Origin of the sequence: Enterococcus sp. E5-162, assembly GCF_035725965.1 — a bacterium.
GTDB lineage: Bacteria > Bacillota > Bacilli > Lactobacillales > Enterococcaceae > Enterococcus_B > Enterococcus_B lactis.
In genome coordinates this window covers 1-115,343 of record NZ_JAPRFV010000009.1, presented here as the reverse complement: position 1 = coordinate 115,343, position 115,343 = coordinate 1, and the positions used below count along the sequence as shown (strand labels likewise).

Below are 115,343 nucleotides of genomic sequence, written 5' to 3'. Positions count from 1 at the left end.
CATTCATTAGTTTTTGCACTGTTACTTTTCGATGATGGTTACAACCGCTTTGCCGCAAGTCAGTTCTTTTTCCAGCTCGCTCTTTATTTTTATGGCACATGGTTTGGAAAAAGGAGCTGCTTCTTTCCATGAACCAAGTAAAGGATATTCGTTACTGATACCTTTCACATATTGTTTGTTTTTGACACCTTTTGTTTTTACTTCTACATAATACATTTGATCATCTTCTTTCTTGCTGTTTTTAGTTCATATTCAAATATATGTAAGCGAAAATGATTATGTATCTATATCTTTATGATAAATAAAAAGAATCAATTTAAAAGTTTTTTTCACTCGATATAACTAATTTGAATAATACATATAATAAAAAGCTATTGTTCTTAAAATATAAATAGTATATAAAAAGAGAGGCTGGGACAGAAGCGTTTAACTCCAAGAAATAAGAAGGAATTCATGAAAATTGCTTTTCAAATTTTTGTGAATTTCAGCTTATTTCCGAAGGATTTGCTTCTGCTTCCGCCGTTTATACGTGTTTAGAGCGTGAAACAAAAGTGTTCTTTTACTTTTGTCCCACGCTCTTTCAATGATGTTTATAACTAACGTAATAAAAACCTGAAACAAAAATAGCTCCGCCAATGATATTTCCAATATAAACAGGGATAAAATTCGAGAGAAATTCTAACCAAGTCGCTTGACCTTCAAATATGGCAGCAGGTATCACAAAACAGTTGGCCACACTATGTTGGAAACCGATTGCCACAAAAATCATGACTGGAAACCAAATCGTTAATACTTTGCCGGCCGCATCTTTTGCCCCATATGATAACCATAATGCTAAACCAACAAACCAATTACAACCTATTCCAGACCCTAATGCTTGCCACCAAGAAACAGCGATTTTATGATCAGCAATATGGATCACTTGGTCGAGATAGACACCTGAATGAGTTAAACCAACAAAATGTCCAAAGAAGTAGGCTACGAAAATTGCCCCAATAATATTTGCAAAAGTAATCACTGACCAATTCTTAACTAGCTGTGAGAATGTGACTTTTTTATCCATAAAGGCAATCGCCACAGCCATCATATTTCCGGTGATCAATTCACCACCGCCAAGAAGGATGACCAGCAGACCGATAGGGAAAACCGAGGCACCAACTAAACTAGTCAAGCTAGCCATAGATTCTGGGATAGAAGCAGAGACCCGTACGTATGCCAAATAACCTAGAGAAATCATGGCTCCTCCGATAAACCCTAAAATCAGTTTTGCTAAGATAGGTTTCTGTATTTTTTTTGCTCCAAGATGAATACTGATTTCCATAATTTCTTCTGGTGTGTGCATGATACTTCGACGCCTACTTTCTTAATGAATTTTCATGTGATAAAATATAGTGAAAAAATTCACATTTTTCTTGTTGATTATATCATCTTATTATTTATATGTGCATATTATTGTAAAAATTTTTATTTAATCACATTGGATTCTAAAAAAGAAACAAAAATAAAAGTTATGTATATGGTGGTCAAAAAGTAAATAATATCAGTTATCAAATTTCCTGTAAATTTTCTTGAAATTATAGTATATTATTACTTTAAAACAATCTATATTTTTTATAAAAAAGGAAATAAATAAATTATGATAGGAGAGAAAAAATGTCAAAATCTAAAAAAAATATCACCATAATTGGTTTAGGGTTATCTGCATATTTATTTACAGAATTTGTTTATAGACATGTGAATTTATTTGCAGAATCTTTATTCGCATTATATGAATCAAACTCCTCAATCGTCAGAGAACTTGCTAATTTAATGATAGCCTTGCTGTTTACTCCCGCGTTGAGGGTCATAACTATTTTGGTCTGTTTAGTGCTCTTATTTTTCGTTAATAAAAAGAAATAACGTAGTATTTCAAAAGACAAAGAAGCGGGATGATGATTGCTATAGTATGTTATACGTGGTGCTAGGTAAGTGAGAATAAACAAAAAAACTGTAGAACAAAGAAATTTTTTTCTTTGTCTACAGTCTGAGGTGGTGACATATCTTTGTCACCACCTTTTTTTGTCGCACAAATAATTAATCGGATATTTTATGTTCATGTTTTTTGTGTTCAACGAGTATTGATAGGGAAAAGATACATTTTAGATACTTTTAACTGTTAATTTACAAAACAAGGTGAAATGAATAGAAAAATGAAAAAATAGATACGGAAGAATATGTTTGATTAAAAAATGCCATGAAGAGAAGGAAGTTGATGATACATGAAAAAAATATATTCAAAGGAAATCGATTGTTTTAGAGGCATAGCTGTTTTAGCAGTGATATTTTGTCATTTGCCAAATAGTAAGCTACCAGGCGGATTGCAAGGAGTAACGATCTTTTTTGTGGTTTCTGGTTTTTTAATGGCTAAAAATACGATAAGAGATGAAAAAAACAGACAATTCAGTTTTCTACATTTTTACTATAAGCGTATCAAACGTATTTATCCATTTTTACTGTTTTCTTTGGTCGTATCCATTTTCATACTGGGGATCAGCAACATTCGATTGATAGGAAATATTCGTAGTGAGCTACCTAGTTTGATTTTTGGCTATAACAATTGGTGGCAGCTGAATCAAGGCGTATCTTATTTCGACTCTTACTTTAACGCTTCTTTATTTAAACATTATTGGTCGCTTTCCGTTGAGCTACAATTTTATTTGATTTGGCCATTTTTGTTTATTGTCATTAAACGTATGAGGAGAAAACAAGTGTTTTACTTAATCTATACATTGATTTTTGTTTCTATTCTTTTTAGTTTGTTTTTACCTTCAGCTAAGGCATATTATCATACGGTGGCTAAACTTTTTCCATTTTTATTAGGAGTTTGGGGGTATTTTAATCGAATAACTATTGGCCGTTTCTTTGAACAAAACACTTTTAGTAAAATCTGGCTTTTACTACTAGCTAGTCTTTGTCTGATCCTGTTCCCGATTTTTCCTTATACACTAAATGAACTACTGATTAGTATTTGTTTTGCTCTATTGTTAGCCAGTGTTGATGATATGAACATTGCAAAAAAGACCAAAATCGCTAGTACAAAACTTTCTTTTGTAGGAAAAATCAGTTATGAACTTTATTTGGTGCATTTTCCAGTATTGATTGCTCTGACAAATCTATTCAAACATTATCATTTGAAATATTTAGATATCGCAAGTTTATTCACTGTGTTTTTGTGTACGTTACTCATGATTACTTTCTTTAGAAAAGGAGTGCAGAAGATGAGATCACCCAAAATTTGGACAACTATGGCACTAATGATAATCGGAGTTTCTGTACTGGTATTACGCGCTCCAGCCAATCGGTTGACCGCTGACCAAAATCAGTTGCAAAGTTTATTAAAAGAAAATTCTAGTAAAGCAAGTGCAGGAGAAAATCAGTTGTCACAAGAGAAAAAAATATTATTTATCGGAGATTCTGTTATGCTGGGGGCGTATCAGGAACTGAAAGAGACTTTTCCAAAAGAAGCATTGGTAGACGCAAAAGAGTCAAGACAAATCACTGCGTTACCAGAAATCTTAAAGGAGCATAAAGATTTAGTTTCTTACCGACAAATAGTGATCGGGTTAGGAACCAATGGTGTGTTAACAGATGATGCTATAGAACAAACCATGTCTTTGCTCAAAGATAAAAAAGTGTACTGGGTAAATATAAAAGCTCCGACTGGCTGGCAAGATACGATAAATGCCACATTAGCTAAATTGCCAAATCAGTATTCTAATATAACGATGATCGATTGGTATAGTGAAAGTAAAAACCATCCTGAGTTTTTTTATGATGATGAAACCCATTTGAATGAAAGTGGACGTACAGCTTATGCAAAGTATATTGCTTCAGTTATTCAATAAGGTAGTGATTACATGTGTTAACCTTACTTTTTCCTATGAATCAATTTAAATAAAAAATACTTCATATGATAAACGGTGTTTAAGAGGAGGAAATTTTTAATATTCGTGGTAAAAAAGAGATGATCGAGGTCGTTAACTGAGAGCTTCTTGGAAAGAAATCGCTTTGGATTTATCCTCTTTGTTATACAGAACATGAGCGAGACGACAATACTAGGATGTATGTTCTGATCGAAGTTTTATGGTTACAAGCAATCAGCTTAGATAAAATTAAGGATCGTAGGAACCAAGTAAAGAAGGCTGTTAGTAAAGAAACAAACGATCAAGTATGTTTTATTCTTAAGAAGATGCAGTGAATAAATAATAGTAATATAATGTTAGAAGGGACTGTGACAAAAGACGTGTCACAGCCTTTTTCCTACGATTAGTCAAGTAAAAGGTGCAAGAAAAATAGCTCGTAAACGAAAGCGACAAAATCAAGGCACACTAAATAAAGCCCCGTTCGTAAAAAATTTTCGATCTGGGCAAAGAAGTGGTATACTGTAAGTGGTTTAGTTAATGGTCCACTGAGACCGCGTACGCATAGTCGTACTCTGTATGTGCCCTAACCATAGCGTGCATACATTTCAGAAGCTTGTTCATACAAGCAACTGTGGCAACCTTATCTTTCTTAGGGATAGGTTGCTTTTTTAATTTGTAGTAATAATCGACAATATGATTAGGAGCTGCGCGTTGCTGGCGAATCATATTTCGAATGGTGAAGAAAATAATTTTCCGTGCTTTGGGATTACCACGCTTATTGATGCGGTCTTGGCCAGTATACTTACCTGAATGATACCGTCGGATGTCGATTCCGACAAAGGCATTCAATTGTTTATGGGTTTTAAATCGTGTGATATCTCCTAATTCACCGAGCAATAAAGCGGCTGTGAGTGCGCCAATCCCAGGGAACGTTTGGTACAACAAAAAGCAAGGAGAGCCTTCGGCTTTTTTGATCATTTGTGTCGCCAGTGCTTCTTTTTGTTCGAGTAAATCTTGGAGAAGTTCGGCGTAATAGATTGTTTTTTGACAGTGGATACTGTCTTTTTCAACAGCTGGATAGGCACACTGTGCATAGTGGATGATTTGATCTGCCTTTTGCTCGGCACGATTCGTGGAGATTTTTTTCCGTGTTTCGTTGATCAGTTTATTTTTTATTTTTGTCCGAGTAGATGCCAATACAAAATCTGGATGGGGAAAAAGACGGATCAATGTCAATGCGTAAGGGGTCAGCCTGTTTGAAAAGAACTGTTCAAGCTCTGGAAAAGTCAACTGAAGGCAGTTGTGTAAATCCATGCGTAGACGAGTGATTTTCTTCTCAATTTCTTGATAAAAACGGGCTAAATCGCGCATCTCTAAGTAAAAATTGCTTTGTACTTCTTTTGGCTGACGTTGATTTTTAAGATGAGTCTGTGCGAGCCGATGGGCATCCGATTTATCTGTTTTCCAACTGCGTAAGGTGTTTTCTTCCATCTGTTTTTTCGCTTCTAACGGGTTTAACAAACAGTAAGAAAAGTGATGATCTTGAAAGAACTTTTCGACTGGTCTGGAATAAATCCCCGTTGCTTCAAAAACAATCAATGGACGTTCAGGCAAGTGCTGGATCTCTTCGAGTAATGCATGAAATCCTCTTTGAGTGTGTTCGATCTCGTCTTCAAATAAGCAGGTGTCGTCTTTGTATAGGACACTGTAGCTGTGTCCCATTGAAACATCTAATGCAAGAATGTAAGGCATTTGTTTTCCTCCTTTTTAAGTGTTGAAAGAACTTTACTGCTTCATTTCGATTCCAATTTCCTATACACGGGCTCATGGCCCCAACATACGTAAACCTGATTCTAAAATGACAGTAAAGAAGTTCGGTTTTTGATAGGGACTCGTAGTCCTCAAGGCTTTGTTCGAACTTTCTTTCACTCTTCACTATAATCTAAAAATAGAAAATAGAGGAGAACATCATTCGTCAATGATGTTCCCCTCTAATCTTAGTATGTTTTTATAAGTAATCTTTTGCTCTCTTTATCCTCAAATAAAGACCGTGACCATACTTCCTACTACGATCAGCAACAAGCCGATAATCGTTAATTTTTTTTCTTTTGGTGTCTTATTTTCATGCAGGATGTACATACCGCCTAATGTAGAGATAACTACGTTTAGTTGTGTAATGATATATGCAGTAGCAACCCCATTTTCATTCGCTGAAAAAATATAAGCCAACGCTGACACACTGAAGATGGCTCCAACTATTGTTGCTTTCCAACTTTTGTCTTCAGAAAATGCAGTTGGTTTTCGGAAAATCACATAAATAACTGCCCCTAAAAAGACACCGATCATTTGCGGAAAGAAAATGGAAAGTCCACTTGCATCAACTAGTTTGGGCAATGCACTGTAAACCCAATAACCAATACTTGTTGATGCTAATAGACTAATTCCTTTTGTGATACCGCCTTTTTTTCCAGGATCATCACTGATTGCCGTTAAAGCAGAGCCAAATACAAGAAGAATGATCGCTGCTGCACCAATGATTTTCCCCATACTTCCAGACCATTCTCCAAAAGCAAAGACACCAATCAACGAGGTTCCGACTAACTGTAATGCAGTCGAGATAGGCATCGTTTTAGAAACACCAATCAAGTTGAAAGATGTATACTGTCCTGTTTGTCCAATAACCCAAAATGCACCAGAAAGTAAACTAATCAAAAATGTAGTCACTGAAATGCCAGCTGGAGAAGCGAATAATTGAACGAGTAAGCCAACAAGCACCGCTCCAATACCAGTTCCTAATATCTCATTTGTTGGTCTGCCGCCAATCTTTTTCAAAATCAGTGGCTGGATCCCCCACCCAACTGCCGGGATCAATGCAATCAATAAACCCATTTTTATTCACCCTTATCCTTTTCCACCTTGGAACGAAGGATATAAAGTCATCCCACCATCTGCAAATAGTGTAATACCTGTAACATAACTGGATTCGTCTGAAGCCAACCATGCAGCTGCCGCTGCTATTTCTTTTGGTTCACCTACGCGTCCTAGCGGGATCATACTTTCCAAGAGTTCTTTTTGTTCAGGATCATCAAATTTTGCCGCATTAATAGGTGTACGGATAGCGCCAGGTCCTATACTATTGATTCTGATTCCCTTAGGTGCGTACTCCATTGCTACCGTTTCGGTAAATAATTTTACCCCGCCTTTTGAAGCAGCATAATGAGCAAATGTTGGCCATGGGATTTGTTCATGAACAGAAGACATATTGATGATATTTCCTTTTTTATCATTCTCTGTAAAATAATTCAAAGCTGCTTTCGTTCCGATAAAAACGCCAGTCAAATTTACTTTTAATACTCTTTCCCAATCTTCAAGGCTAAGTTCATGGGTCGGATGCTGATTTTCCATCCCAGCATTATTAACCCAAATGTCTAGTGTCCCAAAATTTTCTAAAGCCGTATCAAGTAAACGCTGTATTCCTTCTTCAGAACTGACATCTGCTTGTACAGAGACTGCTTTTCCGCCTGCCTCTTCGATTGCTTTGACTGCTTTTTCTGCCCCTTCTTTATCCGAATTATAGTTGACGACTACATTCATTTTTTCTTTCCCGAATCGTTGAGCAATCGCTGTTCCAATCCCTTTTGAGCCGCCAGTTACTACTGCGACTTTGTTTTCTAATTCCTTATACATAGTACTCACTCCTTTTTATACCTAAACCTGTTATTACGGATAACTTTTATTTCCGCCTTAAAGTGAGTGTACACCAATATATATAGTCTAAAGCAAATGATACGCTCCAGTAATCGTTTTCATTGGTTGGTAGCATCCTTCTATTTCTATAAAGAAAGAGTTTGTGACAGAAGTGTTCAGCTTCAAGAAATAAGAAGGAATGGACGAAAATTGCTTCTCAAAATTTTTGTGAAATTTCGGCTTATTTCCGAAGAAGCTACTTCTGGAACACCATTTATTCGGAAAAAGGGCTGTGACAAGACTTTTGTCACAGCCTTTCATACGCTTATTTATCAACCATTTCGTTGTAATTGCTAGTTATGCATAAAGATTAGCTCTCACGGACATTATTTTATTGCTGAGAAAAATATTCAGCTGTTGCTTGTTCATCATCCTTGAGTTGTTCAATCAATTCCTCTACACTTGAAAATTTCACTTGATCTCTTAAAAATTGATTCCAACGTACTTTGACATGCTCGCCATAGATATCTTGATTAAAGTCCAAAATATACAATTCTACAGTCAGCTCCCGTCCTTCACCAAATGTATCATTATGTCCAATGGAACCCATGGCTGGATACCAAGTTTCCCCAATTTTTATTTCCGATACATAAACACCTTCTTTAGGTAAATGGACTGTGCTCTTTACTTTGACATTTGCTGTAGGGAATCCTAATAATCTGCCTCGTGCATCGCCATGAACAACTACCCCCTCTACCTCGTATATGCAACCTAATAGTTTTGCCGCTTCTTTTACTTGACCGCTGTCTAGCAATCCTCGAATACGTGTAGAGCTGATTTTTTCGCCTTGTTCTTCTTCTTTAGAGACTGTGACGATTTTGAATCTTCCCTTAGCATATTCAGGAAAATGAGCGACATCCGCAATGTCTTTCGGTCCATAGGTGTAATCAAAACCGGAAACAGCATATTTCGCATGTAATCCTACGATATATTGATCAACAAACTCTTGTGGCGCTAAATGAGCAAAAGAAGAAGTAAAATCGACTTCATATAAATAATCGATACCCAAATCTGCCATTTTTTCTTCTTTTTGCTTCAGGCTAGTCAAATACTTCACACTGCTAGGATCGATCTTCTTAAAAACAATCGATGGATGTTGATTGAAAGTCATCAATGCTAATTTCAATCCTTCTTTTTGCGCAATTTCCATACCTGTCTTTATGACTTTCTGGTGTCCAATATGCACGCCGTCAAAAAATCCCAGTACTAAAACGACATCGTCTTCTGGAATTTGTTCTGGTTGGTAAGGATGTCTGATCTTGATGATATTCATTCGTCATTCCTCATTTCTCAATACTTTACTAGGTTTTAGTTTATTTTTTTCTTTCGGGTTTGGCTGATAGATACTTACGACTTTGTCTTTATAAAACAAGGCAATTTCCTCTGAAGGCATTTCTGGGAGCGCAAATACAGTATAATCAAGTCTCATACCGTTTTTTACTTTCTGCCATACCTCATCAGTAATATCTACTCGTTTGAACCGTTCCACTCCTTTTTCAATTGGCAGCAAATACTCATCGATCGTACCGTTTTCTACAGCTTGAGCTACTTCTTCTAATGTTAACGCTTCTTTTTGGGCCATACCGGCACTTGCTGTTCGAGTGAGATCAGACATGTGTGCAGGGTAACCAAGTTTCTTGCCTGTATCCACAGCTAATGTACGGACATAGGTTCCTTTCCCGCATTCTACTTCGAAACGCCAAGAAATGGTTCCTGCCACTTCGTCTCTTGTCAGTTCACTTGTTCGGATAAAACGGTAAATTTGAGCCTTTCTAACAGGCCGATCCACTGGTTCATTATTCCGTGCATATTCATATAACCGTTTACCGTTTACTTTTACCGCTGAGTACATGGGCGGTATCTGGGTGATTTCACCAATAAATGAAGCCATCACTTCATCTATTTTTTCTTCAGATAAAGACATATCCACTGGTTTTGTTTCTACTCGTTCTCCGGATCGATCTTCCGTCGTTGTACTGAAACCTAGAGTCATCTCGCCCACATAAATTTTCCCAGAATCTGTCAAATATTCGATAACTTTTGTGGCTTTTCCGATACAAATAGGCAATACACCGTCTACATCCGGGTCAAGCGTACCCCCATGTCCGATTTTTTTCGTATGTAAGATTTTTCTTAATTTGAATACGCAATCATGACTTGTCATTCCGCGTTCTTTCCATAAAGGTAATAACCCGTCCATGTCTTTTCTCCATTTCATTTTTGATTTAACTGAATTATTATAACACATTGCATCTATTACTGACGAATTTGACATCATAATGAACGGTTTTTATTTTTCGGCAATAAAAACGTAACAAAATTCATGCTCATGTAAATAGAAATCATGTTATGCTTTTTTTAAAGGAGGGAATAGAATGGAAGATTTTTTCTTTGCACCATTTGATTGGATTTATGGGTGGCTTACAGGTAAATAGATTGGTTCTCACTTCCCAAAAACGAAAAAACAGACTGGTCATTCTTCCAGTCTTTTTTCCGTTTTTTTTATTTATTTTTTCAGTTTCTTGATCAATGTAAAAAAATCTATTTTTCAGGGTCGATTTTATCATTTTATTGGTCAAGATTTTTCCATTTCCAATCCAATACTTCTGGCAGATCAATACCATTTTCACGAATATAGTTTTGATGTTCTTGTAATTTCTGATCCATTTTTTTTGCAAAATCTTCTGCTTGACTTCCTTTGATTTTTAAAGCTGCATCTTTTGCCAAATGATAACGGTCAAGTTCATTTACCACACGCATGTCAAACGGTGTCGTGATATCTCCGTTTTCTTTGTAGCCATGAATCATTAAATGATGGTTATGACGATCAAAGAAAATCGTGCGGATCAAAGTTTCATAACCGTGGAAAGCAAATAAGATCGGTTTGTCTTTTGTAAAATATTTGTCAAATTCTTCATCGCTCAATCCACGCGGATCTTGACTCGGATGACGTAATTTCAATAAATCTACGACATTGATGAACCGGATTTTTAGTTTTGGGAATTCTTCCAGCAGCAAAGTCACAGCTGCTAATGCTTCTAAGTTAGATTCCGTTCCTGCAGCAGCAATGACCAATTCAGGTTCCTCCTCTTTTGCTGTCGAAGCCCAATCAATGATTTTCAAGCCTTCATTCACTAAGACGGCTGCTTCTTCTGCTGAGTAAAATTGAGCACGCGGATGTTTGGAAGAGATGATCAAATTAATTTTTTCTGACGAGCGGAATGCTTTGTCCATGACTGCGAGCAACGTATTTGCATCCGCAGGCAGATATTCACGGATGAACTCCGCCTTTTTTTCTGCCAAATGTGTCAATATTCCTGGATCTTGGTGGCTATATCCATTGTGATCTTGCTGGAAGACTGTTGAGCTTGCAATGAGATTCAGCGAAGGATAATTATTTCGCCAAGAAAGGTCACGTGATTTCCGCATCCATTTGAAGTGCTGAGTCAGCATAGAGTCAACCACTCGCAAAAATGATTCGTAACTTGCAAAAAAACCATGCCGTCCAGTGAGAACGTACCCTTCTAAGAACCCTTCATCTTGATGTTCCGATAATTGACTGTCGATGACGCGGCCAGATGGCGAAAGCCATTCATCATTTTCTGGTTCGATTTTTTCCATCCATTGGCGATTTGTCGTTTTGAAAACTTGATTCAATCGATTTGATTTTGTTTCATCTGGTCCGAATATACGGAAATTTTCTGGATTTTTCTCAATGATCTCGCGAACGAATTTACCAAGTTCAGTCATATCTTCTGCTTTAACGGAGCCCGGTTGTTCAAATTGCAAAGTATATTTTTTCCAATCTGGCATAACAAGCGGTTTCGGATCGATTCCACCATTGATGATAGGATTTTTTGCCATTCTTTGGTCACCAGTGGGCGCGATTTCTCTGATTTCTTCTAAAATACGTCCTTGTGCATCAAATAATTTTTCTGGTTCATAGGATTTCAACCAACGGAGTAAAGCATCTGCATGATCCATATGTTCTTGATCTACAGGAATCGGTACTTGGTGTGCTCGGAAGGTTCCTTCAATTGGCTCCCCGTCCCATTCTTCTGGACCGGTCCATCCTTTTGGTGTGCGTACGATCAATACTGGCCATTTTTGCATCACCACATCTGTTGCTGTCTTCAGGCGAGCTTCTTTTTGGATGGATTTGATTTTCTCGATTGCTTGATCCATTTTTTCAGCCATAACAGGATTTAATTTTTCTGGATCATTTCCTTCAATAAAGAAAGGTTCCCAGCCAAGTCCGTTAAAGTAATTTGCTAATTCTTCATCTGTTTTACGTGCCAAGATCGTTGGGTTGGCTATTTTAGCACCATTTAAATGAAGGATTGGTAAAACAGCTCCATCTGTCACCGGATTGATAAAGACATTTGAGAACCAGCTTCCAGCTAAAGGACCGGTTTCTGCTTCACCATCACCAATCACGACAGCAGAAATTACTTCAGGATTGTCTAATACAGCTCCGACTCCATGTGAAAGAGAGTATCCAAGCTCTCCGCCTTCATGGATAGAACCTGGTGTTTCTGGTGCTGCATGAGAAGCAATGCCTCCAGGAAATGAAAATCGCTTGAATAATTTTTGCATTCCCGTCTCATCTTCCGTTACTTCTGGATAGATTTCTGTGTAACTTCCATCTAAATAAGCATTCGATACCATGACTTGTCCGCCGTGTCCTGGTCCTTCGATATAAAACATGTTCAAATCATATTTATTGATGACTCGGTTCAAATGGACATAAATAAAATTTTGGCCAGGAATCGTTCCCCAATGACCGATTGGATGTTTTTTGACATCTTCTGGTTTCAACGTACGTCTCAGTAAGGGGTTATCTTTAAGATAAATTTGCCCGACAGAAAGATAATTGGCAGCACGCCACCAAGCCGTCATTTTATCAAAGTATTCTTTACTAGAATAATCCATACGTAACACTCCTTTTCATTATTACTCTTATTCTAGCGAAGATACTCCCAATTGAAACCTAATAAGCACTTCTGTTCATTTGCTTGGATTTTATATCTTGTCAATAACTTCAACGTGATTTTTCTTTTAACTGACGGCAGACCGACAAATTCAAACTTTTATAGTGCAGATTCCACTGATCTTCTAGTTACTTGGCTATATAACCTGACTGTCACTACAATGGATTACAATCTAGCTTCCCTCATCGGTATCTTGATCTTTATCTATATGCAAAAATTTATATACTATAGAAAAAAGAAAGTCGAATTTTTTCTTTTTCTCTTTTTTGGTTAACTGACACGCCGCAAGACTAAAGTCATGGAACTCTTAGGCAATACGTCTTAATGAAAACAAAAAAATCCCGCAACCCCTGATTTCACAGGATTTGCGGGATTTTTTAATTAGTCTTTGTTCAAGTCGCGAAGCAATTCATCGATATGGTTGCCATAGACAACTGATTCATCTAATTCAAAGGACAATTCAGGTGTTTTGTAAATACTTAGATTGTGCCCCAGCTCACGACGAATCAATCCTGATGCTTTATCCAATCCTTCTTGTGCTTTTTTCTTTTCAGAAGCTAAATCAGAAAGGATGCTGTAATAGATTGTTGCTTGTTGAAGATCGCCTGTTACGTGTACATCAGTGATCGTTACATCTTGCACACGAGGATCTCTTACTTTTTTACGTAGGATCGCATTGACTTCTTTTAAGATTTCTTGACCGACTCGGCGATCACGATAGTTAGCCATAATGATTGGCCTCCTTTATCAGTTTTTAGTCATTTTTGACTTCTTCCATGATAAACCCTTCAATTACGTCATCTACTTTGATGTCATTGAATTTTTCAATCATAGCACCGCATTCATAGCCCATTTTGACTTCTTTTACGTCATCTTTGAAACGTTTCAAACTTGCCAATTGGCCTTCGTAGATAACGATACCGTCACGGATCACACGGACGCCGCTGTCTCTGCGGATATAGCCTTCTGTTACATATGCACCAGCGATTGTGCCTACTTTGGATACTTTGAATGTTTCACGTACAATCATTTGACCAGTGATTTTTTCTTCAAATTCAGGATCTAGCATTCCTTTCATCGCTGTTTCGATTTCATCAATAGCTTTATAAATGATACGGTGTAAGCGAATGTCTACTTCTTCAGCTTCTGCTTGCGCTTTTGCTTGAGGTGTAGGACGGACGTTAAATCCAATGATAATCGCATTACTTGCTGCTGCAAGTGTTACGTCACTTTCATTGATTGCACCTACCGCTGAATGGACGATTTTCACACGTACACCTTCAACTTCGATTTTTTTCAGTGAGGCAGCTAATGCTTCTGCTGAACCTTGAACGTCGGCTTTAATAATGACGTTAACTTCTTTTAGCTCGCCTTCTTTCAAGCTTTCAAACAAGTTGTCCAAGGTTACACGGCTGCTTGCAGCACGGTTTTCCAATAATGCACGTTTTGCGCGTTCTTCACCCGCTGCACGTGCTGTCTTTTCGTCTTCGAAGACTACGAAACGGTCACCTGCTTGAGGTACATCATTCAAGCCAGTGATTTCTACTGGCGTTGCAGGTCCTGCTTCTTTATCGCGACGGCCAAGATCGTTTGTCATTACACGGACACGTCCGTAAGTATTACCGACAACGATTGGGTCACCAACATGAAGTGTTCCTTCTTGGACAAGTAAGGTTGACACAGGACCTTTACCTTTATCAAGACGTGCTTCGATCACTGTTCCGATTGCGCGTTGTGTTGGATCTGCTTTTAAATCTTCTACTTCTGCGACTAACAGAATCATTTCCAGCAATTCTTCGATGTTTTGGCCGAATTTCGCTGAGATCTCAACAAAGATCGTTTCTCCACCCCATGCTTCAGGAATTAACTCATACTCACTTAATTCTTGCATAACATGTTGAGGGTTTGCACCTGGTTTATCAATTTTGTTTACAGCGACGATAATTGGAACGCCTGCTGCTTTGGCATGGTTGATTGCTTCAACGGTTTGCGGCATGACACCGTCATCTGCAGCGACAACTAAAATCGTGATATCTGTGATACTTGCTCCACGTGCACGCATACTTGTAAAGGCCGCATGTCCTGGTGTATCCAAGAAAGTGATTGGTTTGCCATCAATATCAATCTGGTAGGCACCGATATGCTGCGTGATTCCGCCGGCTTCGCCGCTTGTTACACGTGAATGGCGCAATGTATCCAATAAGGTTGTTTTCCCGTGGTCTACGTGTCCCATAATCGTTACTACTGGCGGACGTGAGACTAATTTGTCTGGATCAACTTCTTCTGACTCGAAGAATTTATCGATATCTGCAATATCCACTTGGACTTTTTCTTGTGGTTCCATACCATAGTCCGTGGCTAACAGTTCAATCGTGTCTTTATCCAGTGCTTGGTTTTGATTGACCATGACGCCAAGCATAAATAATTTTTTAATGATTTCTGCTGGCTCACGATGAATTTTTTTCGCGATATCTGCTACGTTCATGCCTTCAGTATACTCTAATACATCTGGCAATTCACGGAATTTGCGTGGTGGTACAGCTGGCTTAGTTGATTGTTGCTGTTTGCCTTTTTTACCCTTTTTATTATAACGATTACGGTTGTTATTATTAAATTTGCCGCGATTGTTATTGTTTGGTTTGTTGTTGGTACGGTTTTGATTGCCGCCTTGGCTCGTTCCTGGACGATTTTGACTGCTAGTATTCCCCGTATTATTTTGGTTTGTTGTTGGTTTTTTTCCTTGATTCACTTGACCGCTCCCTTGACCGCGATCTTGATAACTGCGGTTATTTTTATTTTTTTGTTGATTATTTGTTGCTTCTTTTTTACGTTGATCGTTCGGCTGTTGATTGGCTGGTTTTCTGCTTGCTTGTTGTGCAGCTTGTTGTTTCGTGCTTGGGTTTTTGAACGCTTGTTGCAATTTCTTCTCATCACTGCTAGTAATCGCACCCATATGGTTTTTCACATCGATGCCAAGTTGTTGTGCTTTTTCCACGACGTCTTTACTAGATTTTTTGAGTTCTTTTGCTAATTCATAGATTCTTTTATTGCCCATGCAATCACCTTCCTAACCTTCAATTAGCTCCTTGGTCTTCTTCGCAAATCCGGCATCCATTATTCCGAATACCTTGCGAGGTTTTCCGATCATCTGCGTGATTTCTGCTTCAGAAAATAGCTCAAAGCAAGGAACTTCATAGTATGAACTCTTATCTTTTATCTTTTTTCTTGTATTCTCACTTGCATCTGTTGCCACAAACACCAATTTTGCTTTTTGTTTGCGGATTTCAGCTATGGTCAGTTCTTCGCCCGTAATCAGTTTTCCCGCGCGCATCGCCAGACCCATGAGATTCATGACTTTTTGCCGATTGACTGTATTCATTTTCCAAATAACTCTTTACGTGCTTTTTGGTGAGTGACATAGTCAAGAAGTTCTTGATAAAACTCATCTGTTAAAGTTGTTTCGAGTACTCGATCGAGAATTTTTTTATCCCAAGCTTGTTGTACTTCTTCCGGCTCAAGTGAGACATACGCTCCTCGTCCAGGCATTTTTCCAGTTGGATCGATCGATACTTCCCCTTCTTTTGAACGGGTGATTCGGACCATCTCTTTTTTAGGTTTCATTTCACCTGAAACCACAGATTTGCGTAAAGGAATTTTCCTTTGTTTCATCTCTTTGCCTCCTTACTAAAGTTAAGCTTCTGGTTTTTCTTCGACCGTTTCATTATTGAACGCAATTGCTTCATACTCATCGTCTGTCAAATCTGACTGAACGATTGCTTCGTCATGCAATTCTTCTGTTTCGTTTTGTTGTTCTTGTTTTTCATAAAATTCCGCCATATCAGATTCTGATTTGATATCGATTTTATGGTTAGTCAATTTAGCAGCTAAACGTGCGTTTTGTCCACGTTTACCGATTGCTAACGATAATTGATAGTCTGGAACGACAACTGTGCAAGCTTTAGGATTGGTTTCATCAAAAATCACATCCATGACTTGTGCAGGATTCAATGCATTTGCAATGAATACAGCTGGGTCTTCATTCCATTCAACAATATCCATGTTTTCGCCTTTTAATTCATTGACGATTGCTTGGACACGTTGTCCTTTTGGTCCAACACATGTACCTACTGCGTCGATGTTCTGATCGTTTGAACGGACAGCTACTTTTGATCGATCGCCGGCTTCACGGGCAATGCTGACGATTTCAACGATTCCATCATAAACTTCTGGGACTTCTTGCTCAAATAAGCGACGCAATAAATCTGGATGGCTGCGGCTAACAAATACTTGCGGACCTTTAGACGTATTTTCTACTCGAGAAACATAGACTTTGATACGATCGTGAGGTTGGTAAAATTCGTTTGGCATTTGATCTTGTTTAGAAAGAACTGCTTCTATTTTGCCAAGGTTGACATAAATATAACGTTTATCCTGACGTTCGACGATTCCTTGCATGATGTCTTTTTCATAAGCACTGAATTCGTTATAAATGATCGTTCTTTCTGCTTCACGTACACGCTGCAAGATAACTTGTTTAGCTGTTTGCGCAGCGATCCGCCCAAAATCTTTTGGTGTGACTTCAAAACGGATCGTATCACCGATCTCATATGCTGGATTAATCAAAAGTGCATCTTTCAATGAGACTTCCAACTGTGAATCCATCACTTCTTCCGTTACTTCTTTTACTGCATAGACATGGATCTTTCCTTTTTTCTGATCAAATTCCACTTCGACATTTTGTGCTTGGCCATAGTGGCGTTTGTATGCAGAAACCAATGCTGCTTCTAAAGCATCGATCACGATTTCTTTTGAGATCCCTTTTTCAGCTTCTAAAGCGTCTAACGCATTTAACATTTCTTTACTCATTTTTTCTGATTCCTCTCCGTGATTAAAATTGGATAGCTAAGCGAGCTTTTGCAATATTTTTTCGGTCAAAAGTCAATTCTTTTTCTCGTGTTTTTATGCGTATTTTCAATGTAAGCTGTTCAGCATCAAATGATTGAAGAAATCCTTCGTATTGTTTTTCGCCATCTACTGGTTGGTATAAGGAGACATGGACATAATCGCCAAGTGCCTTTTCATAGTCGCTTTCTTTTTTCAATGGCCGCTCTGCTCCAGGGGAGGATACCTCCAGGAAATAAGCTTGAGGAATCGGATCTGGATCTGCTGCATCAAGTTTTTCGCTCAGTTTCTCACTGACAAAGGCACATTCTTCGATATCGATTCCGCCTTCTTTGTCAATAAATACTCGTAAGAACCAACTTTTTCCTTCTTTTACAAATTCGACTTCGACAAGTTCAAAATGTTGTTCATCTAAAATCGGTGTCACCATTTCTGTGACTGTTTCAACGACGCTACTCAAAAGTTTCGCCTCCTTAAAAATTAAATACGTAATTCCATTAAAAAGAGTGAGCGAAAAATCCGCTCACTCACAGTTAGTATCATTACCTATAAAAACTATACCATACTCTGCTTAAAATTACAAGCAGACAAGATAACAGATGCTTATAACATATCGAATAACGATAATTGGTTTTCGTCTGGTAAATCTTTCAATACACCATTATCGTTCATATATTCAATCAATGTTTTTGAAACTTTCCCTCGAGTAGCAAGATCTTCTTTAGATAAAAATGGACCATCTTTTCTTGCCTCAACGATTTGTTTTGCTACATTGGTTCCCAAACTAGGGACAGCTCTAAATGGCGCAATTAACGTATCTCCTTCGATAACAAAATTAACTGCATCCGATTTGTACAGATCAATCATCCCAAATTTGAATCCTCGTTCTAACATTTCATTGGCTAATTCTAGCACGGTCAGCTGATTTTTTTCTTTTACGGAAGCATCTAGCCCTTTGTCCGTGATTTCTTTCATTGCTTGTTTCACAGCATCTTTTCCTTTGCACATGGAGACTAGATCAAAATCATCCGCACGTACAGAAAAGTATGCACAGTAATACAAAATAGGGAAATAAACTTTAAAATAAGCAACACGAAGAGCCATCAATACATAAGCTGCAGCATGGGCTTTTGGAAACATATACTTGATCTTTGAACAAGAATCGATATACCAATCAGGCACATTATTTTCTTTCATCGCGGATAGATAGGTTTCTCTCAATTCATCAGGAATCTTGTTCCATTGCCCTTTACGAACAGTTTCCATGATCTTAAATGCCATCCCGCTGTCTAATCCAGCATGAATCAAATAAACCATGATATCATCACGACAGCCGATTACTTCCGCCAATGTCGCATCCCCACGTCGAATCAATTCTTCGGCATTTCCTAACCATACATCTGTACCATGAGACAGTCCGGATATTTGAAGTAGTTCTGCAAAAGTTGTAGGATGTGTTTCTTCTAACATTCCTCGAACAAAACGAGTGCCGAATTCTGGAATACCTAATGTTCCTGTTTTAGAATAAATCTGTTCCTGAGTTACCCCTAGTACTTCAGGGCCAGCAAATATCCGCATCACTTCCGGGTCATCTGTAGGAATCGTTTGTGGATCAATCCCTGATAAATCTTGAAGCATCCGTATAACAGTTGGGTCATCGTGTCCTAGAATATCCAATTTCAATACATTGTCGTGGATTGAGTGAAAATCAAAATGGGTCGTTTTCCATTCCGAATTTTGATCGTCTGCTGGATATTGGATCGGCGTAAAATCGTAGACATCCATATAATCTGGAATAACGATAATCCCCCCAGGATGCTGACCAGTTGTCCGTTTGACTCCTGTTGCACCCTTTGCCAATCTGTCGACTTCTGCACTTCGAAACTGCAGATTATTGTCCCTTTCATAACCTTTTACATAGCCATATGCTGTTTTATCGGCGACTGTACCAATCGTTCCGGCACGGTAAACATAGTCTTCACCAAACAATACTTTCGTATAGTTATGTGCTTCTGCTTGATAATCACCTGAGAAGTTCAAATCAATATCGGGCACTTTGTCTCCATGGAATCCTAAAAATGTCTCAAATGGGATATCATGACCATCTTTATTTAAGCGTGCACCACATTTTGGACATTGTTTTTCTGGCATATCAAATCCAGAACCGTACGTGCCATCTTCAAAGAACTCGGAATATTGGCACTCTGGACAGTAATAATGGGGAGCTAAAGGATTCACTTCAGTGATCCCAGTCATCGTTGCAACAAAGCTAGAGCCAACAGAGCCACGTGAACCTACTAGATAGCCATCTTCATTACTTTTATGCACAAGTTTTTGGGCGATCAGATAAATAACCGAGAAGCCATTACCATTAATAGAGTTCAACTCTTTTTCTAATCGTTTTTGGATAATTTCAGGTAACGGATCTCCGTACATTTGTTTTGCTTTTGTGTAACTCAATTCTGATATCTCATCTTCTGAACCTGGAATCTTCGGTGTATAAAGTTCATCTTTGACTGGAATCACTTCTTCGCAGATATCTGCGATTTTATTCGTGTTATCCACTACAATCTCTTTTGCTGTTTCTTCCCCTAAAAAGTGAAAAGCGGTGAGCATCTCATCAGTTGTTCGGAAATGGACATCTGGCAAACTATGACGATTCAACGGATTCGCTCCGCCCATAGAATTGATCAAAATTTTTCGGTAAATGGCATCTTCTTCGTTGAGATAATGAACGTTGCCTGTTGCAACAACGATTTTATCCAAACTTTTTCCGATTTCTACCAAGTTTTGGATAATTTCTTCCAAATCATGTTCATTTTTTACCAATTCTTGCTCGATCAAAGGTGCATAGACCGCTTTTGGCATAACTTCAATATAATCGTAGAATTTTGCTCGGTTTCTTGCCTCTTCTACCCCTTTTTGCATCATGGCTTCGAAGATTTCTCCCTTATCACAAGCTGAGCCGATCAATAGATTTTCACGCATCTTTTTCAATTGGGAGCGTGGTATTCGCGGGACACGTTCGAAGTATTCGACATTCGACATTGAAATCAGTTTGAACAAATCTTTCAGTCCTGCCTGATTCTTTGCTAAAATCGTTACATGGAAAGGTCGGGCTCGTTTGTAAGAATCTCCTTCTCCGATATGCTCATTTAGCTGATCATGATAAAGCATGTGATGATTGTCCATTGCTTCTTTGACAAAAATCCAAGCTAAGTGACCTGTTGCTTCAGCATCATAGATTGCTCGGTGATGCTGTTCCAAGCTGACACCAAATTTTTTGGATAACACACCTAATCCGAAACGTTTGAATTGCGGATACAGATATCTGGCTAATTCTAAGGTATCAATAACTGGATTAGTTGCTTCAGGAATGCCATATCTTGCGTAGCTAGTATTCAAGAACCCCATATCAAAAGCCGCGTTGTGTGCTACCAGAATTGTACCTTTTGAAAACTCAAGGAACATCCGCAAGACTTCTTCTTCTGACTTCGATCCTCGAACCATTTCATCCGTAATACCTGTCAAATCCACCGTTGTTCGGGATAAAGGATGTCCTGGATCGATAAATTCATCAAAGCTTTCGATCACATTTCCTTTGTACATTTTGACTGCAGCGAGCTCGATGATGGTATCGTATACCGCAGACAATCCTGTCGTTTCCACGTCAAATACGACATATGTGGCTTCGTTTAATGCTTCATGCGCATCATTATAAGCAATAGGTACGCCATCATCTACGACATTCGCTTCCACACCGTATAAGATTTTCACACCTGCTTTTTTCCCGGCACTATGAGCTTCTGGAAAGGCTTGTGCGCCACCATGGTCCGTAATGGCGATGGCACGGTGTCCCCATTTTCCTGCTTGTGCCACCAGATCAGAAATGCTATTCGTTGCATCCATCGTACTCATATTGCTGTGAACATGAAGTTCTACCCGTTTTTCCCCTTCAGGAGCATAATCTTTACGAGGGGTGTGTTTGACTTCAACGATATCTTGCGCATTCATGACCAAATCACGGACAAACGTATCTTCTTGGATACTTCCACGTACCTTTAACCAGCTTCCGACACTGATCGCATCAAATATCTGTTCATCTTTTTCGCCATTTGAGAATTTTTTGACGATAAATGATGAAGTATAATCTGTGATTTTCAAAGTCAAGATCTTGCGTTTTGAGCGTAGTTCTCTGACTTCTTTATCGAACACATACCCTTCAAGAGTGACCCGTCGTTCTTCTTCGACGATATTGATCATTGGTGTTGTGGGCTCATCTGCTGGAATATTTCGTCCTAGCTGGATGGGTCCTTCAAGAGCTGGTGACTGTTCTTTTCTTTCTTTTTTCTTTTGCTCATGAACAACTAGACTTTCAGCTGCTTGCTTCATAAAGGCTTCTGCCTGTTCTTGTTTACGTTCTTCAAAAAGTTTCAATACACGTTCCGCTTGCTGCTCATCCACTTCTGGTTCGATACGAAATTTCGGGAATCCGTAACTGACGAACAACTCTTCTACTAATGGTAAGTATTGCTGTTTCAAATATGAAATAGCCCCTGTACTGTCGATTGGCAAGATGACTTTACGATCTTTTATCACAGGTACTTGCGTTTTCAATACTTGCTGTGCTAGTGGTGTATCGCATTGCTGATTTTCCAAAGCTTGGGCCCAGTAATCTTGCAAGAGCTGTTCATCGAATGTCTGGTCATCTGCTAAGATATTCAATTTGACTTGTGCAATCTCTTTAAAAGCGACAGTCAGATGCTGAGCCAATGAACGATACAGCATAATAGGCAAAATTTTAGAAAAATGCAGCGTAAATTCCCATAAACGCGATTTACGATGGACCACTACACTATCCATTTCACCAGCAGTAAGCAGTGGATGATTTTTTTCTGCTTCCTCTAGTTGGATTTGTTCCAACAGTTTTTCAAATAAATCTCGTTTTTCTGACAAAGATATACGCCCTTTCTGATGAGAAACTATGCAATTGATTGCATCGTATCCTCTTCTTTTTCAGTACCCTTTAGTATACTCGTTTTTTCTGAGTTTTACATTAAAAAATTGGAACTGTGATTCACATCACAGTTCCAATTTTAAAAGCGAAACATCAGGTTGTCAAAAACAGCTGATTCAGCTATTTTACTTTTCTGTGTTTTAACGCTTATTATTCCCCTTGGTTCAAGAGGATTGGTAAAGTATTCGCCAATTCTTCTTTACGTACTTCAACCATTTCGCCAGTTTTCTTGATTTTCACTTCTACGATTCCTTCTACTGCTTTTTTACCGACAGTAATTCTGATTGGACAGCCAATCAAATCAGAATCCGCGAATTTCACTCCTGCGCGTTCATTTCTGTCATCAACCAGTACTTCATAGCCAGCTTTTGTCATCGCTTCTTCTAGTTCATTCGTCAAGTTTGTTTGGTATTCGTCTTTTAGATTCATTTGGACGATATGCAGATCAAATGGCGCAATTCCTTTTGGCCAATTGATTCCTTGTTCATCTGAATGTTGTTCTACGATTGCTGATAATAAACGGCTCACACCGATACCATAACAGCCCATAATCACAAATTTTTCCCGTCCGTTTTCGTCTAGAACGGTTGCCCTCATAGATTCACTGTAACGAGTGCCAATTTTGAAGATATGTCCGATTTCGATTCCTCGAGTAAAGGCAAGAACACCGTTGTTGTCTGGTGAAGGATCTCCTTCTTGTACAAAACGAAGATCTTCATAAGAAAGCACAGTGAAATCGCGTTCTGGATTCACATTTTTATAGTGGAAGCCTGTTTCGTTCGCTCCAGTAATGGCATTCGCTAAATCTTGGACATAACGGTCTGCATATACTTTTACATCCTCTGAAACACCGATTGGTCCGACAGAACCAAACTCAGCACCTAGATATTTTTGTGCTTCTTCTTCCGTCGCTTCTTCTAAAAAGTCAGCAGATAGATAGTTTTTCAGTTTTACGTCATTGACTTCATGGTCTCCGCGTACCAAAACAAGGACAGGTTGTTCATCCGCAATGAACAATACAGACTTGATGATTTTTTGAGGTTCAACAGAAAAGAAATCTGCTACTTCGTCAATTGATTTTACGTTAGGTGTAGCTACTTTCTCTAATTCAAGCTGTGTTTCATGCGATTTTTTTGACACATAGTAGCTTGTAGCCATCTCCAAGTTTGCAGCATAATCACTTTCAGTCGAATAACAAATCGTATCCTCCCCGATCTCTGAGATCGCCATGAATTCCTTTGAGTCTTTCCCGCCCATTGCGCCACCGTCTCCGATGATCGAACGAAATTCCAAACCGCAACGCTTAAAGACTTCGGTATAGGCTTTTTCATAATCTTTATACGTTTCGTCTAAACTTTCTTCCGTTGCATGGAAAGAATATGCATCTTTCATGATAAACTCACGTCCGCGAAGCAAACCAAAGCGAGGACGTTTTTCGTCACGATACTTAGGTTGGATTTGATAAAGATTCAAAGGTAATTTCTTATATGAATTAATTTCATTACGCATCAAATCAGTAAAAGTCTCTTCGTGAGTTGGTCCAAGAATCATTTTTCGATCATTACGGTCCTTGAAACGATACAAGTTTGGACCATATGTTTCGTAACGTCCTGACTCTTCCCAAAGTTCTGCTGGCAAGATAGCAGGCATCAGCATCTCTACCGCACCGATTTTTTCAAATTCTTCCCGCATGATACGTTTCAGCTTTTCTAATACACGATTTGCTAATGGCAGATAAGAATAGATACCCGCTGATACTTGACGGATATATCCAGCTCTTAGCAAGATTTGATGACTTAATACTTCTGCATCATTTGGAACTTCACGTAATGTTGGAATCAACATTTTTGATTGTCTCATTCTATATACTCCTTTATTTCCTCAAAATAGTTATCGTTTGTTATTATACCCTATTTGTCAACTTTTTCTAGAAAAAGAATCGTTGAATATCGTTCCATGTAACTAGCACCATCAACAACATTAAAAATCCAAAGCCAGCTAATGTCAATATTCCTTCTTTTTCTTGACTTAATGGTTTCCCACGAATCCCTTCAAAAATATTCAACACTAATTTCCCACCATCTAAGGCAGGGATCGGAAGCAGATTGACGATTCCAAGGTTCATTGAAAGAAGCGCCATCAAACCAATAACAGTTGTTACACCTTGGTTTGCTGCTTCTGAAGATAATTGGTACATCATAACAGGTCCGCCTAATTTATCTAAACTAAAACCTGTAAACAGTGATCCTAAGGCTTTGAAAATTTCCAATGAACCGCTAAAAGCTTGACGTGTTCCGCCGATGATCTTATCCATAAAACCTGTATTCATTGGGGCTTGTATGCCAAGTTGGCCAACTTTTTCGCCATTTGACTCTACCGATTTCGGTGTCACGTCGACAGATTGCATCTTACCTTCTCGTTCGATCTCAAAATCTAATGTTTTACCTGGATTTTTCGTGATGACTGTTGTCAAATCGTTCCAAGTGTGGATTTCTTTACCGTCCACGCTAACTACCTTATCATTTTCTTTTAAGCCTGCTTCTGCCGCAGCACCATTAGGGATAATCTCTCCTACACGATTAGTATTTGTCACTTGAACACCGCCTTGCATGAATGCAAGAATAATAAATAACACGATTGCCAAGATAAAGTTATTCATTGGACCGGCAAAATTGGTCAGCATACGCTGCCACAGTTTAGCCGATTGGAACTGTACATCTTTTGGTGCAATTCTGATTTCTGTTCCGTCGGTTTCAATAATCGTCGCATCGTGATCGACAGGATAGGTCACTACTTCTGTTTCATCTCCATTCACATAACCAGTGATAGTCAGCTCATCTTCTAAATCATAACGGCTCAATTCCATTGGGATAGCATTTGTCAATTGGATTTTCTTACTTAAATTTATCTTCTCTACGATGCCGTCAGAATTTAGTAAAAGAGAAAGAGGCATACCTGGTGCCATTTCTGTTTCATCATCCCCATTGCCTGCCATTCGAACATAACCGCCAATAGGTAATAGGCGAAGCGTATATGTTGTCCCGTCTTTTGCTTGATGCCCATAAATTTTCGGACCCATACCGATAGCAAATTCGCGAACGAGGATTCCTGATCGTTTCGCAAAGAAGAAATGACCAAACTCATGAACAATCACTAATATACCAAAAACAATGATAAATGTTAGTATCGTTTTCATAGCTTTTTTCTCCTTTACTTGTTTTTTGTGTGTTTTTTTAAACAACGTTAAAACACTATAATTTTACCATAGTATACCTAAGACACCAATAGTATCAATAAAATGAGAAACAAAAACCTGCGTCTTTTATGAAAATCACAAAGAAACGCAGGTATACTTACTAAATAATGCCAAATAAATGCATGATAGGAAATACAAACAGCAAGCTATCGAAACGGTCTAAGATTCCCCCGTGGCCCGGTAAGATATTTCCTGAGTCTTTCACATCATAATGGCGTTTGATTGCTGATTCGACCAAATCGCCAAATTGTCCGACTGCCGAAAAAATAATCGTCATCAGAAGCATGACAAACATACCATGATTGAATAGTTCTTTTGCTGGATACAACAATAGATAAAGAAATGCGACTACAACAGCACTTCCGATCCCGCCTAACGCGCCTTCAATCGTTTTGTTCGGTGAAATATCCGGACTTAACTTGTGTTGTCCATAACGACGGCCAACCATATAAGCACCAATATCAGTTGCCCAAACGATAAACAGACCAAAAATCAAAACAGCTAAACTTTCTGTTCGTGCATTGACGAAATTCTGGAAGCCTATTCCTACATACAAACTGACAAGTACTGGGAAACCTGCTTCATCAATCGTATACGTATTTTTAGATATAACTGACGTCCCTAAAAGGATCATAACGATAAGATAAAATAGCATAAATGTACTGACGTTCTCTGGAAGAAAGAAGAACCATCTTTCTTTTGGCAAGACAAGGAGCACTGCACCAATAGCGGATAAAACTCCTTCAAAACTTAGGAGAGTCAATCCTTTCATCCGGAAAAGCTCATAAACTCCTACCACAGCTAAGACTGCTGCGGTAAGCTCAACCGCTATGCCCCCAATCCATATAATCGGAATAAACAAGACAAGCGCCACGGCTGCTGTGATTACACGTTGTTTCATGACTGATCCCCTTTCTCATTTTCTGTTTTTTTTACACCGCCGAATCGACGATCTCGATTTTGATAAGAGGCAATTGCTTCTTCAAGATGTGCACCGTCAAAATCAGGCCAAAGTGCTTTTGTAAAATACAATTCACTATATGCAATCTGCCATAACAGAAAATTACTGATCCGCTCTTCTCCGCTTGTACGGATCATCAACTCAGGATCTTGTAATTCTTTGGGCAAGAAACCTGTCATTAGATGGTTGGCAATCACTTCATCATCGATTTCTTCTGCCTGTATTTCTCCCTTTGCTACTTCTTCAGCAATGTTTTGGACTGCGGTCACGATTTCTGCTCTGCTTCCGTAATTCAAAGCAAAGTTTAACACCATTCCGGTATTGTCTTTTGTTTGCTCAATTGCACGTTTTACAGCGTCTTGCGTCTGTTCTGGTAACACGTTCTCATACCCCATGACATGGACTTTGACGTTTTCTTTGATCAATTCTGGTACGAACGTATCAAAAAAGTCGACAGGTAGTTGCATGAGAAAACTTACTTCATCTTTTGGTCGCTTCCAGTTTTCAGTTGAAAAAGCATAAAGCGTCAATACTTTCACTCCAAGCCTTGATGCTTTCTTTGTGACTTTCTTTACTGTTTCCATACCTTCTTTATGACCAGCGACTCTTGGCAAACGCCGGTTTTGCGCCCAACGACCATTGCCGTCCATGATGATGGCAACGTGTTGAGGAATTGGTCCATCGGCATTAAATTGAAATTCGCTTTTTTCTTGAATATATTTGTTTTTTTGCGGAAAAAAACGTAACATTCTTTTTCCTCCTATACTTAAAAGATTCCCACTATCTTAAGTATTATAGCAATATCTAAACGTTTTTCCTATGAAATCATTGTTTTTTTATTTAAAAACTGAATAATTTTTTCTTTTTTTAATCTTTAAATAAAAGAAACATAAATAAAAACAGAGGAAGCTGAATGATCCGCCCCTCTGTTTTTATGGTTTTATTAAACTTCCAATAATTCTTTTTCTTTATCAGCAGCGATCTTATCTACTTCTTTAATGCTGTTATCTGTCAATGTTTGTACGTCTTTTTCTAGTCCACGCAAATCATCTTCGGTAATGTCACCATTTTTTTGTTGTTTTTTATATTCATCGATTGCATCACGACGGATGTTACGAATCGCGATTTTTGCATTTTCTGCTTCTTTTTTCACATCTTTAGCTAATTCTTTTCTGCGTTCTTCTGTCAGTTGTGGGATAACCAAACGAATAACATTTCCATCATTGGTAGGACTGATTCCGATATCACTTGCCATAATAGCTTTTTCAACATCTTGAAGAATGCTCTTGTCAAAAGGCGTGATCATTAAAACACGTGCTTCTGGGATTTGGATTGACGCCATTTGGTTCAATGGAGTTGGTGCACCGTAATAATTCACAGTGATTCGATCCAAAAGGCTAGCATTCGCGCGGCCTGCGCGGATTTGCCCAAGTTCACGTTGAAGATTTTGTGCTGCTTTTTTCATTTTTTCTTTTGCTTCTGTCATAATTGCATCTGCCATTTTTATTTCCCCCTTACAGTCGTTCCGATATTTTCACCTAAGATTGCTCGGCGAATATTTCCGTGTTCATTTAAATTGAAGACAAGCAATGGAATGTCATTATCCATGCTTAGTGAACTTGCAGTTGAATCCATGACTTGTAATCCTTTAGCAATCACTTCCAGATGAGTCAGTTCTTCAAATTTCACTGCATTTGCATCTACTTTCGGATCAGCAGAATAAACACCGTCTACATTGTTTTTAGCCATCAGGATAACATCTGCGCCGATTTCTGCTGCGCGTAATGCTGCCGTTGTATCTGTCGAGAAGTACGGGTTGCCGGTACCGCCCGCAAAAATAACAATCCGTCCTTTTTCTAAATGACGTTCTGCTTTACGGCGAATGTATGGCTCTGCGATTTGACGCATTTCAATCGAAGTTTGCACGCGTGTCGGTACACCCACGTTTTCCAACGTATCCTGTAAAGCTAAGGCATTCATAACTGTAGCTAACATACCCATGTAATCAGCTTGAGCGCGTTCCATGCCCATTTGTGCTCCGATTTGTCCGCGCCAGATATTTCCGCCACCCACAACGATTGCCATTTCAACGCCCAGTTCGTGAACTTCTTTGATTTCTTGGATGATTTCTTTGATTACTGGTGGTTTGATTCCAAATCCTGCATCCCCAGCTAAAGCTTCTCCACTCAATTTTAAGACTACACGCTGATATTTCGGTGTGACCATGTTCATTCCTCCAATATTTTCTATTGCCATTTTACCATACTTAGATGATTTCGACACGCTAAGCCTGGTTTTTCTTGTTTTGCTTAAAAAAAGGGAGCGCACAAAGCGTGCGTTCCCGTCTGTCATTCAACAGAATTATTTTTTCACTTGGCTCATAACTTCTTCTACAAAGTTATCTTCGCGTTTTTCGATACCTTCGCCAACTTCGAAACGTACGAATGTTTTAACAGTTGCGCCTTTTGAAGCAACGTATTTTTCAACAGTCATATCAGGATCTTTAACGAATGGTTGGTCAACCAAAGCGATTTCTGCTTTGAATTTCTTCAAGCGTCCTTCTACCATTTTTTCAACGATATTCGCTGGTTTGCCTTCATTCAATGCTTGTTCTGTAAGAACAGTTTTTTCATGTTCTAATTCAGCTTCTGGAATTTGTGATTCGTTTACATAGCGAGGATTGATAGCTGCTACGTGCATAGCTACATCTCTTGCAACTGTTTCATCTGTTGTTCCGTCTAGAACAGTCAATACAGCAATACGTCCGCCCATATGCAAGTATCCGCCAAATGCAGCATTGTCGTCTTTTTCTACAACTTCAAAGCGACGGAAGCTGATTTTTTCTCCGATAACTTGAGTTGCTTCGATCAAATCAGATTCAATCGTTCCTTTATCTGTTTTGATTTTCATTGCAGCTTCCATGTCTGCTGGTTTGTTTTCAGCAACAAGTTCTGCGATTTCTTTTACTAAGTCTTGGAACATTTCATTTTTAGATACAAAGTCTGTTTCTGAGTTTACTTCAACGATTGCTGCAGTGTTACCTTTCACAGCAACTGAAGCTAATCCTTCAGCGGCAATGCGGTCATTTTTCTTTGCAGCCTTTGCCATTCCTTTTTCACGTAAAAGATCAACTGCTTTTTCCATATCGCCTTCTACTTCAACTAATGCTTTTTTCGCATCCATCATTCCTACGCCAGTCATTTCGCGTAGTTCTTTTACCATTTTAGCTGTAACGTCTGCCATGTTTAACTCCTCCTGTGTGTGTTCTTTTTAAAAAAAGCTGTTTCAAAGGAGAGTGAGGCTTGTCGCCCAGCCTTTGAAACAGCTCCATCATTCAAAATTATTCTGCTGAAGAATTGTCGCCTTCAACAACATCTACGATTTCTTCGATTGATGTTGCTGTGTTTTCTTCTGTGAAATCTTCTTCAACTACTTGATCTTCACCTTGGTTTCCTTCGATGAAAGCATCAGCCATTTTTGAAGTAATCAATTTAACGGCACGAATGGCATCGTCGTTTGAAGGGATTACTACGTCGATTTCATCTGGATCGCAGTTTGTATCAACCATAGCTACGATTGGGATATTTAATTTGTGTGCTTCTTGAACAGCAATACGTTCTTTACGTGGGTCAACGATGTACATTACATCTGGGATTCTTGGCATATCAGCGATACCGCCTAAGAATTTTTCAAGACGTTCGCGTTCTTTGTTCAAACCAGCAACTTCTTTTTTAGGTAGAACTTCAAAAGTTCCATCTTCTTCCATCGCATTGATTTGTTTCAAACGGCTGATACGTTTTTGGATAGTATCCCAGTTTGTCAATGTTCCGCCTAACCAACGATGGTTAACGAAGTATTGTCCTGCACGAGTTGCTTCTTCTTTGATTGCTTCTTGTGCTTGTTTTTTTGTACCTACGAATAATGCTACGCCGCCTTCTTCAGCAACGCTCTTCATGTAATCATAAGCTGCATCTACTAATTTAACTGTTTTTTGTAAGTCAATGATGTAGATTCCGTTTCTTTCTGTGAAGATATATTTCTTCATTTTTGGGTTCCAGCGACGAGTTTGGTGACCAAAGTGTACGCCGGCTTCTAGTAATTGTTTCATAGAAATTACTGCCATGTTTGTTTCCTCCGATTTGGTTTTATTTTCCCTCTTCTTATCTTCTACCTTGCCGGCAAACTTTTTCAAGCACCTACCGACAATCCAATAAGAATGTGGATTTGCTGATGCATAAAGCACCCTCAGCTATTATACAGACAAAAGATCCATATCGCAAGAGCAAATGTACTTTTCTGCTCAACATTCAATAGTTTACCTGAAAGACAAAAAGAATTCAAGAAAAACAGTAGATTTCTCTTTGTTTCTTTATTCTCTTTTTTCCATAAAATAATTTTAGATATAAAAGACGAATATTATTGGGCAATCCTTCTTTTTTTTGTTATGATACATGTGAAATCTTTCGTAAAGGAGAAAGAAAATGCGCAAAGCTCAAAGACATTTGCTGATTAAACAAGTCATTGAAGAATTCCCGATCCGTACGCAAGAAGAACTATTAAACAAACTTGGGCATTATGGCGTTACCGCAACGCAAGCAACGATTTCTCGAGATATACGTGATCTGAAAATCGTGAAGGCACCTGATGAAAACGGTATTTCCCGCTTTGTGTTGTTTCGCGAAAAAGGTACTCCTGATACTAAGACTGAAGAAGAGGATCGGCTGATTCAAATGATTGAAGACATTGTGTTGAAAGTCGAACGAGTCCACTTTTTGACAATCGTTAATACCTTGCCAGACAATGCTCATTTATTTGCATCTGTTTTAGATGAGATCAAGCCTCCTCCTATCGTCAGTACGATTGCTGGATTTGATACGATCATGATTATCTCAGAAAATGAGGAGGATGCAAAACGAGTAGAAGAATTTCTTCACCATCCGACTGAAGTATCACTTTTTTAATCAGAGCACGTGTTCCTAATAAGGAATGCGTGTTTTTTTATTTTCAATATTTTCCTTGTTAAATAAACCTTTACACTCTTTACAAAAATACATCAGTTTTTATTTAAAATTTTCATAACTTTGATTAAATCACAATACTCATCATTTATATTGGATGTTAGCAAGAGCAGAGTCTTGCTCTTTGTGTATGTCAATAAAAAAGAAATGAAAGGAAATCGCATGTATAAATTATTAACGCCTGGACCATTAACGACTTCTGAAACAGTGAAAAAAGCGATGCTGACCGATCATTGTACCTGGGATCAAGAATACAAAGAGATGACACAATGGATAAGAAAAAAATTGCTGGAGCTTGCTCAAGTACCGGAAGAACTATACACAACGGTCTTGATGCAAGGCAGCGGCTCCTTTGGGGTAGAATCTGTTTTAAGTACTGTGATTAGACCAGAAGATACTTTGCTGATTTGTTCAAATGGCGCATACGGTCAACGAATGGTTGCCATGTGCAAATATCTGCAACTAAACTATGCAGTTTATGAAGTACCTGAACACCAAATCCCCCAAGCACATATGATTACACAGTTGATTGAAGAGAATCCGTCTATCTCCGCACTTGCAATGGTCCATAGCGAGACTACTTCCGGTATTTTAAATGATTTGGAAGAAATTGCTGCTGTCGTACAGGAAAGAGATCTTTTGTTTATAGTAGATGCGATGTCTAGCTTTGGTGGGATACCGATTCATGTAGCGGAACTAGGGATCGATTTTTTGATTTCTAGCTCAAATAAATGTATTCAAGGTGTTCCAGGTTTTTCTTTTGTACTTGCTAATAAAGTGGAACTAGAAAAGCGAAAAAATGTGAGTCGAAGTTTGTCACTTGATCTGTATGACCAGTATCGCGTGATGGAAAACGAGAATGGCAAATGGCGTTTCACTTCCCCTACTCATACGGTTTTGGCTTTTCAACAGGCATTGAAGGAACTAGAGCTAGAAGGAGGGATCGAAACTCGATATTCACGTTATCTCGCCAATAATCATGTGCTACGACAAAAAATGACAGAGATGGGATTCCAGCCTTTCATCCAAGAGTATCAGGGGCCATTCATTACCTCTTTTCTTTACCCTAAAGACTGGCGATTTGATTTCAATCATTTCTATCAGCATTTAAAACAAAACGGATTTGTGATCTATCCTGGGAAGATCAGCGATCATGAATGTTTTCGTATCGGTAATATTGGCGAGATTTATCCAGAAGACATTTTAGAACTGACAGCAATTATCAAAGACTATAAGGAGAACATTAATGATTAAAACTGTAATTTTTGATTGGGCAGGAACAACTGTGGACTTTGGCTGTATGGCTCCTGTCCACGCTTTTAGAAATGCTTTTCTAGAAAAAGGGATCCAACTGACTGACAAAGAGATCCGCGAACCGATGGGAAAATTAAAATGGGATCATATCCAACAGCTTCTTTCCCTCCCTTCTGTCAAAGAACAATGGATAGCGATTCATGGACAACTACCTCAGGAAAAAGAGGTGGAGGAATTGTATCAGCAATTTGAACATTATCTGTTTAAAGATTTGGCCCAGCATTCTACCTTGAAACCCGACACATTGGAAACGGTCGAGCAGTTGAGAAGCGCTGGGATCAATATTGGTTCCACGACTGGATTTACTGCTCCTATGATGGCAATCGTAGCAGAAACCGCAAAAAAAGGAGGGTATTCACCAGACTTCATGGCAACTTCTGAAGACGTCGAAGGATATGGACGACCATTTCCTTATATGATTCATAAAAACATACAACATTTCAAAAACAAGTCGGTTGATGAAGTAATCAAAGTTGGAGATACGGTCTCAGATATCCAAGAAGGAAAAAATGCTGGGGTGTTTACAGTTGGTGTGATTGAAGGTAGTTCGCTGATGGGACTTTCATATGATGCATACCAACAAATAGAGATGGAGGAAAAAGATCGCTTAAAACAGTCTGTTGCTCTTAGATTCCAACAAGCTGGTGCTGATCTTTGCGTAAATAACTTAAAGGAGTTAACAGAGTACATTTTGTGCGCTGACAAGAATCCAGAATGACTTTTATTCGCAATAAGGGCTGTGACAAAAATATTGTCACAGCCCTTATTGCGAATAAACGGTGTTCTCCTGCCAACTCCTCGGTCACAAGTCACAATATCCAACAAACACGAGAAGCTGTTTTTTGAAATTGTTCCTTGTGACTCGGAGCTGATCACTGATTTCACATTCTTTTTTTCTTACATCTTATCTGGTGCATGAAGTCCTAGCAAACGAAGATCTTCTTTCAATAATACAGTCACTGCATACACTAAAGCTAAGCGTGCTTCTTTTTGTTCATCGTCAGCTAAAATTTTCGTATGAGCATAGTATTTGTTGAATGCCTGTGCTAATTTGATTGCATGTTTCGCAATCACTGAAGGTTCATATTTTTCCCCAGCGGATAAGACTGTTTCAGGATATTTTTGAACCAATTTGACTACTTCCCAGCTGATATCGTCATTCAACGCATAGTCTGCTGTTTCTGAAGGGACGAATCCTGCTTTTTCCAACAGACTGACTGCACGAGCATGTGTATATTGCACATAAGGTCCAGTTTCTCCTTCAAAACGAACCACTTCTTCCAAGTTGAAGTCAAATGTATTGAGACGATCGTTTTTCAAATCATGGAAGATGACTGCTCCAACCCCTACTTGTTTAGCTACAACATCTTTGTTTTCTAAATCAGGGTTTTTCTCGCTGATCTGTTCTTTAGCAGATTGGATTGCTTCATTCAATACTTCTTCTAGTAAGACGATTTTTCCTTTACGAGTTGATAATTTTTTACCACCTTGTGTGATCAAACCAAATGGGATATGGTGCATATCGTCAGACCAGTCAAAGCCCATTTCTTTCAAGACAGCTTTCAATTGTTTGAAATGATAACTTTGTTCATTCCCTACTACATATAGAGATTGCTTGAAGTCATAGGTACGTTTACGATACAATGCGGCAGCTAAGTCACGTGTGATGTATAGTGTCGCGCCATCTGATTTCTTGATTAATGCTGGATTCAAGTCGTAAGCAGAAAGGTCAACGATCTCCGCACCTTTATCTTCGTTCAGCAAATGTTTTTCTTCTAAAAGTTCGACGATTTCATCCATTTTGTCATTATAGAAAGCTTCACCGTTCAATGAATCAAACTGTACTTCTAGTAGATCATAGATTTTGTTGAATTCTTTCATCGATTCATCACGGAACCATTGCCACAATTGGATAGCTTCTTCATCGCCTTCTTCTAGACGTTTGAACCAAGCACGAGCTTCTTCATTTAATTCTGGTTCTGTTTCAGCTACTTCATGGAATTGGACATACAAACGAAGCAGTTCATTGATTGGCTCTGCTTTGACCGCTTCTTCTGAACCCCATTTTTTGTAAGCAACAATCAGTTTTCCGAATTGCGTGCCCCAGTCACCTAAATGATTGATGCGGATTGGCTGGTATCCGATTTTTTCCATAATGAAGCCAATCGAATTACCGATAACTGTCGAACGTAAATGTCCCATTGAGATTGGTTTTGCAATATTTGGAGAAGACATATCGATCGGTACGGTCCCTTGATTCCCAATATTGCTATCCCCATAATGTTCTTTTTCTTTCACTACTGTTTGCAAAACTTTTTTGCTGATAAGTTCTTTATTCATGAAAAAGTTCAAGTAAGGTCCAACCACTTCGATTTTTTCAAAGTTGGCAGAGTCGATTTTTTCTGCTAAATCTGCAGCGATTTGCTGTGGCGCTTTTCGGTAAACTTTTGCTAATGAAAAGGCTGGAAATGCCACATCCCCGTGTTCGGCTGATTTTGGATTTTCTAGTAATTGTTCGACTTGTTCAAGTGTCAAATCGTCTTTGACAACGTCATAGACAGCTTTTGCGACAAGATCTTTATTATTCATCTTTATTCCTCCTAAAATACTCTCTTATTTGTTCAACAAAAAAAATCTCTAATGACGACATACTTAGTATGCCATCATTAGAGACGAGATTTCCCGCGGTACCACTCCAATTGTCCTAAAAAAGGACCAGCTCCATCTGATATCGGTAGACGACCGTCTGTTTAAAACAGAATTCTCCAAGTGCGCTTCGTTGTATCTCCTTCATTCGGCTTCCACCACTTCCGAATTCGCTAGCTAAGAATGATACAAGTACTCTCTTGTTCAACAAATCTTAATCTTATTAAACTTTCTTGAATTATATCAGAAAAAAAAACGAAAGGCTAGTCGTTTCTAATAAAAAAAACAATCCAGATGGCCTAAAGGAGAAGAAATACCACCTGGATAGTTATAAATCATTTCGTAAATACGAAAGACTTAACAAATTAATCAGCTACGATAATCGTTCCTTCTTCAGAAGCTAAAAGATTTTCGATATTTTCTAAAGAAGTGATGATTGCCTTAGCGTTCGGTTTTGCTTCAACAAATGCAATAGCTGCTTCTACTTTCGGAAGCATGCTTCCTGGAGCGAACTGTTTTTCATCAATGTATTGTTTCATTTCTGAAACAGTAACAGTTTCTAGTTTCTTTTGATCCGGTTTTTGGTAATTGACATACACATTGTCTACACCTGTCAAAACGATCAGCAAATCCGCATCGATGATTTCGGCTAATTTTTCTGAAGCAAAATCTTTATCGATCACGGCTTCTCGCCCTTCTAATCCAGTAGCTGTTTCTACAACAGGAATCCCGCCACCGCCGACAGACACCGTGATAACTCCTTGTTCGACTAGCGTTTCGATGACACGTGCTTCTTTGATCGAGATTGGTTTAGGGGAAGCGACTACTTTTCTCCATCCACGTCCAGCGTCTTCTTTGAATGTCACAGTAGAATCAGCATTCATTTGTTCTTTCGCTTCTTCTTCCGTGTAGAATGGGCCGACTGGTTTACTTGGATTTTTGAAGGAAGGATCGTTTTCATCCACAATGACTTGAGTGACTAAAGAAACTACATCTTTATCGATTCCTTTTTCCTTCAGTACTTCACCCATCGCGTTTTGGAGCCAGTAGCCGATTGACCCTTCTGTCATTGCGACACATGTATCTAAAGGCATTGCTGGTGTTTTCTCAGAATCAGCAGCTTGCTGCTGAATCAATAGGTTGCCGACTTGCGGACCATTTCCGTGAGAGATGATTAGTTCATCTCCTTGCTCGATAAATTTCACTAAATACTTTGCTGTTTCCATTAACGCTTCTTGTTGGGCTTTTGCACTTGCATCCGTAGACAAGATGGCATTGCCTCCTAAAGCGACAACTACTTTTCGTTTGGCCATTTCATTCGTCCTTTCTTCAGTTCTTCTGAATTTTCTAGATAACAAAACGAGCCAGCGTCTTGTGATTTTCCCTCAATGCTGACTCGTTTTTTCGTGAGATGAATGTGGTTATGCTTAAACGCGAGGGATAAACAAGTTACCTAATGTTGCCGCCATGATTGCTTTGATTGAATGCATACGATTTTCTGCTTGGTCAAATTGACGAGCATATTTGCTGCGGAAGACTTCGTCTGTTACTTCCATTTCAGTGATGCCAAAGCGTTCTTTCATTTGTTCACCGTAAACAGTGTTTGTATCATGGAAAGCTGGTAAGCAGTGCAAGAAGATCAAACGATCTGTATTGTGTGTTTTTTCTACCATTTCCATATTGATTTGGTAAGGTTTCAACAATTTGATCCGTTCTTCAAATTTATCTTCTTCACCCATTGATACCCATACATCAGAATAAAGAACGTCTGCTCCGTCTACACCTTTATCAACATCGTCGGTAATCATCAATTGTGCCCCTGATTTTTCAGCAAAACCTTCTGCCATTTTGACGATTTCTTCTTCAGGTTGTAATTCTTTTGGTGCAACGATACGCATGTTTGCTCCCAAAATTGCACCTGTTACTAATAAAGAGTTAGCCATATTGTTTCGACCATCCCCACAGTATGCAACAGTGATGCCTTCTACAGTTCCAAAGTTTTCTTGGATAGTTAAAAAGTCAGCGATCATTTGCGTTGGATGCCATTCGTCAGTCAATCCATTCCAAACTGGAACACCAGAGAATTCTGCTAGTTCCTCTACCATTTTTTGACTGAATCCACGGAATTCGATTCCGTCAAACATACGACCTAACACTTTAGCTGTATCTTCTGTTGATTCTTTTTTACCTAATTGGATGTCATTCGCACCTAGGTATTCAGGATGTGCACCTAGATCGATTGCTGCAGTGGTAAATGCAGAACGAGTACGTGTAGATGTTTTTTCAAATAAAAGTGCGATATTTTTTCCTTCTAGATAGTGATGTGGGATCCCACGCTTTTTCAAGTCTTTCAAGTGTTCTGAAAAATCGATCAAATATTGTAACTCTTCTTTTGTAAAATCTTTTTCTGCTAATAAACTTCTTCCTTGGAATACTGATTCTTTCATATTAAACATTCTCCTTTAGATTGTTTTTATTTAAGATTAAAGAGGAAATCCTGACGACAGCTGACAGTAAGACTGTCGTCAGGTTATAAACTACTTCAAGTCTTCACGGACAAGTGGTTGACTCATGCAACGTGGACCGCCACGACCTCGTGACAATTCACTTGAGTTGATTTCCAACACTTTGATACCATAGCTACGAAGCAATTCGTTCGATACGTAATTCCGATTGTAAGTGACTACGACACCTGGAGCGATTGCCAATGTATTGGATCCGTCATTCCATTGTTCTCTAGGGGCAACGATCTCATCCCCATTACCAGTTGGAATCAATACAAGATCATCTAATCCAAGAGCAGCTTTCATCGTTTCGTGTAAGTTATCTGAATGAGTGATCTTGATATCATCACCATCTGGTTCGATCGTAAAGACATCCATCTTACCGTCTTTACTTTGGATTGCTGGATGGATAGTGAATTTGTCATGGTCTACCATTGTGAATACGGTGTCCAAATGCATCATTGCACGGTTGTTCGGGATTTTGATTGCTAATACTTTTTCAAATCCTGAATTTTTTGCGAATAGATGGCGTGCTAATTTTTCTAAAGCTTTTGCATTTGTTCGTTGAGAAATCCCAACTGCTACTACTTTATCGCTTAAGATTAATTCATCTCCACCTTCGATATGATCTGGATTTTCACGATCCAACCATACTTCGATCCCTTTATTGGCAAATCTTGGATGATGTTTCAAAATATATTCTGTAAACATCGATTCACGACGACGTGCTTCAAAAGTCATCTTATTGACGGTCATCCCATTTCCCATTGATGCGGAAGGATCGCGTGTAAAGTACAAGTTTGGCATTGGGTCCATGTAAAATGGATAGTCGTCGTCTGCTGAAAGATCATATAGGCTGCTAGAACGTACTTCGATATCTTTTGTACGAACCCCAGCCATGATTTTATCTACCATTTCTTGTGTTTCCATTGATAGAAGGAACTCATGAAGACCATCTCTTACTGCATTCGATGCGATATGAGATTCATCCAACATTTTATTCAAGAATTGTTCTTTGACGTTGCCTGCGTCAATCGCTTCTGCTGCTAATTTTTCCAAGTAAAGAGTTTCAACGCCTTCGTTTTGCAAGGTCTTTGCAAAGTTGTCATGTTCTTCTTGAGCAATCGGAAGATATGGAATATCATCAAACAACAGACGATCCATAATATCTGGTGTCAAATTTTCCACTTCTTGTCCAGGCCGTTTCAGTAAAACTGTCTTTAATTTCCCTATTTCAGAGAAAACGTGAATAGGTTTATCCATGTTGTGTTGCCTCCTTCTTTTTGATTACATGTATAGGATAGCCTCCTTTTGTAATCACTTTCATAATTTTGTCTCATTCAAAATGAGACATCCCTCACATTAATATTCGATAATTAAATAATTAAACGTTTTTCTAATTTTAAGCGTAATTTATTCATTTTTTATTCTGTATACACTTCCAAAAAAATATTTATTCATCTAAAAAATTTTTTTGAATAAATCATAAAAATAAACTATACTAACATTGTTAGCGTTTGCTATATGTATTATTATTGTTTTTTATACACAAATACTTATCTTCAAAATAAATTATTCAATGCGAATGTATATTTTTTACATAATAACAAATCAAATTTGTAAAGTATTAAAACTTATGTTTAATTCAGATGTGTTAAAACTTTACAAATTCTTTAAAAAAAGTAACAATAAATATAGTGAACAATAAGGAGAGGACTTTTTAATGCGTGTTAATAAAATCGATTTTCACTTTTCAAAACTCAGATATCAACCTGATTTTGAACATTTCTCGGATGAAGAGTTCCAACAGATCAAGGAACATACTGTTCTTCGTTCCTATAAGAAAGGACAAATCCTTTTTGATGATGGAGATTCTAGACAACGGCTATATATCTTGACCAAAGGACTTGTTCGTTTAGAACGTTACGATGAAAGTGCCACCTATTATTATTATGATTACGTGACTACCAATAACCTTTTTCCTATGTCAGGAATGTTTGGAGAAGAGACCTACACTTATACAGCTCAAGCGATGACTGATATCGAAACTTTCTATCTTCCTGTTTCCTACTATGAAAAATTAGCACGAAAAAATCCTGAACAACTGATCTATATGATTCAAAAAATTTCTAAAGTAGTCGAAATACATGAGTTACGTATCCAAATTGGATTAACCTCCAGTGCTTTTGATCGAGTGAAACAAAATCTATTCATTTTGAAAGAAGAACTTGGCGTACCAACAGAAGACGGTCATATCACCATTCCTTATCCAATTACCTTAAAAGAATTAGCAGTGAATAGCGGTACGACACGTGAAACTGCTGGACAAGTAATCAAACAACTACGTGATTCAGGATTGTTAGATTATCACAAAAAGCATTTTACTTTCTGTAAGACCGCTACTACTCCAGCTTTGAGAGAATAACGCGACAAAAAGAAACAGCGATCCTGATATTTATCGGGATCACTGTTTCTTTTCGTTTCGTCTATTCAAATGATTGGTAATAATAAGTGAGATCACTTTCTTTTTTTGTTCCATTGTAAACTACACCTAATATATTTGCTTTTGCAATCTGCAACAGTTCTTTCGCTTTTAACAACTCTTGTTTCTTTGTCTTTCTTTCTCTGACAACAAGTAGCGTTCCATCCGTTTTTGCTGCAAGGATTTGAGCATCCGTTACAGTTGCTACCGGAGGCATATCAAAAATGACCAGATCAAAGTCAAGTATCAGTTCCTCTATTATCTCTTCCATTCTTTTCGTCCCTAAAACTTCCGAAGGATTCGGCGGCTTTGGACCACTGGGCAAGACCCAAAGATTTTCTATATGTGTTTCAGTTATGTAATCGTCCGCTATCCGTTCACGCTCACTAAGTAAATTACTCAATCCTTCATTATGCGGCAATTGAAAAGACAACGCTACAGTTGGTTTCCTCAAATCGGCATCTACAAGTAAGACCTGTTTTCCACTATTTGCAAAAACTACTGCTAGATTAGCGGCAGTAATAGATTTCCCTTCATCTGGACCAGAAGAAGTGATGACCAATGTATTCAATTCACGATCAATCGCTGCAAACTGGATGTTGGACCGGATCGTTCGATATTTCTCGGCAGTAATTGATTGATCAGCTAATGCAACTAAAGGAACCGGAGGGGCAGATGTTTTCTTTTTCTTCATATTCTCTCTACTTTCTTTTTTCATTTTGTATCTAGACTTTCTATGTATACGAATAAATCCTATGATTTATTGAATTAATCATAGCACAGGAAAAAAACGAACACAATTTATATAATAACTATTTTTTTATTACAGATATCGGCATGAAACACTTCTAAAACAAGCTATATTATAAATTTAAATAACACAATTAATTAAAAACAGGCAAAAAAAATAGGGTTGTGACAAAAATCTGTCACAACCCTTATTACAATAAATAGTGTTCAAAAGTTTGCATCTACGGTAATAAGTTCAACCAAGTCAAAAACATGTGAAGCTGTTTTTTTCTTTGCTGTTCTTATAACTTGATGCAGGGCAGTTTTTTTACACTCTCTTTTATTTATTCAGATAAAACCAAGCTTGGATCAGCATTCAACTGATAGCTGGCAAAATTTCTTTTTTGCATTTCCACATGTGCTGCTGCTCCAATCATTGCAGCATTATCTCCACAAAGTCTCAGAGGCGGAATCACTAATTCTACTTCAGGAAGTTTAGCTGACAGAGCAGCTTGCAATCCTTCACGCAACCCTTGATTGGCCGCTACACCTCCAGCTACAACCAGTTGCTTGACTGGATAATTTTGACAAGCTCGAAGTGTTTTAGTAATCAATACATCAATCACACTTGCTTGAAAGCTAGCTGCTAAATCATTTTTGTCTAGATCTTCTCCACGCTGTTGTGCATTATGCACCAAATTGATAAATGCACTTTTTAATCCACTAAAACTGAAATCATAATTATCTTCATGGATCATCGCTCGTGGAAAATGATAATTATCTTTTCCTTGATGAGCTAGCTGATCGATTTCTTTTCCACTTGGATAAGAAAGACCTAATACTCTTCCAACTTTGTCATAAGCTTCTCCTGCTGCGTCATCTCTTGTCTCCCCAATGATTTCATATGATCCATCTTCTTGCATATAGACTAATTCTGTATGTCCTCCGCTAACAAGAAGTGCCATCAATGGAAACTGGAATGGTTTGACCAGACGTGCGGCATAAATGTGACCTGCCATATGGTTCACAGGAATCAGAGGCAATTGGTGTGCCCAAGCAAAAGCCTTAGCTGCAGAAATACCAATCAACAAAGAGCCGACGAGTCCAGGCCCATAAGTGACAGCGACTGCCGATAAATCTTCTGCCGATACACCAGCTTCTACCAGTGCATCTTCCAAGCATAAGGTTATTTGTTCTACATGATGGCGGCTAGCTACTTCAGGCACCACTCCGCCAAAACGTTTATGACTGTTTATTTGGGAAGCAACGATGTTAGATAAGATCTCTGTTCCATTTCTAACGACCGCTACACTCGTTTCATCACAACTTGATTCAATTGCCAGAATCAATTCTTCATTCATTTCATCGTCTCCGTTTTTAACTTTCTGCTCATAATGATCGCATCTTCTGTCGGATTGCGATAATATGATTTCCGTTTACCTAATATACGGAACTTTTCTGATTCATAAAGTTTTCTTGCTGCTTCATTAGACAGACGTACTTCTAAAAAAACATGCAGCGAATCTTTTATTTGTTCCGCAATCAGCAGATGTAGTAAATGCCGTGCATAGCCTTTTCCTTGTTCTGAAACTGCAACAGCGATATTTGTGATTTCGACTTCATCCATTACTTTCGAATACCCGACAAAACCACAGATTTGGTTATCTTCAACTAAAAGAAGATAATCTGTGTGGGGCTGTTGGATATCTGTCAAAAACTGCATCTTCGTCCAAGGTGAGCCATATGGATAAGCATTTTCGCTAATTGCCCATACGCATTCTGCCAAATATGCTTCATCAAAATCTTTTTTTCTGCAAATCAACTAATCTCACTCATTTTCTAAAATTTTTATCATATCCAACGCATCTTCTTTTGTTTCAGTGTAATATCTTTTTTTGATTGTCGTAGCTTGAAACCCTAATTTCCGATAAAGTCTTTGCGCATCCTGATTACTCATGCGTACTTCCAATGACATCGTCTCACAGCGATTCATTATAGCAAAGTTCTCAATTTCGTCAATAAGCAGCGAACCAATTCGTTTTCGCTGATATGCCGGTCGAACAGCAATATTCGTGATATGGCAATCTAAACCGAACGCTCTTGAGCCGACAAATCCGATCATTCTTCCATTATCAAAGATCCCTAAATATAGATGAGGAAGTGGTGACTTCAATTCTGACATAAAGGCACTTTTGGTCCATGGCAACTCGCCATTATAGACTTCTCGTTCGACATCCAATAGCTCTTTGATATCTTCTATAGTCAATTCTCTTAGTATATAGCGACGATCGATTTGTTCGATTGTTTTTTCTGTATAGATCATTTTATCTTGAAAAAGGCTTCTAGCATATGCTTTAAATTTTTTCAACATAGCTTTCGTCTCCAGGCGTGTGCGTCTCTAACCATTTCTCTTCAGCTTCTACTCGTTTTAAATAACGAGGGAGAAAAGCTTGTTTATCTGCAACTGGTTCATCCAACGCACCTAATTGAGCCACAGTCACACCGCTTGGGATATCCCATGATGGAACTGTATTAATCATCGCATCAGGCAGCATTTCTTTTATTTCAGAGATAAATTTATGACAATCACTCCCAACAAAATAAATAGCTTCATTCAGCTCTTGTAGTTGTGCAAACAAATCAGAAGCAGCAATATGTACATCTTCAAGTACAGTTTCTAATCTATTTTCTTTCCAGCGGTATGCCCCAGCATAGACATTTTTTCTTCGAGCATCAAACATGGGCACAATCATTTTATTCACCCCGACACAATTAGCCGCGATGGCTTTCAGGCTAGATACTCCTATTAGATCTTTATCTAGTGTATAAGCAATCGTTTTCGCTGTCGTTACACCTATACGAAGTCCTGTATAAGAACCAGGACCATCAGAAACCGCGATTCGGTCAATGTCTTGGGGACTCATTTGAAGATCTGCAAACAATTGGTCAATGGCAGGCATCAGCGTCACACTGTGGTTGCGTTTGATATTTGTCTGTATTTGCCCAAGAATTTGTTTATCTTCCACCACACCGATCGCCAAAGTTTGATTTGCAGTATCTATTCCTAATGTAATCATATATTTGATCCTTTCTGCTATAACATTCTCGCCTTCCATTGTAGCATACTTTTTTATTCCAATGATGAAAATATCAAAGGCAAAACTAGTACAATGATACATGATTATCTGCTGACCGGCAAATCTAGTTTCTTCCTTACATACACAAAAAAAGTTGCGGTATCACGACACTTTACCACAACTTTTTCTTTTTTTATTTCGTCGACTCTCGAACAATCAACTCTGTTTCAACAATGATTTTTCTTGAAACGGGTGCTTTGGAATTACTTAGTTGAAGGATTGTCTCCACTGCTAGCTCTCCCATCCATTCCGTATAAACTTTCACAGTAGAAAGAGAGGGTGTCACATATTTCGCTACACTGACATCGTTGAAACCCATCACGGAAATATCTTCTGGCACCGCTAAACCTGTTTCTTGAATCGCTTTCAGCGCGCCAATCGCTAATGCATCATTAGCCGCAAAAAGTGCATCAGGAATCTGCTCATTTGTTTTTAAATATTTTTTAACCGCTTGATATCCTGACTCGACAGAAAAATCTGCTTCGATAATTGAACCTTCGTCGTAGCCTTTTTCTGCTAAAACTTGTTGGAATGCCATGATTCTAGGATCTCTTAGTCGCTGATGGTTTTTCTTTGTATATTCTGTTCCAGCAAGCATCGCGATATGTTGTGCATTCTGGGAAACAAAGTGCTCAATGACTTTTTGAACACTCGACTTAAAATCGACAACTATAGAATCGATTCCTTGAGAAGTGCCATCAGAATCTACCAGAAGCAAGGCTTGTTGGGATTGTTTCAAATCCAACAGCTGAGCTTCATCGAATTTCCCTAATGCGATCGTTCCATCCGCTGGAAGTTCACTAATAGAATCCCACGTTTCTTTCAACAAAGTAACATTTGCTTCTTCTGCCTTTTTTTCGATTCCTAAACGAATAGACAAATAATAAAGATCTTCAAGTTCTTCTGTATCGTCGTACCATTGGATCAGACGAAGGGTTTGCTTAGCATTTGCTGCATTTTTGCGGTGCTTCGTATAATTCAAGCGTTCCGCTGCTTCAAAAATTTTTTGCTTTGTGGCTAAGCCGACGGAAAGTTCAGGATCGTAGTTGAGCACTCTTGAAACAGTAGCAGGAGAAACTCCTGCCAACTGAGCAATGTCTTTAATTGTTGCCATTTGTCTCTCCTCCTTTTTTTCCGTTTATAAAATCGCAGTAAACCGCTCAAACGCTGCTTGTCCTTTTTCATCTCGCTTGAACACCCCAGCATCTTCCAAGACACGAGCAAAAACCTGACCTACAGCTTTTTGTACAACATCAGTGACTGCATCTTTCGTCAAATCAGGATGCTCTTTTTTCAACTGTTCTGCCCATGGACGATGATATTCAGCCATCTGGTTTTCTTCTCCCAATAAGAACCGCTCTACTTCTGCTAGTTCCGGTTTCAAACGAGGTGGTAAAACAGCAAGCCCCATTACTTCGATCAATCCAATGTTCTCTTTCTTGATATGTTGGACATCTTTATGCGGATGAAAAATACCATCAGGATGCTCATCTGAAACATTATTGTCTCGAAGGACAAGGTCCAGCTCAAAATAATTGTCCCTTCTTCGTGCAATTGGCGTAATCGTGTGGTGTGGTGTACCATCTGCTGAAAAAGCCCGGATTTCTACTGTTTCATCCGAATATTCTTTCCACTTTTCCAACACTGAATTAGCTGCTTCAATCAGCAACTCTTTATCTGTTGATTGCAAACGGATCACAGACATCGGCCATTTCACAACTCCTGCGATGACTTGCGGATAATCTGCTAATTTGATGAGTTTTTCTATTGGTGCTTTTGCCATAGGAAATTCATGACGTCCTGCCTGATAATGATCATGAGAAAGAATCGATCCTCCAACAATTGGCAAGTCAGCATTTGAACCAACAAAGTAATGAGGCAAGACTTCAGTAATCCGAAGCAGTCTAACAAATGTTTCCTTTGAAATTTTCATTGGACGGTGCTGCTCTGATAAAATGATCGAATGCTCATTGTAATAAGCATAAGGAGAATATTGGAATCCCCAGCTTTCACCATCTAGATTCATTCGAATGATTCGATGATTGGTACGGGCTGGATAATTCAAGCGTCCTCTATATCCTTCATTTTCCATGCACAGCATACATGTAGGATAATCTACTTTGGCTGCCTCACGTTCTGCCGCAATTTGTTTTGGATCTTTTTCTGGTTTAGATAAATTGATCGTGATTTCCAATTCACCATATGCTGACTCTGCTGGAAATTTGATATTTTTAGCGATGGCTCTTGTTTTGATGTAATCATTTTTCTTACTTAAATCAAAGAAATAATCAGTTGCTTCCTCTGGGCTTTTTGAATAATGCTGCGCAAAGAATGCATTGACAACGGAAGGCGGCGGTGTAAGAAAATCCATCAATTGTGCTTCAAAAATCTCTTGTTCTGCTGGTAATTCTGAAAGCACACCATTTTCTCTTGCCTTAGCGACAAACTGATCCAATAAGTCTACTGATTCTTCCTTAACTGGTCTTACTTCGACGCTTTCTAGAGCGTCTTCTCCTATCATCCCTAAAAGACGATTCTGTAAATATAAGCGGTCCATTTCCATCCATCCGCCAGCTTCGATCGCAAGTGTGGCAAAATCACAAATCGTTTGACTGATTGACATATCTCATTCCCCTATTCTTCATAACCATTTGGATGGCTGACATGCCAATCCCATGCTGTTTTGATAATTGCTTTGATATCTGTGTATTCAGGTTTCCAGCCCAGAATCTCTCTCGCTTTTTCACTTGAAGCGACTAATCGACTAGGATCTCCAGCTCTTCTTGGTGCTATTTCTGCCGGGATTTCTTTCCCTGTCACTTCTCTAGCTGCTTCTAACATTTCCTTGACCGAATACCCTTTGTTACTGCCTAAATTGAAGAAGTTGCTTTCGTTTCCTTCTTTCAAGTATTCCAAAGCTAAAATATGCGCGGCAATCAAGTCTTCTACTTGAACATAATCTCTAATACATGTTCCATCTGGTGTATCGTAATCGTCTCCATAAACAGCCAATGCTTTTCTTTGGCCAAGAGCTACTTGTAAAATGATTGGGACAAGATGCGTTTCTGGTGTATGATCTTCTCCGATAGATGCATCTGCTTTTGCTCCGGCTACATTGAAGTAGCGCAAAGCGACATAGCGCATGCCATACGCTTGATCACACCACTTCATCATTTTTTCCATCATCAATTTGCTTTCACCATACGGGTTTTTAGGATTAGTTGGTGTATTTTCCGTGATTGGAGACTCTTTCGGCTCTCCATAAGTTGCTGCAGTAGAAGAGAATACGATTTTATTCACGTTGAACTCGTGCATGACTTCAAGCAAGATTTGCATACCGTATACATTGTTGTTAAAATACATCAATGGTTTTTCGACAGATTCTCCTACTAAAGAGCTTGCAGCAAAATGGATTACTCCTTCAATCGGTTCCTTTTCAAATACGGAACGTAGAAATTCTTTATCCCGAATATCTCCTTCATAAAAATGAGCATCTGGATGTACTGCTTGTTTGTGACCTGTGAGTAAATTATCTACCACAGCTACTTGATACCCCTTTTGAACTAGCTGGTCTACAGCGTGCGAACCGATATAGCCGGCTCCGCCTAGTACTAAAATTGTCATAAAAAACACTCCTTTGATTAGTGAAATTGTGTTTGTTGATTCTATATAATTAAAAAAGCGAAGTCTACTTTTATGGTGGAAAAGAAGAAAGTAAAATTTCGTAAATTTATCTGGTAAATTTATAATAAAACATTTAGTAAACATTTTCAAGGATTTTTTGCAAAGGTTTACAAACAAACGTAAAACTAGCCTTTTTTTCTCTTTTGTTCCATAATAGATATAACAAATAATAAATGAGGTGGATTCAATGAAAAAATTTGTATCTGGAATATTAGTAGGCAGCTTGGCAACAGCCGCTGCCGTTGCTGGTTTGGTCGCTTCTGTGAAAAAAACAGTGATCGATCCGATTGACGAAAAAGAAGCAATGATCGAAGAAAATCGTAAAAAAGCAATGCGCAAACGCGTTTCTCGTTAATAATTATTTAAAAAATACGCATGAAGACTTATCTGTTCTTTCACAAGTCTTCATGCGTATTTTTATTTGTCAGTCAATATAAGTTGTGCTATTTTATCTGCTTGTCTCAAATTCCATGGATCTGTATAAGGTCTAGCTGCTGCTGCAGTTAACCAATCCACACCTTCAACTGGTATTCCGTAGCAATAAAAGCCAGACTGGATTTTCCCGGAAGCATCAATCACGCGATTCGTACCTCGCTCAACATCTATAGCTTCTGAATGATAACTTCCTGTATTATCTGAAAACGAAAAAGGGCGAACAAGTTTATTTTCCTTCAAATTTTTTATGACAGGATTACTTGAACGAGAAAAGCTTGTTTGTGGCAAACGAGCTTCGATCAAATAGCGACTGCTGATTTCTTTATCTTGTAGAGAAATAACATAGTGGTTTTGCTTTTGCTGAATATCAAGTGGCGGTTCGATCAAATGAAAAATACCCGCATCTATCAGTGCTGCTAACTCTTTCGTCCGAATAACTGGCGGTCCAATCGTTAAAAAGCTGTTTAGATGAGTAAACCATCCCCACAGTATTTCTTTGTATTCCTTAGCAGAAAAAACGTGCCATTCAATAGCCTGCCGGATTGGATCACGCCAGTCTTTCAATGCATCAAATGTCGAAGTCAATGCCCCTGTGCAATTGCCTTTTTCCGCTTCTTTTATCTGTCCTTCAATAAATGCTCGGCTAGCTTCTGCAAAGGACTCATCCTGATAGGTAAGAGGAGTTTCTAGATACGACCAAGACCATTTGTATGGAAGTAATGCTGGATACTTTCCAAGACACTCTTCTGAGGAGAGGGAAAGAAAATCATGATCAAAAGTTTTCCTTGAAATCGGCAAGTGATGTTCTTCGATGATTTTCTTGTAATAAAACAACTCAGAGTCTTTTTTCAGATAGTCAAAAAATGTTTCGCCAGTCAAAAGTCCCGATCGATGCCATCGCTCAAGGTTTTCTTTTGTAAGTAGCCGTGGCCATGCCATTGCTCCGCCTTGCTTTTGATTTCTCCCTCGAGGATAGTAAGGCAGACCTCTTCTTGACCCGCTGTATATAATCGGTTCCTTGCCGGATGGATGATAGACCAACTTTCCCTTTTTGTTTTCGAAGCGCCCTCCTCTTGATACCGTAAACAATCCGACATAATCAAAAAAGCTTAAACCAAGCCCTCTTAGAAAGACATTTTCTTTTGGCTGTATCTTTGAAAGATCGACATCTGCAGGATTAGAAGGAAGCTGATACAGTAAATCATTTTTCTTTGCATAGTCTACCCAAGCTCTTTCCTCTTCTGTCTGATCATTTTCCCAATGACCACTCGCTAAAATGAGCTGATCAACAGGATAGCTTTGCTGATCTGTCTGTAATAGGAAACCGTCTTTTTCTTTGCTGACCTTTTTCACTAAAGAATAGACAAGCTGAGTAGAAGCTGGAAATTCTTCTTGCAACTTTGAGAAAAACCAGCGTTGATAAAGTCCGTATAGGCAACGAGTAGATTGCTGATCTTTTTCCAGACGGTTAATTTCTTCTATAAATAGTTGCTTATTTTTGGTTACCGTCTGTTCGATATAATCTGTAGCAGGTCCTTTACTCCATTGAAACAAATTAGGTCCCGGCATTACCGTTCCCCCACTGGACAACGTTTCGTCTGTAAAAAGCGTCACTTGTTGAGAAACAGAGTTCATTAATAATTCTGGTGGCTGATTCAATCGCCAAACTCGACCGCCTGGACCTTCTGGATCAAAAAGAATAAGTTCAAGAGAATATCTGCCCTGATTATTATGGAGAATCCTTTCTGCTACACTTAATCCTCTAGGTCCGGCACCAATGATCCCTATTTTCATTTGTACACCTCCTTTTCGATAAATTCTTTTAACACAACGGCATGGTTCTGGTGCTCGTTTTTTGCACCATAAACAAAAGTAATGACTGGATGTTCTTTCATAAGTTGGGTGAGTTCGGAAACAGCTCGCGTCTTTTCTTCTTCAAAAGACAATTCTTGCTGATATTTCTTTGCAAATGAAGCAAAACGTTCTGGTACATGGTCAAAAGCTTTGCGTGCCTCATTACTAGGCGCAATTTCTTTCAACCATAGATCCAAGTGTGCTTTTTCTTTTGAAAGCCCTCGCGGCCAGAGCCTGTCCACGAGTATCCGAAAGCCATCCTCTTCTTCAGCATCAAGGTAAACACGCTTTAATTTAATCATAGTTGTTTCCTTCTTTCTGCCTTTTTTCTTTTATATTTTATATGTAGATAATAGCATAAAATAAAAAATGAACGACACAACTATCCACGCGTCGTTCATTTTTTCTTAGTCAATACCTGATTATTGATCTAGTTTTTCCAAAGCTGTCATAAAAATATATGCTTTATACTTTTTTGCTTTTGATTTTTCCAGACCAGCCGTCATAACCACCCTTAAGCAAATAAATCTCTTTATAACCTGCTTTACGTAATTTATTTGCCGTACGGATACTCAAGCTTTTCTTTTGATCGTAGATATAGACAGGTTGGTCTTTTCGAATCGATCCTAGTGAATCTTTCAAAACAGTGTAAGGGATGTTTCTTGCACCTAAGATATGCCCTGCATCAAACACATCTTTTTCGCGAACATCGATTACTTGTGCTTTTCTCATTCCTTCTCGAAACTCTTCTTCTGTCAAAGTCGTTGCTGAACGCTTGGCCATTACTCGTAGATAGACTTCCCAAAAGATGATTGCAAGCACAATCAATAGCAAAATGATATTAATTACCCATAAAACCATGTAATGCCTCCGTTTTTTTAAGCAAATTTCAAGGCTAATGAGGCAGCGCCAATGACACCAGCTTCATTTCCAAGCTCTGCTAATTTGATTTTTGTTGATTCTCTTACTTGTGGGAAAGTGAATTCTTTAAAATATTTCTCTACACGGCTGCGTAAAAATTCTCCTGCCGCCGATACTCCGCCGCCTAACACAATACTTGACGGATTCAATGTATTCCCCAAGTTGGCGCAAGCTAAACCTAAGTAGAAGCATACGCGATCAACAACCATCAATGCAAACGGATCGTCTTCTTGAGCCATTTCAAAGATATCTTTACTTGTTACTTCTTCACCGTTATCTAACATTGCTTTCAGTTTTGAATCTCCTGCGTATTCTTCTGCCAAGTAACGACCTAGACGTACCACACCAGTAGCACTAGATACTGTTTCTAAACATCCGCGTTTACCGCAAGTACATTCGAACCCTTCAGGATCCACAGTGATATGGCCGATCTCTCCGCCTGCTCCGCTCACGCCATGGATCAAATTCCCGCCAGCAACGATACCACCGCCAACACCTGTTCCTAGAGTAACGAATACAACGTCTGGATCGTTTTCTCCAGCACCTTTCCATCGTTCACCTAAAGCAGCCACATTCGCATCATTATCGATAGCGAATTTGATTCCTGTCCCTGCTTCAATCAGTTTTTTCACAAATTGTACTTCTGTCCAGTTCAAGTTATATGCACCAATAACTGTTCCAGCGTCACTGTCCACGCTTCCTGGAGTACCCATACCGATTCCAATAAAGTCTTCGGCTTTCATATTATATAAATTCAATCGATGGTTGATTGATTCGATGATTTCAGGAACGATATGTTTGCCATCATCCAAAATATTGGTATCGATGCTCCATTTTTGTTGAATCTCTCCTTCTGGTGTTAAAATTGCAAATTTTGCTGTTGTTCCACCTAAATCAATCCCAATAATTTTCTTGTCCATTACAAATTTCCTTTCTTTCGGCTTTCTTCAATTCGGTGCTCTCTTTTTAATATGCGCCACGCTGTCATGTATGTATCATGATCGATCAAACGGCTATCATACAGATTCCGCAATTCAATAGTCATCAATTCAATATCATAGATGCGTGCACCCACATAGATAAAGATGCCAAATTTTTTGAACAGCTGCTGTACATCATATAAGCTCTCCATCTTTAAGCACTTCCTTCATATTATACAAGTAAACCATATTTTTTTAAACCCAGTAAAATACATATTACAAAAAGAAATACAAAAACTAGTGTAGAAAGAATCTTCTGGTGTATCGAATAGCTTGTCTGCTGTTTCGGTAGCCCTAAAATATTTCCTAATACTAAACCGCCCACCAGTCCGCCGACATGTCCCCAAACATCTACAGAGGTGTCAAGAAGACCAAAAACAAATGTCATCGCAATAAATAAAAGAAAATGTCTGACTAGTTGTTGGATCGCCGTATTATATTTAAAATGAAATCCTAAAATAAACAACGCACCAAACAACCCGAATATCGAGGTGCTTGCACCACCAGACAAAACATTCGCTTCGTTGAAAGCAAAACTTGCTGTATTTCCCATTATCCCACTGAACATATAGATCAGGAAAAACCGCCAGTGACCGTATATTGCCTCGATTTGTTGCCCCATAAAATACAATATCAGTGAGTTCATGACGAAATGCATCACTCCAAAATGGATGAAGATTGGTGTCACTAAGCGCCACCATTCATTGAAGTGAACAAGATAAGGACCATACATTCCAGTATAATAAGGAATTTCAAGACGCGGAAACAACTCCATTATAATGAAGACTATTGTCTGTATCCCTAAAAAAACATAGGTCCATAACGGTCGCCTCAACCATGCACGCATTTTTATTTGCTGTTGATAATTCATGAAAACCTCCCATTTCATTTTAGTCAATAAATAATTGTTGGATCTTCTGATCAAAACTCTCCGGTTGCCATTGTTCATTCAATTGTTCTCGAAAAACGAGGCTGCATGTTTTTCGATGGAAATTTTTTAAATACCGGTCGTAATAACCACCGCCAAAACCAATACGATAACCGGCTCTATTGTAGATAATCCCTGGTACAATGAGGAGGTCGATCATTTCCGGCAAATAAAGCTTCTCTGATTGTGGCTCAAGAACACCAAAACTCGAACGTTCAAAAATGGTGTGTTCTTCCATTTCATAAAACGCCATCTGTCGTTTTGGTAAAGTTTTAGGAACAACTATTTTCTTTTGTTCTTTTTTCGCCCGTTGGATAATCGGCTGTGTATCCAGCTCAATTTCATTTGACAAAGTCGTCCCTATCACTTGTGCCGACTTCCAGTACTTGCTTGCGAATAGCTGTTCATAGATTCGCTGTTCTTTGCCCTTTTTCTTGCCGCTTTTGGCCAGATTTTTCAGCTTTTCAATTCCTTGCCGGCGTAATTTTTCTTTCATTTGCTCCAAAAAATCACCTTTCCTTCTCTCATAAAATGGTATAGGAAAAAAAGAAAAATAGCAATCGAACTTTCAAATAAATGTATAAATAAAAGAAAAAGAAGACCTAACAATGATTGGCCTTCTTGCCTTTTAATGAACTTCAACTGCTCAGCACGTGTTTTTGTCTGATAAACAATACATACAGAAAATATGGCGCACCAAAAAAGGCGATCAAAATCCCTGTCGGTATTTCCCCACTTGGTAGAATCACTCGTGCAACAATATCTGCGCTAAGTACAAAAACGGAACCGAACAAACTGCTCAAAATAAAGGTCCAATGATTTTCTTTACGTACGACTAGCTTCGCAGCATGAGGAGCCAGTAGTCCTACAAAGGATAAACTCCCTGTCACCGCTACGCTACCGCTTGCTAAAGCAACAGCTAACAACAAAAGGATTTTTTGACTTTTATTCACATTTAGCCCTAATCCTTGCGCGCGTTCTTGACCAAATGATAGCAAGCCAATCCGTTGCGCATAAAATCCTCCTAGCGGAATCAAGATAATCGCCCATGGAAGAAGCGCCCAAACATAGGACCAGCTCGCACCCCAAATCGATCCCGCCAACCATGCATTGACAAATCCATAATTTTCCTTTGACAATTGGATGGTGCACAACAACGTTAATGCAGAAAGACCAGCATTAATGGCAATACCAGACAATAAGATACGATTCATCCCTAAAAATCCATTTCGATCATAGGCCGCAAGATACACACAGCAAGCAGCGAGAATACCACCTATAAAGGCTACAACTAGCAACAGAAACGGCAGAGAATATTGTGAACAGAAACCTAAATAAAGCATCACTAGAAATCCAGCTCCCGCATTAATCCCCAATATGCTAGAATCTGCCAATTCATTTCTCGTCACTCCTTGCAAGATATAGCCAGAAACGCCAAGACAAGCTCCTGCTAATAAACTGATCAGTAATCGGGGAACTCGAAACTCTCCAACAATCAGCGCCAAAGAAGAGGAGCCTTTCCCTATGAACGTGTCAAAAAGCTGATCAAGATAAATAAAAGGCGTGCCAATCATCAAACTACCTACAGACAAGACGATAAGTAGAAAAAGCAAGAAATACAACGTCCAATATATTCTTTTCACCGTCGTTCCCTCCTTACTTGTATCAGTAAAAACGGAACGCCAATCAATGCAATGACTAATCCAAAAGGTGTTTCAAAAGGTGGATTGATCATCCTTGCTACAAGATCCGCCAACATGACCAGTCCGCCTCCAACTAAAAAAGAGACAGGTAGGACATAACGATAGTCTGTCCCAACCATTCCGCGAACAATCGGCGGAACCAACAGCCCAATAAATGAAACAGGTCCGACTAACGAAACGGCAATGGCTGCTAACACTGCAACTAGACAGAAAACAATCAACCGTGTTCGTTTAGGACGACCTCCAAGAGCTAATGCATGAGTTTCACTCAAACTAATCAAGGATATCGCTTTTCCTAATGAAAAAGAAACCAAGACAGCAAGCACATATACAGGGAACAACACTGTTAACTGTTTCCATGTGATATTGGCAGCTCCACCTACAAACCAAAAGGCAAGATCCTGCTGTAGATTAAAAAATTGGGTAAGTGCTTGACTGATTGCAGTAAAAAAAGAACTAATAGCTACGCCAGCTAAAATCAGCTGTAAAGGATTCATGCCCATTTTCGAAAACTGCAAAAAGCCAAATACGAGCAAAGTCACAGCAAAAGAACCTGCCAATGACACCAGAAACACAGAAAACCCAGAAGCTTTGGGCCAAAAAGCAAAACTAAGAGCCATTGCCAACGAAGCACCAGCGTTGATTCCTAGTAAACCTGAATCTGCTAACGGATTTCTTGTCACACCTTGCATCAATGCACCGCTCAATGCAAAACAACTCCCTACGAGAAATGCCCCTGCGACCCGAGGCAAGCGAATGTTTCTTATGATTTGATGACTTTGTTTTGATCCATCAAAATCAACCAAAGCCTGCCAAAAGGCTGTTTTTCCCACACTCGCTGCGCCATTTGAAAGAGCAATAAAAAAAATGATCAAAAGAACAAAACAGATCAAAAGCAAGAGTTTGTTTTTTTTCCTAGCCTTCATAATTGATCCTCCTGCTCTTTTGGCAACAGATCATACGTCAGAAAAACTGGTTTATTCGTTTTTGGTAGTGTGACAATCGTTGCATCAATCTCAAATATTTTTTTCATACACTCTTTTGTGATCACTTCTTCAGGTGTACCTTCCGTAATCAATTCACCGTCTTTCATGCCTAGTAAATAATCAGAAAAACGTGAAGCAAGATTAATATCATGGATCGACATCAAGATCGTTGTTTGTTTTACTTGATTGATTTGAGACAATAACTGTAGGATCTCTAATTGGTGTGACGGATCTAAAAACGTCGTCGGCTCGTCCAAGATCAAGATATCTGTTTCCTGAGCAAGTGCCATAGCGATCCAGACACGCTGGGTTTGTCCACCAGACAACGTTGCGATATCTCGCGTGCGATATCCAGACAAACCTGTTGCATCCAAAGCCCACTCGATTGCTTCATGATCTTGTGCATCCATACCACTAAACAGTTTTTGATAGGGATATCGTCCGTAAGATACTACTTCTTCTACTGTCATACCTATAGGATGTTCACTAGTTTGTGCTAATAAAGCAATTTTTTTTGCAAGTTCTTTTGAACTGTATGTAGATATATCAGAGTCATTGACAATGATCTTTCCTGATTTCACAGGTAGTATACGGGTAAAGCTTTTCAATAAAGTAGATTTTCCACTTCCGTTTGGCCCGATCAAGCTCGTGATTTTCCCTTCAGGAATCGTAACAGACATGTTTTCAATAATTTTTTTATTTTCGTAGCCGGCTGCAATATCAGCTGCCCTTAGTCTCGTCATTTCACCCACCCTTTCGCTGAAAATCATTCTCAATTATGACGCTGTTTCACTATTTCGTCAAGCGCTACTTTCATATCTATAGCTAAATGAAGCGGTTGACAGCATTCGAAATATCAGGAATAATAACCAATGAGAAAGATTCTCAATTATGTCAGGAGGAAAGAAATGAACTTAAAAACAAAAGTATTCACCTTATCTAGCATGTTGCTGCTGGCTGGAGTATTGAGCGCTTGCTCCCCCTCTTCAGATAAAGAAACAGCTACAACTACCAATTCGACGACTTCATCCACCAGCACGCATACAGTCACAGATACGCTTGGACATAAAGTCGACATTCCAAACGCACCTAAACGAATCATCGGCAGTTACTTAGAAGACTATCTGATTTCCCTAGGAGAAAAACCTATCGCCCAATGGACAGTGGGCAGTGGTTCTATCCAAGATTATCTGCAAGATGATTTGAAAGATGTTCCAACTATTTCTTATGATCTTCCTTACGAGAAAGTATTAAGCTTCGAACCTGACTTGCTGTTGATTTCTTCTTCCGCTACTGTCGAAGGTGGAAAATACGAGCAATATAGTAAAATCGCGCCAACTTATGTCGTAAAAAATGGAACAGACGTCACATGGGAAGAACAACTAAAAGATGTCGGCAAGGCTTTGGCAAAAGAAAAAGAAGCGGAAAAAGTCATTTCCGATTATCAAAAATCCGTCGAGAGCACTCGCGAAGAATTAGCAGATAAAATTGAGAACAAGACAGCTGCAGTGTTATGGGTGACCAATAACTCCGCCTTCATGGTCAGCAAAAATCGGTCAAGCGGTAGAATCGTATATGACGATCTAAAATTTGGTGTGCCTGATTTAGTAGAAGAAGTGTCCAAAGAAGCCACTTCTGACTGGTCTGCTGTTTCTTCGGAAAAACTAGCTGAATTAGATGCTGATTACATCATTCTTGTAAACAGTGATAAAGATGCTGCTATGTTCAATGAACCAAGCTGGAAAAATCTCAAAGCAGTGAAGGACAATCACGTACTGCAATTCGGCCCTGAATCTAGCTGGCTATATAATGGACCTATTGCCAGTCAGGAAATGGTCAATGATATCAAAGAAAAGCTAAACTGATTTTAACTAAAAAAGCATCTTCACGTTCATTCGCGAGATGCTTTTTTATTATTAAAAACTAAATACCCGGATATTATTCTTCTTTTGAAACAACCTTATTTCTTACTCTTTCCCATTTTTGAAAACGATGGGCATATAAATTTTCCTGATCCGTTATTCCCTCGTATTCCTCTATAAGAGCGAAGTCTGAAAAATCGATATCCCCAATATACGTATCTCCTTCAAACGTGCTATCAATCAATGTCCGCCAGATTCGACCGGTGTAAGGAAGAAGTTCTTGAAAAATCCGACTGCCACCCGAAACATAGATATCTTCTGAGATTGTTTGACTATACGCCAAAAGTTCATCGATTGAATGCATCACTTCTGCATTTTCTTTCGTGCGAAAGTTCGGTTGCGTTGTCAACACGATGATATGGCGATAAGGAAGTGAGAGATCGCCCATTCCTTCATAGGTCTTTCTTCCCATCACTAAGATTCGATCCATTGTATGTTCACGAAAAAAACGCATGTCATTTGGCAATCGCCACGGTAGCAATCCATTTTTGCCGATCAGACCATTCCTATCTTGTGCCCACATTGAAATAAACATATCATCCGCTCCTTATGATTTTAGATGGTTTGAGATAAAAAAAGTCTCAATTCTTTGACCAGCAAGGAATTGAGAACTTTAAAAAACATTATTTTGTTTCACGGTGCAAAGTAACTTTGCGTTCGCGTGGGCAATATTTTTGTTTTTCCAAACGATCAGGATTGTTACGTTTGTTTTTGCTTGTTAGGTAGTTACGTTCTTTACAAGAAGTACACTCTAAAGTGATGTTTACGCGCATGTTTTTCCCTCCCATTTTTACAAGAATCCTCTAAGATGACTCTCAGACTTGATTATCTTACCATGATTTTTTCTAGATTGCTAGTGTTTTTCACGATTTTGTTAAGTAAAACTACTTGACGATAAATACAACGGTTTTACTTCTCAAACAAAATCTTTTCCTTTTTGTATAAATACCCTTACACTTGTTTATATAGATTATGTTTTTTAATAAAGGGGGATACTAATATGCCATGGAACATGAAGGACTTTCCTGCATCAATGAAAAACTTAGATAAACTGACAAGAAAAAAAGCAATCGACATCGCAAATGCACTGTTGGATGAAGGGTACCCTGATAGCCGTGCGATCCCAATTGCCATTGATCAAGCAAAAAAATGGGATGAAGATGCTAGTGAATCAGAAAAACGAACCTTCGAAAAAGAAAAAAATCCAAGCAAGACGGATGAACACGATACGAATCCTCGTGCCGGAAAACTGCTTGATTCAGATGTGATCGTAGAATATGAGGAAAAACAATGGATCGTGAAATCTAAAGGGGCAAAAAAGGCAAGCAACCATTTTGATACAAAAAAAGAAGCAATCGAAAAAGGAAAGCAAGTAGCTCAAAACAAACAATCAACTTTGATCATTTATAAAAAAGATGGGACAAAAGAAAAAGAAATCAGTTACTAAGCGCTTAAAAAGAAGCATAGAAACAAGGAGATCATCTCACATGCTTCTATGCTTCTTCTCATATTGTTGTTTCTTTTTTTATCAAACAGTCACATAGTCGATTGCTTCTGCTTGCGGAATCGTTTCATCGACAAAGTAAACTTTATACCATGTCAAGAAACTGAAGATCGTCCAGATTTTACGTTGTTCTTCTTTACGTCCTTCGTGATGGTCATCTAGCAACTTCATAATTTTTTCTTGATCAAAAAATTCTTTTGCAAAATCTGCTTCGAATAGTGCTTTGACTTGTTCGTAGCCGTGTTCTTCTTTCAACCAAGCTTTGATTGGCACAGGGAATCCTAATTTCACACGATTCGACCACTCTTCTGGAAGATGTTTGTTCGCAGCTTGTCTGAAAATATCTTTTGTGTTGTTTTGATTCAACAAGAACTTACTTGGTATTTGTTGAGCCAATTTCATGACTTCGATATCCAGTAAAGGTACTCGAACTTCTAGAGAACTAGCCATAGAAAGTTTATCTGCCTTCAACAAAATATCTTTTGGCATCCATTGATGAAGATCGACGTATTGCATCTTATTGACTTCATCTTTGATTCCTTCTGTTTTCTCGTAATGAACAGTCATGATCTCATTCACAGATGGCGCTGTTTGATATTTTGGCGTCAACACTTCTGATGCTTCTGATTCTTCGAACACTCGAGCATGCCCGATAAAATATTCTTTTGCTGGCGCAAGTGATTCATATAAATGGATACGTCCATGGAAATTTTTCATTTTTCCGATTTTACGTCCTAAATTATAGCGTGTCCCTTTTGGCAATTTTTTCAGTCCTTGCGCAATCACACGGATAAATTTTGAATTCGTGTGGAATCCATACGTTTGGTATCCCGCAAATAGTTCATCTGCCCCTTCTCCTGATTGAACCACCCGTACACTTTGTGAAGCGAGATTTGCTAAAAAGTACAACGGCACACAAGAAGGATTTGAGTCTGGTTCATCTAAGTGATACTGGATCAATGGGAATGCTTTAAAAGACATGTCTCCGTCGATTACAGCTGCCGTATTGTCTAAGTCCAACAATTCTGTTAGTTTTCTGGCTTCAATCGCTTCATTATAGGTTTTATCATCAAACCCAATTGAGAAAGAATGATCTGGTTTCAATACAGAGGTTACATAACTGGAATCGACCCCGCTGGATAAGAAAGAACCAACTTCTACATCGCTGATTGTGTGTGCTTCAATAGAAGCTTGAACAGTTTCGTCGATTTTTTCGATCCATTCTTGTCGGGAATGCGTTTCTTTTGTTTCAAAATCTGCATCCCAATATTGTTGAATGTCCAGTTTTCCGTCTTTATACGTATAATAATGACCTTCAGGTAAACGATAGACACCTTTGAAGAAGGTTTCACCGTTCAATGGAGAATATTGGAAAGTCATATAAGGTTTCAATGCTTCTTTATTCAATTCTTTATTAAAATCAGGATGAGGCAAAAAACTTTTGATTTCTGAACCAAACATAAATGTTCCGTTCATTTCTGCATAATAGTATGGTTTGATCCCAAAATGGTCTCTCGCACCGAATAACTCATTTTTTTCATTATCCCAAATAGCAAAAGCAAACATTCCGCGGATTTTTTGCAATAATTCTGTTCCCCATTCTTCGTAACCATGCAAAAGGACTTCTGTATCTGCATGTGTTTGAAAAACGTGACCAGCTGTAATCAATTCTTCTCTCAAAGGCTGATAATTATAGATTTCGCCATTAAAAATAATGATCTTTGTTCGATCTTCATTGTAAATAGGCTGAGTACCGCCCTCTAAGTCAATAATACTTAATCTTCTAAATCCTAAAGCAACGTGTTTATCGATATATTCCCCTGAACTATTAGGTCCACGGTGAACGATTCGATCCATCATTGTATTAATAATTGTTTTTTTGTTGTCCTTGTCGTTAACAAAACCTACAATACCGCACATTTAACTTTCACATCCTAATATAAAATTACTGTTTATTTCATCCATATGCATCTTAACATAGAATAAATAGCGGACGAATATTTTCTCTCTTACAGTTTCGTCACGTGAAAACAAAAGATGAAAGTTTCTGTTTTTACAGAAAATAAAGTCCCGATATCTAATTTACCATGTTTTCTTTTTTGAGGCTATCTTATTCTCTTCGTGTTAAAAAAATATTAGTGGATGCTGTTCAAAAAATAGCCTCCAAACAAAAAGACACGACCGAAATCGTGTCTAAACATGGATATATAAGGAAGGTACGGGATTTGAACCCGTGCACCACATTACTGCGGCTCGCCGGATTTCGAGTCCGGTGCATTACCACTCTGCCAACCTTCCGCAAGTACTATTTTTAAACTTTTCCCACGAAATGTCAAGCCTATTTCTAACAGATAAATAACAGAAACCGTTTTTTTACAAAAAAAGTCCATTGACAGTTTACAGCCAACGGACTTACCGATCAAATTCATCATGATAGAACACTATCTGATTGTTTCAGGATTATCTAGTGCTAAAATCGAGTCAATTGTCCGTTTGATCAGTGCGATGATTTGTTCTTCTGTTGGATGCATGATGTTTGATGACATCAATGATGCTAAGCCAGTCACCGCTACCCATGTACCAGTATGCAAGGCATCGATATAATCATCCGATAATTGATTGTATCTTTCATCTTCTTTGACTATTTCACGGAAATAGTTGTAAGAAAAATCATGCATTTTCTTTCCGTCCCCATGTTCATCAATGTACAATGCCATGTAAAGACTATGATGTTTCTTTGCAAAGTAGATATAGTTCAAACCGAGATCAATGATTTTATCACCCGTACGCTCAATAGGGAAAACATCTTCTTTTAGTTGTTCAAAGATCGAATCCAATAACGTATTTTTCAAATCTTCCATGTTTTTGAATTCCAGATAAATTGGCTGAGTCGAAATCCCCATCTTTTTCGCAATGTTTCTCGCAGTAAATCCTTTAAACCCTTCCTTTGCAACAACATCATAAGCAGCTTTTAGAATTTGATCCTTGGTATAGACTTTTCTTCTCATTAAAACTCCCCCACTTCTTTACTGCAGTATATGTTGTTTTATTGTACCCTATTTTTAGTATTTTTTGCAAACATTTTACTCAAAACGTTATATTTTAAATTTTTTTCTCAGTCTTCTTTAACTTTTTTTGCAAAATTAAAAAAATTTGGTTAAATTCACTGGGTTCCCTTACATTTTTAGTTTTAACCTAAATGATAGTTGACCAAATCTTTCATTTCAAGTTATAGTTAAAGAAAACGAAAAAGAAGGTGTGTAATGGAAAACGAAACTGACGTTATTTATATTCATCCTCAAAAAAGAATCGTTTCACAGAAAAGAAAATATTTTTATCTTAGTTTTACAGGTGCTTTTTTTCTTTTTATTGGCTTAGTTTCTGGTACACCTGCCGCTAATTGGAGTGGTCTACTGACTATTCTTACCTCGCCAAGCAATCTTCTGACAGATTATTTTGCTTTGGGTGGTTTTGGAAGCGCATTTATAAACGTTGGGATCTTGACCTTACTTTCTGTGCTTGTGGCTTACCGGCAAAAGGTGATTTTAAATGGCCCCTTATTCGCTTCGATTTTAACAGTTACCGGTTTTTCTTTTTTTGGCAAAAACCTTTATAATTCAATCTCGATCATTTTAGGTGTATACCTGTATGCTGTATTTGTCAATAAACCTTTTTCTCAGTATATTATGATAGGACTGTTCGGCAGCGCATTGTCGCCGGTCGTTAGTTACATTACTTTTGGTATGCGCTTTCCTTTGCTAGTAGGAATTCTACTGGGAAATTTGGCTGGTATAGCAATTGGTCTTCTTCTTCCGCCGTTAGCTGCTCAAACTTTAGTTTTCCATCGCGGGTTCACGCTTTATAATATTGGATTTACCTCAGGCTTGATTGCCATGGCTTTTACTGCTGTTTTGCGATTGTTCAGCTACTCAATCGTCGAGAATACATTGGTTTCCAATGAATACCATTCCCCTCTCGTCTGGATCATTTTCGGCTTTTTTTTGCTGACAGTCGGTTTTGGTTTCTATTATAATTCCTTTCGACTTTCGGGTATTCGAGAGATTTTCGATTCATCTGGTAAACTGACAACTGATTTCATTGCTAATTCTGGTATCGGTGCTACTTTGATCAACATGGGGCTAGTTGGTCTAATGCTTTCTTCTTATGTTTTGCTGGTTGGTGGTAAGTTAAATGGTCCTGTCATCGGTGCTATTTTATCTGCGGTTGGTTTCAGTGCTTTTGGTTGTCATTTAAAAAACAGTTTTCCGATACTAGTCGGAATTTTTCTTGCTTCTTTGTTTGGGACGTTTCATGAGATCACCAGCACCGGCATGCTCGTTGCCGCTGTGTTTGGAACAGGCCTCGCGCCCATAAGCGGTTTTTACGGCAGTTTTTACGGTGTAATAGCTGGTATGTTACATATTGCTCTTGTCCATAACGTCAGCACTTTGCACGGAGGACTCAATTTATATAACAGTGGTTTTTCAACTGGATTCGTTGCAGGTATCCTTGTACCGATACTAGATAACTTTACTGCTGTCAGAAAGGAAAAAAAGACACTTGGAAAAAGAATTATCAAAAAGAATCATCGATGAGCTTCTTACTTATCTATATTCCCACGAAATAACTGAAATACGTATTGGCGTAGAATTTGCTGAGGAGGGACTTTTCATAGAAATACAGGGCACAACAGAATCTCAGCCAGAAGATCTAGATGTACTTGCTGATTTGCTGAACAATCCTCGAGACCCTAGCATGGAAATCTACTATCAGGAGCTATTAGGTAATCCTCGACATGATCGGGAAGATTATCATCTGCTAGGTAGTTTGATTGACGATGTGGAAATCATGTATGCCCAGCCGATTATCAATATCAAAATTTTTCGGCGTGCTTCTCCTCGCCCTTATTATTAGCCTATTTTACAAAACAGCTTCATCCACCTAAAACAGCTCCTGAAAGTTCGATTAAAAATCTACTTTTAGGAGCTGTTCTAAGCTTGATATTATTGATTTTCCAATCCTTCGTATAATTCATCTGTTACAGGTTCTAAAAACTCTGAATTACCAGCAGTGATCGCCAAATGTTCAAACCAACTGTCTTTTGTCGCACCATGCCAATGTTTGATCCCTTTGTGCGTTACGACGACATCTCCAGCCATTAATCGTCTTGCTGGCTTTCCTTCTTCCTGATACCAGCCTTCTCCTCCGGTCACAAGTAAGATTTGATAACCGTCTGTATGGACATGCCAGTGATTGCGACAGCCTGGTTCAAAAGTTACATTACCTACACCAACAGAAATTTCGGGATCGTTTACTAACATATTCAGATAGCTTTGCCCGGTAAATACTTGAGCGTAAGCTTCGTTTTTTTCACCTGCTGGAAAAATCACGCCTTTTTGTATTTCTTCGTGTTTTGTCATCATTTATGCCTCTTTCTTATCTTCACTATTTTCTTCTAGATAGATTTCTTTTGCTAAACTAAAAGCCGACCAAGCTTTTGGCCACCCTACATAAAAAGCTAAATGGGTAATGATTTCTGCTATTTCTTCACTAGTAATACCATTTTGCTTGCCAATTTTCAGATGAGCCGGCAATTGTTCAAAATTCCCTTCTGAGATCAAAGCAGATAGGGTGATGATACTACGCTGATGAGGAGATAATTCTTCTCTTGACCATACTTCTCCAAATAAAACATCGTCATTCAATTCTGCAAATTTTGGTGCAAACTCCCCCAATTGATCTCTTCCTGCGGTTTGTTTTTCTGCCATTTTTTTACTTCCTCCGTTCGTGATTGCTAGGTGATTCAAACACTGTTCTTAAATAACATCATTATCTATTGTTTCTTCGCATTTTATTTTAAGCCCCATTTTTTAACCTGTCCAATGCTTAGTTTACTCCATCAGTATGCTTTCCAAGCATAATTGTTAACGTTTTCTATCTTTTTTCTATTTTTGAAAAAACAAGATATTAAATAAGTCTTTAGTTGGATGTTTTTTTGAGATTATTCTTTTATACTTACAATGAACGTATGATGAACTTACAAAATTGTTTGTTTTCTGTCATCTTAAAAAGTGGCGCAGACAGTTGCTTTTCTAGTAAAGTATAGATACCAAAGAACCTCTAAGGAGTTGATGAATAATGAATATTGCTGCCTCTCGAAAACTGATAAACTTCATTTCCATTATTGGATTAGGTCTATCAATCGCACTGACGATTTATTTTATTAATTTAGGTGTTTTCAAAGATTTGAATGCTTTAAGAGGATTAGTAGGTGATTCGATCATTTTAGGTCCGGTCATTTTTATCTTCATCCAAATCTTGCAAGTGGTTATTCCAATCATTCCTGGAGGAATCAGCACTGCAGCGGGTGTCCTGATATTTGGTCCTTATGCTGGCTTTATTTACAATTATGTTGGAATCTGTATTGGTTCGATTATTATCTTTCTTCTAGGACGACATTACGGAAAACCATTCATTCTTTCCATGATCAGCGATAAGACCTATAACAAATATATTGGCTGGTTAGACAATCAAAACCGCTTTGAGAAGCTGTTTGCTCTAGCTATTTTTCTTCCTGTTGCTCCGGACGATGCGTTATGTTTGATGGCTGGATTGACAAACATTTCAGTGAAACGATATACACTGATTATTTTGATAGCTAAACCACTATCGATTTTCTTATACAGTATGGCTTTGATTTATGGAGGACAATATCTAAGTGGTCTTCTTGGTTAATATTTATTTTGCAAAATCAGTTATTGATTGATTACCAATGTTAATTCTGGGAAAGGATCTGCAAGATACATTGCACCCTTTCCTTTTTCATTGGATTTGCGCTACAATGTGAAAGTAGGTGATAGGATGAATTATTTGAAACGTAGCTTAGGCAACGCGTGGGATTTTTTGAAAGGAACACAAGCTTATTTCCGTGATGTCTTGCTGATGCATGGCTTTATTTTATTTATTTGTTTACCCTTATTGAGCAGTACGACTCGTTTTATTTTGCACCGAGGAACAATTGACTATTTGTCTTATGACAATATTCCTTTGATTTTCTCTCAGCATCCTGGAGTTCTGCTGTCGTTAATCGCCGTTTTATTGACGATTTTACTATTGGTTTATTTCGAATTTGCATTTCTTTTGATGAGTGTCTTCTTTATTAAAAAGAAAGAACCCGTTTCTTTAAAGCAGCTCTTGCACTTGACGATACTTCAACTGAAGAAAGTGAGACCTATTACTTTTCTGTTTTTTCTTGCTTATTTTTTATTGATTCTACCGATCAGCGGGTTAAGTTTCAATTCTGATCTACTGTCAAAAATAAAAATCCCTGCTTTTATCATGGATTTTATTTTTGCTAACCGTTGGATCGTCGTCAGTTCCTTTTTACTCGTTTACATTTTTCTTGGCTATATTGGGATTCGGCTGATTTTCGCTTTACCTGAAATGATTTTACGAGATCGACCTTTTCGAGCATCCATTCGAGAAAGCTGGTTGCTGACCAAATCACGTCTTTTTGCTATCACGGGACAATTTATCGTGATTGGCGGTACGATTTTACTTCTTTCTTCTTTGGGATATATCGTTGTTATTTTGGCACAAAGTGTTGTTGAAGAATTTTTCCCGAATTACGCATTGATCAGCGCTGTATTTGCGATGACGCTTTTACAAGGAATTTTATTATTCAATATCGTGATGTCTACTGTAGGAATTTTTTATATCATCGTTGATTTCATGGATGACGAAGGTTTCTTACCAGAGATTCCCAAGTGGTTTACGCCTCAAACGTCCAACGTGCATTTATCTGCGCTGAAAAACACTGGTTTGACCCTTTTTGCAGTTTTTTTCGGTATTGGCGTTTGTCTTTACAATATGGATTATCTGACTTCGGCAGTTCAGACAAAACCAGTGACTGTATCTCACAGAGGTGTAAGTACGCAAAATGGGGCGCAAAATACTTTAGAAGCACTTGAAAAAACAAGCAGAGACTATCATCCTGATTATATAGAGATGGATGTGCAGGAAACAAAAGATGGCCGTTTCGTAGTGATGCATGATGCAAATCTTCGTCACTTAACTGGGGTAAATCGAACACCACAGGATTTGACGTTGAAAGAATTGACAAATCTTACGGTTACTGAAAATGGGTTCCAAGCCCCTGTGTGTTCTTTTGATTCTTATTTAGAAAAAGCGCATGAATTGAACCAAAAATTACTTATTGAGATTAAGACCTCTAAAAAAGATTCAGATGACCTGGTCGAACGATTTGTTCAGAAATACCGCAAAGTGATTTTAGAGAATCATCATATTTTGCAAAGTTTGACGTACCAAACTGTTTCTGATTTAAAAGAAGCAGAACCAAACTTTTATGTGGGCTATATCTTGCCTTTCAATATCGTTGGGCCTCCCGTAACGCCTGCTGATTTTTTGACAATGGAGTATAGTACGATCAATCGTAACTTCATTAATTCTGCCCATCAAGATGGAAAAAAAGTATATGTATGGACGATCAACGATTCAGATGCTATGAGTCGCATGATGTTTTATGGTGTGGATGGTATCATAACCGATGAGATGGGACTACTAAATGAAAGTGTGAAACAAACAGATGAAGAAATCACTTATTCAGACAAGCTACTAAATTTCGTTTTGGGTGTTGGCTAATCAAAAATCGTTAATGAAATAAGCTTTTATACAACAAAAAACGCATAACCTGTTACCGCAGGTATATGCGTTTTTTGTTTGACATTCATAACGTGTCCTTAATTATCTCTTGATTCCTTCATCGCACGAACAATAGCTAAAATAGCAGGAATTGCAGAGATCACTGCAAGAATAATTCCCATTTTCCCTGAACTTTTTCTTTTAGGCATATCTTCTCGCTCCCTTCTGTCTTTATTTATATTATAAGGGAGTTCTTGCGAATTCTCAAAAATACTGTTTAAGAAACCAATTTAGCAGGTGCACTAATATCACAGAATTTTACGAGCATGCGGTACTTGCTTTCATAAATGATTGGATAGTCTCGTTGGTCATAACTTTCAACATACACGACAGCCGTGTTGTTATATGTACGTTCAATACAGCCAATTAGTTCGTGAGATACGCCAATCGGTTTGCATATATAAGATCTTCCTACTTCTGCTTTTACCATTTCATTCCCTCTTTTCTTTGTTTTTCTTTATTTTATAATAACAAATCTCCCTTCAATTGAAAACGTTTTATTTCATTTTTTTATTTTTATTTGATTTATTTTTTACTTTTTAGATAACTATTTTCTTATCATAATTCTAGATGTTGTGACAAAAACGTTTGTTTATATTCCTATGTTGTTCGTGTGTTCTTTTCATTATCCTGCTAAATTATTTACAAGGGGTGAGTATATGATTTATATCCAAGCAATAGTCTTTTTAACGTTGATGGTTGGGCTACTTATTGGCTTGAAAGAAAACAGCTGATTGATTTAAGAAAAAATAAATAAGAAAAGTGATAAATGCTTTTTAATTGCATGAAAAAACGGACGATGCTAAACTTGTTATAGGTTCGAAAGTTTAAAGGAAACTTTCAAGAACTGAATTACATTACAAAGGAGATGAATTTTATGACGTTTACAAAAAAAAATATGCAATACCGCGTAGCCTTTGATACAACTTCTAACCGTTTTATGGCGATTGATGCACAAAACGAAAATAACGTTGCGTTTGGTATTACAATTGAACAAGCAGTCCGAGCATTAAATGAATCTAGATAGGGAGTGACCCATTCCAAATGGCGACTGATGAGATCTCGGAAAATCAATAGAAGACGTTTGTAACGGTGATCCGCGACAGACGTCTTTTTATATTTTTTACATACATTTGGTCATTATATCTGTCATTTGTTCTTGACCTAAACAAAAATATAGTTTTAATATCAATTATCGTCGCTTTTTATGACAATTTTGTTAGCTGTTTCGATGATGATATTTTGTTATGATTTGTATAATATTCTATAGAATAAAAATAAAAAAGGAGAATTTTCATGAAAAAAATTTTAGGGTTAATCGTTATCGTATTGATTGCTTTTATAGGTTGGAAAGGCTGGGACTACTATCAGTCTACTTATGTAGGAAAAGATTATTATGCAGTAATCAAAGCACCGATGCCTGCAGAAACTGATATTAAAGCAGATAATGGAGAAGTAATTGGAAAAGGGTTTAAATATAACGTAGATGCGTACGCTGAAAACGGTGAAAAAAGACAATTGGATTTTGATGTCATTACTTCTGGCGACTCTGCTAATGGTTCTGCTTATCCCGAAGGAACAATCTTGCAGTTGAAAGCAAGCGAAAAGCGAATTATAGAGAAAAAAGTAATCACTAGCGATAAAGTACCTTCATCTGTAAAAGACAAATTAGGGCTATCTTAACACTAAGAAAATATCGCAAAAAAGCACTCGAAGTGAGTGCTTTTTTACTTACTGATTTTAGAAAAAAATAGAATTGGTCTTCGAAGTCACTTTCCTGTTCTTCAAGTCCTTAACTAAAGAACAAGGCAATGAATCGATTCCCATACAAACAAGAGGCTGGGACAAAATTCTTGTCACAGCCCCCTTTTTCCGAATAAATGGTGCCGATATGTGTTAAGTACCTAAATGGGTACCAGCTTTCATTTTAAAGTCAGCATGTTTCTATCACTAATTATTTAAATCTAGTGAAAAACCCTTATCTTACAGGCGTTCGTTCAATTCTTTGGCAAGGTCTTCAAAGCCTGGTTTGCCTAGAAGTGCGAACATGTTTTTCTTGTATCATGTATACATTTATTACTTTTTTTCTCTTTTATACCGTTAGAAAACGCCGAAATATCAGCATTTTATCTATCTCTTGTTTTTTCTATCTTTTCTGATTTTTAATATCACTATCACCAAAGCTATCACTAGTTTTTCTATTATTTTTACTTTTTTATATGTATATTGAAACAGGAGTTAGAAAAATTAATAGAAGAACGAAAAAAGACCTCAACCAAATTTAATTGCTAGGGTCTTTTTATAAGAAGAAATGCATATTATCGTTTAGATATTGTCAATACATATTCAGGAAAATCTATTTTAGGGTTTACAATAAGAACGTTTGTTCGTATACTCTTTTTGAGGTGAACTTTATATGTTAATGGAAGGAAAAACACAATTATGGTTTAAATTTGATCCTTCGAACAAATTCATTAAAGACTTTCACAAAGTATGGGATTCAGAAGTTTTCTTTTTAGCAATCGAAGATAGCTTATTAATCAATCTCTACTATTCTAATAAGAACTACTTTAAAATTCCTGCTGCGAAAACTAGAATGAAGAAAGATGTATATTTTTTGTTTGATATCGTGACTGACGTGCCAGACGCACGGAGCGATCATCGGCGTTATGACTATATAAAGTATACTTTCGTTGATCCAGAAAGGTATATAGATTAAAATAAGTTACCTAAAAAGGACAAATACAAATTTTATTATCTTATTTATAGTAAGAAGATAATTTAAGATTGCGAAATACGATACTATTTGTAATCTATAGTATCAGTCCTATAAAATAAACATCTAATTAATTACTCTAAATCCTAATTATAAGCCTTTTTTCTCACTTTTTTTCAAAAATATGGTATGCTTCTTAGTGAATTCAAATATATGGTATGCTTCTTAGTAAATTCAAATATATGGTATGCTTCTTAGTGAATTCAAATATAAAAGAGTTTAAAGCGTAATACACTTATGGGGAAGTGGTTTGGGGTGCGCTTTAAACTCTTCTTTATTATTATCTCACAGCATGCTTAAAAGGTCTATGTCTATGGATTAAGTTATGTAAAAAAGTGCCTCTTTAAACGTCCTAAAATCCAAACAAGGATAGCATAATATACACTATCGTTGATCCAGAAAACAGGTAAATAAATTTTGCAAAAGCAATAAGTTAAAAACATTACAAAAAAGACAAGGATATCACATCAAGAAAAAATGTTTTGAAAATATCTTTGCCTTTTTGTATTATATCTATATTAAATAATCAATCACAACACATTAACTAATTTATATATTTAATTTGTTGTTTTTCTATAATTGGATAACTAATTAACTTATGACTATCTAAGTCTTCTTTATTCATATCAATTGCAGTAATTTGACTGTCTTCATATGTTCGATAATAATAGATTCCTTTGTCAACATTGCAACAAGAAGAATAAATTGTATATTCATATTTTCCATCACCAACATCACACAAACCTTTTTGTTGTTCTACTGAACCTAAGATATGGAAAAATTGACTAATACTTTCTGACTCTGAATCTCCAGATACAGAATTCAGCTTCGTAAAAGTCGCTTTAACAAAACGAGATACTGAGGATAAATCTCCAGGCAAGCCTATCCCTCCCATACCGCGGCTATAGGCATTCAAACTTATTTGATTTGAAAAATTATTTTTAGGAGTTTCACTCGATAAGACACGATAATTGTTTAAATTAAATAATTGATAGTCAAATGAAGGATTATTGGTAAGAACGCCCACAGGGTTATCATATATATGAAGTCCATCTTTCATACTTTCAATGACAATTGATTTTTCTTTATCAGCTAATAGCCAATGTAAAGGGGATAAAGGAAGTTCATCACTATAATTTATATTTGCTAAATTGATATTTTTTAACAATTTTTTAGCTTCTCCTACTGTTGAGCATTGTCCTAAAATCCAAGGAATAAATTCAAAAGGAGATACATTGTCTTTCCCTTCTTGTATTTCTTTATAATCAGCATACCCAGAAAAATTTAGCCCAGCCATACTCAATCCTTTTTCATTTGTCGCATCGTAATAAAGAGGGTAGTCAGCTATACCAGCGGCAATACCAATCATTGCATAATGAGTATCCAAATCATTTACCTTTCGAAAATTCAACTTATAATTTCTTGGAGTAACAGTGACTACTTCATTGTAAGATATTTCATAATCAAAATTCCTTCCAAAATAATGATCACTTGTTACATAAGTAATAGACGTACACATAGTTTATTCCTCCTAAATATTGTTCTGTCCACGTTCATTTTACTCCAAAGTTTTCCTCATTTCAAAAGAAAATCACAGAATACACGAAGAAGCGTTTCTATTTGTATAAACTATATCAAAGTTCTATACTTAAATTATCAAATAAAAAGGACGTGAAGATAAATGTCAAATTTAGAAAACAAAGAAGAAAAAGTTGTAAACAAAATTGTTTCTGTTGTCAATAAACTGGATAAAGAGTTAGACGAACTTGATACGTTATCTGAAAATCCAGAAAAAAAACATAACCTAAAAAAATGGTTAGTTGAACGAAAGGCTATTCATGAAATTAAAAAAGTTCTTCATGAAGCTGATAAATATGAAAAATATGATGAAAAAGAACTTGATAAAGAATTTAAAGAAATCAATGACTTATTACTATAATTGATTTATACGATTCATTTTTGAGTCGTCAGACTGCAAACAACACTCTAAATTTAGGAGTTTGTCTACAGTCTGAATAAATTTTAAATTTATTGTCCATAATGTTATTATGAATTTATAGCATTAAGAAAAGAGATAAGACTTTACATTTTTTTAGGAATGTAAAGTCTTATCTCTTTTCTTAATTGTACAATTAGTATTATCTGCACTACTTTCTAATTAAATAAATTTTTAGTTATTAACTTGATTAAAATCAGAGATAATATCAATTAATTCAGTTTGAAGGGTTGTAACGATTAAATGGAAATTTTCTTCATCTGTTTTATTATATGGGGATGTTTTCGTTATATATAACAACTTTTCTTTTTCAATTTTCATTAATAACTCTGTCGAAGTCTGTACTTTATCTTGATAATTAAATGCAGACATCCCACTTTGTATAATTGTAATTATTGCTGAAGCAATTGAAACAATCAATAGTAAAGACCTGTGTTCGGAAGCCTGATCAATTAATATTGGGATACTAGCTGATAAGACTATTTTTATAATATTTCCGATACCAATTACTCTATTATAAAATCGAATTTCTTTTTTTAATCTATCGATTGTAGAATCAATAGATTCGATAAACGCTTTTTGATCCATCATTTTCTCTCCAATCATTTTATTAAAATCATTAACAAAAATATTATAATAGGATTTAAGTAAGTTCTAACTAATCACACATAAAAATAAAAAACATTTGTATTTTATCAAAGTTTTATTATACTTGTCAATTTGTGTACATCCTAAAATATAAGCTATTTGTTTACTTCTGTAGAATATATACTTTGTTGTTAGATAAGTTGCACATGTTTATAGAATCTAAATAATAAATTTTTATGTACCGCCCCTCAAAGAGGGGGGAATTTTTTATCGTTGTGGAATATTTAAATACCAACGCTTATCATGAAAATCTTGTGCTCCACCCTTAGTATTTCCTTCTGGATCGTTTGTCGCACGCATCATGACATATACTTTTTTATTAGGGAAATCACGCATATTGAAAGATACATGATAGCCAACATTTCCTAAAGTATTATAAGCTTGATTTACGTCTGGTCTATAAATCCCATCAGCTCTTACTCTAGCTAGTTCTTTTCCAGTATTGTAGTCCATAATGAAAATATACTCGTATTTATAATTAGCAATGTGACATCCAGCTACATGCAAGTTTGCGTTTTCGATTTCTCCGAACTGATCAATGTGGGCGTAATTTGTTCCATCTGTCAGCGTAGAATTTGCAGCACCTGCTCGAGTTGGATCAATTACTGGTTTATCCTCCGAAGTAGTTGGATTATCATCCGTAAAACCATGAGCCAAATCATAGGCTAGTTTTTCTTTACTTACACCCATTTCAGAAAGATAACCGTAAGGATCTGTATGATCGCCCCAAATATTTTGTGTTACCCATAAATGCGATTTGATTCCTGGTTGGTTATAAGGAGTGTCTAATGTTAATGGAATACCATATTTCATTGCTGAATCTCTTGCCAATTCAACGTATACTTTATAGTTCTTTTCAAAAGTTTCTTTATCATGTGTGTGTTGTAACTCGATTTGCACAGGACTATTTGCATTAGCATATGAACCAGCGCCATACTGCACATAACCAAGTTGTCCAACTTGGTAAACAATTCCGCCGTCTCCCACAATGTAAGCAGTGTAAGCACTAGTCCATGAACGTTGCATATACTGTGCTTCATTGCGTCCTGTTGCTGTTTCGTTAGGTGTTTCATGCAGTAAAATATACTGATTATTCGCTACTTGAGAGCTACCTTCATTTACACCTAAATTAAATTCATTGTTAATCGTATAGGCAAACCCATTAATTGGCAATAAAAAAAGAGCCATTATTAGGCTCAATGATAAAATGATTTTCTTCTTCATTTTTTTCCTCCTATTTTTTTAAGTTATATGCAGACACACCAGTGATAACACCTAAAAACGTCGCTACTGCATTGATAGTCAGAACTGTCATATCTGTTCCATTCCATCCATATGCTTTGCCTAGTGTTGCAACTAATACAGATGTAGCCGGAAGTACCGTAAGTACCGCCCACTTAATGATTTGATAATATTTATCAGGTAAGATCATCTTTATTCATCTTCTTTCTATTTTTATCGAGATGTTTCCCTAAATAAAGTTTTAATTTGTTGTGTGTGTTCTACCAATTTTTCTGCATGTGTATCTAATCTTTCATCGTGTTTCTTTAGTTCTTCATGAATCATCAATCGATCTGATTTGCTCGATTCTAAATCTTTTGTTAATAGTTCCAAGTTGTAACTCACTTGTGATAGTGTTTTCGTAATTTTTGTAAATGATGCAACAATCGGTCTAATTACTAATAAAATCAAAGAAACGATAGCGGTTATTGATCCTGCTATCGCTCCCCATTCCCCTAAATTAATCATATTGCAACTCCTTGTATCAAAACTAAAAGCACATCAATTAAGATGCACTCTCTTCATTGTTAATAATTTTTTCTGCTTCTTCGTCTGTAATGCATAGCGGAACGAACTGTAGAACTTGATCGTCAGTAAAACAGCCCCAATCATACATCATTTTCACATCGCTAAAACTAAACATACTACTCACCTCCCTTTGAAGCTGGATTTAATTGCTCTTTAATTTCTGCAATATCCTTGCTGTTTTGAATCGAAGCAAGCATCATTTTTGAATTGATTTGTGCTAAACTATCAGCTTTTTCTTTTAATGCAGTGTTTTCCTGTTTAATTGCTACATCATTTAGCATGAGTTTGGCATTGAGCTGTTTTAGATTGCCGTTCTCGTTTTCCAGTGCCTCGTACACTGCTTCAAGATTATTTAGCTTATTGTGATCCAATACATTCGTCAAAACAATCCATCGGTTTTCTTGCGGATCAAATAATTGATCATTAATTGTTAAAGGCTCCCCATCTGAACGAATTCCTTCTAATGGTGGGACATCAGTAAACGGGACAGTCATAACCATATCATCTAACACTTTTCCGACATATTCCCCAAGTTGATCATCTGTGGCACATTTGATGATGTGAACTAGTCTCGGCCTTGCATCAAGTACGATGTTTATTTTTTCTTGTCGTGACATGAAAAGCACTCCTTTCTTAGTTAACTAATAATTTGTAGACAATTGAAACAATAATAGAAAGTAATATTGGCAAAACAATCGTACAAAATTTACCTTCAAGAAAATCCTTATCGTTCTTTTTCATTTGATCACCTCTCCATGTGTCACTTTGTTACTTTGTTGATTAAAAAAAATAGTCCAATCAAATGATAAAACAGTGGCAATTTTCATAGCTACAAATGGACTAGGACTTCTCTTGCCACTCTCAATCATACTATAATAAGAACGCTGAATTCCTGATCTTTTAGCTACTTTTTCTTGAGTTAGATTTTGTTGCTCTCTTTTTTCAATTAGCCATTTCCTCATCATATACCTCCTATTTAAGTGTCATTTCGTTACAAATACATTATAAGTAACACATAGTTACTTGCCAATGCAAAAAGTAACAAAGAGTTACTTGTTTTTAGATTCATTTATACGTAACAGCGTGTTACCATTTATATAGAAAGTGGGTGTCGAAATGTTTCCAGAAAAAATCAAAGAATTGAGGCTTTCAAAGAAAATGACGCAACAAGAAGTTGCTGATAAGTTAGGAATTACTCGCCCTGCTTATACAGCCTATGAAAGTGGAAAGAGAGAGCCTGACTTTTCTATTCTTCAATCTTTAGCTAATATTTTTGATGTTACTACTGATTATTTATTAGGAAGAAATAAAACGCCAAAATGGGCCGATGAAAATGATTTAATTGAATTAGATAAAATGCTCGATTCCAACGTTAACATGGCTTATGGTGGTGAAACATTAACAGATGAAGAGAAACAACGGGTAAAAGATGTTTTGACAGGTCTATTTTGGGAATTTAGAAAAGAAGACAAAAGTAAAGAGAAGTGATTTTCTATGAAGATGGACGTAATTAGTCTAGTTGGCAAACTGAAGCAAAAATATAATTCAGCTAATCCCTTTACTATTTGCGAAAAAATGGATATTCAGATTAGGTATGTTCCTTTTTTGAATAATCCAAAGGGACAATTTCAAGAACTGTTAGGGCGTTCGGTTATTCTTCTAAATCACGAACTAAAGTATTCTGAAGAACGGTTCTATATTTGTGCTCACGAACTAGGTCACGCAATTTTTCATCAAGGTTTATCTAGTTATTATGTCTCTACTCGATCCTCCAGAAGCAAATCAGAAAGCGAAGCGAATTGCTTTGCCGCCAATCTTATTATTTCTCTTTATAAAGAAGATAATGATCAATACCCTAGAAAAATTGAAGATTTAACAAATTTGTATGGACTTCCTAAAAATTCATATAGATTTTTAATTTAATTGGCGACTATCACTACCTGCCTTTAAGTGGGAGTAAATATATTTTTATTGTTATGGAGGAAGAAATGAAAAAAATAGTTGGGTTAGGATTAATTCTGTTCTCTAGTATTGTACTAGGAGCATGTGGAAATAGTAATTCAAATTCTGATACGCCTAAAGAAACAACCACTGCGAGCTCTACAATGGTTTCTCTTGAATTCAGTAGCTCTGTGGAAAAAAAGACTAATCTTCTATCAAATGATTCAGATTTCGGAAAAATAGCTGATAATGTACCTGATGGAGAATCCATAGAAGTACAAGGTAAACAAGATTATTCAACCAATTTTAATGATAATTCTTGGGCGGGTGTTAACCTAAATATCGATCGGGTCTCAGTTGTGAAAACTACTGATATCAAAGACTATTCAGATAATCAATACAATGGTTTTGTAGCCGTGCATTACAACATAGATAATACACAACAAGATGTATCTATATACCCTAATCAAGCCACAATTGTAACTGACTATGGTGAGCAAGTTGATGATGGCGGAGTCTTTAATTATGATTCATGGGATGGTGACTTCATGAAAGGAACAAAAAAAGATGGTTGGGGCATCTATCCTTTATCAAAACTTCCTGTTGCATCTTCAATCAAATCTCTTCGATTGAAGATTGATTCTAGCTATGAAACTGATAATTATGATGATGAAAACTCGTATCACACATATGATATTAACTTAAATTTACAATAAAGACTGGCCTTCGGGCTTTTCTTTTTAAACGCAAAAGAACATAAGTTCGTATAAAAACTCTGCTAATACGACGATTTTCTAAATATTCGTTCAAATAACATACCTCCCCTAAAATATTCTTATTATTAGGAATGAAATACGAAAGGATTGGTTTTAATGGCTTCCATTAAAAAGTACTATTTAAAAAAATCAAAAGAATATCGTTATGAAGTCTATATATCAAATGGAATTGATCCTGGTACTAAGCTACAGAAAAAGATTCATAAAAAAGGGTTTAAAAGTCATGAAGAAGCAGAAAGATTCGCAAAAATTGTCGAAGGCGAAATAGCTTCGGAAGAATATACACAAAAAAACCCTAAAAATTTGACTATAGAAAAGTTTATGGACGATTGGATTAATAACTATAAAATGAATGTTAAAGAAGGAACAAGAATTGTTCACAGAGCAAATATAAAAATGTACATCAATCCATATATTGGAAAATATAAACTAGATAAATATACTAGAGCTGATCATCAAAGATTCATCAATCAGTTACTTACTAAAAAGGGTTTGGGGAGAACTAAGGAAGGTCTCTCAGTAACAACAGCCAAAAGTATTAACGCCACTCTTAGCAATGCTTTCAAAAAAGCTATTCAGTTAGGATATATAAAGAATAACCCTACTAGTTTTGTTGAGTTTCCAAGAAATCCATCTGATAAAAAGAAAGTTAAATATTATACTTTTGATCAATCTGAACTATTTCTCGAATTTGCCAAAAAAGAAAAATCATTTATATGGTATCCCTTTTTTCTTATTATATTTGATCAAGGATTGCGAAAATCAGAAGCTTTAGGGCTTCAATGGGCTGATATTGATTTTTCTCAGAATACACTTAATATTAATCGTGAACGACTTGGGGCTGCTGAAAAAGGACCTAACAAAGGTTTGATTATTACAGATGACACAAAAACCCCATCTGGTACACGATCATTGCCTATGACAAAACGAGTAAAGAAAGCCTTATTGACTTTAAGAAATCAAGTAATAAAAGAATTTGGTTTTTTACCTGAAACAGATGACCACGAAGCATTTATTTTTATAAATACTTACGGTAAAAATAAAGGTATTCCAATAAGAGATCGAACCGTTAACGGTGCTTCTCATAGAATTGAAAAACGTGCCAGTCTCCCCCACATAACTGTGCATGATGGTAGACATACTTTTGCAGCTAGAACGAGACAAGCAGGAATACCTTTAGAAGATATCAAAGATTTTTTAGGTCATAAAGATGTTTCTACTACACAAGTCTATGCCCATATTTCTCCCGAAGTGAAAAAAAGATCAATGAATCAACTAGAAAACTATATAGAAGAGCAAATAAAAAAGCACTCAAATTGAGTGCTTTTTTTAAGTTCACTATCACTAAAACTATCACTAATTTTATTTAGAAGCGAACATGTTTCTATCACTGATTATTTAAATCTAGCGAAAAACCCTTATCTTACAGGCGTTCGTTCAATTCTCTAGCAAGGTCTTCAAAGCCTGGTTTGCCTAGAAGTGCGAACATGTTTTTCTTGTAAGCTTCTACACCTGGTTGGTCGAATGGGTTGATGCCATTCAAGTAACCTGAAATACCTACAGCAATTTCAAAGAAGTACATTGTGTAACCCAATGTGTAAGCATCCATTTCTGGAATTTTGACTAGCAAGTTAGGTACGTCACCGTCTGTATGAGCAAGCAATGTTCCTTCAAATGCTTTTGTATTTACGAAGTCCACTTCTTTTCCTTGCAAGTAGCCTAGACCGTCTAAGTCTTCTGCTTGTTCAGGAATCGTGATTGATTTACGAGGTTTTTCAACTTTCACAACTGTTTCAAAAATGTTGCGGCGTCCTTCTTGGATGAATTGTCCTAAAGAGTGCAAATCAGTTGAGAAGTTTGCGCTTGAAGGATAGATGCCTTTTTGGTCTTTTCCTTCAGATTCGCCATACAATTGCTTCCACCATTCTGAGAAGTATTGCATTCCTGGTTCATAATTGATCAATAACTCAGTTACTTTGCCTTTACGGTAAAGAATGTTGCGCATTGCTGCGTATTGGTAAGCTTCGTTTTCTTCTAGTTTGTCGCTTGAATAAGCTTTGCTTGCATCAGCAGCTCCTTGCATCAATGCGTCGATATCTGCTCCACTAACAGCGATTGGTAACAAACCAACAGCAGTCAATACAGAGAAACGTCCGCCGATATCATCAGGAATCACGAAAGTTTCCCAACCTTCTGCATCTGCTTCTACTTTAACTGCACCTTTTGCTTTATCTGTTGTAGCGTAGATACGTTTGTTTGCTTCTTCTTGTCCGTATTTCTTAACAAGAAGCTCTTTGAATACACGGAAAGCAATCGCTGGTTCAGTAGTTGTTCCAGATTTTGAAATAACGTTTACTGAAAAGTCGCGATCACCGATTACTTCGATCAAATCAGCGATATATGTTGAGCTGATTGAATTTCCGGCAAAGAAGATTTGTGGTGCTTTGCGTGTGTCGCTATCTAATAGATTGAAGAATGTGTGATTCAAGAAGTCGATTGCTGCACGAGCGCCTAAATAAGAACCACCGATACCGATAACAACTAATACTTCAGAATCAGATTGGATTTTTTTAGCTGCTTCTTTGATACGTGCAAATTCTTCTTTGTCATAGTTCGTTGGTAAATCGATCCAACCGCGGAAGTCGCTTCCTGCGCCAGTTCCTTCCCGTAATTCGTTGTGGGCTGCTGTTACTTGGCTTTGCATGTACCCTAACTCATGTTCATTGACAAACGGTGCTACTTTTGAATAGTCAAAATGAATGTGTGCCATTTGTTCTCCTCCTTATAGGTTTACTCTACAGGTAATACTTTACGTTTTTTTTTATTATTTTTCAAGCAAATAAACAAAATGCTGACAATATTTCCAAGAAAGTTTCATTTTTTAAACTAAACCTTCTGCTGCCATTGCTTTGGCAACTTTTTCAAATCCAGCAACATTTGCTCCAAGAAGCAGATTTTTTTCGTCACCATACTCAGCAGCTGTTTGGCGACACGTATGGTAAATCTTTTCCATGATTTGATCCAGTTGCTCATCCACTTGTTCTCTTTCCCAAGTCAATCGTTGGGCGTTCTGACTCATTTCTAAAGCAGATACTGCCACTCCTCCAGCATTAGCAGCTTTTCCTGGACAATACCACACATCTGCTTCATGAAGAACAGAAACAGCTTTTACTGTACATGGCATATTAGCGCCCTCTGCTACGATTTTGATCCCATTTTCTACTAAGATTTCAGCCAAGCTTTCGTCTATTTCGTTTTGAGTGGCACATGGCAAAGCGATATCCGCCTTTTCTTTCAATGTCCAAACAGATTCTCCAGCATGATAAACAGCAGAAGGACGTTGGTTCGCGTATTCTGTTAAACGTTGGCGCTTGATTTCTTTGATTTCTTTCAATAGTGACACGTCTATTCCTTCTGGATCATAGATGTACCCGCTAGAATCTGAACATGTAACCACTTTTCCACCAAGTTCTTGCACTTTTTCGATTGCATAAATGGCTACATTCCCGCTTCCGGAAACAAAAACTGTTTTTTGATCAAATGAATCTTTTTCTTCGTTCAATAGATGTTTGACATAATAGACCAATCCATATCCAGTCGCTTCTGTACGTATCTTACTTCCCCAAAAATCCAGAGGTTTACCTGTCAACACACCAGTATCATATTTTTTCAATCGTTTATATTCGCCAAACAAATAACCGATCTCTCTAGCTCCTACACCGATATCTCCTGCAGGAACATCAATTGATGGCCCAATATGTTTTGACAATTCCAACATGAAACTTTGACAAAAACGCATGATTTCATTATCAGATTTCCCTTTAGGATCGAAATCACTCCCACCTTTTCCTCCGCCGATTGGCAGACCAGTTAAACTATTCTTGAAAATCTGTTCAAAAGCCAAAAATTTCAAGATACTTAGGTTGACACTGGGATGAAAGCGTAATCCACCTTTATAAGGGCCGATAGCTGAATTGTATTGGATACGGTAGCCTCTATTTACTCGCCAGTTTCCTTTATCATCTTGCCAAGGTACTCGAAATTGAATAATTCTTTCTGGTTCTGTTAAAAGTTCTAAAATATTCTTTTCGATATATTCGGGATGAGTGTCCAAAAAAGACATCACTGTGGGCATGAATTCATCGATTGCTTGCAAAAATTCTTCTTGTCCTTGATCCTTTTGATGTAGCTTTTCTTGAATTGCTTGAACATATTCTGTTGCGTTTGTCATCGTTCCACGCTCCTTTGCTTATCTTCCCTCATTTTAGCTCATTTTCTCTTTTGGCTCAAAACATTTTTTTCTGTTTTCTTTCTTCAAATATGCTACACTTTCCTTGAGGTGAGGGAATGGAAAAACTGTATGATGTGATCGTAGTCGGCGCTGGAACAAGCGGGATGATGGCAGCGATCAGTGCAGCTGAACAAGGCGCACGCGTACTTTTGATCGAAAAAAACAAAAAAGCAGGAAAAAAACTACTGATGACAGGTGGTGGTCGGTGCAACGTTACGAATAATCGTCCTGTTGATGATTTAATCGCACATATTCCTGGAAATGGAAATTTTTTATATAGTACATTTGCGCAATGGAATAATTTCGATATCATGAACTTCTTTGAATCACAAGGCGTACATTTAAAAGAAGAGGATCATGGACGGATGTTTCCTGTGACAAATAAATCAAAAACGATTATCGAAGCATTACTTAATCGTCTGAAAGAACTAGATGTGACGATCCTATTCTCTACTCGAGTAGAGAAATTGATCCACAAAGAACATAAAATTTACGGTATACGCACGGAATTCGAAGAGTTCCATGCTCCTGCCGTTATCTTAACAACTGGTGGGCGGACTTATCCCTCTACTGGTTCTACTGGAGATGGGTACAAGATCGTGAAGCGAGTGGGTCACACGGTGACGCCTCTGTATGCGACAGAGTCCCCCTTGATATCGGATGAACCGTATATTCAGGAGAAAACACTTCAAGGGCTTTCTTTACAGGACATCACTTTACGTGTTCTAAATAAAAAAGGCCGTGTATTGACTGAACATACGATGGATTTACTTTTCACCCATTTCGGTATTTCTGGTCCGGCTGCACTGCGTTGTTCAAGTTTCGTCAATAAAGAATTAGAGAAAACGGGAGAACCAGTGACACTTTCTCTGGATTGTTTTCCTACACAAACCAAACAAGAGCTTATTCATTTATTGACAGAAAAAAGTAAAGCCACCAAAAAGAACTTAGTAAATGCTTGGCATGGTCTATTACCTGAGCGATTGTTGGTTTTCTTTCTTGAGCGGCTTGAAATGGATAGCCTAACAGGACAACAAGCCTCTCAAAAACAAATTCAAGATTTCGTTCAATTATGCAAAGAGTTTAAGCTATCAATCAACAAGACTTTTCCTATTGAGAAATCATTTGTAACTGGCGGAGGGGTTTCTCTAAAGGAAATTCATCCTAAAACGTTGGAGAGTAAAATCATTGATGGTCTGTATTTTGCCGGAGAATTACTGGATGTCAATGGTTATACTGGTGGCTTTAATATCACAGCGGCTTTCGCTACAGGACATGTAGCAGGAAGGAATGCTGGGCAAAGAGCATAATGTATAAAAAAGAAAGAAGGAGACTGGGCAAACAACATCCCGGCCTCCTTCTTTCTTTTATACGTATGATTTATTGTTTTATATCTGCAAATTGTCCGCTCGTTAATGCACAGATATCTTGAGGAGCTAATTCCATCTGTAGCCCTCTTCTGCCAGCTGATACAATGATTTGATCATAGTTTTCTGCGATTTGATCTAAATAAGTAGGAAACAGTTTTTTCATTCCTATAGGCGAGCAGCCACCACGTATGTATCCGGTCGTTGCTTCCAAATCTTTCAAATGAAGCATTTCTACTTTTTTATTCCCTGAAACTTTTGCTAATTTTTTTAGATTCAATTCGGCTTCTCCTGGTATCACAGCAACAAGAGGCCCCGTCACATTGCCCACAGCAACCAGTGTTTTAAATATACGAGATTGGCTCTCTGGGAGCTGTTCTGCGACAGAGGACGCACTTAGGTGGTTTTCGTCCCATTCATATTCGTGTTCTGTATAGGGAATCTTTTTTTGTTCGACCATACGGATCGCATTCGTTTTTACTATTTTTTTCTTTGCCAAAAAATATCACCTCAAACTTGTTCTACAACGGTTCATTTAATAATTGGATAATTTGCTTCAATGCTTTGACCGGTAATTGTCCTGGAGCAGAAGCATTGCTTAAGGAACCAAACGTCATGACGGATCCTGTCGTTCCGCCAGCCAGACGAGAAATTTTTCCCAGATCGCCCATAGACATCGTAATGATAGGCATGGAGACAAAACCATTTGCCCGTCTAGTCAACTCCATCAACCGCAAAACATCTCGTTCATTATTGGGAGTCACTGCCAACTTTCCGATATCAGCGCCAAAATGTTCCATGACATTCAGTCGGTAAAGCAAGACAGGGTCAGCTGGTGTTTCTTTAAAATCATGACTACTGATAATTAAAGGAATGTTTAAAGACTTGATTTCCTCTATCAGTCCTTTTCCTAGACTTTCTACTTTGAACAACTCGATATCGACCATATCTACTAATCCTGTGTGTATCACATGTTCATAGAGGTCGCGATACTGACGGATCGAAATGTCTTGTTCTCCGCCTTCAGCTAAGGTACGAAACGTAAATAATAACGGCAGTCCATCAAGCATCTCATGGATAAGAACCAATGTTTCTGCAACTTCATCAAAAGAAAAAACCTTACGATAATGATCGACTCGCCATTCTACTAAGTCGGCCCCTGCTTCACGTGCAAGAACTGCTTCACGTAATACTTCCTCTCGGACGGCTCCGATAAGAGGCGCACAAATCTTTGGTCTACCGCTTCCTATATTCAATCCCTTTATCCGAACCACTCTGCATCGCTCCTTCTAATGGTTATTTTTAATTTGATAAACAAACACTTTCAGATAATTACCTTCTAAAAAGGTATCCGTCGTCTGGAAATCTTTTGGCAAACGATATAAAGCAAGTTGTTCAAAAGAAACATTCTTGGCATGGAATTCCTCTTCGATCATTGTTTGGAATTGTTCGATCGAGACATTTGCAGCATTTGTAGACGCAATAAGTATCCCATTTTCTGCTAAAATATCCAGACTATCCTTGACCAGTTCCCCATAATCTTTTGCTACGCGAAAGACTTTTTTCTTGTTTCTGGCAAAACTTGGTGGATCCAACACAATCATGTCATATAAAAATTGTTTTCTTTTTGCGTATTTGAAATACTCGAATACGTCCATAACAATGATTTTTTGCTGATCGACATCCAGGCCATTCACTTCAAACTGTTCTTGTGTTTTTTTCAAACTGCGTTTTGCTAGATCGACACTTGTCGTTTCGATTGCCCCTCCCATTGCGGCAGCAACAGAAAAGGCGCCGGTATAACTAAACATGTTCAAAACTGTTTTCCCAGAAGCGAAACCTTCTGCCAATGATCCCCGTACTTCTTTTTGGTCTAGAAAGATACCAGTCATTAATCCTTCATTTAAATAAACGGCAAATTTTATTCCGTTTTCTTTTACGATCAAGGGCTCCGGTGCCTCTTTTCCGTAAATGAACTGGCTCTCAGGCAGATTCACTGATTCAAAACGAATTTTCTCATATCCACCGATGATTTCCGGATAGATTTCACGAAAAGCTTGAATCAATAATTCACGATGTGTATATAACGTCTCGTTATACCAAGAAAAAACAGCATAACCTGCATAATAATCAATAATCAGACCGCCGATTCCGTCTCCTTCTCCATTGAATATACGAAAAGCGGTAGTAGAATCATCTGAAAAAAAGAAAGTTCTTTTTTCTTTTGACTTCACAAAAAGTTCTTCAAAAAATGATTGATCAAATGGGATATCCTGCTGGCTCAGTACCCAACCGATCCCTTTATTCTGCTTTCCTAAATATCCTTTTGCGATAAATTGATTTTGCGGATCAACTAATTCCACCCATTGCGTGGTTTCTTTTTGAGGATGTGCAAGGTCTTCTTTTTGGATCAATGGATAGCCTTTTTTCAATCGACTGCTTGCTCTTTTTTTTACTTGTACTTTCATTCCTTCACCTGCTTTAGCTTTCTCTTCTCAAGTATAACAAAAAACATAGGTCTTGTCTTACTGCTTCTTTTTCATCAAGCTTAAAGAAAACCTTAATGAAACAGCACAAAGTTCTGGTTTCAATTGACACTATATTGTCATACTAGTAAAATAAATGAGAATAAGTGAGCTGTGTAACATGGTTTCATGGCACTTCTGTGATTAAGAAGTGCAGAAAGGAAGATTATCTTGAAATATATAAAAACACCTGCCTTTTTGAATAAGAGGCTCGGATTTTTTTCTTTACTAGTCGTTTTACTTTGGTTGAAAACGATTTTTGCCTATTTGGTTGATTTCCATCTCGGAATTGAAAGTGGCATTCAATACTTTATCTTATTTATCAATCCTATTGCAACTACACTGTTATTACTTGGAATTGCTCTTTATATCAGACGCCCTAGAGTTGCTTATATCACGATAATGGTCATTTATTTTCTTTTGACGTTGCTTGTTTTTTCGAATGTCACTTATTATCGAGAATTCACGGACTTCATTACGATCAACACGATTTTAGGTGCTGGGAAAGTAGCAAGTGGTCTGGGAGAAAGTGCCATTCGACTGTTTCGCCCATATGACGTGATCTATTGGATCGATTTCATTATCTTGACTGTCCTACTGATCGCCAAAAAAATCAAGTTGGACCCTCGTCCGATTCGAGCAAGAATGGCTTTTGCAATCTCTACATTAGCCGTTATGATTTTCTCAGGAAATCTTTTTATGGCGGAAGCTGATCGTCCAGAATTATTGACTCGTACATTCTCTCGGGATTATTTGGTCAAATATCTTGGCTTGAATGCTTTCATGGTTTACGACGGCGTTCAAACTTACCAGACAAACCAAGTGCGGGCAGAAGCAAGCCCCAATGATATGAAAGAAGTAGAAAATTATGTAAAAGAACATTACGCAGCACCAAATGATGATTTGTTTGGACTTGCTAAAGGAAAAAATGTGATTTATATCCATTTAGAAAGCTTCCAACAATTCTTGATCGATTATAAATTGACAGATGAGAATGGTGTCCAACATGAAGTTACACCTTTCATCAATAGTCTTTATCACAGCAATAGCACGTTCAGTTTTGACAACTTTTTCCATCAAGTAAAAGCAGGAAAAACAAGTGATGCGGAAACGCTGATGGAAAATTCATTGTTTGGCTTGAATCAAGGCTCCTTGTTCACACAATTAGGCGGAAAAAATACTTTCCAAGCTGCACCTGATATTTTAAGTCAAACAGAAGGCTACACAAGTGCAGTGTTCCATGGGAACGCCGGCACATTCTGGAATCGAAACGAGACCTATAAGAATTTAGGATATGATTATTTCTTCGATTCTTCTTATTATGACGTTAATGATGACAATTCGTTCCAATACGGTTTGCATGATAAACCATTTTTCCAACAATCTGTACAATACTTGGAACGTCTGCAACAACCATTTTATTCAAAATTCATTGCTGTATCTAACCATTATCCTTATTCGAAATTCACCAATGACGAAGCTGGATTCCCGTTAGCCAATACAAACGATGAAACGATTAACGGTTACTTCGCGACAGCTAATTATTTAGACACTGCCGTACAAGAATTCTTCAACTATTTGAAAGAAAGCGGCTTGTATGATAATTCAGTTATCGTTCTTTACGGTGACCATTATGGTGTCTCGAATTCTAGAAATAAAAATCTAGCTGAACTAGTTGGAAAAACGAGTTCTACTTGGACTAATTATGACAATGCACAAATGCAGCGTGTCCCTTATATGATTCATATTCCTGGACAAACACAAGGCGGGATCAATCACACTTATGGCGGCCAAGTTGATGCTTTGCCTACGCTGCTCCATTTACTAGGTGTAGATACAAAAAATTATATTCAGTTAGGACAAGATCTATTCTCGAAAGATCATGAACAGCTTGTTTCTTTCCGTGATGGCGATTTTGTTACTCCAAAATATACTTACTACGGTGGTACCATCTACAGTAACGAAACTGGTGAGGCCATTACTGAACCTACTGAGGAAGTACAAAATGAAATTGATTCACTCAAAGAAAAAGTTGATAAACAGTTAGCTGTTTCTGATCAAATCAATAACGGTGATCTTCTTCGGTTCTATACGAATAGTGGATTAGACCCAATTGATACCAGTGATTATGACTACAAGAATGGCTTAGAGAAATTAAAAGAAGCTGAAAAATCTCTAGGTGACAAATCAACTAGTGTCTTTAGTCAACACAACGGACAATCAACTGTTGATCTTTATAAAACTCAAACGTATCAAGAACTTCACGGAACGACCACAAGTTCTTCCGAATGACAAAACAAATCTGAAAGGAGCTGTGACAAATATCTTGTCGCAGCTCTTTTTTCAAAACCTCTTGCTTTTTGCAAGAGGTTTCCTGGTTTTGGTTTTAATTCGTGATTTTACTAAAGGAATTTCATACTTTATTCATATTCATTTTTTATACTTTTTATAGAGGTGAAAAGTATGAAAATGATCCGCTATGCTACTGCTCGATTAATTTATTACAAAAAGCAGACAATACTCTATTGTTTATTTTCAAGCTTTTCTGCTTTTTTATTGATAGCATGCCTGACTCTTTACCATTTGCAATCGGCTTTAGCGAATCAAGTCCAAGATCGGCTTTCATTTATCGGTGCTTCTGCATCTACGGCTCTTCTTCCGGCTTTAGAATTAGCTAGCCGATTTTATCTAAAAGGCATATTCAGTTTATTTTTTCTGTTTGCCTTCTTTTTTATCTTTTTCTTTTACTATTCACTCAGGCAAAACCAGCAAGAATTGATGAATTGGCGCCTGACTGGTCTTTCTAAAGCCAAACTGTTCCTTTTTATTTTTTGGCAGCTGTTCTTTCCTCTCTTTCTTTGTTGTATCTTGGTTTTATTGTGGATCGTCAGCTTCCAGTCGGTTTATGAAACACTGCTTCAAAGGATCAATTTTCTTGTCTTAAAGACTGCTGAGCTGCCAGATATCCGTGATATCTTGACTTCAGTAAGCGGACTTACGATTCCGATGGATCAGCAGACTTTCTTTACTATTGATTTTCAAAATGATCTGTTTTTCACAGATATTCTTAGAGGCTTTGCCCAAACACTTGTTGGACTTAGCGGGTGCTGTCTGATTCTCAGCCTATTCCCATTCACTTTTTTTATCCATCACTTGCAAAGCAGGAGGCCTAAACGTAATGAAACCTGAATATTTGATTAACGCTGACCATTTGACCGTTATCTTGTGTCCCCTCGAAAAACAGGATAAGATATTAGAGCACTTAAAAAAAGAAGTTCTAGTTGCTAATCTGGAAAATTTCGCCATCGTTCAAAAAGATTGGCCAATGTTTCCTTACCTAAAGCTCAAAGACCATGTACTGTTAGATTTACCAGAAAAGGGAATCAAACAAGATCGTTTAGCCTATCAAGAAAAACTTGATATCTCTTCTTCATTACTTAATTGTGCGGCGACTGAGCTTACGCCTTTTGAGAAAGTAAAGCTTCAATTGCTTCATGCGTTGCTTTCCAAACGAAACAATATTGTTATTGAAGACACCTTTGATGAACTTAGTATATTGGAGATCCAAGAACTGCTCCACTTGCTTTCTTATTTAGCTCATGAAGAAAATCAAGGTATTTTACTCTTTACGCATGACGCTACTATTGCTCAAAGTCCTTACATTGATCGTTTAGAGCCTGCGGGTTAAATCAGTCATTTTATTATAAGAAAACAAGCGATATAGAAGATCGATTCATGATCTTTTATATCACTTGTTTTTTTACTCTTCTTTGATTTCTACGTCAGGCAAACGAACAGTGAATTTCGTTCCTTTTCCCAGTTCGCTTTCTACTTCTAATTTTCCTTTATGCAGGCGAACAAGCTGTTGCACGATTGGTAAACCTAATCCTGATTCACCATATTTTGTATTTTTTCTTGAAGGATCTACTTTATAATAGCGATCCCAGATACTTTTCATTTGTTGTTCAGACATTCCAATTCCCGTATCTTCGATCGTGATGATCGTTTCAAGATAACCTTTTTCCAGGGTGACCATGATTTGGCCGTTTTCGGTAAATTGTATCGCGTTTTGAATAATATTGACCATTATTTGGACAAAACGGTCATAATCAGCGTAAACATCGATATCATCATCAGCTTTCAGTATCAACGTATCCCCTGCTGCCTCTGCTTTAGCTTCTAACTGGGCAACAATATTCCTCAATGTTTCTGTACCATTGAATTTTTTTATGACCATACTGATTTGATTCGTACGGATTTTTTCATAATCCAAATTTTCATTCACTAAACGGATCAGACGCTCTGTTTCATTCTTCATCAATTTAATCGCATTTTCTCGCTGATTCTCAGGGATTGCATTGTATTCCAACCCTTCCAGAAGACCGTTGATTGTCGTAAGAGGTGTTCTCATCTCATGGGAAGCATCTGCCATGAATTGTCTTCGACGATTTTCTTGTTCTTCGATTTCTGCTTGAGATTCTTTCAGTGAATTCGTCATTTTATTGAAATCATCTGCTAACTCATCAAATTCATCTTTATCATGTACGGGAAGCTGTACATCAAAATTGCCATTCGTCACTTCTTTCGTCGCATTCCTTAAACGATTGATCCGCTTGACTTGGAATGCTGCAAAAGCATAACTGGCAATGACCGCCACAATACTGGAAAAAATGAAACCTTTGAACAGGTTCAGTGTAATTGGACGAACACTGTTATCGATATTTCGCGCAGGTTGACTGACTACAAGTGCTCCATAGAATTCATGATTCAAATTGAATGGTACAAGTGCGTAAGAGGTCGCCTGCGCTTGCCCTAAAATGTTTTTATTCGATGTGAATTTCTCTTGACGCCCACTCCTCAGATTTTTCCATTGATCCGTTGTTAAGGTAAAGTTCAGCAATGCTGTATTGGTCGGATAAATGACACGTTCATTTTTGTCGATGAATATAAAATTCACATTTTGTTCTGTCAGTACTTGCTCCGTCAGCAGCAATGCATTTTGAAATGCCTGATCTTGACTAAACTGCGGAAGTGTATCGGCATAGGTTTGCGTTGTCTTTTCAACTGATTCAGCGTATCCAAACAGTTGCTGATAATTGTTTTCTTCAATCGTCTGTTTTGTCAGTTGCGTAAAAGAAACTCCGACGATCAATAAGATCAACGCGACCATTCCGCAAAAAGCTAAGAGTTGCTGATACAAATAACGCATTAGGCAACACCAGAATCATCAAATTTGTAGCCGACTCCCCAAACAGTTTGGATAACTTGTGGTCCGACCTTTTCAATTTTTTGACGCAATTTCTTGATATGAGCATCTACTGTCCGTTCATCACCAAAATACTGGTAATCCCAGACTAGTTCAAGCAACTGTTCCCGAGAAAATACTTGTCGTGGTTTTTTTGCTAAAGTAAACAATAGATCGAATTCTTTAGGCGTCAAGCCTTCGATGGGCCGATTGTCCAGATATGCTTCTCGTGTTTTCGTATTCATCTTGAAATGACTGGTCTCAATATCAAAATGGTCATCTGAAACCGCTGCTTCTTCTCTTGCTTCTGCCAACTCGCTACGGCGATGTAAAGCTTTCATTCGAGCAATAAGCGTCAGCGGACTGAAAGGTTTTGTCACATAATCATCTGCCCCCATCTCCAAGCCGATCACCTGATCACTTTCAGAATCTCTAGCTGTCAGCATGATAATCGGCACTGTGCTTGAAACTTTGCGGATCTCTCTTCCTACTAGCATGCCGTCCATTGTAGGCAAATTCAAGTCCAATGTAATCATGTCCCAATGTTGGGGGTTTTCTAAAAAGGCGTCAAGCCCTTCTTTTCCATCATACTTGAAGGTTGCTTCCCAACCTTCATTTAAGAAAAACATCTGCATCATTTCAGAAACAGATTGATTATCTTCAATCATTAAAATATTCATTATCGTTCCCTCCAGTTTCCAGGTCATATCTCTGTAATTTTTTTTCTGTCATAATAAAAATGGGCATAATTGGAAATACCAATAATAGCATTTCGATCAAAAAATAATTCGTATGTCCAGATATCTTTAAATAATAACCGATCAATGTCATCAGTAAGCCCATAAGGAAAAACCAGTTCCCGCTTGTCTTTTGTGCTAGTCGCCAATGAGCGTCTGTTTTTGCGGCAAGAGGCGAATGGTACCCATAAAAAGGCAGGTTTCCTTTTGAGGGCAGAATCCGAAAAAGACTGCCAATTATTAAGAATAAGATACCAATACTGAAAAAAATCATTCTTTCCCTCCTAAATTCTCTTCTTATAGTATACTCTATATTGTTGACTGAACCAATATGTTCAGGAATTCTTCACGAAAGGTTTGTCTTTTGTTCATTCTTTGTTAAGATAAACTTATTCCAATAAAAAAGGAGTTTTATTTGTGTCAAATTATCGTGCAATCACTTTCTTTGATCTTGATGGAACATTACTAGATGCGAAGTCAAAAATCACACCCGAAGTGGCAAAAGCTATGAACGCATTAAAAGAAAACAACGTTCTTCCCGTCATCGCCACAGGACGTACAGAAGCAGAAATCCACTCGATTATGGAAGACGCGGGCATTACTTCTGCGGTCACCATGAACGGTTCTTTCATTCGAGTAAACGGTGAAGAAATCTACTCTCAAACATTTTCTTCAGAAGAATGTCAAAAAATGTATGATCATGTACAGTTGAATGGGCACGAACTTTCTTACTATAACGACCAGAAAATCTGGTGTACCGGTCATAGCCAAACAATGATCGATGCTTATGACTTTATCCATTCAGATGTGCCGGAAATAGATCCTCTAGGCTTTAAAGACAATACAGTAAATATGTTACTTATCTTATCTCAATCAGGTGACGAATACTATCATGAACATTTTCCTGAGCTAACTTTTTATCGGAATGGTCCTTACTCGATTGATACAGTGAAGAAAGGAATCTCAAAAGGCGCAGGTGTCAAACGACTGAAAAAAGAACTTCAATTAGAAGAAGTTCCTACTTTTGGATTTGGTGATGGTCCGAATGATTTTGCCTTGTTGGAAGCTTGCGACAACAAAATCGCTATGGGCAATGCCTATGATGGATTAAAAGAGCTTTCTACTTTCATCACAAAGAAAAATACAGAAGGCGGGATTGTCCACGCATTGAAGCATTTTGATCTGATTTAAGGATATTTTTTCGAAACTGGACCCTTTCTAAAAAAATCACTTATTTTTTCTTAAGAAAGGGCCAGTTTTATATAAATACTGGGGTATCATCCGCTTTTTTATTGAATTTATCCCAAGATGTGCTATACTGATTTTGTATGAAAAATACACGTAACCCTTGTTAGCTAACGGGGACGTTACGGATTCGACAGGCACAGTCGAGCTTGAATTGCGTTTCGTAGGTTACGTCTACGTAAAAACGTTACAGTTAAATATAACTGCTAAAAACGAAAACAACTCTTACGCTTTAGCTGCCTAAAAACAGTTAGCGTAGATCCTCTCGGCATCGCCCATGTGCTCGAGTAAGGGTCCTAACTTTAGTGGGATACGTTTCAACTTTCCGTCTGTAAGTTGAAAAAGAGAGTATCAGACTAGCGATACAGAATGCCTGTCACTCGGCAAGCTGTAAAGCGAAGCCTCAAATGAGTTGACTATGAACGTAGATTTTTAAGTGGCGATGTGTTTGGACGCGGGTTCGACTCCCGCCGTCTCCATATATGTATGGTTGAGACTAATAGATACTGTGAAAAACGTTGATGAATCAACGTTTTTTTATTTTGGCTTAAAAAAATTTGAATTTTTTGCTTTTTATTTAACAATTAAAATTTCGCTTATATTGTCACACTTAGTTTTTCTTCGTCAACAGTCTTTCCTTCAATAATTTTCTTTATATATTTATCCGTTTTAACTTTATTAGTTCCTATAAAAAAATACCAATCAAAAATTACCATAAATAATGAGTATCTATTTAGAAAACATTAGAAATAACCAGTAAAATGAACGGCCAATTGTACTTTTACTGGTCATTTATAGAATTTTTTTAAGGAGATAGAATATTATTAATACGTGACACTTCCATTTATGTCAAATGTTTTGGCCCGCTCATTACTTTCAAATCGAAGAAAATACGTGCCAGAAGTTAATGAACTTGTGAAAGTACCGTTGCTAGTTCCAGAAAAATTCCTAGAAGAAACTATAGTTGAGCCTATCAGATTCTGCCGTGCAATAGCAACATTCAACATAGTAGATGCTCCAGCACTCCGTCTAGTTTGATTATGCCTAACAGTATACGAACGTGTAGTTGAAGTAGACCAACTGTTGACAGATCTCCATGACCAAATACCAGTCCCACTATATGTCATAATGGTGGTATCGTTTACAATTGTTGCAGAAAAAAAACTTAGTATTAAAAATGCGAGCGATAGTTTTTTACATATATTTTTCATAGTATAGCTCCTTTATGTTTTTTTTATAATAATAGTAACAAATTGAAAGGAGAATTCTACTATTAATAGCATAAAAATTAAAATAAAATTGTTATTTTTAAATGTTTCATTACTATGTTTATCGTTTTTGTTTTCCAGGTGGTTTTACATGAAATATCTTTATTTTTACTCACTCTCTATTTTTCCTCCTAGTGGAGATGTTGATTTTTGGATTCCATTTATCCAAATAATAATTATTACTTTTTTTCTCTATATTTTTTTACTAAGTTTTTTTACAAAGAAAATTTATAAGGAAGTAATCATTGGATTTTATATTCTTTATTTTTTAGTATTAATTTATCTGCTCTTTTTAAAAAACATTGGAATAAGAGGACTAGAATCCAATCCTTTATCATTTCTTTCTGATTTTATCAATGGGGATGCGATAATCGTGATGCTGAATATAATCATGTTTATACCATTAGGCTGGATACTATCATTAAATAAAAAACATCTAGGCATAGTGGTTTTGGGTATCTGGTTAATTGAAATAGCGCAATATGTTTTTCATTTAGGAATATTTGATGTAGGGGATATTATTGCAAATGCTGCTGGTTTCGTTGTGGGCACTATAATAATGGAATCTTTATTCAATAAATTTTCATTTGAAATTACGTCTTTTAGTTTAAATAAAAAAATAAGATAAAAATAGAAACATATACTGGAAGCTAGAACAAGTACTTGAGGATATGACAAAAACTTTTTTAATGATTATGTTTGTTATTTAAAGATAATGTCTGCAATTAAATTAAGTGAAATTAGAGAAGCTATAATCATTATACTTTATTTGTTATTAAATTTTGGCAACTAAAAGGACTTTAGAGATACCTTATATATAATCTAAAAGAAGCGAAGGAGAATTTCTGATAGTGAAGCAAACGAAACTAGTTTTTATATACTGAACTAGATTCAGGTTGTATAGAGAATCAATTAAAGAAAATTTACAATTATTGTGCCACTTAAAAAGAAAAGTGAAATATAAAAAAACAACGCCAACTAAATAAAGTGTCTTTAAAAGCTTGGACTCCTCGCTTTTGAAGGCACTTTATTTAAAATCTTTATGAAACTAAAGTATGTTCATATTTATTGCTGTAATTATATAGATATTCTGTCGTTTCCAACTCATAAACGTGAGTGTATTTTGCCACTACTTTTCCGCATTTTTCTAATATTTCATTGCGATCGACGTCATGATATTCATCTACGCAGATCACAACACAATTTTCTAATTTACTGATTACTTCTCCAACCACTTTTTGTTTCAAGCCAATAGGTTGGCAAATATATTTTTTTCCTAAAATGATAGTTTCGTTATTCATATTTCATCCATCCTTAATGTGTTTTTCATTATTTAAAATGATAATACCATTAAAATATGATTATGAAAACTAATAACACTTGTGATTTTATAAAAAAATAAAAAAACCGAAAAACAGATATCCCCCTGTCTTTCCGGCTCTTTTTATTTTTAATTTCTCTTCTTTTTTGTTTCAATAGTCAATTTTAGTTATTAATAAATGAAAAAGCATTTATGTTAAAATTTGCTAATAAAAGATCTACATATTTTTCTAGAAATGCTTGATCGATTTCATCATACCCTTTCGTTACTCCGCAATCGATATCTAAAACACCGATTAAATGACCTTCTTTTACCATTGGTACAACGATTTCTGATTGTGCGGCTGAATCACAGGAAATATAATTTTCATGTTTTTTGACATCGTCAACGATCAATGTCACTTGTTTTTCAGCTGACTCTCCACAAACTCCTTTTCCCATCTTGATACGTGTGCAGGAAACTCGCCCTTGGAACGGTCCTAAAATCAATTCATTGCCATCAAATAAATAGTATCCTGCAAAGACAGTCTCAGGTAATGTTTCATTCAACAATGCAGATGAATTTGCTAAATTTGCTAACCAGTTATCTTCTGCTTCTAATAATCCTTGTTGCTGTAATAATAGAATTTCGTATGCATCTTTTTTCTGTTTTTCTGTCCACATGATAAAAACCGCTCCTTTTTGATCTATGGAAAAGATTATAGCTCAGTTTTTTGGTAAACGCTAGGTTTGCTTTTCAAAAAAGCGAGATACGTTAGATTGGTTACCTTAAACGCATCTCGCTGTCTTTTTTATTCTGCTTGTTGGATTTCTGCTGCTAAATCAGCATAATCAATCGTTTCGTGAACAAAAGTCGGATCATCAACTGGAAAGTGCTGTACAAGAGAAGAGATGCGGCTGATTTCCACGTTTCCTTCAGCCACTTCAAAATCCATTACATGTCCGCCAAATGTATGTGTATCATCGATAAAATGCAGATGAAATCCCGCTGCAGCAACTCCTTGGAATAATTCAGGGGTAAAGAACCCGACTAATGTTCCATGAATGTTGCTTTGTTGGAATTCTGGTTGAGACTCTGAAATTTTCGCTAGTCTTCGATAAGGTTTTTCTTGTTTCGGCATGATACGGATATGCATGTTTTTGAATAATCCAGTTATCTTCACTGCTAAAAATAGATTTTCCCCATCTTCTTTTACTAAGATGTGTTTTTTCAATTGTTCTCCATCTGCAGATTCTAAAACAGAAAAACTAGTATCTGGCGTAAAATCTGTAATTGCTGCATAGGGGGTAAGTTCACTTCCATCTAATTGGACAACTGAGCCATCTGATCTTCCTTGATAAGCTACGCCATCTAAAAAGATGACTTCACCATCAAGTCCATGCAATGTTCCCAATCCCAGAGTTCCTTTTTCCAATATGTGAGCAATCGTTTCTGTTCCATCCATCAAGCCGGCCATCAAAGCTCCCAATGTCCCGTGCTGGTATAAGATTTTTTCAGTCATGTCGACACTTCCTTAATAGAATTGATCTGGTAAGATTGTTTCTCCCAATTTCTCATTATCACGGTAATCGATCGGAATATCAATAATTACGGGTCCTTCTGTCGCAAATCCTTCTTCTAAAGCTTTCTCTAATTCCTCTATACTTGTAGCTCGGATCCCTTTAGCACCAAAAGCTTCTGCATATTTCACAAAATCAACTGGACCAAAGTCTACACCTGACGCCCGTTGATATTTCATTTTTTCTTGGAACTCTACCATATTGTAGCGTCCATCATTCCAAATCAAATGAACGATATCCAATTTTTTACGTACAGCCGTTTCTAAATCTTGGGCAGAGAATAAAAATCCGCCATCTCCGGAAACTGATACAATTTGTGTATTTGGACGTACCAGTGCAGCAGAAATCGCCCACGGTAATGCTACACCAAGCGTTTGCATACCATTACTGAATAATAGATGTCGTGGTTCATAACTTCTAAAGTGGCGTGCCATCCAAATATAATGACTCCCTACATCTACAGTAACGGTCATATCATCTGTTACTTTTGATTGAAGTGTGTTGATGACTTCTAAAGGATGCAAAATACCTGCTTCTCCTTTTGATTGGACAATATCCCGCTCCGTTAGTTTTGCTTGAAGAGAATCTAAATATTCTTTCGCATCTTCTGACACTTGTTGAGGCTCTAATGAACCTGTCAGTAAATCAATAGTGGCTGAGATATCACCGATCAATTCTCTTTCAGGCTGCATAAACGGATCGATTTCAGCTGGTGCTTCATCGATCACAATGATCCGCGCATCTTTTTCTGCGTTCCAGTTTCTTGCTTCATATTCGATTGGATCATAGCCAATTGCGATGACTAGGTCGCTTCGTTTCAAAAGCATATCGCCTGGTTGGTTTCTAAACAATCCCACTCGACCAAAGAAATGCGCTTCTAATTCACGTGAGATCACTCCAGCTGCTTGGAATGTCTCTACAACAGGTAATGCTGTCTTTTCAACTAATTGCCGGATAGCTAACGTTTCTTTTTCACTTGATCCCCGCATACCTACTAATAATACCGGTAGTTTTGCTTCCCTGATGCGTTCGGCTAAGTAACGGATATCATCTGCAGAAGCAGAACCTAATTTAGGATCACTCAATGGCTTGATGATATTACCTTGAACTGGCGCATCCACTACATCTTGAGGAATGCTGATAAAACTCGCTCCTTTTTTTGAGCTTTTAGCCATACGATAAGCATTAGCAATCACTTCTGAAATTGTTTCCGGATCTTGGATTTCTGCACTGTATTTTGTGATTGGCTGGAACAGCGCTGCATTATCCATGCTTTGATGGGTCAACTTCAATAGATCGCTTCGTTTTACTTGCCCGGCAATTGCTAAAACCGGGTCTCCTTCTGCTGTCGCTGTTACCAAACCTGTAGCTAAGTTACTAGCACCTGGACCACTTGTTGCGATAACAACCCCAGGTTCTCCTGTAATACGTCCGATTGCTTGTGCCATAAATGCAGCATTTTGTTCGTGACGAGTTACAATTAATTCAGGACCTTGATCCTCTAATTCATTAAATACACCATCGATTTTTGCGCCTGGTATACCGAATACATAATCAACGTGATGGTTAATCAAACTTTCTACTACAGATTTCGAACCTTGTTTCATTTTTTCAGCCATTGAACATCGTCCTTTTTATACTTTATTTTTAATTATTAGTTAGAAATAATCACAAATAAGTGATACAGTTTCTAAACCTGTTTCATCCAGAAGTATAGCACGTTTTATTTCATTTGTTTAGCCATATGTTTCAAAAAATGAAAAAGAATGACAGATTTTACATAAAAAACTGTCATTCTTAATTGAAAGTTTCAATTTATAAATTCTACAGATCCATCGTTTTCATCAATTTACGATTGTTGAAGTAAATCAAACCAAATACGATAGAGGGACCTAGTGGAATACACCATTGGGGCTTTACGAAAAAGAAGAGAAACAAACTTGTCAATAGTAAAAAATCTAGTAAACTCACATACCATTTTTTCAACGTATAGTAAAACGCTATCCGTAGAACTTGATTTGGTTTCGACGCTGAATTTCTCACCTGAAAATACCAGCAGTTGATGCTAAAGGAAACTGATAAACAAGCAAGTAAAACAAACAACGGAATCAACCATTTTCCATAAGAAAAACGTATAAAAAAGAAACAATCAAAAATCGCTATCACACTAACTATCCAAGCAAATAGCCAATAAAAAAATCCCTTTAGCCAAAATCGGCGAAACGTCTTTATGAACAAACGTACGGATGAAAAACTTTTTTCTTTTGCTAATTCTTCTGTCATGCCTATCATCACGATGCAACCCGGACCAATAAAAAGCAAAGAAAAAATAAAGGAAAAGACATTCCTTCCATCTATTGACAAAAGGAACGCAGCTGCTATATATAAGATATTGACAAACCAAAAACAAAGGCTACTTGCCAACGATTGATACAACCAATAAAAGAATTCCATATAAACATTTTTGTCAAAACGCTGCTCTTTCATAATCGCCTCCTATTCCTTCATTCCTGATGAAGCGATCCCTTCTACAAAATATTTTTGCATCGCTAAAAATATAAAAGCAACAGGAAGAACAGAAACAACTGAGGCAGCCATGATTAATGCGTACTCTGCATCAAATAGCCCAATAAACATTTTCAACCCTAACTGGATTGTTTTATTTTCCGTAGAAGACAAATAAATGAATGGCCCCATATAATCGTTCCATGTATTAACGAATGTGATGATCGTCAAACTGGCAATCGCCGGTTTTGTAAGGGGTAAAATGATCTTTTGATAGATTCCCCATTCTGATAAGCCATCGATCCGCGCACTCTCACATAAAGAATCTGGGATACTACTGTAATATTGCTTCAACAAGAACACACCAAAAGCATTGAACGCTTGTAATAGCACCAATGACCACAACGTATCTGTTAAGCCCACTTTTCTCATCATGATGAACTGAGGAATCATATAAGACTGCCAAGGGACAGCAATTGTGCCGATATATGCTAAAAATAAAATATCACGCCCTTTAAAATTCAGTTTAGAAAACCCGTAAGCAGCAAAACTAGAAGTAAACAACTGAATCAATGTGATCACAACGCTTAAAAAAGCTGTATTCTTAAAAAATGTCACTAAAGGAATACGAGACCAAATAACCAGATAGTTCTCTAAATGCCAAGTTTTAGGGATCCATTGAATCGGAATCGTGAATACTTCATTATTTGCTTTGAATGAAGCAGAAACCATCCATAAAAAAGGAATGATCGTCAATAAAGCTAGCCCTATTAGCAGAATCATACCCAACCATTGAATAAAGGTCATATCGTTTGAAAAAATTTTTGCTTTTTTCCTTTCATTTTGAACACTCTCTTCCATTTCATACCTCCTAAGTACGACGCTTATTCCAAGAAAACTGAACAACCGTAACGCCCAAAACAATTACGAACAAAACAAGTGAAATAGCTGAAGCATAACCAAAATCAAATTTTTTGAATGCTTCATTGTAGATTTGGTAAACCAACACATTTGTCGCTCGACCAGGGCCGCCATCCGTCATCACTTGCACCAGGTCAAACACCTTGAAACAATTGATGACAAGCATGATCGTTACAAAGAAGGTAGTTGGCCTCAACGAAGGTAATGTCACATTCAAAAATTGTTTCCATCTATTTGCTCCATCTAGTGAAGACGCTTCATACAATTCTTTTTGGACACTTTGTAGTCCTGCAAGGTACAGAATCATGTAATAACCCATCCCGCGCCAAATACTGACAATTACAATTGCCCAAAGCGCCCAATTTGAACTTGAAGTCCAACCTGGAGGATGTTCAATAAATCGCCTTAAAAAGATATTAATTGGTCCCATCGTTGGATGAAACAACATATTCCAAACAACAGCAATTGCTACTAAAGAAGTAACATACGGAAAGAAAAATATCGTACGAAAAAGCTTCATCCCTCTAATTTTTTGATTTAGTAGTAAAGCTAGCCCTAACGAACAAACAAGTGTGCCGGGCACTACAGCAGCGGTATATAAAAAAGTATTTTTCAAAGAAATCCAAAAGGTCTCATCGTTGGCCATTTTACGAAAGTTATCTAGTCCAGCAAATTCTGGCGTTGAAAAAGAATCCCATTTCATAAATGCTAGTACAAGCGAAAACAGGATCGGTATTAATGTAAAAACGAAAAAACCAATGAAATTCGGGGCGATAAACGAATAAGCGATCCACGTTCGTTTTCTACGCAAATGATTTGTAGCTTTCTTATTTATACTATTTTCCATTTCGATGACGAAACCAAGAGCGTTTGATCTCTTGGCTTCTCTCCTTTCATGATTATTCTTTTTCAGCAGCTACACGTTTCTCCATATTTGCCGTTCCTTTTTCCGGCGTTTCATCTCCAACCAAAATCAAGTCATGTTCTTCTTGTAAAATCTTATCGATTGCAGGCCCATGCGTATCAATCGGAAATTCAAGTTTGATTTCATCAGGAGAAAAAGCTTTTTTAGAAATCTCATCCGTTGGCATTCCAGCGAGGTTAAAATAAAGCTGATCAATCTCATCTGTACGATATGAAGGAACTACTCCTACTCCTGCCAATACTTTTGCTCCTTCTTCACTAGCTGCAAATTCAATAAATTCTTGCGCTGCTTTTTGTTTCTTTGAGTTTTTATTGACAGCAAATGCTGTTGGCGAGCCAAACGTCGTGACCGATTCTCCTTTTTTCTTCTGAGGAATAGCTGTAATTCCCCATTCTACTTCTGTCTTATTTGCTTCTTTGTTCGCAAGTATGCCAGCCATATACCAAGTTCCCATGTACATCATTGCTGCTTTTTGTTCTTCAAATTGAGATTGATAGGTTACTTTCGTTGACTTAGCCGTGCCAAAATCCATTTGCGCGCCTTCTTTTTGCATCCTCAATGCTCGATCATAATAATCAGCCATAAATCGATAATCTGGTTCCACAAGATTCGCTTCGTTTTGAGCAGCTGCAATAGCTTGGATCGTTGAACGCCAGATATGTTGATATGCTCCATAAACTTGTCCGTCATTTTTACTAAGCTTTTTTGCTAAATCTTCGTATTCGTCCCAAGTTAGATTTTCTGGGTATTCGATTCCTGCATCATCAAACATTTTCTTATTGTAATATAGTACCCAAAAGTCCGTTCGATAGGGCAATGCGTATGTTTTTCCATCGATATCATACATTTCATATGTTCCTTTAGCAGCATCAGTATCTAATTCTCTAATTCGTTCTGTTTGATCGACTAACTGATCTCGTAAAGCATAATTTGAATACGACAAAAGATTTTTCATCGTCAATACATCTGTCGTATCTCCAGAAGAAAGCATCGTAGTAAGTTTCGTGTCATAATCATCTGAAGCAATATCCACTGCTTTCACTTTGATTCCCGTTTTCTTTTCGAATGCTTCAAAGAGCGCTTTGAATTCAGGTGTTGTTTCATAATTCCATGTCGAAACGGTAATTTCATTTGCTGATTCTCCACTACTGCCTTCTTGATTACCACAAGCACCAAATACGAGTGACATTCCCAAAACTATTGATCCAATCATCATTTTTTTCCATCGCTTCATTATATATGAATCCTCCTCTTCTCTTATACATTACCAGTAACAGTACCATGTTTTAGCTAGACGAGTGATCCCTTCTACATAAAAGTAATCACCCCAGATCACACATTCATCTACACCTTTTAAGCTGTTTTTATCATAAACGGCATGGAAAAGCAGCCCGTTTGATCCATCTACTTGTTTCGTTGTATAGTTTTTTTGTAATTCTCCCAAGATTTTGACTGCCATCTCTTCGTAATCGAAATGACGATGATCTGAAACAGGCAGTTGTTTGGAAAGTTCTAACAATCCGCATGCAGCTATTGCTGCCGCAGAGCTATCTTTTTCCTCTTGACTACCTTCTTTGAATATTAAATCCCAATAACAAATCAAATCTTCAGGAAGCTCTTGTAGAAAATAATCAGCAAGTTGCGTGGCGGTCTCTAAAAAAGAACCGTCTCCCGTATACAAGTAACTTAATGTGAATCCATAGATTCCCCACGCTTGCCCGCGTGCCCAACAGGATTCATCTGAATAACCTTGTTGCGTACGACCATATTTAGGCACTCCAGTAACATCATCAAAGTAATACGTATGGTAAGTAGTAGCGTTGTCTCTCACAATATACTTTTGAGTTTGTTTCGCATGGTTGTAGGCAGCTGTTTTATAACTCTCATCTCCGGTAGCCTCAGTAGCAAAGTAAAGTAATGGTAGATTCATCAAACAATCAATGATCATACGTCCACGCTGCTTTGGATCATCTAAGTCTCCCCAAGCTTGGATAATTTGAGATTTGGGAGAATAACGCTCCATCAATCGATCAGCTGCTTGTATCGCTATTTGTTTTGATGACTCGTTTTTATTCAATCGATAATCAGCAACAGCTGATAATTGATATAAAAATCCGATATCATGCGTATCCAAGGCTATATCTTTTTCTAAACGTTCTTTGAATGAAGCTAATTGACTTTCTATCGTTCGATCAAAATCTTTTGAGTTAGAAAGTTCTTTTGTTAAAAATAATATCCCCAACCAGAAACTAGCCGTCCAATCAGTGTTTTCTTCCGCTTCATATACATGATTGTTACTAGCTGCAGCAGGTACGAGAAATTTAAATTTTTCTTGATTTTCACGCACCTGTTTTTCAATAAAATCAATTTCTGAAACTAGCCAATCTAACTCAACTATATTTGTTCTATTGTCCATCGTTGTATTTTTCCTCCAACTTTACATTAATCCTTTGCCCTAGTTGCCCGATTTCTATATTTCTCCCAATAATTTCTACAGCAGGCTCTTCAAAAACCTGTTCTGGTAAAACACCGCTGATCACAGATATAAATACTTGTTTTCCGCTTTCAGCCACGCCTGTCAAATATGGTAATAGTGTTACTGGAAAATAAAGACTTGTATTAGGTTCAGGTCGAATAATCCCAGCTTTCTTGTATCCAATGATGTTCTTAATCCTCGAAGTACCAATGATCGATCGTGCTGTGGCACATTGTCCCGCTATACATCTATTTGTATTTTCCATTGGTACACTAAACCCGCCTTCATACACATACAGCAACCGTTCACTCCATATTTCGTGGATACGCAAATGCCCGTTTTCAAGCGGAACGATTGTACTTTTTATTGTCACATCTGACCAAGGACGCCATAAATGGACAACTCGGTCTAACTCGATTGAAAACATTTCATCTAATTCTTTTGTCCGAAAGTGACGGCCATCTTCAGACAACGCCAAACAACTATCATAAGCTCCTTCACCATATGATCCGTTGCTTTTTGGCACACTGAAACCAAAAAGAGTGGAATAGACAAATTTACTGTATTTCGCACTCCCATGATTTTGATTTTGAATGAACTGTCCCGCCGGAAAAGCTTGCACATGCTTTAATGTCTGATCATATTGATACATATTTTTACTAGAAGGCACTGCTTTTTTACGTACTTCTATCTTTAATCCGAGTGCTTCTGCTTGCCAATAAGGATGATCATCAGGGACTGCTAATAACAAAAACGTTTTGAATGCCCAATAAGGGGATCCTGGGCCATTGTATCCTTCCGCAAAAACCATATTTTGATAATGATAACCAACTGACAGCAACCCATCAGTTGTCAGCATCTCTTGATGATTCCAATATTTCAAATGTCGACTGATCAATCCTTTGATCTCGCCCCACGGCAATGCTTCGACATTAGCAAAAACTAGCGCACTAAAAAATGACACTTGCGCAAAGCGATAAGTCAAACTACGCCCAAATGGAAGCCCTCTTCCTTCTTCATCAAACCAATATTTAAATGTCTGAGCAAACAAGCATGCCCTTTTCTTCATTCTTTTGGCACGAACCGGGTCTTCTTTTTCCATGAAGCGACAATAGATCAAACTATAGTAGTGGATTGCAAAAGAAACATAATAATCTACTTGTGTCTCGACCCCGTCACAATACCACCCCTCTCCTTGATAAAAGCTTTCGATCGTTTCAAGATCCTTCTCCAACAAACTCTTTGAATAACTTCTTCCACAATTTTTCATCGCTAAATTGATCAGTACACGGAAGAAATGCCAATTATTTCTCGGTAAAGAAGATTCATTAACCTGCATTAGCCAATGATGAAGGTTTTTTTGTGTCTGCGGTTCTAATCTATCCCAGATATTTTCTTTATTCAGCAACAAGGATGTACTAAGAGAAGCCATCTCTACGATCAATTGATCAGAAGAATCGATTTCTCCCCAATAATCTGGACTTCTTGGGTCTACACCTTTCGTTATCCCTTCAAGATAAATATCTGTAAGAGGATGCGGCTTGTTTGTGATAAAAGGTCCTAATCCCCATAACGGTCTTAAGTATGCTTCGATTTGTCTACGATCTTCTGTATATACCGTTCCATGCGTTCCTAACTTCAAGCGCCCGGGTCGTTTCTCATAAAAGACGTTTAATGGCTCTAGCAAACACAAAAACATTTCTTCAATATCTTCTTTTGATAAACAATCATTGAACCTTAATCTAGTTTGTCTTGCCCTCTTTCTTTCATTCACTCTCGTTCTCCCTTTCAATCAGCTGTCCCTTTATAAAACCATAATATTCTCCATACACTTTAATCCGCTCCCCTACACGAAAGCATTGATCCTGATCGTTGAATATCATAAAATCGTTTCCTTGAGTCCGCAATAAGAAGCGATCGCCATTTTCCACTTTGTTGCTTTTTCGATCTGATTTGATGATAGTCCCCTCTAAAGAGACTATTTCACGTAAAGGTACTTCATCGTTTTGCCATTCTTGTTCAGAAACGCTTCGAGCATTTTCTTTTAACTTTTCCTCTTGTTTTTTACTAAAATTATTTATTTGCTCACGATTATCATTCGTATATCCTATTGCTAAAAACAGACTACAAATAACGATAACCGTAGCTACTATCCCTTTCAATTTTATCCCACCCCTCTTTTTTGTTAGCGCTTCCTTAAGAAGATAGTACTTTTTTACTCAGGAAAAATCAATAGTTTTTAGTAAAATATTTTTATTTGTATTTTTTTTACTTTGCTTTTTTACTTGAAAGAAATATACTGTATATAAGAAATTGAATGAATGAGGGGTACAAAATGGCCACTATTACTGATATCGCAAAAGCTGCAGCAGTATCGATCTCTACCGTTTCTAGAGTATTGAACTACGATCCTACCTTATCTGTTACTGAAGAAACGAAGCGGAAGATTTTTGAAATTGCTGAAGAATTGAATTACACGAAATATAAACAAAAAAAGAAACAGAAACGAACCATAAAAAAAACAGGAGAAAAAAAAGAACGATCGCTTGGCATCATCCAATGGCGCTTAGATGAAGAAGAATTAGATGATATTTATTATATGTCCATTCGCTTAGGAGTAGAAAAACGTGCTGCCGAGCTAGGATATAACGTATTGAAGATTTCTCACTTAGATGATCAATCAATAGAATCAGTGGATGGTCTCTTAGCTATTGGTAAATTCACCCAGGAAAGAATCGATGAATTCGCAGCACTTCATGAACATTTCTGTGTAATAGGAAGTAATTTCCCTTTGAACAACTATGATTCCGTAAACACCGATTTTGCTCAAGCAACTGAACTAGCCTTAGGACATTTATTTTCTCTTGGACATAAAGATATCGCTTTTATTGGGGCTGAAGAAACGGATAATCTTCACAGTTATCGTCGATATAAGACACCAACTACTAACACTTACATTGATGTTATGCAATTTCATAGCTTGTATAAAGATGACTATTTTATCTTGAAGGAAAATAGTCGCTTGGATGTCCCTACAGGAGAAGAACTGACCTTGCAAGCATTGAAAAGCTGGAATGGAAAGTTGCCAACCGCTATTTTAGCAGCAAACGATTCATTTGCGATCGGTATTATCCATAAATTGACAGAAGCTGGAATTCGTGTGCCGGAAGAAATCAGTGTGATGGGAATAAACGATCTTTCGATTTCTCGTTATGTCTCACCTTCTTTATCAACTGTCCATGCATTTACAGAAGAAATGGGTGAAATGGGCGTGAACGTTTTAGACGAACGAATTAAAAATCCAGGAATCGCTAAACGGATTCTACTTAGTACAGAATTAGTTATCCGACAATCGACAGCTTCGCCACGTCAAACGTAGAGAAATAAGAGGTTATGAAAAAGCTGTCCTACACTAAACATAAGAACAGCTCTTCCTGTTTTATGGATAGTGTGATTTATAAACGTGGAGTTAGTAGGAAAACATGGTTTACTCCGAAAAAGGGCAGTGACAAGTTGATTGTCACTGCCCTTTTTAAGTTAAAGTGTTCAAGTTTATCACATAAGTACAAAAGAAGTAATAATCTCAGTCTCTTTGGCAACCTGATACATCGCTTGTATTTGATGCGCTTCACAAAGACCACCATCATGCCGGTGATATTGTTTTTTTATCACATTGAGGCTAATCAAAAAACGCGTATCGAATTTGATTTCAACGACTTCGTTGCTTGTTCTTAGAATAACTTTTTTCTCCTCTATTACTGGTTCAATAGGAGACACGAAATTCTCTATGATCTCATTTTTTGCTTTACTGAAGCAAAACCGATCATGGAGCACTAAGATTTTTTTCTGTTCATGAACAGAAAAATGACGGGTAAATTTTTCTATATAAGATTCAGTACTATAGGTTTCGGCCAAGCTGTAAGTGATTTCCCCGTTAGCGCAATCCGTTCTTACCACTTCGGCTTTTCCGTCGTTAACGACTTGGGAACAACCATTTAAGATAGGCAGATGATGGCTCTTAGCTGAAGTAACAAAATACTGATACCGTTTTGATTCATGAAAGTATTCTTTAGTATATTCCCCTGCTCCTAGGTCTGTTAGGAACAATACTTCGTGATTTCCAAATACAAAATGACCGACATCCAAATGATTATGGCTTTCTCGATTGTCTCCACCTTTTGCTGCGAAAAATAAATCTTGTTTTACTGAATTTAGGATAAACCATTGAGCATCTGGAAAATAGTCACACTGCCTGTTAGAAACACTCGACTCCTTCTTTTTTGTCCATCGAAGGTTATGATAGAGATGAGCAAAACGGTAACACTTGTCAAAATCCAAAGAACTGACTGTCTCTATAGGAATATCTGCACCGAATCTCGATACGCAAAAGCTTAAGAGACCGCTTGGCAAGTTGGGTTGAGAAAAATCTGAAAAAGGAAGATAAGTATTGTTTATTCTTACCTTCCCAGGAAATTCCGCTATTTTCTTAACCTTATTTATCTCTAAATAATAATGATTCCCTGTCGATTCGGCTAACTTTTCAGCATAATAAATATAATAACCAAAACCATAACCCCAATATCCCACACCTTCTGTGCAGATACCGTCTTCTCCAAAACTATGAAGATAGTTCTTAAGTGAAATATCGACTTTTGTCAGGAGGCGTTCTAAACGATTGCTTTTTTTAGGAAGCAAGGACAAACAAGCCATCCCAACGCATCCGCCAATCACAGCACTCCAATTGTTTTCCTTTTGTTCCCATTCCCATGACTGTTTTTCAAAAGGCAAGATCAAACGTTCCTCTACTTCCTTTCTTATACGATTCGCAACGATAGGTGATAGCTCTTCTCCGACTTGCTCATAGATCTCAGCTAATGCCTGCCCTGTTTCAGCAGAAAATAAGTCGATATAAACCCTTGCTTGATCGTTGAATAAAACTTGCTCTGACAAATGAGCAGGCAGCGCCCATGTCCATTCATTACAAACTTCCCAAATTAATTGTTCCAACCACTCTTTGTTCTCACTGTTCTTTTCATAGAAATAAGCTAAAGCGGCCACAACCAATTGTCTTCTTCTAGCAAAGTAACTAGATTCGTAACTCAGTCGTTTACCCGTTTCAAAAAATTCCATAAATTCTTTTAATACAAAAGGTTCAATCTTGTTTTGCTGAATATACTCTTTATTGGCTTTAAAAATCTCAATTTTTAAAGGATCAGCTATTGTTTTCATCATATCCTCCTTGAATGATACCTTTTTATCTCATTTTACCAGAATTCAGTAAAAAAATATATTTTTAGTAAAAAACCGATCTTTTTTTGGGATTCGATTTTCATCTTTCCTTTGCTGTTAAGAATATAAGCAAACTCTATCTGATTTATATCTAGATACCATGAGTAAGATAAAAAGGTTATGACAAAATTCTGATCACAACCTTTTGGCAAACGGTAGATTTACCTCTACTTTCTACGTAATTCTTCATGCATAATTTAGCAACAATCGCGTCTCATCAATCAGAAAGTTTAATTTCTGTCCGTTTTTCAAAGTGACAGTAATCATCTCACCATCTTCTTCGATCTTATCTGCTTTTAGAGGAAGATAGTTCAAGTAATCGTCTATGATTTGTTTTTTTCCTCGGTTATTTTGATCTTCATCAAAATAAGATAACCGTACGACTTTTTTGTTCGTTTCATCAATGATTGCCGTTCCGTAGCCTGTTTGCGTGAGGAATTCCATTTGCCAAAATACGCTATCCCCTGAAATCAAAACTTCATAGTCTTGAACAATCACTGGCTCTTTTGGCATGGCTAGCTTTTGAAATAGCTGATTTAATTCCTCTCGTAGCCGATTGACCATATCTAATTGGCTCTGATCTGATTCTTCCATGATAGAAAAGGATTGTGCTTGGCTCATTGCCGTTTCGATAGAGGAAGAAGCTGAACTTAAAGAAGAAATATCTACTGTTCTTTGTTCTTTTGTAGTAATGCTACTCGCTAAAATATCTGGTAAAAAAAACAATCCTGCGCTGAATACCAGAAAGAAAGCAGAAAGAAGGTATAATTTAATTTTCATCTGTTTCCCCTCCTAAAGCAAAATCGATCGTGATCGTCGTCCCTGTACCAAGTGTACTTTCTATGTCAAAAGAACTATTATGCAATTCGGTTATTTTCTTTACCAAAGCTAATCCAAGTCCTAAATGTTTCGTTGTTCTTGAAGGATTTCCTGTAAAAAATTCATCTGTTACTTTAGACAAATTTTCTGTTGGTATCCCTCTACCATTATCGGAAAACTTCATAATATAACGCTTTTCTTCCTTTATTCCTGTGACCACTAATGTTCCATCTTCTGCTATAGCTTCTAATGAATTTGCCAAAATATTCATGGCTAATAGCTTGAAAAGATTGAGGTCTAGCAAAATATTGGCAGGTTCTAGTTCGATGGTATAAGTAAACCCTTGTTTCATTCCTTTAAGAAACTTGTTTAGATCATCGCTAATCATATTGGTCGAGATTTCTTCAAGAGAGACACTTGTTCTTTCCAACTCCATCAATTTCAAAATATCATTGGACAGATGTTTTAATCGGTTGCTTTCTTCAAGGATATAATCGACAGATTCTTCGGCTGATTGGTCCAATTTTTCCCATTTCAACATTTGAGCATAGCCAATAATGGAAGTCAGCGGCGTTCGAATTTCGTGAGAAAAGCTAGAAACGAATAAATCTTGCTTTTCCTTTGCCTGACGGAGAGTTTCTAGATCGTGGCTCAATTTATCGGCCATATTGTTCAAACTACTCCCTAATTTTCCAATCTCGTCTTGAGTATTGACTATTGCCCGTTCTTTCGTCTTACCCTCTGTGATATGCTGGGCAACGGAAATCAGCTGATTGATTGGTTTTAAGATCATGCCTGTTAGAAAATAAGTGACTGGAATAATGGCCAAAAGTAAAAAGAGCAAGATCAGACGAAAATAGACAAGAGAATCTTTGACGATTTCTTCATAGTTTTTTGCTTGATGGTAAGTTGCTAAACGATAGGCAGTATCAGGTATCTTTGAAGTTGAATAAAGCACCTGTTTGTTTTTAACAGTAGACATGTCGCTGATTTCCACGGTACGATTAGACAACTCTTCTGGAGGTTCGTATTTTTCAAACAAAGTGGGCTTTGTAGTAAAAACCGTTTTGCCTTTTTTGTCTAGAATCTCAAATTCTCCGATTTTAGCTGCGGCTACGAATTCACCATTTTTTCTCATTTCATCTGTTGTTTCATCTCCGTCTGTTTTCGTCGACAACAGCAATAAGAGATTTTTCTGCTGGTTGACCATCACTTCTTTTTCTTGAGAAACTGTGCGCTGGTAAATCGCATGCAGTGTAAAACCACTGACCACCAAATAAATGAGTAGAAAGAAGAAGAATAATGAAAAGAAAACTTTGCTTGTATATTTCAAGTTCATCCCTCCAATAGGTAACCTACACCATAAATCGTACGCAAGTCCTGCCCTAATTGTAATTTATTTCTGATTCTTTGGATGTGTAAATCAAGCGTTCTGGAGTTGGGCTCTTCTTCCCTTCCCCAGATTTTTTGATAGATTTTTTCTCTTGGCAGAATAATCCCTTTATTTCTAATTAAGTAAAGAAGTAATTCATATTCTTTAGGAGTCAAAGAAACAGCTTGGTTTCTTGCGGTGACAGCTCTTGTTTTTTCATTGATTTCGATATACTGCCATTTCAGTAATTTATTGGAGTCGTTTTTTCCATTTCTTCGAAGAACAACTTCCACCCGTGCCAGCAATTCTTCCAGATCAAATGGCTTTGTTATATAATCTTCAGCACCTGATCTTAAGCCACTGACTCGATCGGAAAGCTGATCTTTGGCTGTCAAAAAAATGACAGGAAGGTCATATTCCCGCATATACGCAAATACTTCATAACCATCGATTTCAGGAAGCATGATATCTAGCAAAACCAAATCAAATTCCTGTTGCTCAATGATATCGGCTGCTTCTTTACCTGTGAATACCGAATAGACTGTATAACCATTTTTTTCTAATGTACGAACTAAAAGTTTGTTGATCGCAGGATTATCTTCTACTACTAGTATCTTCATACAGTTCCTCTCTTTCTGTCAATAGAGCAAATTTGATCCCTAACCTATAAATATACACGAATATCAGTGAAAAGAAAAAGATGAGTACGATCAACAAAAAAGATGGACCGTCTATTTTGGTAAATGCTTCAACGAATCTCATGAACGTTTCCTTGCTGTCAGTGAAGACATCCGTACTGTTCAATCTTAAAAAGCGACCGAAGTAAATCCCTATAGCATTGATAAACAAGACGATGCTGATAACTAACCATTGATAGACGCCTATTCCGATTTTTTTGACAATTACATTGGTAACCATCCATAAGCTTTCACAACCGAAAAATGTGGTTGGGAAAACAGAAAGAACGACTAACAATAATTTATACCAAATTTCCATCTTCATGCTTATCATCATAGTAGATGGATCGTAAGGTGAAAGCAAAGACAGATGGAATAAATCGGTGAACAAATAAAAGTTATTTGGAAAAAACAGTAGCCAGAATAAGATCAGCACGAGAGAGACTAGTTTGGAGCTGCTGACTTTTACCCACCTTGCTAATTCAATCGGGATATATGCCAGAATCGTATTAGTAAAAAATAAATAAAAAACACTTTTTTCATAAAAAGAAAGATAAAGAACGAGCAGCAGTAAAATGTAATATCCTCTAATAAAATACATCTGCTTTTGAATCATTGGACATCTCTCCTTTTTTAGACTAAGCGGGTCGGTGATCATTGCGCCCATAATAATTTTCTGTTTTTGATGGATTATCTAGCAAATCGCTGATGGTCGTAAAAGTATATCCTTCTTTTTTTAATTCATCAATCAGCACAGGAACAGCATCTACGGTCTCAGGATAGATATCATGTAGTAATATGATGGCGCCATCATATACTGTACTTTTTACTTGCTGTAAAATTTTTTCCTTTTGTCTGGATTGCCAATCTTGAGAATCAACAGACCACTCGATCATTGGTCGATGAATGATTGCTGCTCCTTTTTTTGTAATAGAGCCATACGGAGGTCGGACATAGGCTGGCTTTTTACCGATTGCTTTCAAAATAGCGTTATCTGTTTGAGTGATTTCCTCACTGATTTCTTGGTCAGATAGACCAGCTAAATCCTTATGAGAAAAAGTATGACTGCCGATTTGATGACCTTCTTGCACCTCCTTTTGTAAAAGCTGTTCGTGTTGGGAAACATTTTCCCCTAGAACAAAAAAAGTGGCGTGTACGTTTTTTTGTCTTAAAATCTCTAAAAGTTTTGGGGTAGTGGAGGGATTAGGTCCATCATCGAAGGTAAGAGCAACGGTCTTTGATGATTCCTTTGTAACTTCTGTTTCTTTATTTTTTTCATTTTTTGCTTGCTGTTCCTTTGTGGTGATCGTCCGACTGGTAGAATTGGAACTTTGCCATTTTGTTCGTTCTTGTTTCCTAGAAATCTCAGTATCTTCTATTGTTTTACTTTCGTTCATTGAGGGCGTGAAGACTCTGTTCGTCATATAGACGCTTCCACCAGTAATCCCTATTAGAAGGACGATTGTCCCAAGGGTTATCAAACTTTTTTTAATCATGTGCCTCTCTCCTGCTTTACTGTAATTGCTGACTGATTCGTTTGATTTCTGTGTCAGTCATTTTTTGGTAAGAGATACCGTCAATTATTTCTTCTTCTCCTTTTAATTGATCCGTACTCATTTTAAATTTGGTACTCTTTGTTAAATATAATTTAAATAATTCTCCCAAAGGTAAATTTGTTTTCATATTGTTCCCTAGAACATTGATGATTTTGTCTATTTTAGGTATGGATTCCATAGTCAGCAGCTTCTGCATGATTGCTTTGATCACTTTTTGCTGTCTTATTTGCCTCCCATAATCACCATTAGGGTCATCATATCTCATTCTTGACCATGCAAGTGCTTCTTCTGGAGATAATGTAAGGGACCCTTTTGGAAAATCATAATGGTCAAAGTTGAAAGCAAAATCATTGACCACTTCAATATCGCCAACAATACTTAGCATACTCTCTAGCCCCTTCATATTCATTGTCATATAGTAAGGAATAGTAGTATGAAGCATATTCTCTGTCGTTTGTATAGCTGTTTGTTCTCCTCCATAAGCATAAGCGGCATTTAATTTATCAAAACTATTTTTTCCTGCGATTTGAACATAAGTATCTCGTTCTAGACTGATAAGTTTTACTGTCTCATTTTTAAGATTAACATGGGCAGCAATCATTGAATCCGATCTTCCTTTTTCTGTCCTACCAAATTCTCCAGTATCTACACCTAATAGCAGTACATTGAACCGATCCGGTAAATGTGTGGCTACATCAGCTGAATATTTCACATTCATGTTGGTTGCTGTTTTCTTTGAAACCTCAGACAAGTTTTGCAATTTCATATATTCGCTTACACCATAAGCGCTTGCTGCTATAATAAACATCAATAGAAAAATAGATATGACTTTTAAGATTTTGTACATTTATACTCTCCTCCTTTGCTGTTAAGGATAGAAGCAAAATCTATCTGATTTGTATCTAAATGCTATACTTTAGAAAAATTCAAAAACATACTAAGATTAGAGGGGAACATCATTGACGAATGATGTTCTCCTCTATTTTCTATTTTTAGATTATAGTGAAGAGTGAAAGAAAGTTCGAACAAAGCCTTGAGGACTACGAGTCCCTATC

At 37.3% G+C, this 115,343-nt stretch carries 115 protein-coding genes, 1 tRNA gene, 1 other RNA gene and 1 other annotated feature; of the genes, 30 read left to right on the top strand and 87 right to left on the bottom strand.

What is annotated here, in order from left to right; genetic code table 11:
• Window positions 1–21: 21 nt before the first annotated feature.
• Both OZZ83_RS10055 and OZZ83_RS10050 read right to left on the bottom strand, forming a co-directional pair.
• The gene (locus OZZ83_RS10055; protein WP_002309674.1) at window positions 22–216 is read right to left on the bottom strand and encodes a hypothetical protein; all 195 of its coding nucleotides are present in this window, start codon (window positions 214–216) and stop codon (window positions 22–24) included.
• A 364-nt stretch (window positions 217–580) separates the two neighbouring features.
• Window positions 581–1,342 (bottom strand): formate/nitrite transporter family protein, encoded by a 762-nt coding sequence (locus OZZ83_RS10050; protein WP_002292451.1) that lies wholly within the window; start codon window positions 1,340–1,342, stop codon window positions 581–583.
• 311 nt (window positions 1,343–1,653) lie between these two features.
• On the opposite strand from OZZ83_RS10050, the gene OZZ83_RS10045 reads away from it, so the two are divergent.
• Window positions 1,654–1,899 (top strand): hypothetical protein, encoded by a 246-nt coding sequence (locus tag OZZ83_RS10045; RefSeq protein ID WP_002309673.1) that lies wholly within the window; start codon window positions 1,654–1,656, stop codon window positions 1,897–1,899.
• Between the two features lie 359 nt (window positions 1,900–2,258).
• Window positions 2,259–3,884: an acyltransferase family protein gene (locus tag OZZ83_RS10040; protein ID WP_278023904.1), complete on the top strand. Its 1,626-nt coding sequence runs from the start codon at window positions 2,259–2,261 to the stop codon at window positions 3,882–3,884.
• A 552-nt stretch (window positions 3,885–4,436) separates the two neighbouring features.
• Here OZZ83_RS10040 and OZZ83_RS10035 read toward each other — a convergent pair.
• The 6 genes from OZZ83_RS10035 to OZZ83_RS10010 form a co-directional block, all read right to left on the bottom strand.
• On the bottom strand, window positions 4,437–5,654 hold the full coding sequence (locus OZZ83_RS10035) for an IS110 family transposase (protein WP_278023915.1): 1,218 nt from the start codon (window positions 5,652–5,654) through the stop codon (window positions 4,437–4,439).
• A gap of 285 nt (window positions 5,655–5,939) precedes the next feature.
• Window positions 5,940–6,791 (bottom strand): GRP family sugar transporter, encoded by an 852-nt coding sequence (locus tag OZZ83_RS10030; protein ID WP_002288523.1) that lies wholly within the window; start codon window positions 6,789–6,791, stop codon window positions 5,940–5,942.
• 12 nt (window positions 6,792–6,803) lie between these two features.
• Entirely contained in the window at window positions 6,804–7,589 is a 786-nt protein-coding gene (locus OZZ83_RS10025; RefSeq protein WP_002308914.1) for a glucose-1-dehydrogenase, read from the bottom strand.
• Window positions 7,590–7,980: 391 nt separating this feature from the next.
• On the bottom strand, window positions 7,981–8,922 hold the full coding sequence (ribF, locus tag OZZ83_RS10020; RefSeq protein WP_002308911.1) for a riboflavin biosynthesis protein RibF: 942 nt from the start codon (window positions 8,920–8,922) through the stop codon (window positions 7,981–7,983).
• Between the two features lie 3 nt (window positions 8,923–8,925).
• Window positions 8,926–9,849 carry a tRNA pseudouridine(55) synthase TruB gene (gene truB / locus OZZ83_RS10015; protein ID WP_002308909.1) on the bottom strand — a complete coding sequence of 308 codons (924 nt, stop codon included), beginning with the start codon at window positions 9,847–9,849 and terminating at the stop codon, window positions 8,926–8,928.
• A gap of 368 nt (window positions 9,850–10,217) precedes the next feature.
• The gene (locus OZZ83_RS10010; protein WP_002348558.1) at window positions 10,218–12,581 is read right to left on the bottom strand and encodes a phosphoketolase family protein; all 2,364 of its coding nucleotides are present in this window, start codon (window positions 12,579–12,581) and stop codon (window positions 10,218–10,220) included.
• 114 nt (window positions 12,582–12,695) lie between these two features.
• On the opposite strand from OZZ83_RS10010, the gene OZZ83_RS10005 reads away from it, so the two are divergent.
• Window positions 12,696–12,914 carry a hypothetical protein gene (locus OZZ83_RS10005; protein WP_002308907.1) on the top strand — a complete coding sequence of 73 codons (219 nt, stop codon included), beginning with the start codon at window positions 12,696–12,698 and terminating at the stop codon, window positions 12,912–12,914.
• Window positions 12,915–13,021: 107 nt separating this feature from the next.
• On the opposite strand, the gene rbfA is transcribed toward OZZ83_RS10005, so the two are convergent.
• The 15 genes from rbfA to rpsB all read right to left on the bottom strand — a co-directional run bounded on the left by rbfA (window position 13,022) and on the right by rpsB (window position 30,899).
• A complete protein-coding gene (rbfA, locus tag OZZ83_RS10000; protein ID WP_002308906.1) occupies window positions 13,022–13,369 on the bottom strand; it encodes a 30S ribosome-binding factor RbfA in 348 nt (115 codons plus the stop codon).
• A gap of 25 nt (window positions 13,370–13,394) precedes the next feature.
• Window positions 13,395–15,695: a translation initiation factor IF-2 gene (infB, locus tag OZZ83_RS09995; RefSeq protein WP_002314813.1), complete on the bottom strand. Its 2,301-nt coding sequence runs from the start codon at window positions 15,693–15,695 to the stop codon at window positions 13,395–13,397.
• A gap of 12 nt (window positions 15,696–15,707) precedes the next feature.
• Window positions 15,708–16,019: a YlxQ-related RNA-binding protein gene (locus tag OZZ83_RS09990; protein WP_002308904.1), complete on the bottom strand. Its 312-nt coding sequence runs from the start codon at window positions 16,017–16,019 to the stop codon at window positions 15,708–15,710.
• The gene (rnpM, locus tag OZZ83_RS09985) at window positions 16,016–16,309 is read right to left on the bottom strand and encodes an RNase P modulator RnpM (protein WP_002288501.1); all 294 of its coding nucleotides are present in this window, start codon (window positions 16,307–16,309) and stop codon (window positions 16,016–16,018) included. The genes OZZ83_RS09990 and rnpM overlap by 4 nt, the downstream gene beginning before the upstream one ends.
• Before the next feature lie 21 nt (window positions 16,310–16,330).
• On the bottom strand, window positions 16,331–17,506 hold the full coding sequence (gene nusA, locus OZZ83_RS09980; RefSeq protein WP_002308903.1) for a transcription termination factor NusA: 1,176 nt from the start codon (window positions 17,504–17,506) through the stop codon (window positions 16,331–16,333).
• Window positions 17,507–17,528: 22 nt separating this feature from the next.
• Window positions 17,529–18,002, bottom strand: a complete 474-nt coding sequence (gene rimP / locus OZZ83_RS09975; protein WP_002308902.1) for a ribosome maturation factor RimP — start codon at window positions 18,000–18,002, stop codon at window positions 17,529–17,531.
• 143 nt (window positions 18,003–18,145) lie between these two features.
• Entirely contained in the window at window positions 18,146–22,498 is a 4,353-nt protein-coding gene (locus tag OZZ83_RS09970; protein WP_002308901.1) for a PolC-type DNA polymerase III, read from the bottom strand.
• 211 nt (window positions 22,499–22,709) lie between these two features.
• Window positions 22,710–24,419, bottom strand: a complete 1,710-nt coding sequence (locus OZZ83_RS09965; protein ID WP_278023717.1) for a proline--tRNA ligase — start codon at window positions 24,417–24,419, stop codon at window positions 22,710–22,712.
• Between the two features lie 67 nt (window positions 24,420–24,486).
• Entirely contained in the window at window positions 24,487–25,755 is a 1,269-nt protein-coding gene (rseP, locus tag OZZ83_RS09960) for an RIP metalloprotease RseP (protein WP_002308899.1), read from the bottom strand.
• A 160-nt stretch (window positions 25,756–25,915) separates the two neighbouring features.
• Window positions 25,916–26,716, bottom strand: coding sequence for a phosphatidate cytidylyltransferase (locus tag OZZ83_RS09955; RefSeq protein WP_002308898.1), 801 nt, complete (start codon window positions 26,714–26,716; stop codon window positions 25,916–25,918).
• Complete coding sequence (locus OZZ83_RS09950) at window positions 26,713–27,525, bottom strand: isoprenyl transferase (protein WP_002308897.1); 813 nt, start codon at window positions 27,523–27,525, stop codon at window positions 26,713–26,715. Before OZZ83_RS09950 ends, OZZ83_RS09955 begins: the two co-directional genes overlap by 4 nt.
• Window positions 27,526–27,719: 194 nt before the next feature.
• Entirely contained in the window at window positions 27,720–28,277 is a 558-nt protein-coding gene (gene frr, locus OZZ83_RS09945) for a ribosome recycling factor (RefSeq protein WP_002293875.1), read from the bottom strand.
• A 2-nt stretch (window positions 28,278–28,279) separates the two neighbouring features.
• On the bottom strand, window positions 28,280–29,002 hold the full coding sequence (gene pyrH / locus OZZ83_RS09940) for a UMP kinase (RefSeq protein ID WP_002293877.1): 723 nt from the start codon (window positions 29,000–29,002) through the stop codon (window positions 28,280–28,282).
• A 135-nt stretch (window positions 29,003–29,137) separates the two neighbouring features.
• On the bottom strand, window positions 29,138–30,019 hold the full coding sequence (tsf, locus tag OZZ83_RS09935; RefSeq protein WP_002293878.1) for a translation elongation factor Ts: 882 nt from the start codon (window positions 30,017–30,019) through the stop codon (window positions 29,138–29,140).
• A gap of 97 nt (window positions 30,020–30,116) precedes the next feature.
• Window positions 30,117–30,899: a 30S ribosomal protein S2 gene (gene rpsB / locus OZZ83_RS09930; protein WP_002293880.1), complete on the bottom strand. Its 783-nt coding sequence runs from the start codon at window positions 30,897–30,899 to the stop codon at window positions 30,117–30,119.
• 358 nt (window positions 30,900–31,257) lie between these two features.
• Here rpsB and OZZ83_RS09925 point away from each other — a divergent pair, with 358 nt between their 5' ends.
• The 3 genes from OZZ83_RS09925 (at window position 31,258) to phnX (ending at window position 33,826) form a co-directional block, all read left to right on the top strand.
• The gene (locus OZZ83_RS09925; protein WP_002316352.1) at window positions 31,258–31,737 is read left to right on the top strand and encodes an arginine repressor; all 480 of its coding nucleotides are present in this window, start codon (window positions 31,258–31,260) and stop codon (window positions 31,735–31,737) included.
• 219 nt (window positions 31,738–31,956) lie between these two features.
• Entirely contained in the window at window positions 31,957–33,048 is a 1,092-nt protein-coding gene (phnW, locus tag OZZ83_RS09920) for a 2-aminoethylphosphonate--pyruvate transaminase (protein ID WP_252706694.1), read from the top strand.
• Window positions 33,041–33,826 carry a phosphonoacetaldehyde hydrolase gene (gene phnX, locus OZZ83_RS09915; protein WP_002308893.1) on the top strand — a complete coding sequence of 262 codons (786 nt, stop codon included), beginning with the start codon at window positions 33,041–33,043 and terminating at the stop codon, window positions 33,824–33,826. The genes phnW and phnX overlap by 8 nt, the downstream gene beginning before the upstream one ends.
• Window positions 33,827–34,005: 179 nt before the next feature.
• Here phnX and argS read toward each other — a convergent pair whose 3' ends face one another.
• The 4 genes from argS to arcA form a co-directional block, all read right to left on the bottom strand.
• Window positions 34,006–35,697 (bottom strand): arginine--tRNA ligase, encoded by a 1,692-nt coding sequence (argS, locus tag OZZ83_RS09910; protein ID WP_002308891.1) that lies wholly within the window; start codon window positions 35,695–35,697, stop codon window positions 34,006–34,008.
• A gap of 76 nt (window positions 35,698–35,773) precedes the next feature.
• Window positions 35,774–35,971: a binding site (T-box leader), on the bottom strand.
• 148 nt (window positions 35,972–36,119) lie between these two features.
• Complete coding sequence (arcC, locus tag OZZ83_RS09905) at window positions 36,120–37,067, bottom strand: carbamate kinase (protein WP_002313642.1); 948 nt, start codon at window positions 37,065–37,067, stop codon at window positions 36,120–36,122.
• 114 nt (window positions 37,068–37,181) lie between these two features.
• The gene (gene argF / locus OZZ83_RS09900; protein ID WP_002288437.1) at window positions 37,182–38,201 is read right to left on the bottom strand and encodes an ornithine carbamoyltransferase; all 1,020 of its coding nucleotides are present in this window, start codon (window positions 38,199–38,201) and stop codon (window positions 37,182–37,184) included.
• Between the two features lie 90 nt (window positions 38,202–38,291).
• The gene (arcA, locus tag OZZ83_RS09895) at window positions 38,292–39,521 is read right to left on the bottom strand and encodes an arginine deiminase (RefSeq protein WP_002308888.1); all 1,230 of its coding nucleotides are present in this window, start codon (window positions 39,519–39,521) and stop codon (window positions 38,292–38,294) included.
• Window positions 39,522–39,981: 460 nt separating this feature from the next.
• Between arcA and OZZ83_RS09890 the strand changes: the two genes are divergently transcribed.
• Window positions 39,982–40,683, top strand: coding sequence for a Crp/Fnr family transcriptional regulator (locus OZZ83_RS09890; RefSeq protein WP_002308887.1), 702 nt, complete (start codon window positions 39,982–39,984; stop codon window positions 40,681–40,683).
• Between the two features lie 61 nt (window positions 40,684–40,744).
• On the opposite strand, the gene OZZ83_RS09885 is transcribed toward OZZ83_RS09890, so the two are convergent.
• The 8 genes from OZZ83_RS09885 to galE all read right to left on the bottom strand — a co-directional run bounded on the left by OZZ83_RS09885 (window position 40,745) and on the right by galE (window position 48,230).
• A complete protein-coding gene (locus OZZ83_RS09885; protein WP_002308885.1) occupies window positions 40,745–41,434 on the bottom strand; it encodes a CpsD/CapB family tyrosine-protein kinase in 690 nt (229 codons plus the stop codon).
• 379 nt (window positions 41,435–41,813) lie between these two features.
• A complete protein-coding gene (gene tsaD, locus OZZ83_RS09880) occupies window positions 41,814–42,830 on the bottom strand; it encodes a tRNA (adenosine(37)-N6)-threonylcarbamoyltransferase complex transferase subunit TsaD (protein WP_002308884.1) in 1,017 nt (338 codons plus the stop codon).
• A complete protein-coding gene (gene rimI, locus OZZ83_RS09875) occupies window positions 42,827–43,291 on the bottom strand; it encodes a ribosomal protein S18-alanine N-acetyltransferase (protein ID WP_002308883.1) in 465 nt (154 codons plus the stop codon). The genes tsaD and rimI (OZZ83_RS09875) overlap by 4 nt, the downstream gene beginning before the upstream one ends.
• 6 nt (window positions 43,292–43,297) lie before the next feature.
• A complete protein-coding gene (gene rimI, locus OZZ83_RS09870) occupies window positions 43,298–43,840 on the bottom strand; it encodes a ribosomal protein S18-alanine N-acetyltransferase (RefSeq protein ID WP_002334782.1) in 543 nt (180 codons plus the stop codon).
• Window positions 43,824–44,546: a tRNA (adenosine(37)-N6)-threonylcarbamoyltransferase complex dimerization subunit type 1 TsaB gene (tsaB, locus tag OZZ83_RS09865; RefSeq protein ID WP_033607578.1), complete on the bottom strand. Its 723-nt coding sequence runs from the start codon at window positions 44,544–44,546 to the stop codon at window positions 43,824–43,826. Before tsaB ends, rimI (OZZ83_RS09870) begins: the two co-directional genes overlap by 17 nt.
• A gap of 193 nt (window positions 44,547–44,739) precedes the next feature.
• The gene (locus OZZ83_RS09860) at window positions 44,740–45,720 is read right to left on the bottom strand and encodes a LacI family DNA-binding transcriptional regulator (RefSeq protein WP_002308880.1); all 981 of its coding nucleotides are present in this window, start codon (window positions 45,718–45,720) and stop codon (window positions 44,740–44,742) included.
• Between the two features lie 24 nt (window positions 45,721–45,744).
• Window positions 45,745–47,229 (bottom strand): UDP-glucose--hexose-1-phosphate uridylyltransferase, encoded by a 1,485-nt coding sequence (gene galT, locus OZZ83_RS09855; protein ID WP_002308879.1) that lies wholly within the window; start codon window positions 47,227–47,229, stop codon window positions 45,745–45,747.
• A gap of 11 nt (window positions 47,230–47,240) precedes the next feature.
• The gene (galE, locus tag OZZ83_RS09850) at window positions 47,241–48,230 is read right to left on the bottom strand and encodes a UDP-glucose 4-epimerase GalE (RefSeq protein WP_002308878.1); all 990 of its coding nucleotides are present in this window, start codon (window positions 48,228–48,230) and stop codon (window positions 47,241–47,243) included.
• 247 nt (window positions 48,231–48,477) lie between these two features.
• On the opposite strand from galE, the gene OZZ83_RS09845 reads away from it, so the two are divergent.
• A complete protein-coding gene (locus tag OZZ83_RS09845) occupies window positions 48,478–48,645 on the top strand; it encodes a DUF3042 family protein (protein WP_002288457.1) in 168 nt (55 codons plus the stop codon).
• Between the two features lie 62 nt (window positions 48,646–48,707).
• Here the strand turns inward: OZZ83_RS09845 and OZZ83_RS09840 are convergent, their stop codons facing one another.
• The 10 genes from OZZ83_RS09840 to OZZ83_RS09795 all read right to left on the bottom strand — a co-directional run bounded on the left by OZZ83_RS09840 (window position 48,708) and on the right by OZZ83_RS09795 (window position 56,840).
• Window positions 48,708–50,519, bottom strand: a complete 1,812-nt coding sequence (locus OZZ83_RS09840; protein ID WP_002344360.1) for an FAD/NAD(P)-binding protein — start codon at window positions 50,517–50,519, stop codon at window positions 48,708–48,710.
• Window positions 50,516–50,881, bottom strand: coding sequence for a DUF488 domain-containing protein (locus tag OZZ83_RS09835; RefSeq protein ID WP_002308873.1), 366 nt, complete (start codon window positions 50,879–50,881; stop codon window positions 50,516–50,518). Before OZZ83_RS09835 ends, OZZ83_RS09840 begins: the two co-directional genes overlap by 4 nt.
• 163 nt (window positions 50,882–51,044) lie before the next feature.
• Window positions 51,045–51,440, bottom strand: a complete 396-nt coding sequence (locus tag OZZ83_RS09830; protein WP_002308872.1) for a rhodanese-like domain-containing protein — start codon at window positions 51,438–51,440, stop codon at window positions 51,045–51,047.
• Window positions 51,441–51,457: 17 nt separating this feature from the next.
• Window positions 51,458–52,420, bottom strand: coding sequence for an ROK family glucokinase (locus tag OZZ83_RS09825; protein WP_002308870.1), 963 nt, complete (start codon window positions 52,418–52,420; stop codon window positions 51,458–51,460).
• Entirely contained in the window at window positions 52,420–52,632 is a 213-nt protein-coding gene (locus tag OZZ83_RS09820) for a YqgQ family protein (protein WP_002293902.1), read from the bottom strand. Before OZZ83_RS09820 ends, OZZ83_RS09825 begins: the two co-directional genes overlap by 1 nt.
• Window positions 52,633–52,652: 20 nt before the next feature.
• The gene (locus OZZ83_RS09815) at window positions 52,653–53,351 is read right to left on the bottom strand and encodes a rhomboid family intramembrane serine protease (protein ID WP_002308868.1); all 699 of its coding nucleotides are present in this window, start codon (window positions 53,349–53,351) and stop codon (window positions 52,653–52,655) included.
• Between the two features lie 19 nt (window positions 53,352–53,370).
• Window positions 53,371–53,904 carry a 5-formyltetrahydrofolate cyclo-ligase gene (locus tag OZZ83_RS09810; RefSeq protein WP_372684143.1) on the bottom strand — a complete coding sequence of 178 codons (534 nt, stop codon included), beginning with the start codon at window positions 53,902–53,904 and terminating at the stop codon, window positions 53,371–53,373.
• Between the two features lie 142 nt (window positions 53,905–54,046).
• The gene (locus tag OZZ83_RS09805; RefSeq protein ID WP_002345986.1) at window positions 54,047–55,051 is read right to left on the bottom strand and encodes a FecCD family ABC transporter permease; all 1,005 of its coding nucleotides are present in this window, start codon (window positions 55,049–55,051) and stop codon (window positions 54,047–54,049) included.
• Entirely contained in the window at window positions 55,048–56,037 is a 990-nt protein-coding gene (locus tag OZZ83_RS09800; RefSeq protein WP_002313633.1) for a FecCD family ABC transporter permease, read from the bottom strand. The genes OZZ83_RS09805 and OZZ83_RS09800 overlap by 4 nt, the downstream gene beginning before the upstream one ends.
• Window positions 56,034–56,840 carry an ABC transporter ATP-binding protein gene (locus tag OZZ83_RS09795; protein WP_002345987.1) on the bottom strand — a complete coding sequence of 269 codons (807 nt, stop codon included), beginning with the start codon at window positions 56,838–56,840 and terminating at the stop codon, window positions 56,034–56,036. The genes OZZ83_RS09800 and OZZ83_RS09795 overlap by 4 nt, the downstream gene beginning before the upstream one ends.
• A gap of 165 nt (window positions 56,841–57,005) precedes the next feature.
• Here OZZ83_RS09795 and OZZ83_RS09790 point away from each other — a divergent pair, with 165 nt between their 5' ends.
• Window positions 57,006–57,962, top strand: coding sequence for an ABC transporter substrate-binding protein (locus tag OZZ83_RS09790; RefSeq protein WP_002344363.1), 957 nt, complete (start codon window positions 57,006–57,008; stop codon window positions 57,960–57,962).
• A 73-nt stretch (window positions 57,963–58,035) separates the two neighbouring features.
• Here OZZ83_RS09790 and OZZ83_RS09785 read toward each other — a convergent pair whose 3' ends face one another.
• Window positions 58,036–58,554 (bottom strand): dihydrofolate reductase, encoded by a 519-nt coding sequence (locus OZZ83_RS09785; protein WP_002308859.1) that lies wholly within the window; start codon window positions 58,552–58,554, stop codon window positions 58,036–58,038.
• 88 nt (window positions 58,555–58,642) lie between these two features.
• Window positions 58,643–58,807, bottom strand: coding sequence for a 50S ribosomal protein L33 (gene rpmG, locus OZZ83_RS09780; RefSeq protein WP_002320810.1), 165 nt, complete (start codon window positions 58,805–58,807; stop codon window positions 58,643–58,645).
• A 212-nt stretch (window positions 58,808–59,019) separates the two neighbouring features.
• Between rpmG and OZZ83_RS09775 the strand changes: the two genes are divergently transcribed.
• Window positions 59,020–59,466, top strand: coding sequence for a DUF2188 domain-containing protein (locus OZZ83_RS09775; RefSeq protein WP_002308858.1), 447 nt, complete (start codon window positions 59,020–59,022; stop codon window positions 59,464–59,466).
• 81 nt (window positions 59,467–59,547) lie between these two features.
• On the opposite strand, the gene asnB is transcribed toward OZZ83_RS09775, so the two are convergent.
• The 3 genes from asnB to OZZ83_RS09760 form a co-directional block, all read right to left on the bottom strand.
• Window positions 59,548–61,443: an asparagine synthase (glutamine-hydrolyzing) gene (asnB, locus tag OZZ83_RS09770; RefSeq protein WP_002308857.1), complete on the bottom strand. Its 1,896-nt coding sequence runs from the start codon at window positions 61,441–61,443 to the stop codon at window positions 59,548–59,550.
• 290 nt (window positions 61,444–61,733) lie between these two features.
• Window positions 61,734–61,821 (bottom strand) — tRNA-Ser (locus OZZ83_RS09765).
• A 143-nt stretch (window positions 61,822–61,964) separates the two neighbouring features.
• Entirely contained in the window at window positions 61,965–62,531 is a 567-nt protein-coding gene (locus OZZ83_RS09760) for a TetR/AcrR family transcriptional regulator (RefSeq protein ID WP_002308856.1), read from the bottom strand.
• 255 nt (window positions 62,532–62,786) lie between these two features.
• Between OZZ83_RS09760 and OZZ83_RS09755 the strand changes: the two genes are divergently transcribed.
• Window positions 62,787–64,118, top strand: coding sequence for a DUF1576 domain-containing protein (locus tag OZZ83_RS09755; RefSeq protein WP_002308855.1), 1,332 nt, complete (start codon window positions 62,787–62,789; stop codon window positions 64,116–64,118).
• A complete protein-coding gene (locus OZZ83_RS09750) occupies window positions 64,084–64,437 on the top strand; it encodes a hypothetical protein (RefSeq protein ID WP_002308854.1) in 354 nt (117 codons plus the stop codon). Before OZZ83_RS09755 ends, OZZ83_RS09750 begins: the two co-directional genes overlap by 35 nt.
• A gap of 89 nt (window positions 64,438–64,526) precedes the next feature.
• Here OZZ83_RS09750 and OZZ83_RS09745 read toward each other — a convergent pair whose 3' ends face one another.
• Together OZZ83_RS09745 and OZZ83_RS09740 are read right to left on the bottom strand one after the other, a co-directional pair.
• Entirely contained in the window at window positions 64,527–64,946 is a 420-nt protein-coding gene (locus OZZ83_RS09745; RefSeq protein WP_002308853.1) for a cupin domain-containing protein, read from the bottom strand.
• Complete coding sequence (locus OZZ83_RS09740) at window positions 64,947–65,291, bottom strand: carboxymuconolactone decarboxylase family protein (protein ID WP_002308852.1); 345 nt, start codon at window positions 65,289–65,291, stop codon at window positions 64,947–64,949. It lies immediately after the preceding gene.
• Between the two features lie 370 nt (window positions 65,292–65,661).
• Between OZZ83_RS09740 and OZZ83_RS09735 the strand changes: the two genes are divergently transcribed.
• A complete protein-coding gene (locus tag OZZ83_RS09735; protein WP_010727127.1) occupies window positions 65,662–66,258 on the top strand; it encodes a TVP38/TMEM64 family protein in 597 nt (198 codons plus the stop codon).
• 126 nt (window positions 66,259–66,384) lie between these two features.
• Window positions 66,385–68,184 (top strand): glycerophosphodiester phosphodiesterase, encoded by a 1,800-nt coding sequence (locus OZZ83_RS09730; RefSeq protein ID WP_278023723.1) that lies wholly within the window; start codon window positions 66,385–66,387, stop codon window positions 68,182–68,184.
• A gap of 277 nt (window positions 68,185–68,461) precedes the next feature.
• Here OZZ83_RS09730 and OZZ83_RS09725 read toward each other — a convergent pair whose 3' ends face one another.
• The gene (locus tag OZZ83_RS09725; protein WP_123856793.1) at window positions 68,462–68,674 is read right to left on the bottom strand and encodes a hypothetical protein; all 213 of its coding nucleotides are present in this window, start codon (window positions 68,672–68,674) and stop codon (window positions 68,462–68,464) included.
• Between the two features lie 447 nt (window positions 68,675–69,121).
• On the opposite strand from OZZ83_RS09725, the gene OZZ83_RS09720 reads away from it, so the two are divergent.
• From OZZ83_RS09720 to OZZ83_RS09710, 3 genes are all read left to right on the top strand, one after another.
• Window positions 69,122–69,271 (top strand): hypothetical protein, encoded by a 150-nt coding sequence (locus OZZ83_RS09720; RefSeq protein ID WP_002320735.1) that lies wholly within the window; start codon window positions 69,122–69,124, stop codon window positions 69,269–69,271.
• 269 nt (window positions 69,272–69,540) lie between these two features.
• Complete coding sequence (locus OZZ83_RS09715) at window positions 69,541–69,927, top strand: YxeA family protein (protein ID WP_002308846.1); 387 nt, start codon at window positions 69,541–69,543, stop codon at window positions 69,925–69,927.
• Between the two features lie 733 nt (window positions 69,928–70,660).
• Complete coding sequence (locus OZZ83_RS09710; protein ID WP_002308844.1) at window positions 70,661–70,963, top strand: DUF5960 family protein; 303 nt, start codon at window positions 70,661–70,663, stop codon at window positions 70,961–70,963.
• A gap of 601 nt (window positions 70,964–71,564) precedes the next feature.
• Here the strand turns inward: OZZ83_RS09710 and bsh are convergent.
• Window positions 71,565–72,539 carry a choloylglycine hydrolase gene (gene bsh, locus OZZ83_RS09705; protein ID WP_002287105.1) on the bottom strand — a complete coding sequence of 325 codons (975 nt, stop codon included), beginning with the start codon at window positions 72,537–72,539 and terminating at the stop codon, window positions 71,565–71,567.
• Window positions 72,540–72,701: 162 nt separating this feature from the next.
• Here bsh and OZZ83_RS09700 point away from each other — a divergent pair, with 162 nt between their 5' ends.
• Window positions 72,702–72,959, top strand: coding sequence for a hypothetical protein (locus OZZ83_RS09700; protein ID WP_002295273.1), 258 nt, complete (start codon window positions 72,702–72,704; stop codon window positions 72,957–72,959).
• A gap of 231 nt (window positions 72,960–73,190) precedes the next feature.
• On the opposite strand, the gene OZZ83_RS09695 is transcribed toward OZZ83_RS09700, so the two are convergent.
• The 7 genes from OZZ83_RS09695 to OZZ83_RS09665 all read right to left on the bottom strand — a co-directional run bounded on the left by OZZ83_RS09695 (window position 73,191) and on the right by OZZ83_RS09665 (window position 76,435).
• Entirely contained in the window at window positions 73,191–73,622 is a 432-nt protein-coding gene (locus tag OZZ83_RS09695) for a DUF4231 domain-containing protein (RefSeq protein ID WP_002308843.1), read from the bottom strand.
• Between the two features lie 249 nt (window positions 73,623–73,871).
• Window positions 73,872–74,888 (bottom strand): peptidoglycan recognition protein family protein, encoded by a 1,017-nt coding sequence (locus OZZ83_RS09690; RefSeq protein WP_002345197.1) that lies wholly within the window; start codon window positions 74,886–74,888, stop codon window positions 73,872–73,874.
• A gap of 10 nt (window positions 74,889–74,898) precedes the next feature.
• A complete protein-coding gene (locus OZZ83_RS09685) occupies window positions 74,899–75,096 on the bottom strand; it encodes a phage holin (RefSeq protein ID WP_002314481.1) in 198 nt (65 codons plus the stop codon).
• 23 nt (window positions 75,097–75,119) lie between these two features.
• Entirely contained in the window at window positions 75,120–75,413 is a 294-nt protein-coding gene (locus OZZ83_RS09680) for a hypothetical protein (RefSeq protein WP_002308840.1), read from the bottom strand.
• 37 nt (window positions 75,414–75,450) lie between these two features.
• The gene (locus OZZ83_RS09675) at window positions 75,451–75,588 is read right to left on the bottom strand and encodes an XkdX family protein (RefSeq protein ID WP_002334791.1); all 138 of its coding nucleotides are present in this window, start codon (window positions 75,586–75,588) and stop codon (window positions 75,451–75,453) included.
• 1 nt (window position 75,589) lies between these two features.
• Window positions 75,590–75,973 (bottom strand): hypothetical protein, encoded by a 384-nt coding sequence (locus OZZ83_RS09670; RefSeq protein WP_229038100.1) that lies wholly within the window; start codon window positions 75,971–75,973, stop codon window positions 75,590–75,592.
• Window positions 75,974–76,210: 237 nt separating this feature from the next.
• Complete coding sequence (locus OZZ83_RS09665; RefSeq protein WP_002320146.1) at window positions 76,211–76,435, bottom strand: helix-turn-helix domain-containing protein; 225 nt, start codon at window positions 76,433–76,435, stop codon at window positions 76,211–76,213.
• 154 nt (window positions 76,436–76,589) lie between these two features.
• Here OZZ83_RS09665 and OZZ83_RS09660 point away from each other — a divergent pair, with 154 nt between their 5' ends.
• The 4 genes from OZZ83_RS09660 (at window position 76,590) to OZZ83_RS09645 (ending at window position 79,510) form a co-directional block, all read left to right on the top strand.
• Window positions 76,590–76,961 carry a helix-turn-helix domain-containing protein gene (locus tag OZZ83_RS09660; protein WP_002320147.1) on the top strand — a complete coding sequence of 124 codons (372 nt, stop codon included), beginning with the start codon at window positions 76,590–76,592 and terminating at the stop codon, window positions 76,959–76,961.
• Window positions 76,962–76,967: 6 nt separating this feature from the next.
• Complete coding sequence (locus OZZ83_RS09655) at window positions 76,968–77,396, top strand: ImmA/IrrE family metallo-endopeptidase (RefSeq protein ID WP_002334795.1); 429 nt, start codon at window positions 76,968–76,970, stop codon at window positions 77,394–77,396.
• A gap of 65 nt (window positions 77,397–77,461) precedes the next feature.
• Window positions 77,462–78,130, top strand: a complete 669-nt coding sequence (locus OZZ83_RS09650) for a hypothetical protein (RefSeq protein WP_002320149.1) — start codon at window positions 77,462–77,464, stop codon at window positions 78,128–78,130.
• Window positions 78,131–78,286: 156 nt separating this feature from the next.
• Window positions 78,287–79,510: a tyrosine-type recombinase/integrase gene (locus OZZ83_RS09645; RefSeq protein ID WP_002320150.1), complete on the top strand. Its 1,224-nt coding sequence runs from the start codon at window positions 78,287–78,289 to the stop codon at window positions 79,508–79,510.
• A 103-nt stretch (window positions 79,511–79,613) separates the two neighbouring features.
• Here the strand turns inward: OZZ83_RS09645 and OZZ83_RS09640 are convergent, their stop codons facing one another.
• Both OZZ83_RS09640 and gdhA read right to left on the bottom strand, forming a co-directional pair.
• Window positions 79,614–80,960 (bottom strand): glucose-6-phosphate isomerase, encoded by a 1,347-nt coding sequence (locus tag OZZ83_RS09640; RefSeq protein WP_278023726.1) that lies wholly within the window; start codon window positions 80,958–80,960, stop codon window positions 79,614–79,616.
• A 111-nt stretch (window positions 80,961–81,071) separates the two neighbouring features.
• The gene (gdhA, locus tag OZZ83_RS09635; RefSeq protein WP_002308828.1) at window positions 81,072–82,421 is read right to left on the bottom strand and encodes an NADP-specific glutamate dehydrogenase; all 1,350 of its coding nucleotides are present in this window, start codon (window positions 82,419–82,421) and stop codon (window positions 81,072–81,074) included.
• Between the two features lie 116 nt (window positions 82,422–82,537).
• On the opposite strand from gdhA, the gene OZZ83_RS09630 reads away from it, so the two are divergent.
• Complete coding sequence (locus OZZ83_RS09630; RefSeq protein WP_002308827.1) at window positions 82,538–83,791, top strand: NAD(P)/FAD-dependent oxidoreductase; 1,254 nt, start codon at window positions 82,538–82,540, stop codon at window positions 83,789–83,791.
• A gap of 70 nt (window positions 83,792–83,861) precedes the next feature.
• Here OZZ83_RS09630 and ybaK read toward each other — a convergent pair whose 3' ends face one another.
• From ybaK to OZZ83_RS09615, 3 genes are read right to left on the bottom strand one after another with little or no spacing between them, the layout of a single operon-like run.
• Window positions 83,862–84,347, bottom strand: coding sequence for a Cys-tRNA(Pro) deacylase (gene ybaK / locus OZZ83_RS09625; protein WP_002290411.1), 486 nt, complete (start codon window positions 84,345–84,347; stop codon window positions 83,862–83,864).
• 22 nt (window positions 84,348–84,369) lie between these two features.
• Window positions 84,370–85,122: a type I 3-dehydroquinate dehydratase gene (aroD, locus tag OZZ83_RS09620; protein WP_278023728.1), complete on the bottom strand. Its 753-nt coding sequence runs from the start codon at window positions 85,120–85,122 to the stop codon at window positions 84,370–84,372.
• 15 nt (window positions 85,123–85,137) lie between these two features.
• Complete coding sequence (locus tag OZZ83_RS09615) at window positions 85,138–86,316, bottom strand: class I SAM-dependent rRNA methyltransferase (protein WP_002308823.1); 1,179 nt, start codon at window positions 86,314–86,316, stop codon at window positions 85,138–85,140.
• A gap of 228 nt (window positions 86,317–86,544) precedes the next feature.
• Here OZZ83_RS09615 and OZZ83_RS09610 point away from each other — a divergent pair, with 228 nt between their 5' ends.
• The 3 genes from OZZ83_RS09610 to OZZ83_RS09600 all read left to right on the top strand — a co-directional run bounded on the left by OZZ83_RS09610 (window position 86,545) and on the right by OZZ83_RS09600 (window position 90,061).
• Window positions 86,545–88,665: an LTA synthase family protein gene (locus OZZ83_RS09610; protein ID WP_002308821.1), complete on the top strand. Its 2,121-nt coding sequence runs from the start codon at window positions 86,545–86,547 to the stop codon at window positions 88,663–88,665.
• 171 nt (window positions 88,666–88,836) lie between these two features.
• Window positions 88,837–89,562, top strand: a complete 726-nt coding sequence (locus OZZ83_RS09605) for an FtsX-like permease family protein (RefSeq protein ID WP_002316381.1) — start codon at window positions 88,837–88,839, stop codon at window positions 89,560–89,562.
• Entirely contained in the window at window positions 89,552–90,061 is a 510-nt protein-coding gene (locus OZZ83_RS09600) for a hypothetical protein (protein WP_002308814.1), read from the top strand. Before OZZ83_RS09605 ends, OZZ83_RS09600 begins: the two co-directional genes overlap by 11 nt.
• Before the next feature lie 72 nt (window positions 90,062–90,133).
• Here the strand turns inward: OZZ83_RS09600 and OZZ83_RS09595 are convergent, their stop codons facing one another.
• Genes OZZ83_RS09595 through OZZ83_RS09585 form a run of 3 tightly spaced genes read right to left on the bottom strand, consistent with a single transcriptional unit; the run spans window position 90,134 to window position 92,629 of the window.
• On the bottom strand, window positions 90,134–91,582 hold the full coding sequence (locus OZZ83_RS09595; protein WP_002313582.1) for a sensor histidine kinase: 1,449 nt from the start codon (window positions 91,580–91,582) through the stop codon (window positions 90,134–90,136).
• On the bottom strand, window positions 91,582–92,298 hold the full coding sequence (locus OZZ83_RS09590; protein WP_002290404.1) for a response regulator transcription factor: 717 nt from the start codon (window positions 92,296–92,298) through the stop codon (window positions 91,582–91,584). Before OZZ83_RS09590 ends, OZZ83_RS09595 begins: the two co-directional genes overlap by 1 nt.
• Complete coding sequence (locus tag OZZ83_RS09585; protein ID WP_002308810.1) at window positions 92,279–92,629, bottom strand: SdpI family protein; 351 nt, start codon at window positions 92,627–92,629, stop codon at window positions 92,279–92,281. Before OZZ83_RS09585 ends, OZZ83_RS09590 begins: the two co-directional genes overlap by 20 nt.
• Window positions 92,630–92,772: 143 nt before the next feature.
• Here OZZ83_RS09585 and OZZ83_RS09580 point away from each other — a divergent pair, with 143 nt between their 5' ends.
• The 3 genes from OZZ83_RS09580 (at window position 92,773) to OZZ83_RS09570 (ending at window position 95,496) form a co-directional block, all read left to right on the top strand.
• A complete protein-coding gene (locus OZZ83_RS09580; RefSeq protein WP_002290402.1) occupies window positions 92,773–93,546 on the top strand; it encodes a Cof-type HAD-IIB family hydrolase in 774 nt (257 codons plus the stop codon).
• A gap of 169 nt (window positions 93,547–93,715) precedes the next feature.
• Window positions 93,716–94,082, top strand: a transfer-messenger RNA (tmRNA) gene (gene ssrA, locus OZZ83_RS09575).
• An 877-nt stretch (window positions 94,083–94,959) separates the two neighbouring features.
• Entirely contained in the window at window positions 94,960–95,496 is a 537-nt protein-coding gene (locus tag OZZ83_RS09570) for a VanZ family protein (protein ID WP_002334803.1), read from the top strand.
• A 412-nt stretch (window positions 95,497–95,908) separates the two neighbouring features.
• Here the strand turns inward: OZZ83_RS09570 and OZZ83_RS09565 are convergent, their stop codons facing one another.
• From OZZ83_RS09565 to OZZ83_RS09515, 11 genes are all read right to left on the bottom strand, one after another.
• The gene (locus OZZ83_RS09565) at window positions 95,909–96,169 is read right to left on the bottom strand and encodes a hypothetical protein (protein WP_002289617.1); all 261 of its coding nucleotides are present in this window, start codon (window positions 96,167–96,169) and stop codon (window positions 95,909–95,911) included.
• A gap of 184 nt (window positions 96,170–96,353) precedes the next feature.
• Window positions 96,354–96,851 (bottom strand): GAF domain-containing protein, encoded by a 498-nt coding sequence (locus OZZ83_RS09560; protein ID WP_002308807.1) that lies wholly within the window; start codon window positions 96,849–96,851, stop codon window positions 96,354–96,356.
• Window positions 96,852–96,979: 128 nt separating this feature from the next.
• The gene (gene budA / locus OZZ83_RS09555) at window positions 96,980–97,690 is read right to left on the bottom strand and encodes an acetolactate decarboxylase (RefSeq protein ID WP_002308805.1); all 711 of its coding nucleotides are present in this window, start codon (window positions 97,688–97,690) and stop codon (window positions 96,980–96,982) included.
• Window positions 97,691–97,702: 12 nt separating this feature from the next.
• Window positions 97,703–99,367 (bottom strand): acetolactate synthase AlsS, encoded by a 1,665-nt coding sequence (alsS, locus tag OZZ83_RS09550; RefSeq protein WP_002308803.1) that lies wholly within the window; start codon window positions 99,365–99,367, stop codon window positions 97,703–97,705.
• Window positions 99,368–99,572: 205 nt separating this feature from the next.
• Window positions 99,573–100,235 carry a hypothetical protein gene (locus tag OZZ83_RS09545; RefSeq protein WP_010727117.1) on the bottom strand — a complete coding sequence of 221 codons (663 nt, stop codon included), beginning with the start codon at window positions 100,233–100,235 and terminating at the stop codon, window positions 99,573–99,575.
• Window positions 100,236–100,244: 9 nt separating this feature from the next.
• Entirely contained in the window at window positions 100,245–101,060 is an 816-nt protein-coding gene (locus OZZ83_RS09540) for a carbohydrate ABC transporter permease (RefSeq protein WP_226072182.1), read from the bottom strand.
• Window positions 101,061–101,124: 64 nt separating this feature from the next.
• Window positions 101,125–102,021, bottom strand: coding sequence for a carbohydrate ABC transporter permease (locus OZZ83_RS09535; RefSeq protein WP_025477222.1), 897 nt, complete (start codon window positions 102,019–102,021; stop codon window positions 101,125–101,127).
• A gap of 52 nt (window positions 102,022–102,073) precedes the next feature.
• Complete coding sequence (locus OZZ83_RS09530) at window positions 102,074–103,333, bottom strand: ABC transporter substrate-binding protein (protein ID WP_002308796.1); 1,260 nt, start codon at window positions 103,331–103,333, stop codon at window positions 102,074–102,076.
• A gap of 30 nt (window positions 103,334–103,363) precedes the next feature.
• Window positions 103,364–104,515 (bottom strand): glycoside hydrolase family 88 protein, encoded by a 1,152-nt coding sequence (locus OZZ83_RS09525; protein ID WP_002345994.1) that lies wholly within the window; start codon window positions 104,513–104,515, stop codon window positions 103,364–103,366.
• Window positions 104,505–106,349: a DUF2264 domain-containing protein gene (locus OZZ83_RS09520; RefSeq protein ID WP_002345995.1), complete on the bottom strand. Its 1,845-nt coding sequence runs from the start codon at window positions 106,347–106,349 to the stop codon at window positions 104,505–104,507. The genes OZZ83_RS09525 and OZZ83_RS09520 overlap by 11 nt, the downstream gene beginning before the upstream one ends.
• Window positions 106,342–106,737 carry a hypothetical protein gene (locus OZZ83_RS09515; RefSeq protein WP_002308791.1) on the bottom strand — a complete coding sequence of 132 codons (396 nt, stop codon included), beginning with the start codon at window positions 106,735–106,737 and terminating at the stop codon, window positions 106,342–106,344. Before OZZ83_RS09515 ends, OZZ83_RS09520 begins: the two co-directional genes overlap by 8 nt.
• 173 nt (window positions 106,738–106,910) lie before the next feature.
• On the opposite strand from OZZ83_RS09515, the gene OZZ83_RS09510 reads away from it, so the two are divergent.
• Window positions 106,911–107,954 (top strand): LacI family DNA-binding transcriptional regulator, encoded by a 1,044-nt coding sequence (locus OZZ83_RS09510; protein WP_002308790.1) that lies wholly within the window; start codon window positions 106,911–106,913, stop codon window positions 107,952–107,954.
• Window positions 107,955–108,130: 176 nt separating this feature from the next.
• On the opposite strand, the gene OZZ83_RS09505 is transcribed toward OZZ83_RS09510, so the two are convergent.
• From OZZ83_RS09505 to OZZ83_RS09475, 7 genes are all read right to left on the bottom strand, one after another.
• Window positions 108,131–109,804 carry a heparinase II/III family protein gene (locus tag OZZ83_RS09505; RefSeq protein WP_002345997.1) on the bottom strand — a complete coding sequence of 558 codons (1,674 nt, stop codon included), beginning with the start codon at window positions 109,802–109,804 and terminating at the stop codon, window positions 108,131–108,133.
• Between the two features lie 246 nt (window positions 109,805–110,050).
• A complete protein-coding gene (locus OZZ83_RS09500; protein WP_002345998.1) occupies window positions 110,051–110,644 on the bottom strand; it encodes a hypothetical protein in 594 nt (197 codons plus the stop codon).
• Window positions 110,634–112,022 (bottom strand): HAMP domain-containing sensor histidine kinase, encoded by a 1,389-nt coding sequence (locus OZZ83_RS09495; RefSeq protein ID WP_002345999.1) that lies wholly within the window; start codon window positions 112,020–112,022, stop codon window positions 110,634–110,636. Before OZZ83_RS09495 ends, OZZ83_RS09500 begins: the two co-directional genes overlap by 11 nt.
• Window positions 112,019–112,675, bottom strand: a complete 657-nt coding sequence (locus OZZ83_RS09490; RefSeq protein WP_002346000.1) for a response regulator transcription factor — start codon at window positions 112,673–112,675, stop codon at window positions 112,019–112,021. The genes OZZ83_RS09495 and OZZ83_RS09490 overlap by 4 nt, the downstream gene beginning before the upstream one ends.
• Entirely contained in the window at window positions 112,650–113,348 is a 699-nt protein-coding gene (locus OZZ83_RS09485) for a DUF1361 domain-containing protein (RefSeq protein WP_065772982.1), read from the bottom strand. Before OZZ83_RS09485 ends, OZZ83_RS09490 begins: the two co-directional genes overlap by 26 nt.
• A gap of 22 nt (window positions 113,349–113,370) precedes the next feature.
• Window positions 113,371–114,228, bottom strand: coding sequence for a polysaccharide deacetylase family protein (locus OZZ83_RS09480; RefSeq protein ID WP_002346002.1), 858 nt, complete (start codon window positions 114,226–114,228; stop codon window positions 113,371–113,373).
• Window positions 114,229–114,244: 16 nt separating this feature from the next.
• Window positions 114,245–115,135, bottom strand: a complete 891-nt coding sequence (locus OZZ83_RS09475) for an LCP family protein (protein WP_002308783.1) — start codon at window positions 115,133–115,135, stop codon at window positions 114,245–114,247.
• Window positions 115,136–115,343 lie beyond the last annotated feature (208 nt).

Bases quoted from the DNA above. Each gene is read 5' to 3' on its own strand.
- OZZ83_RS09510 (WP_002308790.1), top strand. From the start codon at position 106,911: ATGGCCACTATTACTGATATCGCAAAAGCTGCAGCAGTATCGATCTCT.
- galE (WP_002308878.1), bottom strand. From the start codon at position 48,230: ATGACAATTTTAGTACTAGGCGGAGCCGGCTATATCGGTTCGCACGCT.
- OZZ83_RS09835 (WP_002308873.1), bottom strand. From the start codon at position 50,881: ATGATTAAATTAAAGCGTGTTTACCTTGATGCTGAAGAAGAGGATGGC.
- OZZ83_RS09745 (WP_002308853.1), bottom strand. From the start codon at position 64,946: ATGATGACAAAACACGAAGAAATACAAAAAGGCGTGATTTTTCCAGCA.
- OZZ83_RS09845 (WP_002288457.1), top strand. From the start codon at position 48,478: ATGAAAAAATTTGTATCTGGAATATTAGTAGGCAGCTTGGCAACAGCC.
- OZZ83_RS09480 (WP_002346002.1), bottom strand. From the start codon at position 114,228: ATGATTAAAAAAAGTTTGATAACCCTTGGGACAATCGTCCTTCTAATA.
- OZZ83_RS09740 (WP_002308852.1), bottom strand. From the start codon at position 65,291: ATGGCAGAAAAACAAACCGCAGGAAGAGATCAATTGGGGGAGTTTGCA.
- rpsB (WP_002293880.1), bottom strand. From the start codon at position 30,899: ATGGCAGTAATTTCTATGAAACAATTACTAGAAGCCGGCGTACACTTT.
- OZZ83_RS09840 (WP_002344360.1), bottom strand. From the start codon at position 50,519: ATGAAAATAGGGATCATTGGTGCCGGACCTAGAGGATTAAGTGTAGCA.
- rpmG (WP_002320810.1), bottom strand. From the start codon at position 58,807: ATGGGAGGGAAAAACATGCGCGTAAACATCACTTTAGAGTGTACTTCT.
- OZZ83_RS09890 (WP_002308887.1), top strand. From the start codon at position 39,982: ATGCGTGTTAATAAAATCGATTTTCACTTTTCAAAACTCAGATATCAA.
- rnpM (WP_002288501.1), bottom strand. From the start codon at position 16,309: ATGAAACAAAGGAAAATTCCTTTACGCAAATCTGTGGTTTCAGGTGAA.
- OZZ83_RS10025 (WP_002308914.1), bottom strand. From the start codon at position 7,589: ATGTATAAGGAATTAGAAAACAAAGTCGCAGTAGTAACTGGCGGCTCA.
- OZZ83_RS09775 (WP_002308858.1), top strand. From the start codon at position 59,020: ATGCCATGGAACATGAAGGACTTTCCTGCATCAATGAAAAACTTAGAT.
- OZZ83_RS09785 (WP_002308859.1), bottom strand. From the start codon at position 58,554: ATGTTTATTTCAATGTGGGCACAAGATAGGAATGGTCTGATCGGCAAA.
- OZZ83_RS09605 (WP_002316381.1), top strand. From the start codon at position 88,837: ATGAAAATGATCCGCTATGCTACTGCTCGATTAATTTATTACAAAAAG.
- galT (WP_002308879.1), bottom strand. From the start codon at position 47,229: ATGTCAATCAGTCAAACGATTTGTGATTTTGCCACACTTGCGATCGAA.
- OZZ83_RS09530 (WP_002308796.1), bottom strand. From the start codon at position 103,333: ATGAAGCGATGGAAAAAAATGATGATTGGATCAATAGTTTTGGGAATG.
- OZZ83_RS09525 (WP_002345994.1), bottom strand. From the start codon at position 104,515: ATGGACAATAGAACAAATATAGTTGAGTTAGATTGGCTAGTTTCAGAA.
- rseP (WP_002308899.1), bottom strand. From the start codon at position 25,755: ATGAAAACGATACTAACATTTATCATTGTTTTTGGTATATTAGTGATT.
- OZZ83_RS09735 (WP_010727127.1), top strand. From the start codon at position 65,662: ATGAATATTGCTGCCTCTCGAAAACTGATAAACTTCATTTCCATTATT.
- OZZ83_RS10035 (WP_278023915.1), bottom strand. From the start codon at position 5,654: ATGCCTTACATTCTTGCATTAGATGTTTCAATGGGACACAGCTACAGT.
- OZZ83_RS09730 (WP_278023723.1), top strand. From the start codon at position 66,385: ATGAATTATTTGAAACGTAGCTTAGGCAACGCGTGGGATTTTTTGAAA.
- OZZ83_RS09690 (WP_002345197.1), bottom strand. From the start codon at position 74,888: ATGAAGAAGAAAATCATTTTATCATTGAGCCTAATAATGGCTCTTTTT.
- OZZ83_RS10040 (WP_278023904.1), top strand. From the start codon at position 2,259: ATGAAAAAAATATATTCAAAGGAAATCGATTGTTTTAGAGGCATAGCT.
- OZZ83_RS09630 (WP_002308827.1), top strand. From the start codon at position 82,538: ATGGAAAAACTGTATGATGTGATCGTAGTCGGCGCTGGAACAAGCGGG.
- OZZ83_RS09755 (WP_002308855.1), top strand. From the start codon at position 62,787: ATGGAAAACGAAACTGACGTTATTTATATTCATCCTCAAAAAAGAATC.
- OZZ83_RS10050 (WP_002292451.1), bottom strand. From the start codon at position 1,342: ATGCACACACCAGAAGAAATTATGGAAATCAGTATTCATCTTGGAGCA.
- OZZ83_RS09795 (WP_002345987.1), bottom strand. From the start codon at position 56,840: ATGACGAGACTAAGGGCAGCTGATATTGCAGCCGGCTACGAAAATAAA.
- bsh (WP_002287105.1), bottom strand. From the start codon at position 72,539: ATGTGTACGTCTATTACTTATGTAACAAGTGATCATTATTTTGGAAGG.
- OZZ83_RS09760 (WP_002308856.1), bottom strand. From the start codon at position 62,531: ATGAGAAGAAAAGTCTATACCAAGGATCAAATTCTAAAAGCTGCTTAT.
- OZZ83_RS09485 (WP_065772982.1), bottom strand. From the start codon at position 113,348: ATGATTCAAAAGCAGATGTATTTTATTAGAGGATATTACATTTTACTG.
- budA (WP_002308805.1), bottom strand. From the start codon at position 97,690: ATGACTGAAAAAATCTTATACCAGCACGGGACATTGGGAGCTTTGATG.
- OZZ83_RS09965 (WP_278023717.1), bottom strand. From the start codon at position 24,419: ATGAGACAATCAAAAATGTTGATTCCAACATTACGTGAAGTTCCAAAT.
- OZZ83_RS09655 (WP_002334795.1), top strand. From the start codon at position 76,968: ATGAAGATGGACGTAATTAGTCTAGTTGGCAAACTGAAGCAAAAATAT.
- OZZ83_RS09490 (WP_002346000.1), bottom strand. From the start codon at position 112,675: ATGAAGATACTAGTAGTAGAAGATAATCCTGCGATCAACAAACTTTTA.
- argS (WP_002308891.1), bottom strand. From the start codon at position 35,697: ATGAATAATAAAGATCTTGTCGCAAAAGCTGTCTATGACGTTGTCAAA.
- OZZ83_RS09615 (WP_002308823.1), bottom strand. From the start codon at position 86,316: ATGAAAGTACAAGTAAAAAAAAGAGCAAGCAGTCGATTGAAAAAAGGC.
- infB (WP_002314813.1), bottom strand. From the start codon at position 15,695: ATGGGCAATAAAAGAATCTATGAATTAGCAAAAGAACTCAAAAAATCT.
- OZZ83_RS09665 (WP_002320146.1), bottom strand. From the start codon at position 76,435: ATGAGGAAATGGCTAATTGAAAAAAGAGAGCAACAAAATCTAACTCAA.
- OZZ83_RS09860 (WP_002308880.1), bottom strand. From the start codon at position 45,720: ATGGCAACAATTAAAGACATTGCTCAGTTGGCAGGAGTTTCTCCTGCT.
- OZZ83_RS09545 (WP_010727117.1), bottom strand. From the start codon at position 100,235: ATGAAAGAGCAGCGTTTTGACAAAAATGTTTATATGGAATTCTTTTAT.
- arcC (WP_002313642.1), bottom strand. From the start codon at position 37,067: ATGGCCAAACGAAAAGTAGTTGTCGCTTTAGGAGGCAATGCCATCTTG.
- gdhA (WP_002308828.1), bottom strand. From the start codon at position 82,421: ATGACAAACGCAACAGAATATGTTCAAGCAATTCAAGAAAAGCTACAT.
- OZZ83_RS09815 (WP_002308868.1), bottom strand. From the start codon at position 53,351: ATGAATTATCAACAGCAAATAAAAATGCGTGCATGGTTGAGGCGACCG.
- OZZ83_RS09680 (WP_002308840.1), bottom strand. From the start codon at position 75,413: ATGATTAATTTAGGGGAATGGGGAGCGATAGCAGGATCAATAACCGCT.
- OZZ83_RS09720 (WP_002320735.1), top strand. From the start codon at position 69,122: ATGACGTTTACAAAAAAAAATATGCAATACCGCGTAGCCTTTGATACA.
- OZZ83_RS09670 (WP_229038100.1), bottom strand. From the start codon at position 75,973: ATGGTTATGACTGTCCCGTTTACTGATGTCCCACCATTAGAAGGAATT.
- OZZ83_RS09825 (WP_002308870.1), bottom strand. From the start codon at position 52,420: ATGGACAAGAAAATTATTGGGATTGATTTAGGTGGAACAACAGCAAAA.
- OZZ83_RS09595 (WP_002313582.1), bottom strand. From the start codon at position 91,582: ATGCGTTATTTGTATCAGCAACTCTTAGCTTTTTGCGGAATGGTCGCG.
- OZZ83_RS09700 (WP_002295273.1), top strand. From the start codon at position 72,702: ATGTCAAATTTAGAAAACAAAGAAGAAAAAGTTGTAAACAAAATTGTT.
- arcA (WP_002308888.1), bottom strand. From the start codon at position 39,521: ATGGATAAACCTATTCACGTTTTCTCTGAAATAGGGAAATTAAAGACA.
- tsaD (WP_002308884.1), bottom strand. From the start codon at position 42,830: ATGAATGAAGAATTGATTCTGGCAATTGAATCAAGTTGTGATGAAACG.
- OZZ83_RS09495 (WP_002345999.1), bottom strand. From the start codon at position 112,022: ATGAACTTGAAATATACAAGCAAAGTTTTCTTTTCATTATTCTTCTTC.
- frr (WP_002293875.1), bottom strand. From the start codon at position 28,277: ATGGCAGATGCAATTATGACAGAAGCAAAAGAAAAAATGAAAAAAGCA.
- OZZ83_RS09725 (WP_123856793.1), bottom strand. From the start codon at position 68,674: ATGGTAAAAGCAGAAGTAGGAAGATCTTATATATGCAAACCGATTGGC.
- OZZ83_RS09675 (WP_002334791.1), bottom strand. From the start codon at position 75,588: ATGTTTAGTTTTAGCGATGTGAAAATGATGTATGATTGGGGCTGTTTT.
- rimI (WP_002334782.1), bottom strand. From the start codon at position 43,840: ATGTTGAAAAAATTTAAAGCATATGCTAGAAGCCTTTTTCAAGATAAA.
- OZZ83_RS10030 (WP_002288523.1), bottom strand. From the start codon at position 6,791: ATGGGTTTATTGATTGCATTGATCCCGGCAGTTGGGTGGGGGATCCAG.
- OZZ83_RS09695 (WP_002308843.1), bottom strand. From the start codon at position 73,622: ATGATTGGAGAGAAAATGATGGATCAAAAAGCGTTTATCGAATCTATT.
- OZZ83_RS09535 (WP_025477222.1), bottom strand. From the start codon at position 102,021: ATGGAAAATAGTATAAATAAGAAAGCTACAAATCATTTGCGTAGAAAA.
- pyrH (WP_002293877.1), bottom strand. From the start codon at position 29,002: ATGGTCACACCGAAATATCAGCGTGTAGTCTTAAAATTGAGTGGAGAA.
- tsaB (WP_033607578.1), bottom strand. From the start codon at position 44,546: ATGATTACATTAGGAATAGATACTGCAAATCAAACTTTGGCGATCGGT.
- OZZ83_RS09590 (WP_002290404.1), bottom strand. From the start codon at position 92,298: ATGAATATTTTAATGATTGAAGATAATCAATCTGTTTCTGAAATGATG.
- OZZ83_RS09645 (WP_002320150.1), top strand. From the start codon at position 78,287: ATGGCTTCCATTAAAAAGTACTATTTAAAAAAATCAAAAGAATATCGT.
- asnB (WP_002308857.1), bottom strand. From the start codon at position 61,443: ATGTGCGGTATTGTAGGTTTTGTTAACGACAAGGACAACAAAAAAACA.
- OZZ83_RS09560 (WP_002308807.1), bottom strand. From the start codon at position 96,851: ATGTGGACAGAAAAACAGAAAAAAGATGCATACGAAATTCTATTATTA.
- ribF (WP_002308911.1), bottom strand. From the start codon at position 8,922: ATGAATATCATCAAGATCAGACATCCTTACCAACCAGAACAAATTCCA.
- rbfA (WP_002308906.1), bottom strand. From the start codon at position 13,369: ATGGCTAACTATCGTGATCGCCGAGTCGGTCAAGAAATCTTAAAAGAA.
- OZZ83_RS09820 (WP_002293902.1), bottom strand. From the start codon at position 52,632: ATGGAGAGCTTATATGATGTACAGCAGCTGTTCAAAAAATTTGGCATC.
- OZZ83_RS09685 (WP_002314481.1), bottom strand. From the start codon at position 75,096: ATGATCTTACCTGATAAATATTATCAAATCATTAAGTGGGCGGTACTT.
- OZZ83_RS09475 (WP_002308783.1), bottom strand. From the start codon at position 115,135: ATGTACAAAATCTTAAAAGTCATATCTATTTTTCTATTGATGTTTATT.
- phnW (WP_252706694.1), top strand. From the start codon at position 31,957: ATGTATAAATTATTAACGCCTGGACCATTAACGACTTCTGAAACAGTG.
- tsf (WP_002293878.1), bottom strand. From the start codon at position 30,019: ATGGCAGACGTTACAGCTAAAATGGTAAAAGAACTACGCGAAATGACT.
- OZZ83_RS09950 (WP_002308897.1), bottom strand. From the start codon at position 27,525: ATGTTACGTTTTTTTCCGCAAAAAAACAAATATATTCAAGAAAAAAGC.
- truB (WP_002308909.1), bottom strand. From the start codon at position 9,849: ATGGACGGGTTATTACCTTTATGGAAAGAACGCGGAATGACAAGTCAT.
- alsS (WP_002308803.1), bottom strand. From the start codon at position 99,367: ATGGCTGAAAAAATGAAACAAGGTTCGAAATCTGTAGTAGAAAGTTTG.
- nusA (WP_002308903.1), bottom strand. From the start codon at position 17,506: ATGAGTAAAGAAATGTTAAATGCGTTAGACGCTTTAGAAGCTGAAAAA.
- OZZ83_RS09640 (WP_278023726.1), bottom strand. From the start codon at position 80,960: ATGGCACACATTCATTTTGACTATTCAAAAGTAGCACCGTTTGTCAAT.
- OZZ83_RS09810 (WP_372684143.1), bottom strand. From the start codon at position 53,904: ATGAAAGAAAAATTACGCCGGCAAGGAATTGAAAAGCTGAAAAATCTG.
- phnX (WP_002308893.1), top strand. From the start codon at position 33,041: ATGATTAAAACTGTAATTTTTGATTGGGCAGGAACAACTGTGGACTTT.
- OZZ83_RS10045 (WP_002309673.1), top strand. From the start codon at position 1,654: ATGTCAAAATCTAAAAAAAATATCACCATAATTGGTTTAGGGTTATCT.
- OZZ83_RS09790 (WP_002344363.1), top strand. From the start codon at position 57,006: ATGAACTTAAAAACAAAAGTATTCACCTTATCTAGCATGTTGCTGCTG.
- argF (WP_002288437.1), bottom strand. From the start codon at position 38,201: ATGAAAGAATCAGTATTCCAAGGAAGAAGTTTATTAGCAGAAAAAGAT.
- OZZ83_RS09925 (WP_002316352.1), top strand. From the start codon at position 31,258: ATGCGCAAAGCTCAAAGACATTTGCTGATTAAACAAGTCATTGAAGAA.
- OZZ83_RS09715 (WP_002308846.1), top strand. From the start codon at position 69,541: ATGAAAAAAATTTTAGGGTTAATCGTTATCGTATTGATTGCTTTTATA.
- OZZ83_RS09565 (WP_002289617.1), bottom strand. From the start codon at position 96,169: ATGAATAACGAAACTATCATTTTAGGAAAAAAATATATTTGCCAACCT.
- OZZ83_RS09660 (WP_002320147.1), top strand. From the start codon at position 76,590: ATGTTTCCAGAAAAAATCAAAGAATTGAGGCTTTCAAAGAAAATGACG.
- OZZ83_RS10010 (WP_002348558.1), bottom strand. From the start codon at position 12,581: ATGGATTATTCTAGTAAAGAATACTTTGATAAAATGACGGCTTGGTGG.
- OZZ83_RS09505 (WP_002345997.1), bottom strand. From the start codon at position 109,804: ATGAAAACAATAGCTGATCCTTTAAAAATTGAGATTTTTAAAGCCAAT.
- OZZ83_RS09830 (WP_002308872.1), bottom strand. From the start codon at position 51,440: ATGGTTTTATGGGTAATTAATATCATTTTGCTATTGATTGTGCTTGCA.
- OZZ83_RS09570 (WP_002334803.1), top strand. From the start codon at position 94,960: ATGAAATATCTTTATTTTTACTCACTCTCTATTTTTCCTCCTAGTGGA.
- OZZ83_RS09500 (WP_002345998.1), bottom strand. From the start codon at position 110,644: ATGAAAATTAAATTATACCTTCTTTCTGCTTTCTTTCTGGTATTCAGC.
- OZZ83_RS09955 (WP_002308898.1), bottom strand. From the start codon at position 26,716: ATGAAACAACGTGTAATCACAGCAGCCGTGGCGCTTGTCTTGTTTATT.
- OZZ83_RS09600 (WP_002308814.1), top strand. From the start codon at position 89,552: ATGAAACCTGAATATTTGATTAACGCTGACCATTTGACCGTTATCTTG.
- OZZ83_RS09650 (WP_002320149.1), top strand. From the start codon at position 77,462: ATGAAAAAAATAGTTGGGTTAGGATTAATTCTGTTCTCTAGTATTGTA.
- OZZ83_RS09800 (WP_002313633.1), bottom strand. From the start codon at position 56,037: ATGAAGGCTAGGAAAAAAAACAAACTCTTGCTTTTGATCTGTTTTGTT.
- OZZ83_RS09710 (WP_002308844.1), top strand. From the start codon at position 70,661: ATGTTAATGGAAGGAAAAACACAATTATGGTTTAAATTTGATCCTTCG.
- OZZ83_RS09885 (WP_002308885.1), bottom strand. From the start codon at position 41,434: ATGAAGAAAAAGAAAACATCTGCCCCTCCGGTTCCTTTAGTTGCATTA.
- OZZ83_RS09990 (WP_002308904.1), bottom strand. From the start codon at position 16,019: ATGAATACAGTCAATCGGCAAAAAGTCATGAATCTCATGGGTCTGGCG.
- OZZ83_RS09540 (WP_226072182.1), bottom strand. From the start codon at position 101,060: ATGACCTTTATTCAATGGTTGGGTATGATTCTGCTAATAGGGCTAGCT.
- OZZ83_RS10055 (WP_002309674.1), bottom strand. From the start codon at position 216: ATGTATTATGTAGAAGTAAAAACAAAAGGTGTCAAAAACAAACAATAT.
- OZZ83_RS09585 (WP_002308810.1), bottom strand. From the start codon at position 92,629: ATGATTTTTTTCAGTATTGGTATCTTATTCTTAATAATTGGCAGTCTT.